Here is an 87887-nt window from a genome sequence, read left to right on the forward strand (position 1 = left end):
ACAAATACCCCCCGCGGCCGTTGGCCACCATCCACGGGCTCGACTCCCGATCAGCCGAGACTACGACCACTGGCTACCGCACACCACGCCGTAAGCAGAGTCCGGCTGCCGACCCGGCCCGCCGGTACCCGGTAACGCCGGTGGGGTCCAACCCGCCGCAGGACCACTGGGTCCTCGACCAGATGCGGTCACTCGACCCAGGGAACGGGAACCCGCGCCCGAGACCCGCCGATGTGATGGTTCTCGACGCACCCGGTGGCGGCTATGCGGACTTCGCGTGGATGCCGGACAGCGGCAGCGTCTGCGTGGCGTCGATCTATCCCACCGCGAAGGACCCTGCGCCCAGCTCGACGGTCATGTGCACCGCGGTACCGGCGATGGCGCGCGGCGGCGGGCAGAACATGTTCGGTCCCAGGAACGTCGGCGGCGACGACCAGCGCGGGCTGGACTGGTTCGCGATCGTAGCCGGCTCGAACGGGCCCCTCACCCTGAAGGACGGCATCCCAGGGCATCTGGGGCCGCTGCACCAGCGGACCGCCAAGGCCGCGAACGGCGTCGTGTACACCATCGCCGAGTACTACTTCGGCGGCGGCCCCGTCTTCCCCGGGCCAGTGGTCGGCTTCAGCGAACCGCAGCTCTGCACAGCGTCCGGCTCCCTGTGCAGGAACGCCTTGGGAACCTACACCTACCCCGGCCCCTGATGGCCTCCTGGCCACCCGGGCGCGGAAACCCAGCTCGCGCTGCCACCCTCGACGGCGGCGGGTCTCCGATCCGTCTCCGCGGACTCGGTTCACTGCAAGGTGGCCGACCTGGATGAACGGATCGAGGCGGAGACCCCCGATGGCAGTACCTACAGGCGGTTGAGACCCGCGAAGAACTTCGTCGCGTATTCGTCGCAAGCACCCGGCGGCATCCGGAGACAGTCGGATATAGTCGTGGTCATGCCAAAGAGATGAGACGTCGACCGCGTCCCCGCCGAAACCCCGCCTACCGGTGCTGACCTGCGAAAATGCCGCACCGCCAGGCGGGGTAGAGGCATGCGCTAAAGGTGCCCCCAGCAGGACTCGAACCTGCGGCCAAGTGCTTAGAAGGCACCTGCTCTATCCGCTGAGCTATGGGGGCGGGACAGGGTGCCTGGTCGTGCCGGGACTGCTCCTGTCGAGGGACAGGATAAGCGCGGCAGGGCCCTGTACCGGGTGCGCCGATGGAGGTGGTGTAGGCCGAATCCCCCGGAGGAGCGGTCTGATAATCGCAGGTAGGGTCCGTGGGCGCAGCGGTGCGGCCGCCTGGAAGGCGGGCTGTTGTTCACTCGTTACGGCGCTGCTGCCTCAGCCGTTATGGATTCGGCCGTGCGGTGTGCCCGCGGGAGTGCCAGCTTGCGGATCCCCGGCCGCATCGCGCTGGCCGGGTAACCCCTCGGCGGGGAACTACACCCGATCGGGTGGCGGAGTTGTCCACAGGGCCGGGTTTGTCCACAGGTGGCCGTTCAGCGCCTCGGAGTGCCGTCGTCCTCGTGCAGGCTCGTGCCAGACACCAGTAGCGCTCGGCCCGGGCACGGGCGGGAACGGGGACGGCGAGATGAACGGCACGATGGTGACCCTGGTTGGTCATGTGGTCTCCGAGGTGAAGTACGCAACGACGGTGGGCGGTGTGCCCGTGGCCAGCTTCCGGCTGGCGGCGACTGACCGGCGGTTCGACCGGCAGCGGCAGATCTGGGTGGACGGTGACACCAGCTTCTTCACCGTGTGGTCCTGGCGCTGGCTGGCCGAGAACGTGCTGAGCTCGGTCGGTCGCGGTGATCCGCTGCTGGTGACCGGCCGGATGCGGGTGCGGGAGTGGGACAACGGCGAGGGACGGGCCGTCGGCGTGGCGGCGGAGATCGAGGCCACGGCGATCGGGCACGATCTCTCCCGAGGCACCTCGGCCTTCCGCCGCGCGGTGCGGGGGCGCCCGGAGCTCGTGGCCAGGGCCGTGCCCCGTTCCGTCGGCAACCAGGGCGCCGACAACCAGGCCGGCGGCACCGCGCTCATGGTCACCGCGAAAGCGGAGACACAGGTGGAGATGCCGACCCAGGCAGCAGCTCCGGGGTCCTCACCTGCATCTGTCCGAGCTGTCGACGCCGGCGAACCTGTGGTGCCCGTGCTGGCCGGGGCTCCGGCCGGGCGTCGCGGAGACGGAGGCACGGGCGCAGGCGAGAACGGGGGCGCCGACAGCGGCGCCGTCGCCGCGCCGACCGCGGAGCGGGTGCGGTGAGGCGCGGCTCCGCCGCCCACGCCTCAACGGCGTACGGGACTGCACGCGCGGTGCGGCACAATGGAAGGCTGTAACCACACCCATCGACGCCGGACGGTTCACCTTGGCTGAGTACATCTACACCATGCGCAAGACCCGGAAGGCTCACGGCGACAAGGTCATCCTTGACGACGTGACGCTGAGCTTCCTGCCGGGGGCGAAGATCGGCGTCGTGGGCCCCAACGGCGCGGGCAAGTCCACCGTGCTGAAGATCATGGCCGGTCTGGAGCAGCCCTCCAACGGCGAGGCCTTCCTCTCTCCCGGTTACAGCGTCGGCATGCTCCTGCAGGAGCCGCCGCTGGACGAGAGCAAGACCGTCCTGGAGAACGTCGAGGACGGCGTCAAGGAGATCAAGGCCAAGCTCAACCGCTTCAACGAGATCGCCGAGCTGATGGCGACCGACTATTCGGACGCGCTCCTCGACGAGATGGGCAAGCTCCAGGACGAGCTCGACCACGCCAACGCCTGGGACCTCGACGCCCAGCTCGAGCAGGCCATGGACGCCCTCGGCTGCCCTCCCGGCGACTGGCAGGTCACCACCCTCTCCGGCGGTGAGAAGCGCCGCGTCGCCCTGTGCAAGCTGCTGCTCGAAGCCCCCGACCTGCTGCTGCTCGACGAGCCCACCAACCACCTGGACGCCGAGTCGGTCCAGTGGCTGGAGCAGCACCTGGCCAAGTACGCCGGCACCGTCGTCGCCGTCACCCACGACCGGTACTTCCTGGACAACGTCGCGCAGTGGATCCTGGAGCTGGACCGCGGTCGGGCCCTTGCCTACGAGGGCAACTACTCCACCTACCTGGAGAGCAAGGCGACCCGGCTCAAGGTCGAGGGCCAGAAGGACGCGAAGCGCGCCAAGCGCCTCAAGGAGGAGCTGGAGTGGGTCCGCTCCAACGCCAAGGGCCGTCAGGTCAAGTCCAAGGCCCGTCTCGCCCGCTACGAGGAGATGGCGGCTGAGGCCGACAAGATGCGGAAGCTGGACTTCGAGGAGATCCAGATCCCGCCGGGCCCGCGTCTCGGCAACATCGTGGTCGAGGTGGACAAGCTCTCCAAGTCCTTCGGTGACAAGGTCCTGATCGAGGACCTGAGTTTCACCCTCCCCCGCAACGGCATCGTCGGCATCATCGGCCCCAACGGCGCCGGAAAGACCACGCTGTTCAAGATGCTGCTGGGCATGGAGCAGCCCGACTCCGGCAAGGTACGGATCGGTGACACCGTCAAGGTGTCGTACGTCGACCAGAGCCGCGCCAACATCGACCCCAAGAAGACGCTGTGGGCCGTCGTCTCCGACGAGCTGGACTACATCAACGTCGGCCAGGTCGAGATGCCGTCGCGGGCCTACGTCTCGGCCTTCGGTTTCAAGGGCCCGGACCAGCAGAAGCCCGCGGGCATCCTCTCCGGTGGCGAGCGCAACCGCCTCAACCTGGCGCTCACCCTCAAGGAGGGCGGCAACCTGCTGCTCCTCGACGAGCCCACCAACGACCTGGACGTCGAGACCCTCGGCTCGCTGGAGAACGCGCTGCTGGAGTTCCCCGGCTGCGCTGTGGTCATCTCCCACGACCGGTGGTTCCTGGACCGCGTCGCCACGCACATCCTCGCCTACGAGGGCGACTCCAAGTGGTACTGGTTCGAGGGCAACTTCGAGTCCTACGAGGCGAACAAGATCGAGCGCCTCGGGGCCGACGCGGCCCGTCCGCACCGCGCCACCTACAAGAAGCTCACCCGCGGCTGAGCTGAGCCGCCTCCGCTCAGCGCTTATGCGCGGATGACCCGCGCGACACCTGCCCGCAACACCGCCGGGGCAGGCTTGCCACGACGACGTGGGCGAGCCCGCCCCGGTAACCGGCCCAACGGAGATCCCCGTGCCTCGCCACATATACGCCTGCCCGCTGCGCTGGTCCGACATGGACGCGTTCGGACACGTCAACAACGTGGTCTTTCTGCGCTACCTGGAGGAGGCACGGATCGACTTCACCTTCACCAACGCGGGCGAGGTCGGCGAGAAGGCGTTCTCCGAGGGTTCCGTCGTGGCCCGGCACGAGATCGACTACCTCCGGCCGCTGGTCTACCGACCGGAGCCGATCACCATCGAGACCTGGCTGACCCGCCTCGGCAACGCCTCCTTCACCGTGGCGTACGAGATCAAGGACACGGACACGGTCTACGTCCGGGCCTCCACGATCGTGGTCCCCTACGACCTGGCGGCAGCCCGCCCGCGCCGGCTGACCGTCGGCGAGCGCACCTTCCTCGCCGACTACCTGGAAACGGCAGCGGTAGCCGCGTGACCGCCGCGACCGCCCTGCACCTCGCCGACACCCGGGACGCGGCGGGGCTGGGCACCTTCCTCACCCGGCTGCTCCGCTACGACAAGGCCGCAGCGGTCCGGTTGCGCACGGCGGACGAGGCGCTGGCGGTATTCGCGCGGCTGCCTCTCGGGGAGAGCGGACCGCTGGTCATCCGGACCGCGCTGCTGGCCCGGACCGAACCCCCGCCCGAACCGCTGGACCGCACCGTCTCGGCGGGTCAACTGCTGGACGCGATCGAACCTGAGGACGCCGGCGCGGAGCTGCGGCTTCCGCCGCCGATCACCGGGCCGGCCTGGGCCGGCCTGCTCCCGCCGCGCACGTCCTGGGAACACGTCGCCGACCTGCCCACCGGACCGCTCAGCGCAGCCGTGCAGGCAGCCGTCACCGAGTTCCGACGCGAGAGCGAGGACCCCGACGCCCTGGCCGAGGCCATCTGGTCCCGGCAGGTCCACCCGAGCGGGCTCACCCTGCGCGCACTCCACGCCGCCCATCTGGTCGGCCTGCTGCAACAGGCCGACACCGTGGCCCTGCACCGCCACCCGGCCTGGCTGCGGCTGACCGCCCCGCGCGGCTACGTGATCATCCGCAGAGCGCCCGCCATCGGCGCTGGTCTCGGCCTGACCCCCACGCGCTGAGGCGGCCGCCGGTGTTGTCGCTTGACCCTCAACCTGGTCGAGGCTCCAGAGTCCAGGGCGTGGAGAGCGAGATGCACAGCATCGGTGAGATGGCCCGAGACAGCGGACTGACAGTCAGCGCCCTGCGGTTCTACGACGGCGCCGGGGTCCTCGTCCCGGTGTGGGTCGATCCGACCAGCGGCTACCGCTGGTACAGCCAGGAGCAGCGCGGGGAAGCCCGACTGCTGTCCCTTCTGCGCCGGGTCGGTATGCCGCTGGCGGACATCCGGCTCGTGCTCGCCGGCTGGTCCAGTGACGACACCACCCTGGTGCGGAAGCTGCTGGACGCCCATCTGCTGCGTCTCGAGAACGGCCTGGACAACGCACGCCGCGAACTCTCCACGGTCCGAGAACTGCTCGCGCTGAGGGAGAACCCCATGAACGACACCCGACCGACCGCGCTGCGCCTGTCCCTGGCAGCATCCGAACTGGCCGCCGCGCTGGATGCCGTCCGCTTCGCGGTCAGCTCCGATCCCGAGCTGCCCATGCTGGCCGGAGTGCTCTTCGACATCGACGCTGAGGAGGCCGCGGGGAACGCGCTACGACTGGTCGCGACCGACCGCTACCGCCTCGCCGTGTCCCGGGCGACGGTCCGCCCGGGCGGCAGTCTCGTGTCGAAGCGGGTCATCGTGCCGACCGCCCTGGCGGACGCGATGCGCGCACCGCTCAACGGCGACGGCACCAGTGGCGACGGCACCAGTGGCAATGGCACCACTATCGGCGATCATCCGGTGACGCTGACCGTGGACTCTGACCGGATCACCCTGGAGGTCGACGGCAGCCAGGCCGCCGGGGCCTACCTGGTCCACGACTTCCCCGACTACCGCCGACTCACCCGCCTGCCCGCAGGCCGCCGCTTCCCCGTGGACGTCGCCGCGCTCAGCAAGGAGCTGCGCCGGCGGGACAGCGAGAGCGCTGACGTCTCCGTCCTGGTCGTCACGCCGGACGGTGCCCTCGCCGTCGCCTCTCGGGACGGTGAGCACGACCGTACGGACCACGTCGGGGTGAACCGGGAGTTCCTGCTCGACGCGCTGTCCGCCGCAGCCCGGGACCGACTGGTCCTGGAACTGGGTAGCCCGATCGCCCCCCTGGCCGTCCGCCTTCCCGATCGTGAGGACACCTTCTCGCTGCTGATGCCGGTGCGCCTCGACCACTAGAGCCTTTCCGACCCTCGCGAAAACCCTTCGCGAGCGCCCCGACCGTCCGGCGAGAATCGGCGGCATGGTTGATTTCGCGGACGTGGACAGGCGCGGCTATCCGATGGTGGACGTCGCCACCGGCTATGGCCAGTGGGTGGACACCTACGAGGAGACTGTCGAGGACATCATGGACCTCGCTCTGCTCGACGACCTGACCGTGCCGTCCTGGCACACCGTCAACCGCGCCGCCGACCTCGGCTGCGGGACCGGCCGCACCGGGGTCTGGCTCCGCCGGAACGGCGTCCCGGCGATCGACGGCGTCGACCTCACCCCGGAGATGCTCGCCGTCGCCCGCGCCAAGGGCGTCCACGACCGCCTGGTCACGGCGGACGTCCGGGACACCGGGCTGCCGACGGGCGGATACGACCTGGTGATCTCCTCGTTGGTGGACGAGCACCTGCCCGACCTCGGACCCCTCTACGCGGAGGCCCGGCGACTGGCCGCACCGGGCGGGCTCTACGTCCAGGTGTCGTTCCACCCGCAGTTCATCCTCGCCACAGGGATGCCGACGCACTTCACCACCGCGGACGGGGACCATGTCGCCATCAGCACCCATGTGCACCTGCTCAGCGAGAACATCACCTCCGGCCTGCAGGCGGGGTGGGAACTCGTCGAGATGCGCGAGGGCGTCGTGGACGACCACTGGGTCGCGGTGAAGCCCGGTTGGGAGAAGCATCGCAACATCCCGGTGTCGGCGGCCTTCGTATGGCGACGCGGACGGTGACAGCTGGCTGATGGTGACAGCTGGCCAATGGTGACAGCGACAGTGACAGCTGCCCGACGGTGACAGCAGGTCGCCTGACCGCGCGTCAGTGAATCTCACGGTGCGGGCTGGGCCGGGTGGCCGAGCAGCGCGACAGCGTCGTCGAGGGATACCGGCTGGAAGAACTGCGCGTCGACGTCCTCGACGGCGGCGATCGCACGCGCGGCCATGACCGCACCGGGCCGCGGTGACGCGCAGTCGCTTGGCGCGGGTGTCGCTCGGATCGACCTCGCGTTCGCCCCCGCTGGCAGAGCGGCACCATCCGACGCCGACACCGCGTTCGCACCGAGCGGTGTCGGCGCCCGGTGATACGTTCCGCAGCACGGGCACGGCACGGGCACTTGCACGGCCGGAGAGCCGAACGAACGGACAGGAGCGCAGGTGGCGGCGCGGATCGCGGTGGCGGCGGACCAGGACGGCCTTGGCGGGCGGCTGCAGCCGCTGGCCGAGGACGGCACGCCGCTGGGCGAGCCCGTGGGGGTCCGCGACCTCGCGGCGGCGCTGGCCGAACGCGAGGCGGCCGAGGCCCCCCGCTGGGTCTGGGCCGCGACGGACGAGGTGTATCCGAGGCTGCTCCCGGCGCTCCCCGACGGCCGCCTCGCCCGCTGCCACGACGTCAAACTGGTCGAGCCACTGCTGCTCGGTCAGGAGGACCGCTACGGCCAGCCGCGTTCGCTCGGCGCCGCCTGGGCCCGGCTGAACGATCTGCCGGTCCCGGCCGACCTGCCGGAGGGCCACGCCGCGGCGGACAGCGACCAGGACACCCTGTTCGCCCCCGACCGCAGCCGGCTGCCACCCGGCACCGACCCCCTCCGCGCGCTGGTCGCCGTGCACGCCGAACAGCAGCGCCGGATCGCCGCGACCGCCGAGCCGGCGAGAACCAGGCTGCTGTGCGCGGCGGAGTCCGCGGGCGGCCTGGTGGCCGCGGAGATGGCGTACGACGGCCTGCCGTGGAGCGCCGAGGTCCACGACACCCTGCTGACCGACCTGCTCGGCCCGCGACCGCGCGGCGGCGCCCAGCCCCCGAAGCTGGCCGCACTCGCCGTCGATCTGCAGCAGGCCCTCGGCGGAAAGTCGCTCAACCCGGACTCCCCCGGGCAGGTACTGCGCGCCTTCGCCGAACAGGGCGTCAGCCTGACCTCGACCCGCAACTGGCTGCTGCGCGAGGTCGACCACCCGGCCGCGCCGCTGCTGCTGCGGTACAAGGAGCTGTCGCGGATCCACGCGGCACACGGCTGGGCCTGGCGCGAGGCCTGGGCCCGCGACGGACGCTTCCGTCCGGAGTACGTGGTCGGCGGGGTGGTCTCGGGACGCTGGGCGAGCCGGGGCGGCGGAGCACTGCAGATCCCGCGCATCCTGCGGGCCGCGGTGGTCGCCGACCCGGGTTGGCGGCTGGTGGTCGCGGACGCGGGCCAGTTGGAACCGCGGGTGCTCGCGGCGATGTCCGGCGACCCCGGCATGATCCGCGCGGGCGCGAAGGGCGACCTGTACGCGGGCCTGGCAGCCGATGCCTTCGGCGGCGACCGGGCCCGCGCCAAACTCGGCCTGCTGGGCGCGATGTACGGGCAGACCAGCGGCGAGACCGGGCAGCTGGTGGCGGTGCTCCGGCGGCGGTTCCCGCAGGCGATGGGCCTGGTGGAGGCGGCGGCCAGGACCGGAGAGGCGGGCGGCGTGGTGCGCTCGCAACTGGGGCGGGTCTGCCCACCGCCGTCCGCGCGCTGGCTGGACCTCACCGAGGGAGCCGCAGGCGTGTCCGACGAGTACGGCACCGACGACAGCGCTGGTCGGGACACCCGCTCGCGTGGCCGCTTCACCCGCAACTTCGTGATCCAGGCAAGCGCCGCCGACTGGGCGCTGGCCCTGATCGCCGGCCTGCGGCGGCGGCTCGCGGTGCTCCCGGTGGCGGTTCCCGGCGACCGGCCCCGCCTGGTCTTCTTCCAGCACGATGAGGTGATCGTGCACACCCCGGCACAGCTCGCCGACGCCGTACGGGAGGCCGTCGCCGATGCCGGGGACGAGGCCCGGCGACTGGTCTTCGGCGACACGCCCGTGCACTTCCCGCTGGACACCCACGTCGCGACCAGCTACCTCGAGGCCAAGGGCGGCGCCGACGACCTCGATCCCGACGACGAGGACGGCACCGACGACTGACCGGTGCGGTCGGCGGGATACTGCCAGGTGTGATCACCACCGAACGTCTGCTGCTCAGTCCGGTCGACCCTGGGGCCGCGTGGGAGCTCGCGTACGGACAGGGCGGCGGGTGGTTGTGGCTCGGGGGAGGGCCGGGGGACGGCACGCGCGGGCTGGCCGGGATCGTCGCCCGGGCGGCCGAGGTCGGCTGGCACCGGCCGCCGTGGGGGCTGTACGTCCTGGTCCGCCGCGCTGACGCCGTCGCCGTCGGCAGCACCGGCTTCCATGGGCCGCCGGGCGGCGACGGCAGCGTCGAGATCGGCTACGACCTGGTTCCGGACGCCCGTGGCCTCGGCTTCGCCACGGAGGCGGTCCGCGCGCTGGTGGGATACGCGTTCACCCACCCCGCCGTCCGCACGGTCCGGGCGGTGACCGCTCAGGACAACTCCCCGTCCCAGCGCGTGCTGATCCGGAGCGGCTTCACCCGTTCCGGCCTCGACAGCGAGGACGTCGACGGCCTAGTCCGATATCGAGTCGACAGATATCGAGTCGACAGGTGAGGGGGCGGCTTGCGTAGGCTGGGCAGTGCAATGGGTACCCCGCAGAGCTCAGCCGCCGTCGACTCCTCCGCAGTCGCCCCCTTCTCCCCCCGTCCGTCGGAGACCTCGGACGCCACCGAGACCCCTGCCGCACCGGCATCCAACGGTGCCGCGCCCGCGCGCCGCCCGCGCGGTGGGCGCTCGCGCGGCGGCGGACGCCGGAGCGAGGGTACGCGCGCGCCCGCAGGCACCGCGGGTAGGCCCAACGGTGGCCCGGCAAGCGGCTCTGAAGCTGGTTCCGCAACTGGTCCCGCTGACGGCCCCGCTGGTCGTCCCGGCGGTGCCCTCGGCGATCTCGTCGCCAGGCTGCCCGCGCTCTCCCTCCGCGACGAGGAACGTCTGGGCCGCCGCCTGGAGGGTCTGCGCAAGTTCCGCGAACCCGAGAAGCGCGAGCGCGCCCAGGCCGCCGTCGCCGCCGAGATCGACGCCGCCGAGCTGCGCCTCGCCGACCGCCGAGCGTCGATCCCGACCCCCACCTACCCGGAGTCGCTCCCGGTCAGCGCCCGCCGCGAGGACATCCTGGAAGCGATCCGCGAGAACCAGGTCGTGATCATCGCCGGTGAGACCGGCTCCGGCAAGACGACCCAGATCCCCAAGATCTGCCTGGAACTCGGCCGCGGCGTACGCGGCCTGATCGGCCACACCCAGCCCCGCCGGATCGCCGCCCGCACCGTCGCCGAGCGCGTCGCGGAGGAACTGCAGACCGAACTCGGCTCGACCGTGGGCTGGAAGGTCCGCTTCACCGACCAGGTCGGCCCGGACACCGCCGTCAAGGTGATGACCGACGGCATCCTGCTCGCCGAGATCCAGAACGACCGGCTGCTGCGCCAGTACGACACGCTGATCATCGACGAGGCCCACGAGCGCAGCCTGAACATCGACTTCATCCTCGGCTACCTCAAGCAACTCCTCCCCAAGCGCCCTGACCTCAAGCTCGTCATCACCTCCGCGACCATCGACCCGGAGCGCTTCGCCGAGCACTTCGCCGACCCCGGCACCGGCGCGGCCGCCCCGATCATCGAGGTCTCCGGACGCACCTTCCCGGTCGAGGTCCGCTACCGCCCGATCATCGAGGAGGGCGACGAGGACGGCGAGGACGGCGGCGCGGACGGCATCGACCGCGACCGCGACCAGGTCCAGGCCATCTGCGACGCCGTGGACGAGCTCAGCCGCGAGGGCCAGGGCGACATCCTGGTCTTCCTCTCCGGCGAGCGCGAGATCCGCGACACGGCGGACGCCCTCGACAAGCTGAACCTCAGGTTCACCGAGGTGATCCCGCTCTACGCCCGGCTCTCCTCCGCCGAGCAGCACCGCGTTTTCCAGTCCCACAGCGGCCGCCGCATCGTCCTGGCCACCAACGTCGCCGAGACCTCGCTCACCGTTCCCGGCATCCGCTACGTCATCGACCCCGGCACGGCCAGGATCTCCCGCTACAGCCACCGCACCAAGGTGCAGCGGCTGCCCATCGAGGCGGTCTCGCAGGCCAGCGCCAACCAGCGCAAGGGTCGCTGCGGCCGCACCTCCGACGGCATCTGCATCCGGCTGTACTCGGAGGAGGACTTCGTCTGCCGCCCCGAGTTCACCGACCCGGAGATCCTGCGCACCAACCTGGCCTCGGTCATTCTGCAGATGACCGCCGCCGGGCTGGGCGACATCGCCGCCTTCCCCTTCCTGGAGCCGCCGGACCGCCGCAACGTCAAGGACGGCGTCGACCTGCTCCAGGAGCTCGGCGCGCTGGACACCGGCACCAAGCAGAACCGCCTCACCCCGCTCGGCCGCAAGCTCTCCGCGCTGCCCGTCGACCCCCGCCTGGCCCGCATGGTCCTGGAGGCCGAACGCCACGGCGTGGTCCGCGAGGTGATGGTCATCACCGCCGCGCTGTCCATCCAGGACCCGCGCGAGCGCCCGGTCGAGAAGCGCGCCCACGCCGACCAGTTGCACGCCCGGTTCACCGATCCGACCTCGGATTTCCTGACCTACCTCAACCTCTGGCGCTATCTGAAGGACCGGCAGAAGGAGCTCTCCTCCAGCCAGTTCCGCCGGATGTGCAAGTCGGAGTTCCTCAACTACCTGCGGATACGCGAGTGGCAGGACATCGACGCGCAGCTGCGCCAGGTCGCCAAGTCCCTCGACATCGCCGTCGGCCACCCCGCCGACGAGGTCGACGGCGACGCGGTGCACCGCTCGCTCCTGGCCGGACTGCTCTCCCACATCGGCCTCAAGGACGCCGAGAAGCAGGAGTACTTCGGCGCCCGAAGCGCCAAGTTCGCGATCTTCCCCGGTTCCGCCCTCTTCAGGAAGACTCCCCGCTGGGTCATCGCGGCCGAGCTGGTCGAGACCTCCCGACTGTGGGCCCGCATCGCCGCCAAGGTCGAGCCCGAGTGGATCGAGGAACAGGCCCAGCACCTGCTCAAACGCAGCTACAGCGAGCCGCACTGGGAGAAGGACCGCGGCCAGGTCGTCGCCTTCGAGCGGGTGACCCTGTACGGCGTCACGCTCGTCGCCCAGCGCAAGGTCGGCTACGGCTCGATCGACCCGGAGCTGTCCCGCGAGCTGTTCATCCGGCGCGCCCTGGTCGAAGGCGAGTGGCGGACCCACCACCGCTTCTTCCATGACAACCGCAAGCTCCTGGACGAGGTCGAGGAGCTGGAGAACCGGGCCCGCCGCCGCGACATCCTGGTTGACGAGGAGACCCTGTTCGACTTCTACGACCAGCGGATCGCCTCCGACGTGGTCTCCGGCGCACACTTCGACAGCTGGTGGAAGAAGACCCACCGCACCCGCCCGGACCTGCTCACCTTCACCCCCGAGCTGCTGGTCAACGACAACGCAGCCAACGTCACCGAACGCGACTACCCCTCCGTGTGGCACCAGGGCGACCTGGCGCTCCCGCTCACCTACCAGTTCGAGCCCGGCGCGGAGGCGGACGGCGTGACCGTCCACATCCCGCTCACCCTGCTCAACCAGGTGCGGCCGACCGGCTTCGACTGGCAGATCCCGGGCCTGCGCGAGGACCTGGTCACCGCGCTGATCCGCTCGCTGCCCAAGGCACTGCGCCGCAACTTCGTCCCGGCCCCCGACTTCGCCAAGCGGCTGATGCACGGTCTGGGCGACCGCGACCCGGCGACCGCGTCGACCGAGGACAAGCCGCTGGTCGAACTGCTCGAATGGCAGCTGCACCACCTGCGCGGCATCCCCGTGCCGAGGGACAGCTGGAACTACGACGCCGTGCCCGACCACCTCCGGATCACCTTCCGGGTCGTGGACGAGAAGAACCGGAAGCTCGGCGAGTCGAAGGACCTGGAGGGCCTCAAGCTCGACCTGAAGGCCCGCACCCAGGCCGCCATCGCCGAAGCGGCGGGCGGACTGGAGAAGCGCGGCCTCACCGACTGGACGATCGGCGAACTCCCGCACGCCTTCGCGCAGAAGCGCGGATCGCAGACCGTCAAGGGCTACCCCGCCCTGGTCGACGACGGCGACTCCGTCTCCGTCCGCCTCCTGGACACGCCCCGCGCCCAGCAGCGCGCGATGCTCGCCGGCACCAGGCGCCTGCTGCTCCTGGGCGTCAGCTCACCCGTCAACTCGATCCAGTCCCGCCTCGGCAACGGTGCCAAACTGGCTCTCGCCGCCAGCCCGCACGGCAGCACCGAGGCGCTCTTCGCCGACTGCCTCGCGGCCGCCGCCGACAAGCTGATCGCCGACGCGGGCGGGCCGGCCTGGGACGAGGAGTCCTACACCCGCCTCCGCGATACCGTCCGCGCCGACCTCTACGACGTCACCGCCGACACCGTCGTGAAGACCGCGAACGTCCTCGCCGTGAACCACCGGATCGTCGAGCGGCTCAAGACCATCGGCAACAGCCTGGCCATGCTCACCGGCATCACGGACATCCGCGCCCAGCTCGCCGAACTGATCCACCCGGGCTTCGTGAGCGACACCACCCACCGCCGCCTGCCGGACCTGCTCCGCTACCTCAAAGCGATCGAACGCCGACTGGTCAAGCTCCCCGAGGACCCGAACCGCGACCGCGACCGTACCGTCGCGATCATCCGCATGCAGGACGCGTACGCGGACCTGCTCGCCGCCCTTCCCCCCGAGCGCAGGGACGAGGAGGGCACGGTGCAGATCCGCTGGATGATCGAGGAGCTCCGGGTGAGCCTGTGGGCCCAGCCGCTCGGCACGCCCTACCCGGTGTCCGAGCAGCGCATCCTGCGGGCGATCGAGTCGCTCGGCGGCTAGCGCTGCTCCAGCACCGGCCGCAGTCGCGTCAGCAGTTCGTGCAGCACGACGCGCTCGTCCGGGCTGAGCAGGTCCAGCGCCTCGTGTGTCGTCTGCATGTCGTCGCGCACGGCGCTGATCGCAGCCCGGCCGGTCTCCGTGGCGACGACGGTCTTGATCCGCCGGTCGGTCGCGCTGACCTCGCGCCGCACCAGCCCGCGCAGCTCCAGCCGGTCCACCAGACCGGTCACGTTGGAGGCGTCGCACACCAGCTGCTCCGCGAGCCCGCGCATCGGCAACGGCTTGCGCACCAGCACCGCGAGCGCCTTCGCCTGGACGGACGTCAGACCGTGACGCGCGGCGACAGCGGCGAAGTCCTGGTAGTAGGCAGCCCCGATCGCCGCGAACTCCTCGATCAGGTGTGCCTTCGTCGGAACGGTCGCAGTGGTGGTGGGCGGGGTGGGACTACTCATGGCCGCAATGATACCCAGAGAACTTGACTACATCAACTATTCATGGTGGCAGCCATTCCGCCCGCCCTGTCCCCCACCCTGACCGGGGTCCCGCCCAGGGCGCATACTCTCCTCTGCACCATCGCCCGAGGGGGAGCCGGATGAGTAACACCTGGAGCGTGCTCGCGGCCGGATGCGAGCGCCGCTGGCGCCGCTACCGCTGGTGGCTGCTGCAGGTCCTGGTCGGCGTCCCCGGCGTCGTGCTCCTCGCGCACCGCACCGGGACACCCGACAGCGGCCCGCTGTCCAAGCTGTGGCACGACTCCAGCGGCGTCTTCTTCGTCCTCGCCGCCACGCTGCGGGTGTGGCGGGCCCCCGAGGAGGGCCTGCCCGACCCGCTGCGCATCCGCGAGCTGCACCGCAAGGTCTTCCTGCGGGCCGGCACCGTGTTGCTGCTCGGCGCGACACTGGGGCTCGTCGCCGACCGCTACTTCACCTGGCAGCGGCACGACCCCACCGCCCGCACCGCCTCCCTCTGCGCCGTGCTCCTGCTGTTCGCCTCGCCGGTGCCGCCCCTGCTCGACCCGCTCGTCTGGCGGCTCTGGCCCGAGCCGCTCCGCCGGAGCGTCCGGGTAGCCCGCGCCGCCGAGGAGACGGGCAAGGCGTTCCCGTTCGCGAATCCGCTCAGTTTCGACCCCGACCGGGGCGCCTTCGGGCGACCGAAGCCGGTCTATGAGCACCCCGGCGGCAAACCCTCGCGCACAGCCTGCTCGACCCGTGCCAAGAACCGTCGCAAGCCCGGACGCTCCACTCTCCACTGGGACGGCCGCCGACTGGCCGTCAGCGACCCGAAGGGGCACACCAGCACGATCCCGATCGCGGGCCGCCCCGCGCCGAGCGGCCCCAGCGACCCGCGCCTGAGACCCGCCGCCGAACTGGTCTGGCTCAGCCATGGCTCCCGCCCCTACCAGAGCAGGGGCGCCACGCTGCTGCTGCTCGACGCGGACGGCTACCGCTTCCTCGCCCTCACCGGCATGACCTTCAGCGCCAATGCCGCGGCCCAGGTCGCCCGAGCGGCCGGCCTCGCCTTCGCCAGCTACGACCTCGGCTACGCCAACGAGACCTACTCCGCCCTTCTCAACCGCCTGTTCCCACGCCGCGGGCGCGTCGTCACGCTCAACTCCTGACCACGCTCGGCCCCGCACCCGTGTCGGCTTGACTTCGAGCGCACTCCAACCGGCAGGGTAGGGAGGGAACCCGCAGCCACACGAGGAGAGCAGCGACGATGCGTACCACCACACTCGGCAGCAGTGGCCCGCAGGTCGGGGCGGTAGGACTCGGCTGCATGGGCATGACCCATGCCTACGACCCGGCCGGCCGCGACGACGACACCTCTGTTGCCGTCATCCGGCAGGCGGTCGACCTCGGGGTCACCCTCATCGACACCGCCGACGTCTACGGCCCGTTCACCAACGAGGAGTTGGTGGGTCGGGCGCTCGCGGGCGGGCTGCGCGAGCAGGTCGTGCTGGCGACCAAGGTCGGGCTGACGTACGACGGCGGCAATCTTGCCCAGGGCGGGCAGCTGGTGCGCAACGGCCGCCCGGAGTACGTGCGGCAGGCCATCGACGCCAGCCTGCGCCGCCTCGGGACGGACCACGTCGACCTGTACCAGCTGCACCGGATCGACCCCGAGGTCCCGGTCGAGGAGACCTGGGGTGCCCTCGCCGAGGCGGTGACCGCCGGGAAGGCCCGCCGGATCGGTCTGTCGGAGGTGTCCGTGGACGAGATCCGCCGCGCCCAGTCGGTGCACCCGGTGGCGTCGGTCCAGTCGGAGCTCTCCCTGTGGACCCGCGACCCGCTGACGGAGGTGCTGCCGTACTGCGAGAGCGAGGGCATCGCCTTCCTCCCGTTCTCCCCGCTGGGGCGCGGCTTCCTCACCGGGAGCATCGCCTCCACGGACGACCTCCCGGCGGACGACTGGCGTCGTACGCTCCCCCGCTTCCAGGCCGAGGCACTCGCCGCCAACCAGGCGCTGGTGGACGCGGTGCGCGCGATCGCGGAGCGGCACGGGGCGACGCCGGCCCAGGTCGCACTGGCCTGGGTGCTGGCGCAGGGCCGGTACGTCGTGCCGATCCCCGGCACCAAGACGCCGAAGTACCTCGCCGACAACGCGGGTGCGGCTGGTCTGACGCTGACGGCGGAGGATCTGGCCCGGCTCGACGCACTTCCCGCGCCCACCGGGGAGCGCTACTGACGGGAGGTCATAAGCCGTCCTCGCCCGCTGGAACCCGACTGGGCCGTGCCGCGTCACAACAGCACAGGACTACAGCAGTCAGGTTGACCAGGGGGTGGCCTCGATGACGCAGGACGTATGGCTGGTCGATGGGGCGTCGGACGCGTCCGCGCCGCCGATGGACGGCAGGCCGGGCCGGCGGCGGATCACGGTCGTCGTCGTGCTCGCGTCGCTGCTGGCGCTGGCCGGGCTGGCCGTCGGCGCGGTGCTGTTCCTCGCTCCGAGTGCCTCCGCTGTCGGCGGCTGCGGCGGCGGGTGACCTGACCGGCGGTCAGCCGCTGCGCCCCAGCAGGTACGGCAGCCGTCGGCCGAGGAACCGGCGCGGGAAGTCCTCCCGCAGCCGCCACAGCCCGGCGTCGACCACGAAGTGCGACATCACCACGCCCAGGTACGCGCCGTACACCGCGCGGGCGGGGGCGGCGCCGGTGTGCAGGTGCGAGGCGAGGTTGAGGGCGAGCCCCAGGATCAGGCCGATGTTCACCAGCACCGCCAGCGAGATCAGCCGGCCCTGGCGCCGCCCGAACCGCGGCGACTCGCCGCCGCCCGCGACCAGACCGACGATGAGCAGGTACTGGTACCCGTGGGCGGCGGTCAGCCCGGCGACAGCCGCGTACGGCGAGTCGAACAGGAACACCGGCAGGAAGAACGCCAGCGAGGTGAGATAGACCCCGGCCACCGCGGCCGGCCGGGAAGTGCGCGGGCGGCGCAGCAGTTGGACCGCTCCGTACCCGGCGGCCAGCGCGTACGCCGCGGCTGCGAGCGGAAAGAGCGGCGCGAGCCGTGGCGCGCCGGTGAGTTGCAGCAGCGCGGGGTGGCTGAGCAGCCCGGCCGTCCCGGCGAGGCCGGTGGCGGTGATGGCGAGGCGCTCTCCCGGGCGCAGCGGACCGCAGCGGTACGCGGCGGAGGCGAGCGCCGCCAGGCCCAGGTTCTGCTTCTGGAAGTGGAAGAACTGCCAGGCGAAGAAGGCCAGCAGGAGCAGCGCGAAGGGCCGTACCGGGACCAGCGCTCCGAGCAGGGCCATCCCCGCGATCAGCGCGAGCGGTGCCAGCAGGTACCGGCCGGGGTTCTCGCGCAGATGCCCTCGCACCTCGGGCACGGTGTAGAACCAGGCGGTCGTGGCGACGTGCACGGACGAGCCGAGGAACAGCAGGCCGCCGAGCGCCGGCCCGGGTGCGGTGCTGCCGGGGGGCGGCGCCAGGAGCACGGCGCCGACCAGCGAGCCGAGGGTGAGCAGGAGCGTGCCGACCAGCCAGGCGCCGCGCAGCGCGGCCCCGCGGGACGGGCTCGACGGTATCGGTACGGCTGCTGACATCGCGCCAGCATAGGCGCTGGCCCGATCAGGGATCCGCCGCCGCCCGAAGGTAGGCAACCAGTAAGAGCAGGCGGCCTTCCCGGTGCGTTCATCTTTCTTATCCCTTCAGTACATTCTCAGCGACTACTCATGACGCGAGCACCCCACCATGCCTGCACCATGAGTTACCTGGAGAGCCCCGTGACCCGACGTTCCCTCCGACTGGCCGCCATCCTCGGCACCACCGGACTTCTCGGCGGGGCGATCCTCGCCCAGGCCAGTGCGGCACCTGTCGCCGCGCAGCACACCGGCGCCGCCGCGAAGCACGTCCTGCTGATCTCCGTCGACGGCCTGCACCAGTCCGACCTGAACTGGTACGTCGCCAAGAACCCGCAGTCGGCGCTCGCGCGACTGGTGCACGGCGGTGTCGAGTACACCAACGCCAAGACCACCACCCCCTCGGACAGCTTCCCCGGCATGGTCGCCCAGGCGACCGGCGGCGGCCCCGGCACCACCGGCATCTACTACGACGACACCTACAACGCGGCGCTGCTCCCGGCGGGCACCACCAACTGCAAGGGCGTCAAGCCCGGCGTGGAGGTGGACCTCACGGAGGACCTGGACCTCAACAAGCTGTCCATCGACGCGGGCCAGGGCCTGAAGAACCTGCCGGGCAGCATCCTCTCGATGACCGGAAACCCGACGAAGCTGCTGGACCCGACGAAGCTCCCGGTGGACCCGAAGACCTGCAAGCCGGTGTACCCGTACTCCTACCTGCAGGTGAACACCATCTTCGAGGTGGCCCGCCAGGCGGGGCTGCGCACAGCCTGGTCGGACAAGCATGCGGCCTACGACATCCTGAGCGGCCCGTCAGGGACCGGCGTCCAGGACCTGTTCGCCCCGGAGATCAACTCCAACGCCCTGGGTTACCCGGCCGGCAACGACTGGACCACCGACAACAAGGCGACCGAGCAGTACGACAACTACAAGGTCCAGGCCGTCCTCAACGAGATCGACGGCTACGACCACAGCCGCGCCCAGAAGGTCGGCACCCCCGCGATCTTCGGCCTGAACTTCCAGTCGGTGTCCACCGCGGAGAAGCTCCCCACCTCCGAGGGCCTGGCCGGCGGCTACTCCGCCAAGAACGTGCCCGGACCGCTGCTGCAGAAGAACCTCGACTTCGTGAACGCGGAGATCGGCGCGCTGACGGCGGAGATCCGCAAGCAGCACATCGAGGGCAGCACCACGGTGATCCTCTCCGCCAAGCACGGCCAGTCGCCGACCGACCCGGCCGCGCTCAGCCGGATCGACGACGGCCCGCTGCTCGACGGCCTGAACGCGGCCTGGAAGAAGCTGCACCCGGCGGCCCCGGCCCTGGTCGCCCACGCCGTGGACGACGACGGCATGCTGCTCTGGCTGAATGACCGCTCCAAGGCCGCCACCGAGTTCGCCAAGAGCTACCTGCTCGCCCAGAGCGGCACCGGCACCGACATCAACGCCAAGCCCAAGGCGTTCACCCACGGCGGCCTCTCCAAGGTCTACGCGGGCGAGGCTGCCGCCGACTACTTCGGCGTCAAGCCGGGCGACGCCCGCGTGCCGGACCTCTTCGGCATCGCCCAGTACGGCGTCGTCTACACCGGCGGCACCAAGAAGATCGCCGAGCACGGTGGCGCGCACGCCGACGACCTGAACGTGCCGCTGGTCGTCTCCGGCGCGGGCACGCCCGGCCAGGTGCGGGACGGCGTCACGGTGCACACCACGCAGATCGCCCCCACCATCCTGGCGCTGCTCGGCCTGAACCCGAACAAGCTCCAGGCCGTGCGCGAGGAGGGCACCCAGGTCCTGCCGGTCCGCTGACCCGCAGCCGCGGCCGCCTTCCCAGCGAAGCCGACCGCTGACCCCGCCTCAGTCGAGCGCGGAGCTGTCCTCCGACGGCTCCGCGTTCGACCCGCTCTCGGTGTCGCGGGCGAGCAACAGCAGTGCGGCGTCGTCGCGCAGCGCGCCGCCCGCGTGCCGCAGCAGATCCGCGTAGACCCGGGCGACGGCCGCGTCCAGGTCCGTGCCGCTGCCCGCCACCAGCGCGGGAGCCCGCGCCACCAGCGGGTAGAACACGTCCTGCCCCTGGTAGCGGGCCTCGACCACCCCGTCCGTGCACAGCACCAGCACGTCGCCGTGCCCGAACGGCACGGACCAGCCGGTCGGCGCTCCGTCCGCCAGATGGGCGAGCCCGAGCGGCACCCACGGGTCCGGCGGCTCCAGGAGTTCCGCCGAGCCGTCCGGAGAGATCCGGAGCGGCGGAACATGGCCGCAGTGCAGCAGTTCGACGGCGTCGGGCTCCCGGAACCCGACCAGCAGTGCGGTGGTGAACTCCCCGGAGGGGACGTGCCGCGCCACACTCGCCTCCAACCTGCGAGCCACCCCGACGAGGTCGCTCTCGTCGTAGGCGGCCTCGCGGAACGCGCCGAGCACCACGGCAGCGGTGTGGACGGCGTCCAGGCCCTTGCCGCGCACGTCGCCGATGATCGCGCGTACCCCGAACGGGGTGTCCAGCACGCCGTAGAGGTCGCCGCCGATCTTGGCGGAGTCGGCGGCGGACAGATAGCGGGCGGCCAGCCTGATGTCGCCGACCAGCGGCCCCGGCGGGCGAAGCAGCGCCAGCTGGGCGGCCTCGGCCACGGTGCTGACCGCCACCAGGTGGCGGGTCCGGACGATCCGCAGATGGGCGATCACCACGCTGGCTGCGGAGAGCGCGACATAGGCGATCAAGGTGCCGTAGTAGAGCCGGATGTCGTCCGGCTTGTTGAGGCCGTCATAGCGGCTGAGCCCGATCAGCAGCGCCATGCCGAGGCCGCTCACCGCGAGCAGTTCCAGCGGGTAGAGCGTGAGCGCCGCCAGCGGCGGGACCACGGACATCAGCGACGCCAGGTAGGTGTCGACTCCGGAGAAAACGTCGGCGAGGCAGACGAAGACCATCGCGCCGAGCGACGGCAGCAGCCGCATCCACAGCCGGGCCTGGAGCAGGGCCGCCTCGTTGAACCGGGTCGGCGACGTGGACGCGGCGTGGTGGTCCGCCTGGTCGTCCTGCCGCAACCTCACAGCAGCGAATCTATACGAAAGCCCCTTACCAACACATCTTTCGCCGCATTGCCACGCATCCCCTCTCATCTCCTGAGCACCAGCCGCCACAGCGGTCCCGGTGCTGTATTCCCGCCCCTCGCGTGGCCCTTGTCACGACCGTCAAGGGCTACCTACGGTGGCGTAGGTCACTTCACCGGGTGAAGTATTTTGGCCATGGTTGCGCAGACAGAGACTCACGACCTCGCGTCATACGTCGCCCTCGGGGACAGCTTCACCGAGGGCCTCAACGATCCCGATCCGCACGGCGGCTTCACCGGCTGGGCCGACCGCCTGGCCCGGCTGCTGGCCGAAGGCCGGCCACGGACGGACGGCGGGCCCTACGACTTCCGCTACGCCAACCTCGCCGTGCGCGGCCGACTGCTGGAGCAGATCGTCGCCGACCAGGTGCCCGAGGTCCGCCGGATGGAGCCGGACCTGGTCAGCTTCACCGCAGGCGGGAACGACATCCTCCGCCCCGGCAGCGACCCGGACGAGGTGGCCGAGCGTTTCGAGGCGGCGGTCGTGCAACTACGGGAGACGGCAGGGACCATCCTCATCTGCACCGGCTTCGACACCCGCGACACCCCCGTCCTCAAGCACCTGCGCGGCAAGATCGCCACCTACAACGCCCATCTGCGCGCCATCGCTGACCGCAACGACCTCGCGGTCGCCGACATCTGGGCGCTGCGCGCCATGCGCGACCGTCGGGCCTGGAGCGAGGACCGGCTGCACCTCTCCCCCGAGGGGCACCAGCGCGTCGCGCTGCTCGCCGGTCGCGCCCTGGGCCTCAGCACCGACAACCCGGACGCCCCGTGGCCGACCACGCCCGCGCACACCGCCGCCGAGCTGCGCCGGGAGAACCTGCACTGGGCCCGCGAGCACCTGCTGCCCTGGGTCGGCCGCCGCCTACGTGGCGAGTCCTCCGGCGACCTGGTCGAGGCGAAGCGCCCCGACCTGCTGCCGCTGTAGCCGTGGCACGGCATGGCTGGGCGTCCTCCGCTGGCTACTCTCAGTACCGTCGGGGTCGAATTCCCTCCGAAGGGGAATTCGACCCGCCTGCGCGAAATACCCCCTAGGGGTATGGTGTTGCAGGAGCCAGAGCCCAACGAACCGACCGTCCTGGAGGAAGTAATGTCCACCGCCGTCTTCACCGTCTCGGGCATGAGCTGCGGCCACTGCGAGAAGTCGATCAGCGAGGAGATCAGCTCCCTGCCCGGGGTCACCGAGGTCAGCGCGGACGCCAAGGCGGGCACCGTGACCGTCGCCTCCGAGCAGCCCCTCGAGGACGAGGCGGTACGGGCCGCCGTGGACGAGGCCGGCTACCAGCTGGTCGGCCGGGCCTAGGAGGGTGCTGAAGATCTAGGCCGGGCACGGGCCCAGGCCCGGCGCCCTGCGGACGGCCGGCGTTCCCGGGTCCGCAGGACGCACGCATCAGAGGAGAGGCACGCACCATGAGCACCGTCGTCCCCGGCACGGACCTGCCCGGCTCGACCCGCCCCACTCGCTCCGCCGCCGACCCGCGCGCCGGCGTGGAGCTGGTGATCGGCGGCATGACCTGCGCGTCCTGTGCCGCACGCGTCGAGAAGAAGCTCAACCGCATGGACGGGGTCGAAGCGACGGTCAACTACGCGACGGAGAAGGCGAGCGTCAGCTACGCCCCCGAAGTGAGCGTGGAGGACCTCATCGCCACCATCGAGAAGACCGGCTACAGCGCGCAAGTGCCGCGACCGGAGCCCGAGGCGGTCAGCGGGGAGTCCGCAGGGCCGGAGTCGTCAGGAGCGCAGTCGGCAGGAGCGCAGTCCGCTGACGAGGAGTCGGCCGCCCTGCGCCGACGGCTGCTGCTCACCGTCGCGCTCGGGCTCCCCGTGGTCCTGATGGCCATGGTCCCCGCGTTCCAGTTCCGCAACTGGCAGTGGCTCTCCTTCGCCCTGACCGGCCCCGTCGTCGCCTACGGCGGCCTGCCGTTCCACCGGGCCGCCTGGACCAACCTCCGCCACGGCGCGGCCACCATGGACACCCTGGTCTCCCTCGGCACCCTGGCCGCCTTCGGCTGGTCGACCTGGGCCCTTTTCCTCGGCACCGCCGGAATGCCGGGCATGACCCACGCCTTCAGCTTCGCTCTCTCCTCGACCGACGCCTCCTCCGCGCTCTACCTGGAGACCGCCGCCGGAGTCACCGCCTTCATCCTGCTCGGCCGCTACCTGGAGGCCCGCGCCAAGCGCCGTGCCGGCGCCGCCCTGCACGCGCTGCTCTCGCTCGGCGCCAAGGACGCCACGGTCCTGCGGGACGGACGCGAGATACGCGTGCCCGTCTCCGCGCTGGCTGTCGGCGACCTGTTCGTGGTGCGTCCGGGCGAGAAGATCGCCACTGACGGAGTGGTCGTCGAGGGCAGCTCCGCCGTGGACACCTCCCTGCTGACCGGCGAGTCGGTGCCCACCGAGGTCTCCCCCGGCGACGCCGTCACCGGCGCGACCGTCAACTCCGGTGGCCGGCTGGCCGTCCGCGCCACCCTCGTCGGCGCGGACACCCAGCTCGCACGGATGGCCCGGCTGGTGGAGGACGCGCAGAACGGCAAGGCCGCCGCGCAGCGCCTGGCCGACCGAATCTCCGCCGTGTTCGTCCCGGTGGTGCTCGTCCTCGCCGTCGCCACGCTGGTCAGCTGGCTGCTCGTCAGCGGCAGCGCCACCGAGGCGTTCACCGCCGCAGTGGCCGTCCTGATCATCGCCTGCCCGTGCGCTCTGGGCCTGGCCACACCCACCGCGCTGATGGTGGGCACCGGGCGCGGCGCGCAGCTCGGCATCCTGATCAAGGGCCCCGAGGTGCTGGAGTCCACCCGCGCCGTCGACACCGTCGTGCTGGACAAGACCGGCACGGTGACGACAGGTCAGATGGCGCTGCTGTCCGTCCACACCGTCGAGGGCGTCTCCGAGACGGAGGTGCTGCGGCTGGCCGGTTCCCTGGAGCACGCGTCCGAGCACCCGATCGCCCGGGCCGTGGCGCAGGCCGCCGCCGAACGGACCGGGGCGCTGCCGCCGGTGGCCGACTTCCGGAACGTGCCGGGACTCGGCGTCCGGGGAGTCGTCGAGGGCCATGCCGTCGTCGCAGGGCGCGAGCAGTTCCTCGCCGACCTGGCGCAGCAACTGCCCGAGCCACTGCTTGTCGCCAGGGACCAGGCCGAGCAGGCCGGGTACACCGCCGTCGCGGTGGGCTGGGACGGCGCCGCGAAGGCGGTGCTGGTGGTCGCCGACGCGGTCCGGCCCACCAGCGCCGAAGCGGTCCGCCGCCTGCGCGCCCTGGGGCTGACGCCCGTTCTGCTCACCGGCGACAACCGGGCGGTGGCGGCGAGCGTCGCCCGCCAGGTCGGCATCGACCCCGAGCGGGTCGTCGCCGAGGTCCTGCCTGAGGACAAGGCCGCCGTGGTCCGGGCGCTGCAGGCGGAGGGCCGTACGGTCGCCATGGTCGGCGACGGGGTCAACGACGCCGCCGCGCTGGCCCAGGCCGACCTGGGTCTGGCCATGGGCACGGGAACCGACGCGGCGATCGAGGCGGCCGATCTCACCCTGGTGCGGGGTGACCTGCGCGCGGCCGCGGACGCCATCCGGCTGTCCCGGCGGACCCTGGCCACCATCAAGGGCAACCTGCTCTGGGCCTTCGGCTACAACGTGGCGGCGCTGCCGCTGGCGGCGTTCGGACTGCTCAACCCGATGATCGCCGGAGCGGCCATGGCCTTCTCCTCGGTGTTCGTGGTGAGCAACAGCCTTCGGCTGCGGCGGTTCCGCGCGCTGACGGACTGAGCTGCTCGCCAAAACGGCACCGACCGGCGCCAATCGGTGCCAAACGGCGTCAATTCGGCTGGTCGGAGTGGTCACGACACCGCTACGCAACGACATGAGAGCGGAGTCACAGGGGACGGGCGTAACTTCCGGCCCCCTGTTGTGTGTTACAACACGTGAGCCGGGGGCGAAACTACGCCTTCCGAGCCTCGACCGGGGTTCCGGCGGACCCCGGAGTCGGCCACCGTCGCTGGGCGGCCGACAGCGCACGGCGCGGAGCCGGGGGTGGGTTGAGCGGCCTCCCCCTGAGGACCGCGCCGTGCGCACCGAGGACCCCTGTCTACCGGGAGCCTCGGTGCGGCCCAACTGTCCAGGTGTGCGCCGGAGTCAGCGCTCCTCGAGCGGGACGTAGTCCCGGATCTCGATGCCGGTGTAGATCTGTCGCGGACGGCCGATCTTGTTGTTCGGGTCCGTGATCATCTCCTGCCAGTGGGCGATCCAGCCCGGCAGCCGGCCCAGGGCGAACAGCACGGTGAACATGCTGGTCGGGAAGCCCATGGCGCGGTAGATCAGGCCGGTGTAGAAGTCCACGTTGGGGTAGAGCTTGCGCGAGATGAAGTAGTCGTCGGTGAGCGCGTGCTCCTCCAGCTTCAGTGCGATGTCCAGGAGTTCGTCGGCCTTGCCCAGCTGCGAGAGGACGTCGTGGGCGGCGCTCTTGATGATCTGGGCGCGCGGGTCGAAGCTCTTGTAGACGCGGTGCCCGAAGCCCATGAGCTTCACGCCGTCCTCGCGGTTCTTCACCTTGCGGATGAAGGCGTCGACGTCGCCGCCGTCGTTCTTGATTTTCGTCAGCATCTCCAGCACGGCCTGGTTGGCGCCGCCGTGCAGCGGGCCCCAGAGGGCGTTGATGCCGGCCGAGATGCTGGCGAACAGGTTGGCCTGCGAGGAACCGACCAGACGCACCGTGGAGGTGGAGCAGTTCTGCTCGTGGTCCGCGTGCAGGATCAGCAGCTTCTCCAGCGCGCTGACGACGACCGGGTTGAGCTCGTAGTCCTCGGCGGGCACCGCGAAGGTCATCCGCAGGAAGTTCTCGACGTACCCGAGGTCGTTGCGCGGGTAGACGAACGGGTGGCCCTGCGACTTCTTGAACGCGTAGGCCGCGATCGTCGGGAGCTTGGCCAGCAGGCGCACCGCGGAGAGGTTGCGCTGCTCGGAGTCGAACGGGTTGTGGCTGTCCTGGTAGAACGTGGACAGCGCGCTGACCACGGAGGACAGCATCGCCATGGGGTGGGCGTCGCGGGGGAAGCCCTGGTAGAACCGCTTGAGGTCCTCGTGCAGCAGCGTGTGCTGGGAGATCTCGTGCTGGAAGCCGGCCAGCTGGTTCGCGTTGGGAAGCTCGCTGTTGATCAGCAGGTAGGCGGTCTCGAGGAAGCTGCCGCGCTCGGCCAACTGCTCGATCGGGTATCCGCGGTAGCGCAGGATGCCCTTGTCGCCGTCGATGTAGGTGATCGCTGACTTGCAGGCCGCGGTGTTGCCGAAGCCGTTGTCCAGCGTGGTCAGGCCGGTCTGGCTGAGCAGCTTCGAGATGTCGAAGCCTGCGTTGCCGACGGTGGCGTTCACCACCGGGTACTCGTACTCGTCGCCGTGGTAACTGAGTACTACAGAGTTGTCGCTCACGTCTTCCCTCACCAGCGAAATGAACCTCTTCAAGGGGTGCCCTGACTCCTTACCACTGTCCCCCATTTGTCGTACATGGGTGCAGCCGGGGTGGCCCAAAAGAGATTGAGAAGAGTTGACACCGCCAAAGAACCGGCCTCGCTGCCTTCACTTCTCGACAGCGCGGTCAGCCTCCTCTCAGCCTATGGTCAAGCGCCGTGTGCCTGCGACCTGCGGAAACGGAACGCACTGCCTGGGCCAGGGCTCGGCGGGACCCCACCAGCACCACCAGCTTCTTCGCTCGGGTCACCGCGGTGTAGAGCAGGTTCCGCTGGAGCATCATCCAGGCGCTGGTGGTGACGGGGATCACCACGCAGGGGTACTCGCTGCCCTGCGAGCGGTGGATCGTCACCGCGTAGGCATGCGCGAGCTCGTCCAGCTCGTCGAAGTCGTAGGGCACCTCCTCGTCCTCGTCGGTGAGCACGGTGAGGCGCTGCTCCTCCAGGTTGATCGAGGTCACTACTCCGACCGTGCCGTTGAAGACGCCATTGGCGCCCTTGTCGTAGTTGTTCCGGATCTGGGTGACCTTGTCGCCGACCCGGAAGGTACGGCCGCCGAAGCGGCGCTCGGGCAGATCGGGGCGGGCCGGGGTGACGGCGGCCTGGAGCAGGGCGTTGAGGTTGCCCGCGCCCGCCGGCCCGCGGTGCATCGGGGCGAGGACCTGCACGTCGCGGCGCGGATTGAGGCCGAACCTGGCCGGGATGCGCCGGGCGACGACGTCCACGGTGAGCCCGGCCGCCAGCTCTGCGTCCTCCTCGGGGAAGAGGAAGAAGTCGGCCAGGCCCTCGGTGATCGGGGGGACGCCCTCGTTGATCCGGTGGGCGTTGGTGACCACGCCGGACTGCTGCGCCTGGCGGAAGATCCGGGTGAGCCGGACGGCGGGCACCGGGCTGCCGGGGGCGAGCAGGTCCCGCAGCACCTCGCCGGCGCCGACCGAGGGCAGCTGGTCCACGTCGCCCACCAGCAGCAGGTGCGCGCCCGGCGCGACGGCCTTGACCAGCTTGTTGGCCAGCAGCAGGTCCAGCATGGAGGCCTCGTCCACCACGACCAGGTCGGCGTCCAGCGGCCGGTCCCGGTCGTAGGCGGCGTCGCCGCCGGGCTTCAGCTCCAGCAGGCGGTGCACGGTGGACGCCTCACAGCCGGTCAGCTCGGCGAGGCGCTTGGCGGCCCGTCCGGTCGGGGCGGCGAGGACGATCTTCGCCTTGCGGGCCCGGGCCAGGGTGACGATGGAGCGGACGGTGAAGGACTTGCCGCAGCCGGGGCCGCCGGTGAGCACCGCGACACGTTCGGTCAGCGCCAGCTTGACCGACTGCTCCTGCTCGGGGGCGAGCTCCGCCCCGGTCTGACCCTTCAGCCAGGTGAGAGCCCTGTCCCAGTCGACCGTGGCGAAGGCGGAGAGCCGGTCCTCCGGCCCCTTGAGCAGGCGCAGCAGCTGGTTGGCGAGGGAGATCTCAGCGCGGTGGAAGGGGACCAGGTAGACCGCGGCGACGCGCTCGCCGGTGGTGGTGTCACTGGCGGTGCTGTGCTCTGCGGGGAGCTCTTCGCGGACCACGCCCTCCTCGGTGACCAGCTCGGCCAGGCACTCGATGACCAGGCCGATCTCGACGGCGAGGAGCTTGACCGCGTCCGAGATGAGCTGTTCCTCGGGGAGGAAGCAGTGGCCCTGGTCGGCGCTCTGGGAGAGGGCGTACTGGAGCCCGGCCTTGACCCGCTGCGGGCTGTCGTGCGGGATGCCGACCGCCTGGGCAATGCGGTCGGCGGTGAGGAAGCCGATGCCCCACACGTCGGCGGCGAGCCGGTAGGGCTCGTTCTTCACGACGGAGATGGAGCCGTCGCCGTAGTTCTTGTAGATCCGCACGGCGAGGGAGGTGGAGACGCCGACACTCTGCAGGAAGATCATGACCTCCTTGATCGCCTTCTGCTCCTCCCAGGCGGCAGCGATCAGCTTGGTGCGCTTGGGGCCCAGCTTGTGGACCTCGATCAGCCGCTCCGGCTGCTGCTCGATCACCTCGAGCGTCTCGGTGCCGAAGTGGTCGACGATGCGCTCGGCAAGGCGCGGGCCGATGCCCTTGATCAGTCCGGACCCGAGGTAGCGGCGGATGCCCTGGACCGTGGCGGGCAGGACGGTGGTGTAGTTCTCGACGGTGAACTGCTTGCCGTACTGCGGGTGGTTGCCCCAACGGCCGTGCAGCCGCAGGCTCTCGCCGGGCTGGGCGCCGAGCAGCGCGCCGACGACGGTCAGCAGGTCGTTCGAGCCGCGGCCGGTGTCGACCCGCGCGACGGTGTAGCCGGTCTCCTCGTTGGCATAGGTGATCCGCTCCAGTACCCCCTCGACGACCGCGAGTTGGATCTGCGGGGCCTGCCCGGGCGCCTGCTGGGACACGCGCTGCGGCCCTGCTGCCATGCCCGCACCCCCTTCCGCGGCTTGTCGTGTGCTCGAACCGTACCGCCGAGGTCCGACAGGCGCGGAAGGCCGCCTGTTGCGACGATCGAATGGTTATCGAACATGATCGAAAACGACCGAAATAATTTCTTTGCGCTTCTCCGGTCCGCAGGCCCTGGAATTGTCAGTGGCGAGCGCAAGACTGTGAACCGCACCTGAAGGACGGCCCGGTCCGCCCGGCCCGGGTCCGCGCACACCCACCGCACTCACTCCACAGGAGCACACCATGCTCAGCACCTCGTTCGTCCCGGGCTCCCCGACCTGGATCGACATCGCCATCCCGGAGACCGCCGCGACCAGCGCGTTCTACGGCGAGCTGTTCGGCTGGGAGTCCGTCTCGGCCGGGCCCGACGCGGGCGGCTACGGCTTCTTCAACCTCCAGGGCGACATGGCCGGCGGCTTCGGGCCGCAGATGGAGGAGGGGGCGTCCTCCGCCTGGATGGTGTACTTCGGCACGACCGACGCCGACGCCACCACCAAGTCCGCCGAGCAGGCCGGCGGCACCGTCCGCTCCGCCGTGTTCGACGTCATGACCTCGGGCCGGATGGCCCAGCTCACGGACCCGACCGGCGGGGAGTTCGCGCTCTGGCAGCCCATCGAGCACACCGGCCTGAAGGCCGTGAACGTCCCCGGGAGCCTCGCCTGGGTCGAGCTCCACACCGGCGACGTAGCCGCCGCCCGTGCGTTCTACACCTCGATCCTCGGCTGGACCGCCACCGACCAGGACATGGGCGAGTTCACCTACACGGTCCTCTCCACCGGCGGCGAGGAGGACTCGTTCGGCGGTCTGATGCCGGCCATGGACGGCGAGCCCCCGCACTGGCAGCCGTACTTCGAGGTCGCCGACTGCGACGCCACCGTGGCCAAGCTCCTGCGGCTCGGCGGCAAGGTCACCCACCCCGCGCAGAGCGCACCCGGCATCGGCCGGATGGCAGCGGCCACCGACCCGAACGGCGCGCCGTTCTCGGTGATCACCAGCGAGGTCCCCAGTTGAGCCGGAGCCACTGAGCCGGAGCCACCGGCCCGGATCGGGAAGAAGCCCGGGTGGGGCGCTGTTGTGGGTTGTCAGCCAAACGTAGAGCCAGACCCACAGCGCCCCACCACGGAGGTAGTGCCCGATGAGCCTGTACGACATCCCGCTGCGCACCCTGTCCGACGAGCCGACGTCCCTGGGCGCCTACAAGGGCAAGGCCGTGCTGCTGGTGAACGTCGCCTCCAAGTGCGGTCTCACTCCCCAGTACGCGGGCCTGGAGCGGCTTCAGCAGCAGTACGCCCAGCGCGGGTTCACCGTGCTCGGCGTGCCCAGCAACCAGTTCGGCGGACAGGAGCCGGGCAGCGCCGAGGAGATCGAGACCTTCTGCTCGACCACCTACGGCGTCTCCTTCCCGCTGCTGGAGAAGCTCGACGTGAACGGCGAGGCGCGGCACCCGCTCTATGCGGAGCTGACCCAGGTTGCTGACGCCGCCGGCGAGGCCGGTGACATCCAGTGGAACTTCGAGAAGTTCCTGCTCTCGCCGCAGGGTGAGGTCGTCGGCCGCTTCCGTCCGCGCACCGAGCCCGAGGCCGACGAGGTCGTCGCGGCGATCGAGGCGCAGCTTCCGGCCTGACCCGCATTCCCGCCCGACAGGTCGTTCCGGGCGCGCCGTAGGGTGGCGATCATGACGGATCACACCTTCCGGCGGGCCACGGTCGATGACCTTCCCGCGATCGTCGCGATGCTCGCCGAGGACTCGCTCGGCGCGGGGCGGGAGACCCCCGACGACCTGACGCCGTATCTCGCCGCCTTCGAACGCGTCGCCGCCGACCCCAACCAGCACCTGATCGTCGCCGATCGGGACGGCACGGCAGTCGGCACGCTCCAGCTCACGTTGATTCCCGGCCTCTCGAGGACGGGCGCGACCCGCACCCTGATCGAGGCGGTGCGGGTCAGCTCCGCGGAGCGCGGTAACGGGCTCGGCACCCTGCTGATCGAGCGCGCGATCGAGGAGTCACGCCGTCTGGGGGCGGATCTGGTCCAGCTCACCTCGGACGCGAGCCGGGTGGACGCCCACCGCTTCTACGAGCGGCTCGGCTTCACCGGGTCGCACGTGGGGTTCAAGCTCAACCTGCGCTAGCAGCCTCCTCGGCGTCGTTGCGCTGGACGGTACCGGGGCTGCCGTTGTCGCGGTGCCACTCGGCGACGAGTTCGTCCTTGGCGCCGAAGCGCACCAGGTGGCGGCCGACGACGTCCTCCAGCCGGTCGAGGTCGTCGGCCTCGCCCTCGACGGCGAGCAGGAGCAGGCCGGGCTCGGCGTTGACGGTCGCCGTGCCCGCCGAGAAGGTCAGGCTGGCCTGCCCGGTCTGCTCGTCCCAGCTGCCCTCGACCTTGCGGCCGAGGTGCGCGGCGAGTTGCTTGGCGTAGCGGTGCGGGCGGTCGGTGATGACGCGGGCTTCGGACCGGGGCATGGGTCTCCTCCAGGGACGGCGGGAGTCAGCTGAGGCAGACTCGATGCTGACTTAGACCGACCGGCAAATGGAGGGCGGCGTCGCGGGCAAGGGGGCACCTCCCGCCCGAAGGGTGGGGGAGGCTCTCGCCCAGACGGCTTCTCCTCAGTCGCCAGGGCTCCGCCATGGCTCCTTCGTCGGCACCGCCTGGACTCGGCCCTCGACCCGCTCCTTATCCCACCCTCCATTTGCCGGTCGGTCTTAGGCAAGCCTAACGGAAAATATGAGTCTGGCTCCTTATTTTTCACGGCCGTGTCACTGCCGGAGCGCTCGCGACCGATAACCTGGCCGTCCACCGCCGTACGCAGGAGACTCCCGTGACAGCCCCGAACCCGGCCCCCGTCCCTGCCGAGGTCGAGCTTGCCGATGCCGTCCTGCGCGTGGCGAAGCGCATCCGCAGGGGCACCTTCACCCGGCTGTCCCCGTTCGGCATCACCCCTTCTCAGGGGCGCGCACTGGAGGTGCTCGCGCGGGGTTCGCACCATGGCGGGCGCATGATCCGGCTGAACCAGCTGGCCGAACGGCTGCACATCGCCCCTCGTTCGGTGACGACCGTGGTGGACGCGCTGGAGGCGGCCGGGTTGGTTGCCCGGGTCCAGGACCCGGAGGATCGCCGGGCCATTCTGCTGCGGCTGACCGAAGCGGGCGAGCGGATGGTCGCCCAGATCGGCCGAGTCCGTCAGGAGGTCGCCGAGGAGTACTTCGGGCCGGTCAGCCCCGGGGACCGGGCGGCGCTGCTGCGACTGCTCCGGTCGACGGACGAGGCATTCGAGCGGGCTCATCCCTATCCGCATCACCATGGCGGCGACGCCCGGGCGTGACCGAGGCGAGGCCGATGCCGGCCACCACCAGCACTGCGGCGCCGCCGGCCATCGGCGTCACCGGTTCGCCGAGCAGCAGCCAGGCCGCGGACATCCCGAACAGTGGCACCAGCAGGGAGAACGGTGCGACGACCGAGGCGTCGTGATGCCGCATCAGATATCCCCAGGCGCCGAAGCCGAACAGGGTCGCGCCCCAGGCCACGTAGAGCAGCGCGCCGATCCCGGCCGGGCTCAGTGACCGCAGCGCGGCCAGGTCCGCCCGGCTCCCCTCGAACACCAGCGAGAGCAGCAGCAGCGGGACCGGCGGGACGGCGCTGACCCACACCATCCAGCGGAACACGTCCGGCGGGGCGGCCCTACGGGTGAGCACATTGGACAGGCCCCAGGCGACGGCGGCCGCGACGACCAGTGCGAACGCCCCCAGCGGCCCGCTGCCGCCCTGGTCGACCGCCGCCAGCACAATGCCGACCGCACCGATCCCGAGTCCCAGCAGCCGCCGTCGACCCGGCCTCTCGCCGAGCAGCAGGGCGGCGAAGACCGCCGTGAACACCGCCTGGCTCTGCAGCACCAGCGAGCTCAGCCCGGCCGGCATCCCGGCGTGCATGCCGATGAAGAGCAACCCGAACTTCACCACGCCCAACACCACTCCAACTGCGACCACCCACTTCCATGCGACGCGCGGCGGTCCGACGAAGAAGATCGCCGGGACCGCCGCCACGGCGAACCGCAGAGCGGAGAACAGCAGCGGCGGGAAGTGGGCCAGCCCGACGTCGATGACGACGAAATTGACTCCCCAGACGGCGGCGACGGCCACGGCCAGGGCGAGATGACGAGGCGGCAGTCCAGCGGGTGTCCTCGGGAGGGTCTTGGGCATGCAGCGAGCATGGCGCGCGGTAATACTTCAGTACCAGCAAATAGTTCTTCATCATTCTCTTTAGTGATACTGAATTATCTGACCAGGGAAGCCGTCACCCGCCTGCCCCGATCGGTGGCAATACTGTCCAACCTCGCGAAAAATCCGGTCATATGACGCATCGTTCCCTTCTGCTCGTCGTCCTCCTCAGCACCTGGACAGCACTCACCACCCTCTTCACCCCGACCACCTCCGCGCACGCCGCCCGGCCCGCCTCCACCGCGTTCGGCGGCGTCGCCCGTGTCGGCGCGCTCTTCTCGTCATCCGGTGGCAGGCTCACCCACCACTTCTGCAGCGCCGCGGTGATCGACAGCCCCGGCCGCGACCTGGTGGTGACCGCCGCGCACTGCGCGGTCAGCCCGGGCCGGGGCCGGGCCAGGAGAGGCCTGGTCTTCGTCCCCGGCTACCACGACGGCGTCCGCCCCTACGGCGAGTGGGCGGTGAGCCGGGTGACCACCGACGTCCGATGGTCCGCCGAGGGCGATCCGGACTACGACGTCGCGTTCCTGACGACGGTTCCGATCGGCGGCGGCAGCCGGCGGGTGCAGGACGCGGTGGGCTCCGAGGCCATCGGCTTCAACCGGGCGCGCGGTGCCCGCGCCGTCGGCGTCGGCTATCCGAGCAGCAGCGAGCGCCCCGTCCACTGCCGCAGCACCCTGCGCCGCTACGGCGCCTCACAGCTGGAGTTCGACTGCCCCGGGATGCCGGGCGGCACCAGCGGCGGCCCCCTGCTCACCGGGACCGGCGCGACCGGCTCGGGGCGCGGCACCGTCGTCGGTACGATCGGCGGCTACCAGGCCGGAGGCGATACCGACGACATCTCGTACTCCGCCTACTTCGGCTCCCGTATCGCGGCGGTCTACCGAACCGCCGTGCTCCAGGGGTGAGGCAGGCCGGTGACGAAGCCATAGCATCGCCGCATGATGGATCTCGGGCGCCTGCGGGCGCTGCACGCGGTAGCGGTGCACGGTTCCGTGGGCGGAGCCGCCGCCGCGCTCGGCTACACGCCCTCCGCCATCTCCCAGCAGATCACCAAGCTGGAGCGGGAGACCCGGACCGCCCTGCTGGAGAAGCGCGGCCGGGGCATCGTGCTCACCGACGCCGCGCAGGACCTCGCCGCGACGGCGCAGCGGGTGCTGGCGCTGGTGGAACAGGCGGAGGTCTCCCTGGAGGAGCGCCGGGGCCAGGTCTCCGGACGCCTGTTCCTCGCCGCCTTCGCGACCGCCGCGCGCGGACTGCTTCCCGGCGTGCTGGCTGACCTCTCCCACCGGCATCCGGACCTGGAGCTGCGGCTGCTGGAGAGTGACCCCTACCTCATGGCCGACCTGGTCGCGCGGGGCGAGGTCGACCTCGCGGTGGTGCAGGACTGGCCGAACACCCCGCTGGCCGTTCCCGAGGGCGTCGCCAGGCTCTCTCTCGGCGAGGACCCCGTGGACGTCCTGCTGCCCGCCGACGACCCGCTCGCCGCGCTGCCCGAGCTGTCGGTACGGGACCTCGTCGGGCAGCGCTGGGTCAGCGTGCCGCCGGGGAACATCTGCCACGACTGGCTGGTCCGGACCATGCGCGAGGCCGGGGAGGAGCCGGACATCCGCTATCAGGTCGCCGAGTTCGAGACCCAGATCGCGCTGATCGCGGCCGGTCTCGGCGCGGGCCTGATCCCCCGCCTGGGGCGGGGCGCACTGCCGCCGGGCGTGGTGGCACGGCCGGTACGGCCGGAGCCGACGCGGCGGGTGTTCGCCCTCTGGCGGCAGCACGCGTCACGTCGCCCCGCCATCGAGGCGACACTCGCCGCGCTCCGACGCCACTGGCCGCAGCGCGAGGCCGCGCCGGAGCCGCTGGACCCTCTGGAGCAGCCGGAGTCGTAGGGCGCGGGCTGAGCCGTCAGCTGGCGAGGCCGATGACGAGCCACATGAAGGCCGTCCCGGCGATGGTGCACAGCAGGGTGGAGCGGGAGGGATGCGGGCTGTGCGCCTCGGGGAGGATGTCCGAGGTCGCCAGGTACATCAGAAAGCCCGAGAAGAAGCCCAGGTAGAGCCCGACGGCATGCTCGGGGATGGTGAACAGCAGGGTGATGCCCGCGCCCACGACCGGGGCGACCGCGTCGCAGGCGAGCAGGGTGAGTGCACGGCGGCGGTCGCTCCCGTAGAGCCGGGTGATCGTGTAGGTGTTGAAGCCGTCGGCGAAGTCGTGGGCGATGACGGCGATGGCCACCACCGTCCCGAAGCTGCCGCCGACCTGGAAGGCCGCGCCGATGGCGAAGCCGTCCATCACGCTGTGCAGGCAGAGCGCAGAGGCGGCGGCGAGGCCGAGCCGCTCGCTGCGGCCGTGCGCATGGCCGTGCTGGTGTCCGTGCTGGTGCTCCGCGTACTCGGACTCGTGGGCCCGGTGGATCGCCACCGAACGCTCCACGACGTGCAGCACCAGGAAGCCGAGGACGAACATCAGCAGTCCCTGCGCGACGCCGAACAGCTTGCCGGGCGCGGCGTTCAGGGCCTCGGGCAGCAGGTCGAAGCCGACGACACCGAGCATCAGGCCTGCGGCGAGACCCAGCACCAGGTGCCGCTTGTCGCCGACCCTCCCGGCAACCAGCCCGCCGACCAGAGTCATCAGGAAGGCTCCTGCGGCCACCAGCACCGGCATTCCCGCACGCTCACTCTCGTTGTGTCCCGCTGCGCGCGTCCGGTCGGCCCCGTGCGTCACGCCAAGCACACGGTAATGATAATTCTTATCGTTAACGGGCTCCGCGGGCGGGGTGCGAGTCCCCACCCGCGCTCTCTCCGCAGCCGTGCGCGACCCCGTGCCTCCACGCGCCCCGAGTTCCCCCGGACGGGTCAGCGCTGAGGCCCTTACTCCTGTCTATGGCGCTGCGTACTCTGGCGGGGAGCATCAGCCGCAGCGGGGACGGGGGCGGTGATCATGCCGGGGCGGCGGTTCGCAGTGCGCGGGGAGCGGAGGCGCGAAAGTCGGCCGCATGGAGCTCGGCCCGCCATGCCCGCGCTCGCGCCGCGTCGGCGCCCCGTTGTCGCGCCAGTCCTGTCGCTCTCGGTGGCCCTGCTGCTCGCAGCAGCCGGCTGCGCCCTGAACAGGGTCGGCGGAGCAGGGGCGACGCCCACGTCACCACGGGTCAGCTTTCTGCCGGGCCGAAGTGCCGCGCTGACGGCACCCGGGGCAAGCCCGTCCGCCGGGCCGACCTCCGGCAGCCGGGGCACGGCCGGGCGCACCCCCGGAACCTCCCCGTCCACGCCCACCCGCCGCAGCCCGCTCCGGCACGCCACCCCGCCCGAAACGACGGCCGGCACGTCCACCTTCTTCCCGGTCGGCGCCTGCGCGGGCCACCGGCCAGGCACCGCTGACGGCGTCTACCAGCAGGTCCCCTGCACCGATTCCGGCGCCCTGGCCATCGTGGTCAAGCGCATGGCAGTGGGGGCGAGCGCCGTGTCCTGCCCCTCCGGCACCGACTTCGTCCTCGACCTCAGCACCGTTCACAAGACCAGCGGCAGCGCGCATCAGGACCGGCGGCCTGCGGGGATCGCCTGCCTGCGGAACCTCCGCCCACCCCATCCCGGTGACCCCGGCGGCGGTGGGGGGATCGACATCGTCGTCGGCGACTGCATGTACGGCTCGGGCAGCGGCGTGGTGCAGGAAACCGCGTGCGACGGCAGTGGCGCCCACCCCCCGGTCTACCTGATCGTGGCGCTGGTGGCGCGAGACCGCGACTGCCCGCCCGGCACAGCGGTGTTCATCACCGTCCACAACCCGGGCTTCCCGGTTCAGATCGCCTGCGCACTCGCCCTGCGCCACAACTGAGCGTGCGTCGGTCCGCCGCCGGGCGCACCGGTCGTCACCTGCTCGCCACTTCCGCGTACGCCGCCGAGAGCTCCGGCGACCCCTCGGCCGCCCAGCCGTGTCCCACCGCCACCACGTCGACCTCGCGGCCGCTCGCGAGCACGACCATCGGGCGCCCGTCCGCCAGCAGCTCCCAGTTCGCGCCCTCGACCCCGCGCACGATCACCGTGCCGAGGTAGAGCCCGGCATCGTTGCCCAGCCACTCCGAGGTGTCCGGGTCGACACGCCACTCGGGAAGGAGCTGGTCGAGTGCGCCGAGCGAGGCCGCCGAGTCGTCGAGCTGCAACCCGGCGGCGAGCGCGTGCTCCCGCAGCAGCCCGCACTCCGAGAGCATCTCGCCGAGGCTGCCTGGCACATCCGTCCCGGCGTCGTAGAGAACCCTGGCGGCGGCGTCACGCCGAGGACGCCACCGGTCGAGGAATGCGAAGCCCATGTCCCCAGAGTGACAGCATGCACTCGCCCCGGCACCGCATGCGCATGCGCAACGCGCAACTCTTTACGACAGCGAGAGCGATATCGACTACGACTACGACATCGACCGCGCGGGCCTCAACCGCCCAGCTCGGCACCGAGGTGGGCCCGGACCAGGGCGCGGAGCTCGCCGCCGTCGATCAGCCGCACTTCGGGGCGGGAGGCGGCGGCGAGCACGGCGTCGACGTCGAAGCTGCCGGTGGTGGCCCAGATGGCGCCCGTCGCCTGTTCCTCCACGACGACCTCGGCGACGTCGCGCACCGCGTCCGCCCGCAACACGGAGGGGCGCCGGGCGACGCAGACCACGTGCCGGGTGGCGGCGAACTCCCTTCCGTCGCCCTGCGCGAGGACCAGCAGCCCGTCCCGGCCACGCAGCCGCGGCTCCCAGTCCTCCATCCCCATCTGCTCGAACAGCTCGGCGATCATCGCCGCGAACTCGCCGGGTGACAGCTCCTCAGGAGCGGGCGGCCCGGAGCGACCGATCGCGAAGGCCGTCACCGGTGCGGGGCCGAACGGGTCCTGGGTCAGCACGCAGGGCAGCGCACGCAGGCGTTCCAGTGCCTCGCCGTTGCCGCTCGGAAGCAGCGAGCTGGCGAACAGGTCCGCCCGCCGGGCGTCCACACTGACCAGGCAGGACTCCCCCGCCTCCGCGGTGACCGCGCGTCCGTTGAGGACGATCCCGTCCAGCCGCGACTCGGTGTCCGCAGCGAGCAGCGCGTCCAGGGCCCGCAGCGCGAGTCGAGCCACCAGCTGCAGGTAGCGGGCCCGGCACTCACGCTCCGGCCGGGGCACGGCTTCGACGCCCCCGTCCACGGACACCCGGAACTCCAGCGCCGGCGGCACCACCGACGGCCCCGGCAGCACCAGGTCGACCACGGCCGTCCGGGTCAGCGCGCGATAGGAGACGCGCGCCGGGACCTCGAGCCCCGGCAGCCTGCCGGCGGCGGCGAGAGCGCGTTCCAGAACGGACTCGACGGCGGCGGGACGGCCTTCCTCGTAGGCCTTGCGGTAGCCCTCGAGCCGCTCGTTGTACTCCCGGACGCTGCGGGCGCGTTGCTGTTCCTCGCGCTCGTGGGCGAGGCGCGCCTGCTCGGCCTGCGCACGCAGTTCCTTCTCCTGGTCCCGGTACTCGCGCAGAGCGCGCTGGTGCCGGAGCCGGGCGGCGGCGAGGTTCTGCTGGTAGGGCCCGCTGAGCAGGGGGCTTCCCGGGGTCTCACCGGGCACCGGTCCCGGGTCGGGCGCGTAGTCCACCCAGCGCGGCGGTTCGACGACGGCGTCGCCGGGCAGCGGGCGCGGCTCATAGCTGCGGCGCAGTGCGTCGAAGTCCACGGCAGGCGACGGCTCGGCAGCGAGGGCCAGCAACTCCTCCAGCCGCTGCTCGGCGTCCTCCGCGACCTCGGTGTACTGCTGCGCCAGGTATGCCCTCCCTCCCCCAAACTCCGTCCGGGGGGACCCCCTGCCCGCCACCACCCCTGCTAGAGGCCCTTCAGGCCACACCCCTTGTTCGCCGCCCGGCCTCGACCGCGATCCTTCGCGGTCCGCGTCCCAGCTGCCTGTCACCATCGCCGCTCCCCCGTGCCCCTGTCCCCGCGAGGTAGCAAGCATCTCATCAGCCAGGCCGTCACTCCGGTCCAACAGCTGATCGAGGCGCGTGAGCGGCCCGTCCTCGTCCTCGTCCATGCACCCGTCTCCCCTCACCCCCTCGTCCTTCCCCGCGCGCCTCCAATGGTGCCGGAACCACGTTGCCGCGGGGAGTCGACGGGCCGTCAACCGGGAGGCGGATGCCAGGTCGGGGACCGCCCGGCGAATGGTCGGTGAACAGTGGTCCAGTCTTCTCCCGCAGGGGGCGTGCGAGCGTCAGGATCGCGCCGAACCGTGCGTACACCTCGCGCACTCCCCCACCGGAGGGACCTCCATGTCTCGTCGTCGAATCGCGACGGCATCGGCCATCGGCGTTGTCGCACTCGCCTCGATAGCCGCCACCACCTCCACGGCGCTCGGCGCCACTGCCTCCCAGCCCGACTGGCACCACGGCGGCGGCCACGGCCGGGGAACGCTCAGCTACTCGGTCGGCACCCCCGTGGTCGACAAGGTGAAGGGCGGCCCCTGGACGCTCGCGCAGGGCGACCTCACCCTGGGTTCCTCCTACAGCAGCAGCCTCCCGGTGTTCTCCGGCGGCGGCACCGGCACCATCACCCTCGGCGGGGTGACCTACCCCAATCTGGCCGTGGACCCGGCCGGCAGCGGCGCCTACCCGGCGGCCAGCGGTGTCACCGGCTCGCCCGGCCCGCTGACCGGCTACTGCTCCAGCGGCGGCGCCACCCCGGAGACCGGGACCGTCGTCCGGCAGCCCAAGGGCACCACGCTGCCCATGCAGCCCTACTACTTCCCCTATGTCACCAGCACGGACGGCGGCGAGACGCTCAACGGCTTCTTCGACTACCGGCCGAAGGACGGGGACGAGGCGGTCGTCGCCGCCACCTCCACCGACCACGGCAAGACCTGGAAGTTCGCGGGCCAGGCGCTGGAGCAGAACGCGGGCCTGTGCCCCAACGGCAATACCAACGACGACGGCCAAGGCCACGCGTTCGTGCTGAACGTCCCCGGCTACGGCGGCAGCGGCCAGGCCGGCAGCGGGCACCGGGCGCAGCTTCTCTACACCTTGAGCCGTCCCACCGGCGACCACCTGGGCGTCGATCTGATCGTGCACCGGCTCGCCCCCGAGAACGGCAACCCGCTGGCCGGTCTGCCGGCCGCGGAGCCGGTCGGCCAAGGCGGCAGCACCGCGGCCACCGCCCCGGTCAGCGTCCCGGCGGGCCCCGGCGGCGACGGGGTGACCATCACCGTGGGCTCGACGGCCAGCTTCGAGCAGCCGGGCCACTTCTCGGTCGACGGCCACGTCGTGGACTGCAACGACAACAACGCCACGGCGACGGCCTTCACCGGCTGCACCACCCGTGACGCGGGCGGCGTCGGCATCGCGGCGGGCGACGCGGTCAAGGCCGACTCCGTCATTCCGGCGACGGCCTCGCAGACCTCGGGTCTGATCGCTCCCGACGGCATCATCAGCACCCTGCCGCACTACGCGGGCGCCCCGCACGGCAGCGTCGCGGTGCTCTATACCGAGAAGATCCTCAACTACTTCACCCCCACCACGACCACGGCGGCGGTCACCCTGCCCGCCGCGACCGTCCCGGTGGCCGACACCTCGGCGTTCAAGCCGCTGAACGGCTCGCTGACGGTCAGTCTGGGCACGGCGGCCGGGATCGTCCAGGTCAGCTGCACCGGCACGGACGCCACCGACCTGACCGGCTGCACCGGCGGCACCGGTGCCGTGGCCAAGGGCAGCAGCGTCGGCGCCCCCGGCGCGGCGGTCGCACCGTACGCGCAGCTGGCGCAGATCGGTGAGGGCAAGAACAAGCCCAAGTCGCTCTTCGGCAACAACGAGGACTACTCGGTGGTCCGCGCCGCGTACACCTACGACGGACTGCACTTCACCGACCTCGGCCAGGTCTCCGGCCTGAACGATCCCGCGTCCAACAGCAACTCGGTGCTGCGCTGGGTCGGCTCGCGCGGCACGGTGATCACCAACCCGGACGGCAGCTACGGCCTGTTCCTCTCCGGCGCGTACGCCTCGGACGGCGACAGCGACGCGTTCAACCAGATCTTCTACTCCTCCTCCAGGGACGGGAAGAACTGGAGTGCCCCGCAGAAGCTGCTCGGCACCGACTACAGCTTCTCCGCGCTGGCGCAGCAGTCGGCGAAGGGCGGCCCGTTGGGCATCAGCGCCTACTACTCGGGCCGGGTCTACGACCCGACCGTGGTCCAGAACGAGAACGGCACTCTGACCATGCTCTTCGCGGGCTACTCGACCCCGAAGCCGCTGCCGGCCACCGGATCGACCGTCGGCACCGACCCGGCGGCGCAGTACACGGTGCCGGCCGCCCAGCCCGCCGAGTACCGCACCATCCTGAGCGTGACCCTGCGCCCGCAGTGGAACCGTTGATCTGATCGGCCCTCAGGGGGCGGTCCGGACCCGGTCCGGACCGCCCCGCTGCTTCAACCCTCGCTGGAGCCCTCGCCTCCGTCTGAGCCCTCGCTGTAGACGGAGATCATCACCTTCAGCGGAACCCCGTCCGGGGTGTCCGGACCCTCCAGGAACTCGGAGATCAACGCGGCGAGGCGCCCGCGGAACTCGACGGCCCGGTCGGGCGGCAGCCGCACGTCGCCGAGCATGATCAGCGGTCTTCGATAGGCCTGCGCCGGTTCCGGTCGGGCGGTGACATCGACCCGCCCGCTGCCGACGGCGGATCTGAGCCGCCGGACGTGGCTGTCGATCGCCGCGCCGAACGCAGGCCAGCTGTCGCCCGCGGAGACGTCGCGGTGCAGGAAGTCGCGGCTGAACTCCAAGCCGGTCTGCGCGGCCATGTAGCGCTGCTCGACGATGCCGGAGACCAGCCGGGTCTCGGCGACCCGGATCAGCCCGCGTTCCTCCAACTGCTTGAGGTGCCGGTACAGCTTGGTCTGCGGCTCGCCCAGCTCGGTGGCGAGCTCTTTCGCTGTCCAGGCCCGGAAGCCCTGGTCGGTGCCGTCCATCATGACCCGCAGCATGGTGACCCGAAGGGGGTCGGCCAGTGCCTTGAGGGTGTCGATGTCATCGACCACGCGTACGCCGGGACGGCGGGCCTCGGTTGCTGTCTGCGGATCGTTCATGTGTCCATCTTGCCAGGGGCTCACGTCTGCGTCATCATTCACGAGTCAGTGAATGCTTCGCTTCCAGTGAACATTCGCATCCAGGGGAGGCTGATCATGAGCACGACGACCACACCAATCGAGCCGCGCACCACCGGCCCGGTGCCGCTGCGCCGCAACTGGCGCTTCCAGGCCCTGTGGGCCGGCTCGACCGCAGCGCTCACCGGTGTCTACGCCACCGACGTCGCCTACCCCCTGGTCATCCTCGCCCTGACCGGTTCCGCAGCCCTGGCCGGGCTGTTCGGCTTCGTCCAGGCGGCAGCGACCGTGCTCTGCGGTCTGCCCGCAGGCCAGCTCGTGGACCGGTACGACCGCCGCCGGGTGCTGATCGCGGCCGAGGGCGTCCGTGTGGTCACCACCGGTGGCGTCGCCGTCGCCTTCGCCCTGCACCAGCTGTCGCTCGTGCAGTTGCTCGTCGCGGCCGCCCTGGTCGGCGGCGCCCAACCCTTCGTCGGGGCGGCCCGGATGCTGACCGTGCGGAGCGTGGTCGCACCGGAGCAGCTCACCGCCGCGCTCACCCAGGACGAGGTGCGCGGCAGCATCGCCGAACTCGCCGGACCGCCGCTCGGCGGCGTGCTCTACGGCCTCAGCCGGATGCTGCCCTTCGCGCTGAGCACGGTCGGCTTCGCGATGTCGCTGGTGTCCGCTCTGATCGTGCGCCCGGAGCGGGCACCGAGCGCCCCCCGTCCAGGCGCCGGCGCCCAGAACGCCGGCATCTTCGCCGGGATCAAGGAGCTCTGGGCCAACCGGACCCTGCGCGCCGCCCTGGTCCTGGTCGTCTTCCTCAACGCCGCAGGAGCCCCGCTCAGCCTGGCCGCCGTCTACCTGCTGCACCAGCAGTCGGCGCCGTCCTGGTCCATCGGCCTCGCCCTGACCGGCTCCGCTCTCGGCGGGCTGGCCGGCGCCGGACTGGTCAAGCCGCTGCACCAGCGGTTCCGCCCGGGCGCACTGCTGCTCGGCATCGTCTGCTCCGAGGTGCCGTTGGTACTGGGCCTCGGACTGGTCTCCGGCCCCTGGCTGGTGGCGGCCCTGCTCTTCGGCACCATGGTGGGCATCCCGACGCTCAGCATCCTGCTGGATGTTCTGATCTTCCGTCAGGTGCCGGACGCGGTGCGTGGCCGCGCCATAACCTCCGCGATGACCATCATCGGGGTGGGGATCCCCCTCGGCACCGGCTCGCTCGGCCTGCTGCTCCAGTACCTCGGCGGAACCGGCGCCCTGCTGGTGCTCGGCAGCCTGCTCGCCTGCGGCGCAGCCTGGGCCGCGACCCAGCCCGGTCTCCGGTCGGCCGACTGGCCGACCGATCCGGCCGAGTAGGCGGCAGTCCACGGAGCAGGCGATCGCCACCCCGGCGGCCGCCCGCTACGGCCGCCGGCTACCGCACCGCTGCGGGCTGCTCCTCGCCGGCGAAGGCGCGCCACAGACGGGCGTACGCACCGTCCGCGACGAGCAGGTCGGCGTGGGTTCCGTCCTCGACGATCCGGCCGTGGTCCAGCACGATGATCCGGTCGGCGCGCGCGGCCGTGGTCAGCCGGTGCGCGATCACGATCGTCGTGCGGCGGCCACCGTCGCGCTGGGAGAGGCGGTCGGCCGCCCGGTTCACGGCCGCCTCGGTGGCCAGGTCCAGCGCTGCGGTCGCCTCGTCCAGCAGCAGGATGTCCGGGTCGACCAGCTCCGCCCTGGCCAGGGCGATCAACTGGCGCTGCCCGGCGGACAGGTTGCGGCCGCGCTCGCTCACCCGGTGCAGGTAGCCGCCGGTGAGGCCGGCGATCATCTGGTGTGCGCCGACCGACCGCGCCGCGGCCTCGACCTCGGCGTCGCTCGCCTCGGGGCGACCGTAGGCGATGGCGTCGCGGACGGTTCCGGCGAAAAGGTACGCCTCCTGCGGAACCACACCGAGGCGGTGCCGGTAGCCGGTCAGGTCGAAGTCGCGCAGGTCGATCCCGTCCACCCGCACCGCGCCACCGGTGACGTCGTAGAACCGCGCCAGCAGCTTGACGAGAGTGGACTTGCCCGCGCCGGTCTCACCGACCAGGGCAACAGTCTGGCCGGCGGGAATGCGCAGGTTCACATTGTGGATGACCTCGGACTTGCGGGCCTTGTCGATGCCGCCCTCCGCAGCGTCGGCGCTCCCGTCGGCGCCCGTCGAGTACGCGAAGTGAACGTCGTCGAAGTGGACGTCCCCGCGCAGTCGCCCGACCGGCCTCGGGTCGGCCGCCTGCGGGGTCGAGGTGGGCGTGCGGAGCAGTTCCCTGATCCGGCTGAGACCGACCGCCGCCTGCTGGTAGCCGTCGAAGACCTGCGAGAGCTGCTGGACCGGCGAGAAGAACAGGTCGATGTAGAGGAGGTAGGCGACGAGCGCGCCGGTGGTGAGCGTGCCCGCGCTCACCCGGTGTGCACCGGCGATCAGCACCAGCGCGGCGGCGACGCTGGACAGGAACTGGACGAAGGGGAAGTAGACCGCGATGTAGAGCTGTGCGCGGGTGCGGGTCCGGCGGTAGTCGTCGCTGCGCTCGGCGAACCGGGTGCGGTTGCGGTCCTCGCGCAGGAACGCCTGGACGATGCGCATTCCGGCGACGTTCTCCTGCAGGTCGGCGTTGACCGTGCTGACCTTCTCGCGGGCGAGTCGGTAGCTGGCGGAGGACATCTTCCGGAACACCAGGGTGGCGACGACCAGCACCGGGAGGACCGCGAACACGTAGAGGGCCAGCTGGGTGTCGAGGACCAGCAGCACCACGAAGATGCCGAAGAAGGTCAGCAGGCTGACCACCGCGGTGACCACGCCGGTCTGCAGGAAGGAGCTGAGCGCGTCGACGTCGGTGGTCATCCGGGTCATGATCCGGCCGCCGAGTTCACGCTCGTAGTAGTCGAGGCCGAGCCGCTGGAGATGGGCGAAGATCCGGATCCGCAGCGAGTACAGGACGCGCTCGCCGGTGCGTCCGCTGACCTGCATCTCGGCGGCCTGGACGACCCAGTCGAGCAGGACGATGGCGAGGGCGACCAGCGCGGCCGCGGCAACGGCCCCGGAGGCGGCCCTGGTGACGCCGCTGTCGATTCCGTGCCGGATCAGGATCGGCAGGGCGAGAGAGGCGAGCGCGTCCAGAGTGACCAGCAGCAGCGCCAGCGTCAGCGGCCTGCGGAAGGGAGCGAGCATCCGCCGGAGGCTGAAGTCCGGGTCGGGGCGGCGAACCTCGGTGAGGTTGATGTCCGGGGTGCCGTCGGCGGGCGGAAGCGCGGCGACCTTGGCGAGGAGGTCCGGGGTGGCCGGCATTCCGCCCAGGGTGGCGTGCATGTTCCCGCCGTGCCCGCTCGCCGCTTCGGCCTTGCCGCCGGTGCGGAGCAGGGCGTCGACGTCGGGCTCCGGAAATCTCTCGCGGTCCCAGAGCTCGGAGGTGACGGAGCCGGCCGCGTGAACGGCCTGCCCGTTGTGACCCCGGTGGCCGTTCTGGCCGACGGTGTCGCCGTCCGCCGCGACCTCGGCCAGCAGGCTCGCGACGGGGTCGGCCGTGCGGACGTCCCCGGCCAGCGCGTCCGGGTCGGTCAGCAGCGAGCGGTAGAGCGGACAGCGGGCGTCCAGTTCCTCATGGGTTCCGACGTCCACCAGGCGGCCGTGATCGAGCACGGCGATCCGGTCGGCGAGCTGCAGGGTGGAGCGCCGATGGGCGATCAGCAGGGTCGTCCTGCCCAGCATCACCGCGCCCAGTGCCTCGTGGATCTCCGCCTCGACCTGCGCGTCGACGGCGGAGGTGGCGTCGTCGAGGAGCAGGATGCGCGGGTTGGAGAGGATGGCACGGGCGAGGGCGACGCGCTGCCGCTGCCCGCCGGAGAGAGTGAGGCCCTGCTCGCCGACCACGGTGTCGTAGCCGTCGGGCAGTTCCCGGATGAAGCCGTCGGCCTGGGCGGCGCGGGCGGCCGCCTCGACCTCCGCCCGGCTCGCGTCCGGTCGGCCGTAGGCGATGTTGGTGTGCACCGACTCGGAGAACAGGAAGCTGTCCTCGGGGACGATGCCGATCGCGGAACGCAGCGAACGCAGCGTCAGGTCGCGCACATCGTGGCCGTGGATCCGGACGCTGCCCGCGGTGGCGTCGTAGAAGCGCGGGACGAGCATCCCGACCGTGGACTTGCCGGAGCCCGACGCCCCGACCAGTGCCACGGTCTCGCCCGGTTCGAGCGCCAGGGTGAGGTTCTGGACCACCGGCTCGGCGGTCCCGCCGTAGGTGAAGTCGACGTTCTCGAAGGCCAGCGCGGGGACTCCGTCGTGCTGCTCGGCCTCGGCGGGGTCGAGCTCGGTCGCGCCCGGCTTCTCGGTGACCACCGGGCGCTCGTCGATCAGCTGGAACACCCGCTCCACGCTGGCGCGGGCCTGCTGGCCGACGGTCAGCAGCATGGTCAGCATCCGGACCGGCCCGGTCATCTGCGCCACATAGGTGGAGAAGGCGACGAAGGTGCCGAGGGTGACCTCTCCGCGCACGGCGAGCCAGCCGCCGAGGGCGAGGACCGCCACCTGCCCGAGCGAGGGGATGGCCTGCATCGCCGGGCTGTAGCGGGCACTGAGTTTGATGCTGCGCAGCCGCATCGCGAAGAGCCTGCGGCTGGCGCGTTCCAGGCGGCCGAGCTCCTGCTCCTCCTGGCCGAATCCCTTGACCACCCTTACGCCGGAGACCGCGCCGTCGACGGCCCCGGCGACGGCCCCCGCCTCCTGTTGGGCGGTCCACGTCGCGGGGAACAGCTTCTTCCGGCTGAGCTGGGCGAACCACCACAGCGCCGGGGCCATCGCGATGGCGATCAGGGTGAGCAGTGGCGACAGGAACAGCATCACCACGATCGACAGCAGGAACAGCAGGACGTTGCCGGTCATCATCGGCAGCATCGACAGCAGGCCCTGGATCATCTGCAGGTCGGAGGTGGCGCGGCCGACGACCTGACCGGTGTCCAGGCTGTCCTGCCGGGTGCCGTCCAGCCGGGAGAGCGAGTCGAAGAGGTCCCGGCGCAGGTCGTGCTGGACGTCCAGGGCGAGCCGGCCGCCCCAGTACCGGCGGACCAGGGTCAGTGCGAAGACCACCACTGCGGCGCCGACGAGGGTGATGGCCCAGGGCGTCAGCGGCTTGCTGTGGGTGGTGATCACGTCGTCGATGATCAGACGGGGGATCAGTGGGACCAGGGCGCTGACCCCCATGCCGAGCAGCGAGGCCCCGAAGGACAGCAGTACGTTGCGCCGGTAGCGCCAGCAATAGGAACTGATGCGCCGCAGCCAGCCGCGTTGCGACGGGGAGGCGGGGGATTTTTGAGCCTGGAACATATTTAGCGATGCTAACTGTCTCGAAGGTGGATCGTCCACTGAATTTACAGCCGTGGCTACCAGCCGGCCGAGCCGTAGACCCGCTCAACGGACAGCCGGACGACCAGACGGCGGTCGGCGACCATCGCGGCGCGGTACTCGTCCCAGTTCGGGTGCTCGCCGGCGATCAGGCGGTACACCTCGACCAGCTCGTCCACCGTCGCGTCGTGCGGGTCCGCGGACACCGGGGTCAACTCCGCGGTCCCTTCCGCGACGGCATAGGTGCGCTGGTCCGGGCTGGTCACGTAGAAGCTGGCGCGGGGATCGCGGCGCAGGTTGGCCACCTTGGCCCGGTCAGCGGTGGTCGAGATCCGCAGCAGGCGGGCGCCGGGGTCATAGATATGGCTGACGTTGGAAAGCTGGGGGCGGCCGTCGCGCTTGAGCGCCACCAGAGCGCCTCCGTGCGCCTGCTCGATCAACTGCTCAAGGCTCTTCTCCGACATGATGCCGACCTCCCGCTCGGATGCTGCTCCGACTGCTGCCTGCCGCACAGACGCTGCGCGCTGCCGTGTGCCCGCACCGCGCCTCAGCCTGTGACAGCGTCCAGGGTCCCCCGTTCTCTTCCCCGCCGCACCGGGCAGCGGACTCACCCCTGGTCACCATTGGTCGTAGGACCGGAGGCGGAGCACCCCGCCGCAGAGGCCGCCCGCACCACGGCTCAAGCTGGCGCCGGCGCGGCTGCGGCGGCCGGGGCGGCGGCCGCCTCGATCGCCCCGAGCGCGATGCGGTGCAGCAGGTCCGCCATCGCGCCGCGGTCCCGGGCCCCCTGCCCGGCGGCGCTGTGGGGCGTGGAGTTGAGCAGGCCGAAAACCGCGTGGACGGTCGGACGGGCCTCCTCGCCGAGACCGGGGAAGGTGTCGCGGGCGACGCCGACCCACAGCTCGACGTACTGGCGCTGCAGGCTCCGGACCCGGTGCCGCTCCGCGTCGGGGAGGTGCAGCAGCTCGCGGTCGTGCAGGGTGATCAATGCGCTCTCGTCCAGCGCGAAGTCGATGTGGCCCTGCAGCAGCGAGTCCAGTGCGGTGCGCGCGTCGGGGGCCTCCTCGACCCGGCGAAGCCCCTCGTCGAGGAGGCGTTCGCTGATGCCGACCAGGAGGTCGGCGAGCATGGCGTCCTTGCCGGCGAAGTGCCGGTAGAGGCCCGGACCGGAGATGCCCACGGCCCTGCCGATCTCGTCCACGCCCACCCCGAGGAAGCCACGCGCGGCGAACAGTCGCGCGGCCTCACGCCGGATCTGCTGACGGCGGGGGTTCTCGACGGGACTGGGCGGTGTCGGCATCCCACCATCGTAGACAGCGGGGTTATCCGTCGTTAACCTGGCGGGAGAAGTTAACGTTCATTAACTTACGCTGGGGAGCAAAGGAGCTCGTGGCCATGACGCTCGCGTCCGCGCCAGCACCCGTCCTGGACACCGGAGTGGATCCGGGGTCCGAGACCTACCGTGCCAACGCCGCAGCCCAGCAGAGCCTCGCCGAGGAGCTCCGGGCCCGGGTCGCGGCCGCGGCCCGGGGCGGCGGGGAACGGGCCCGCGAACGGCACACCGCGCGCGGCAAACTGCTGCCGCGCGACCGGGTCGACACCCTGCTCGACCCCGGATCGCCGTTCCTCGAACTCTCCCCGCTCGCCGCCCACGGCCTGTACGGCGGGGACGCCCCCGCAGCCGGGCTGATCACCGGGGTCGGCCGGGTCGCCGGACGCGAGGTCGTCGTGGTCGCCAACGACGCCACCGTCAAGGGCGGCACCTACTACCCGATGACGGTCAAGAAGCACCTGCGGGCCCAGGAGATCGCCCAGGAGAACCGCCTCCCCTGCCTGTACCTGGTGGACTCGGGCGGGGCCTTCCTGCCGATGCAGGACGAGGTCTTCCCCGACCGGGACCACTTCGGGCGGATCTTCTACAACCAGGCACGGCTGTCCGCCGCGGGAATCCCCCAGCTGGCCGCCGTCCTCGGCTCCTGCACAGCGGGCGGCGCCTACGTCCCGGCGATGAGCGACCAGGCCGTGATCGTCCGCAACCAGGGCACGATCTTCCTCGGCGGCCCGCCGCTGGTGAAGGCCGCCACCGGCGAGGTCGTCACCGCCGAGGAGCTCGGCGGTGGCGAACTCCACTCCCGCACCTCGGGCGTGACGGACCAGCTCGCCGAGAACGACGCCCATGCGCTGGCGATGCTGCGCACCGCCGTGGCTGGGCTCGGCCCCCGGGCGCCGCGCCCGTGGCCGGTGCGCCCGGTCGAGCCGCCCGCCGTCGACCCCGCCACCCTCTACGGCGCCGTCCCGGTGGACCCGCGCACCCCCTACGACGTGCGGGAGGTGATCGCCCGCCTGGTCGACGGCAGCCGCTTCGCCGAGTTCAAGCCCGAGTACGGCCCGACCCTGGTCACCGGCTTCGCCCAGCTGCACGGCCACCCGGTCGGCGTCGTCGCCAACAACGGCATCCTCTTCGCCGAGTCGGCGATGAAGGGCGCGCACTTCATCGAACTGTGCGACCAGCGCGGCATCCCGCTGGTGTTCCTGCAGAACATCTCCGGCTTCATGGTCGGACGGCAGTACGAAGCCGGTGGAATCGCCAAGCACGGCGCGAAGATGGTCACCGCCGTGGCCGGCACCCGCGTGCCCAAACTGACGGTGGTGGTCGGCGGCTCCTACGGCGCGGGCAACTACTCCATGTGCGGGCGGGCTTACTCCCCCCGCTTCCTGTGGATGTGGCCGGGCGCCAAGATCTCGGTGATGGGCGGCGAGCAGGCCGCCTCGGTCCTCGCCACGGTCCGCCGTGACCAGCACGAACTGCGCGGCGAGGACTGGCCCGCAGAGGCGGAGGAGGAGTTCCGCCGCCCCGTGCGCGAGCAGTACGAGCGCCAGGGCAACGCCTACTACGCCACTGCCCGTCTGTGGGACGACGGAGTCATCGACCCGCTGGACACCCGCACCGTGCTGGGCCTGGCGCTGAGCGCCTGTGCCAACGCGCCCCTTCCCGAGCCGCGCCCCTTCGGCGTGTTCCGCATGTGACGGAGGATCACCCCATGTTCGACAGCGTGCTGGTCGCCAACCGCGGCGAGATCGCGGTTCGCGTCATCCGTACCCTGCGGCGTCTCGGAGTGCGATCCGTCGCCGTGCACAGCGGCGCGGACTCGGACGCGCCGCCCGTCCGGGCCGCCGACACCGCCGTACTGCTCGGCCCGCCCGACGGATCGTCAGCAGCCGACAGTTACCTGCACATCGAGCGCATCATCGCCGCGGCGCACCGGACCGGCGCCCAGGCCGTGCACCCCGGATACGGCTTCCTCGCCGAGAACGCCGCGTTCTCCCGGGCCTGCGGCGACGCAGGGCTGGTCTTCATCGGTCCCACTCCCGCCAGCATCGAGCTGATGGGCGACAAGATCCACGCCAAGGCCGCCGTACACGCTGCCGGGGTGCCGGTGGTCCCCGGCAGCGAGGGCGACTCGCTCACCGACGCGCAACTCCTCGCCGCCGCCCGCGCCATCGGGCTGCCGGTTCTGCTCAAGCCCTCCGCCGGTGGCGGTGGCAAGGGGATGCGGCTGGTCCGGGACGCCGACCGGCTGCCCGAGGAGATCGCCGCCGCCCGCCGTGAGGCCCGAGCCTCCTTCGGCGACGACACGCTCCTGGTGGAACGCTGGATCGACCGCCCACGCCATATCGAGATCCAACTCCTCGCCGACACCCTGGGGAACGTGGTCCACCTCGGCGAGCGGGAGTGCAGCCTGCAGCGCCGCCACCAGAAGCTGATCGAGGAGGCGCCGTCGGTCCTGCTCACCCCGGACATCCGCGCCGCCATGGGCGCCGCCGCCGTACGAGCGGCCCGAGCCTGCGACTACGCGGGCGCCGGAACGGTCGAGTTCATCGTCCCCGGCGACGATCCCTCCTCCTACTTCTTCATGGAGATGAACACCAGGCTCCAGGTGGAGCACCCCGTCACCGAGCTCGCCGTCACCGCCGACGGCGCCCACCTCGACCTGGTGGAGCAGCAGCTCCTGGTCGCCGCGGGCGAGCCGCTGGCCTTCACCCAGGACTCCATCGCCTTCCAGGGGCACGCCGTCGAGGCCCGGATCTGCGCCGAGGACCCCGCCCGCGGCTTTCTTCCCACCGGTGGCCGGGTGCTGCTGCTCCAGGAACCCCAGGGCGAGGGCATCCGGGTCGACTCCGGCCTCGCCCCCGGCCTCGTCGTCAGCAGCAGCTACGACCCCATGCTGTCCAAAATCATCGCCTACGGACCCGACCGCCCGACGGCCCTGCGGAGGCTGCGCGCCGCCCTCGCCGAGACCCGGATCGTCGGAGTCACCACCAATGCCGGCTACCTGCGCCGGCTCCTCGCGCATCCCGATGTGATCGCGGGCCGCCTCGACACCGGCCTGGTCGAGCGCCACCCCGAACTGACCGTAGCCGGGACCACTGACAATCCCTCCGACGGGCCGCCCGTCCCGGTCGAGGACGAGGCGCTCATCGCCGCCGCACTGGCCCGGCAGCTGGCCCTCACCCCGGCGGCGGCAGAAGGCGGCTGGACCGACCCCTTCTCGCTTCCCTCCGCCTGGCGCGTCGGCGGGGAACCGGCCTGGACCCTGCACCAGCTGCGCCTGCCGGGCGGCGAACCGGTCGAGGTGAGGGTCCGTCCGGTGTCGACCCGGACCGTACTCGACGGCACCGGCAGAGCCGGTGAGTTCGAGGTCCGCCTCCGCGAGAACCCGGGAGTCGCAGTCCGGCTGGTCCCGGAACGGGACCGGCTGCTGCTCACCCTCGGCGGCACGACCCGCAGCTTCACCCACGCCACGGACAGCAGCGGCGGTACCGCCCCCGACCAGGCCGTCCACTGGCTCGCCCGGGACGGCGACAGCTGGGCCGTGCACCCGTACGACCCCGTCGAGCAGCTCAGCCACGGCATCGCCGGCGGCGGAGCGGCTGCCCTGAACGCACCCATGCCGGGCACCGTCACGGTCGTCAAGGTGACCGTGGGCGAGAAGGTGGCCAAGGGGCAGCCGCTGCTGATCCTCGAGGCGATGAAGATGGAACACGTGATCACCGCCCCCTACGAGGGCACGGTCGACCAGCTCCGGGTGACGGCCGGCGGAACGGTCGCCATGGATGAACTGCTCGCCGTCATCACTCCGAGCGAGGAGACTCCCTGATGCCAGCACCGGAACCGACCGCCGCAGCGTCGTCGTCGTCGAGCAGGGCGACCGTGAGCGAGTCGGCCGTCACCGAGCCATCCGTGACCGAGCCGACAGTCACCGAGCCGACCGTGACCGAGCTGGGTCTGCCCGACCGGGTCCCGCTCGCCGGACTGCCCGCCGCCGTCCGCATCCACGAGGTCGGCCCCCGCGACGGCCTGCAGAACGAGCAGAGCTCCCTCCCCGTCGCCGTGAAGGCCGAGTTCATCACCCGGCTGGCGGCCGCCGGTCTGCGGACGATCGAGGCGACCAGTTTCGTCCATCCCAAGTGGGTACCCCAACTCGCCGACGCGGAGCAGCTGTTCCCGCTGGTGGCGGCTCTTCCCGAGCGCCACCCCGGCCTCCGGCTGCCGGTGCTGGTGCCCAACGAGCGCGGTCTGGAACGCGCGCTCGCCCACCATGTCGGCGACATCGCCGTCTTCGCCAGCGCTACCGAGAGCTTCGCCCAGCGGAACCTGAACCGCAGCGTGGCCGAGTCCCTGGAGATGTTCGCGCCGGTGGTCCGCCGGGCGACGGCCGAGGGGATCCCGGTCCGGGGCTATCTCTCGATGTGCTTCGGCGACCCCTGGGAGGGGCCGGTCGCGCCGGCCCGGGTGGCAGAGGTCGGACGGCGACTGCTGGACCTGGGCTGCGCAGAACTGAGCCTGGGCGACACGATCGGGACCGGCACTCCGGGCCAGGTCGTCGCGCTGCTGGCCGAGTTCGCCGCCCAGGGCGTCGGCCCCGAGCGCCTGGCCGTGCACTTCCACGACACCTACGGCCAAGCCCTGGCGAACACGCTGGCGGCGCTGCAGTGCGGCGTCACCGTGGTCGACGCCTCGGCCGGCGGGCTGGGCGGCTGCCCGTACGCCAAGAGCGCCACCGGCAACCTCGCCACCGAGGACCTGGTCTGGATGCTGCACGGCCTGGGCATCGAGACCGGCGTCGACCTCAACGCCCTCGCGGCGACCAGCGTCTGGGTAGCCGAGCAGCTGGGGCGTCCCAGTCCGTCCCGGGCCGTCCGCGCGCTCGCATCCTGAACCTCACGTCCCCCCGCGCCTACCCGGCGAGCACCCCTCCCCACCCTCAGGAGATTCCCATGCTCGACCATCGTCTCGACCCAGAGCACGAGGAACTGCGGCGCACGGTCGCCGAGTTCGCCCATGACGTCGTCGCACCCAAGATCGGCGACTACTACGAGCAGAACGAGTTCCCTTACGAGATCGTCCGCGAGATGGCCCGGATGGGCCTGTTCGGGCTGCCCTTCCCCGAGGAGTACGGGGGGATGGGCGGCGACTACCTGGCGCTGTGCCTGGTCCTGGAGGAGCTCGCCCGGGTCGACTCCTCGGTCGCGATCACCCTGGAGGCCGCCGTCTCGCTCGGCGCCATGCCGATCTTCCGCTACGGGACCGAGGAGCAGAAGCGCACCTGGCTGCCCCGGCTGTGCTCCGGCGAGATGCTCGGCGCCTTCGGCCTGACCGAGCCGGAGGGCGGTTCCGACGCCGGAGCGACCAGGACCACCGCCCGCTACGACGCGGACACCGACGAATGGGTCATCAACGGTTCGAAGTGCTTCATCACCAACGCCGGCACCGACATCACCGGCCTGGTCACCGTCGCCGCGCTCACTCAATCGGGCGAAGTCAGCGGGGAGAGCTCGCCACAGCGGGCGATCTCGACCATCATCGTGCCAACCGGGACCCCCGGGTTCACGGCATCGAAGAAGTACTCAAAGGTCGGCTGGAACGCCTCGGACACCCGGGAGCTGTCCTTCGCCGACTGCCGCGTCCCGGCCGCCAACCTCCTCGGCGAGGCAGGCCGTGGCTACGCCCAGTTCCTGCGGATTCTCGACGAAGGCCGCATCGCGATCGCTGCCCTGGCCACCGGCCTGGCCCAGGGCTGCGTCGACGAGTCGCTGAGCTACGCCGCGCAGCGGCGTGCCTTCGGCAGACCCATCGGGGCGAACCAGGCCATCCAGTTCAAGATCGCAGACATGGAGATGCGTGCCCACACGTCCCGGTTGGCGTGGCACCACGCGGCCTCCCGGCTGCTCTCCGGCGAGCGCTTCAAGAAGGAGGCCGCTATCGCCAAGCTCTACTCGTCCGAGGCTGCGGTGACCAATGCCCGCGAGGCGACCCAGATCCACGGCGGCTACGGCTTCATGAACGAGTACCCGGTCGCCCGCTTCTGGCGCGACAGCAAGATCCTGGAGATCGGCGAGGGGACCTCGGAGGTCCAGCGCATGCTGATCGCCCGCGAGTTGGGCATGAGCGACAACTGACCCCGGCCGGCCTCCCGGCGCAGCCGGGACGGCACGGCGCGTGATAGTCAGGGGATGACGACGACCGGCCGGTTGGCCCTGCGTGCCAGCCGGCCGGCGACAGACCCGAAGAGGCGACCGAGGAAGCCGTGCGTGCCGCCCACCACGATGGCGTCGGCCGCGTACTCCCTGGCGACCTCCTCCAACTCGTGGCAGATGTCCCCGCCGCGTTCCACCAGCACCCAGGGCACATCGCCCAGGAAGTCCGAGCAAGCCAGCTCGAGGCCGAGAACCTCGGTGCGGTGGTCCGGCACGTCCACGAAGACGGGGGGCTCGCAGCCGGCCCACACCGTGGCCGGAAGACGGTTGGCGACATGCACGATCACCAGGCCGACCCGGGAACGCCGGGCCATACCGACGGCGTAGGCCAGCGCACGCTCGCTGGAGACCGAGCCGTCGAATCCGACGACGACACCGTGGAGGAACGCCGGGTCGCAGGGACGAAGAGCCTGCGACTGCAGTTCAAAACGTGGCATGGATGAAGAGGATCCCGTCGGGGACGCGGAAGCGGACTTGGGGTGGGGCTTCGACGGCTTCGCTGACTTCGACTTCGGCTTGGGCAGCCGGGCCTGCTGCTGCGGCTGTTCCATGGGGCGCGCCGCGGGATTGCCTTCGCTGGGCTCATGAAGCTCGTGACCGGCCATGACTATGGTCGTTTCGGCGAGGTGGGATACGGAATGACGTACATGGTCACGACCCGGGGTTGTGGAACCAGGGACACCAACACTGTGCACCGATCCAGGACGAAGTGGGCCGAGTGGTGGCTTGCGTGACCTCTTCCCTTCAGGGTACGGCGACAATCTGTCCCCGCCCAGACACAGAGCGATTGGATCGCTCGGTTACCGCGAACGGCGGACGCGTACGCCGGGGCGTTCACGCCGCCGCAGCGCTCCGCGCGACGATGCCGCGCGCCCTGGGCGTGCATGGAGCATGCCTGAGGAGTCGCGCTAGTGCAACGGTGTCCACGCCAAGAGATGGCGGCAGCGCGTCGCAGTGTTGCCGACTGCCTACCGGACGGTTGCAGAGCCGTCCGTTCTCCGGCCGGCAGCCGCTTTTCGGCCAGAGGCAGCGGTATGCCTCGTGCATATGCCAGAGGGCTGAAACGATGCCGCGCATGCCGCCGCTGATGCTTTTCGATCTCGACAACACCCTGGTCAACCGGAATCAGGCGTTCCAGGGGTGGGCCCTACGCTTCCTGACGGACCGGTCCCTGCCCCCCGCCGACCTCCCCTGGCTCACCACCCTGGACTGCGGTGGCTACCTCGACCGGCAGACCCTGCTCCGGGCCGCGATCGACCGATACGGGCTGTTCGAACGCTTGGAAGCGCTGCTGGAGGAGTACCGGGACACCGTCACCGCCCTGATCCACTGTCCTCCCGCTCATCTGGAGGCGCTGCGCGACGCCCGGGCCGCGGGCTGGATCCTGGGCATCGTCTCCAACGGCGCGACCGAACACCAACAGGCGAAGATCGAACGCACGGGGCTGGCCGCGCTGGTGGACGGCTGGGTGATCTCCGAGGAGGCGAACTGCGCGAAACCGGATCCCCGGATCTTCCAGCTGGCCGCCGAGCGCTGCGGGATCGCCACCGGCACGAGCTGGATCGACACCGCCTGGATGGTCGGCGACCACGCGCCCGCGGACATCGCCGGGGCCACGGTCGTCGGGATGCGCAGCGCCTGGCTCGACCACGGGCGCGCCTGGCCCGAAATCGACTACGCCCCCACGCTGATCGCCGGGGCGCTTCCCGAGGCCGTGGCCGCCATCCTGGCGGCGCCCCGGACCGCCGAGGGCTACGCCTCCGCGGACAGCGTCGTGATCGGATGAACGGCGGTCGGATGAACGGCGGTCGGGGGTTCGGCGAGCAGCCGGTCAGTGACCAGCCGATCGGTGACCGGACGTGCCGCCGGGGGGCTCATCGCCGGACAGCGCCACCAGGTGGCCAGCCCCTGCTCGACGAAGCCCAGCTTCCGGTACAGCGGCTCGCCCAGCAGTGTGGCGGTGAGCGTCGCCGGACGCTCCGGATGCGCTCGGAGCACCCGCTCCAGCAGTGCCCTGGCGACCCCCTGCGAGCGGTGCTCGGGCAGCACGGCGACCCAGTACAGGCCGACCGACATACCGTCGTCCCAGGAGAGGCAGGCACCGGCCGTCACGCCCTGACGCCGCGCCAGCCAGCTGCGACGCCCGCGCAGCGCGCCCCAGGCGGACGGGAACATCTCCCCGCGCCGCCAGGGCAGCCGGGCAGGGACCGGGAAGCCCTCCACCACCGCCCGCTCCACCTCGGCGAGTTCGCCCTCCCGGACCGCCTCCAGCAGCTCCAGGCCCGGGGCCTCCCGACGGGTGCGGGCCGGATCGAGCGGCCCGGCCTCGCGCACCATCACCGCCTGCGGCATGGCCGCCTCGCAGCCGTGTCCGGCCAGGTCCAGCACGCGGTACGGGTCCTCAAGGCAGAGCTGCCTGGTCTCCCAGCCACGGAACAGCTCCAGGAGCTCGCCGGTGAGCGCCTCAGCGTCCACCGGCCGCCTGGTGATCACCACGCGGTGGCTGTCGGCGGCGTCGCGATCGCAGCGAACCGCCGTGTAGCCGGGCCCCGTTCGCGTCTCCCAGCCTTCGACGCCGGCCATTCCCAGCCAGTGCGCCGCGGCGTTGTCGTTGGCCAGTTCGAGGCGACTGCGGGGCTCCATCCGTCGAGCCTATCCGGCGTCAGCCCGGCACTGCTCGGCGGCCGTCCAGCATCCGCACGGCCACATCAGCCCCTCCGCCCGCCGTTGCGACCGCATCTGCGCGCCCCATACGCGCCCCCCGCACCTCCTTGTACCCTCCCGCGCTCCCGATGGCTGCTTTTCGGTCAACTTCTGGACACCTCAGCGACTTTGGACGTAACCGCAGCCCAGAGACGCCCATTGAGCAGCGGAATCTCCGGGACCGATCGGACGGCCGTGCGACAACTGGCCAGCGCCTGACACGCCCCCTTCCCCGGCGGCCCAACGGATGCAACCCTCGGTGATCGAATGCTTCACGCCAAATTGCCTTATCGACATAGCGTCGGATGGTGAACTTGTCGCACCAGCAACGCCGGACCCAGTAGATTCGATCTTGACGAGTGCGGGGGCCTCGAAGTGAAGCACAGGACCGGACAACCATGACGCCGCTGGCGCGGACCGTGCGGTCGGCAAGCCCGGAGGTCGACCGGGCGCCCCGATCGGAGCGGGCCACGTCTGCGGCACACACGACCGAGGGGGGCCGGAGCGCCTTGAGCAGGGTCAGCAGGAACGCCGCAACAACGGACGGCGCGGTGCCCGGTGCCGGAGCGGGCGAGGTACTCGCCACTCCTGCCGCAGCCCGCAAGCTCTCCGGGCGCCGCCGTCCCGAGATCGTCGCTGTCCTGCTCTTCAGCGGCGCGCCGATCTTCGAAAGCTCCATCCCGCTCTCCGTCTTCGGCGTGGACCGGCAGGACGCCGGGGTCCCCCGCTACCGGCTGCTGGTGTGCGCGGGCGAGGAAGGACCGCTGGCCACCACCGGCGGCCTGACCATGACCGCCCCGCACGGCCTGGAGGCGCTGGCCAGGGCCGGCACGGTCGTCGTACCGGCCTGGCGCTCCGCCGCCCAGCTCCCACCGCCCGAGGCGCTGGCCGCCCTGCGCAAGGCCCACCAGGAGGGAGCGCGGATCATCGGTCTGTGCACCGGGGCCTTCGTCCTGGCCGCGGCGGGCCTGCTCGACGGCCGACCGGCGACCACCCACTGGATGTACGCGCCCACCCTGGCCAAGCGCTATCCGCAGGTCCAGGTCGACCCGAGGGAGCTGTTCATCGACGACGGCGATGTTCTCACCAGCGCGGGAACCGCCGCCGGGATCGACCTCTGCCTGCACGTGGTGCGGACCGACCACGGGTCCGAGGCCGCGGCGGCGCTGGCCCGGCGGCTGGTCGTCCCTGCCCGCCGCTCCGGCGGGCAGGCCCAGTACATCGACAGGTCTTTACCCGAGGAGATCGGGAACGACCCCCTCGCCGAGGTCGTGACCTGGGCGCTGGACAACCTCTCCAAGCAGTTCGACGTGGAGGCGCTCGCCGCCCGCGCGTACATGAGCCGGCGCACCTTCGACCGACGGTTCCGTTCGCTCACCGGCAGCGCCCCGCTGCAGTGGCTGATCTCCCAGCGCGTGCTGCAGGCGCAGCGGCTGCTGGAGACCACCGAGGCGTCGGTGGACGAGGTGGCGCGGCGCTGCGGATTCCGCTCGCCGGTCGCCCTGCGCGGCCACTTCCGCCGCCAGTTGGGCGTGTCCCCGGCCGTGTACCGGACCACCTTCCGGTCCCGCCGGAGCCAGCCGCCCGGCCCCGGCGGCCTGACGGTGCCACCGGGGCTGCCCGGTCCTGCCGGGCCCTCGACGGTTCCCGGGGACGACAGCTATGGCCTGCTCCCCTCCGGCCTGCCGGTCCCGGCGATCCCGGCGCAGCCGGACGGCAACGAGGCCACGTCGGATCCGGTTCGCCTCCCCCGCCCGAACACCCGCGGCAGGCACGGCGGCCGACCGGACTCCGCGGACCACGCGGCGACGGAGGACGGCCGAGCGGAGGCAGGCACCCGCAGGCGTCGGGAGACCGGGGCCCACGACCAGCGCGGCGGCACCGCGCCTTCCGGCCCGCCGGGTCCACTGCCGGTACGCGGGCACCCGGACACGGCCTGGGCGGCCGTGCAGCGCCGCGTGCCGGAGTAGCCGTCCGGGACCGGGAGCCCGCCTTCGGGGCGGGACCCGGCCCCGATCGGGGCAGCGGGGGGAGATCGACGGGTCGCGCCAGGTTTGTTTTGGGCGCAATCCGACAGATGATCGACCCTGCGGGACCAGCCGGTCCTGGCACAGGCGCACAGGCGCACATCCACCCAGGACGGTGAAGCACGTGAACGATCGCATGGTCTGGATCGACTGCGAGATGACAGGCCTCAGCCTCGAGACGGACGCGCTGGTCGAGGTCGCCGCCCTGGTCACCGACTCCGAACTCAACATCCTCGGCGAGGGCGTGGACATCGTGGTGCGTCCCCCCGACGAGGCGGTCGAGACGATGCCGGACATCGTCCGGGCCATGCACACCGCCTCCGGACTGCTGGAGGAGCTGGAGCACGGGGTCACCCTCACCGAGGCCGAGGCCCAGGTCCTGGCGTACGTTCGGACGCACGTCCCGGAGGCGGGCAAGGCTCCGCTGTGCGGAAACTCGGTGGCGACGGACCGCGGCTTCCTGGCGCGGGACATGCCGGCCCTGGAGACCCACCTGCACTACCGGATCGTGGACGTCTCCTCGATCAAGGAGCTGGCCCGCCGCTGGTACCCGCGCGCCTACTACAACAGCCCCAAGAAGCAGGGGAACCACCGGGCCCTGGCCGACATCCGGGAGAGCATCGCGGAGTTGAGGTTCTACCGCGAGGCCGTGTTCGTCCCCCAGCCGGGACCGGACACCGACACCTCCCGCGCGATCGCCGCTCGGCATCAGCTGCCCCCGTCCTGACCTGCCTCGACGCGTCCGGGAGGAGCGTCCGCCGGAACCGGAAACCCGGTCGTGAGCACCCGTCCGGATCCTGTAGAGTTACCTCCGTCAGCGCGACAGCGCGAGACAGATGGTGGGTGTAGCTCAGCTGGCAGAGCACCGGGTTGTGATCCCGGGTGTCGCGGGTTCAAGTCCCGTCACTCACCCCATCTGAGTAGGGCCCGACCTCGAAAGAGGTCGGGCCCTACTGCGTTGCGCTCAACTCCCCGCCGACCGGGCGGGGTTCACCGGGTGGTCAGCCTTCCTCCACCCGCTTGGCACTCTCGATCTGCAGTTCGGTCAGATCCGGCTCGGGGATCTCCGGCAGCGGCGGCACCACGTCCAGCTTCGCCGCCTCGGACTTCGACTCCACCTCGGCCACGGCTGCGGCTGCCGCCGCGGCGGCAGCCGCCACGGAGACCAGCGGCGGCGACTTGGATCCCTCGGGGGTCGCGCCGTCGAGGAAGCGCAGCAGCTCCACCGGGAACGGCAGCACCAGGGTGGAGTTCTTCTCCGCGGCGACCTCGACCACGGTCTGCAGCAGGCGCAGCTGCAGGGCGGCGGGCGTACTGCTCATGATCGCTGCAGCGTCGGAGAGCTTGCGGGACGCCTGGAACTCACCGTCGGCGGTGATGATCCGCGCGCGCCGCTCGCGCTCCGCCTCCGCCTGCCGGGACATGGAGCGCTTCATCGACTCGGGCAGCGCCACGTCCTTGATCTCAACCCGGTCGATGTGGATGCCCCAGCCGATGGCCGGGCTGTCGATCATCAACTCAAGACCCTGGTTGAGCGGCTCGCGATTGGTGAGCAGCTCGTCCAGCTCGCTCTTGCCGATGATCGACCGGAGCGAGGTCTGCGCGACCTGCGACATCGCGAAGGTGTAGTTCTGCACGTTCACCGAAGCCAGCACCGGGTCCTCGACCCGGAAGTAGACCACCGCGTCGACCCGCACGGTGACGTTGTCGCGGGTGATGCCCTCCTGCGCGGGAACGGGCATGGTGATGATCTGGACGTTCACCTTGCGCAGCCGGTCGGCGACGGGAATGAGGAGCGTCAGCCCGGGCTGTCGGATCGCCTTGTGCACCTTCCCGAAGCGGAACACGACACCGCGTTCAAACTGCTGCACCACGCGGACCCCGGTGGCCAGCCAGAGCGCACCCGCTCCCAGCACACCCAGCAACACGTCCACGACAAGCATCGCCATCACCCCACGTCAGGGAAGCAGTCGCCAAGAGCGACCAACTCCACGCTACTCGGTGACCGCCCCAGCCGGAACAGCCGTGCGGATCGGTACGGGACCGTATCGGTACGGGACCGTACGGCACCGCATCTCTTCTCACCGGCTATTACGCGCGCGGGGGCCGATCAGGCCGAGTCCCTGAGAACCAGTTCCGTGGTGAGGATGACCTGGCGGTGGGTGCGGCTCGGGGCGGCGATCTCCTCCAGCAGCAGGCGCGCCATGGCGCGGCCCATCTCCTCGCTGGGCTGGCGCACGGTCGTCATCGGCGGGTCGGTGTGCCGGGCCACCGGCGAGTCGTCGAAGCCGACCACCGCGACCTCGTCCGGGATCCGCCTCCCGGCCTGGCGCAGCACCCGCATGGCTCCGGCCGCCATCAGGTCGGAAGCGGCGAACACCGCGTCCAGGTCGGGCTGTGCCAGGAGCAGCTGCCGCATCACCCGGGCGCCCGCCTCCTCACTGAAGTCGCCGTTGCCGACCAACTCCTCGACGAACGGCAGCCCGGCCTCCTCCAGCGCCCGGCGGTAGCCGTCGAGACGGCTCCGGGCGCCCTCCATGTCCAGCGGTCCGGTGATGGTGGCGATACGGGTCCGTCCCTGGCGGGCCAGATGCCGCACGGCGGCCCAGGCCCCGCCCAGGTTGTCGGGGTTGACGTAGCTGAGCGGCTCCAGCTCGGAGCGGCGGCCGCCGAGGACAGCCGGCAGTCCGATCCGTTCGAGCAGGTCCACGATCGGGTCCTCGGAGTGCACCGAGACCATCAGCACGCCGTCCACCCGGTGGCCGCTGAGATAGGTGGCGAGGCGTTCGCGCTCCTGCGCGGTGCGAACCAGGATCAGCAGCAACTGCATGTCCGTGTCCGAGAGTTCACTGGCGACACCGCGGATGATCTCGGCGAAGAAGGGCTCGGAGGCGAGCCGGGTCTCGGTCTCCGGGATGACCAGCGCGACCGCGTCGGTCCGGCTGGTGACCAGGGTGCGCGCGGCACGGTTGGGGACGTAGCCGAGCTCGGCGATGGCGCGTTCGACCACGGCGCGGGCCTGGTCGCTGACCCCGGGCGCACCGTTGACCACCCGGGAGACGGTGCCGCGACCGACGCCCGCGAGCTGCGCCACGGCCTCCAGGGTGGGCCGGTCCTGGCCCCGACGCGTCTGCTTGTCGCCGACCTGACTCATGATCCGCCCACCTTCCTCTACTTCCGCGAGGCACCTTAGTCGCGAGGCACCCTAGTGGGGATTCCTGTGGTCGCGCGCCTCCCGAACTGCTGAGACACGACAGGCAGTGGGAGCGCTCCCACTGTAGGGCAGCTCGTCCGCGATCACCAGTGCCGCCCCTGTCGCGCCGCCCGCCGGTGGCGTCCGGCCGACTCCTTGACACGCCGGACGCCAGGCACGACCATGTCGTCAGAGCAATGGGAGCGCTCCCAGGATGTTGCACCACCCTGGCGGCTCATCCGTGCATGAACTCGACCCCCACACGCCCGGCCCAGATGTCCGGTCCAGCACCGAACGCGGTCGCCCGGCGTCCTCGCCCAGGCGGCAGCGGACGGCCGGACGGCTTTGCCGCCCGCCTCCCGGAGGCGCATCATGGGCCCAGTCCCCAGCATGCGCAGCCGCCCACTTCCGCGAACCGCACCTAGTCTTGGGAGCGCTCCCGTATGACCGCAGTCCACCCACTCGCCGCAGTCGAACCCCTCGCGGGGCCGAGTCGCGCCGACGACGGGCTACTCCACTTCCCGACCGGATTCCTGTGGGGCGCCGCCACCGCCGCCTACCAGATCGAGGGAGCGGCGGCCGAGGGCGGCCGGACCCCGTCCATCTGGGACACCTACAGCCACACCCCTGGGCGGGTCCGCAACGGCGACACCGGAGACACCGCCGCCGACCACTACCACCGCTACCGCGACGACGTCGCCCTGATGGCGCAGCTCGAGCTCAAGGCATACCGCTTCTCCGTCTCCTGGTCACGGGTGCAGCCGACCGGACGGGGACCCGCCGTCGAACGCGGCCTGGACTTCTACCGCAGGCTGGCGGACGAGCTGCTCGAGGCCGGGATCACCCCCGTCGCCACGCTCTACCACTGGGACCTGCCGCAGGAGTTGGAGGACGCGGGCGGCTGGCCGGTGCGCGACACCGCCGAACGCTTCGGCGAGTACGCGGCGCTGATGGGCGAGGCGCTGGGCGACCGCGTCCGGTACTGGACCACCCTCAACGAGCCCTGGTGCTCCGCCTTTCTGGGTTACGGGTCGGGCGTGCACGCCCCTGGCCGCACCGATCCCGCCGACGCGCTGCGCGCCGCGCACCACCTCAACCTCGGGCACGGGCGCGCAGTCGCCGCACTGCGCTCCGTCCTGCCGACGGCCGGCGCCCACGGCGCCGGCCAGGGTCCCGGCCCGCAGCTCTCGGTCACGCTGAACCTGCACGAGGTCCGCTCGCTCAGCCAGAACCCGGCCGATCTGGACGCGGCCCGGCGGATCGACGCGGTCGGCAACCGGGTCTTCACCGGACCGATCCTCGACGGGGAGTACCCGCAGGACCTGCGCGCCGACACCGCGCACCTCGTCGACTGGGACGACCTCGTCCGGCACGGCGACCTCGCCGCGATATCCGCGCCGATCGACCTGCTTGGCATCAACTACTACACGCCCACGCTGGTGTCGGCCTGGTCCGGACCCCCGGCGGCCGAGCACTCGCGCAGCGACGGCCACGGAAGCAGTGACCACTCCCCCTGGCCGGGCTCGGAGAACGTGGTCTTCCACCTCCCGCCGGGCGAGCGCACCGCCATGAACTGGAGCATCGACCCGTCCGGCCTGTACGACCTGCTCACCCGGATCGCCCGCGAGCACCCCCGGATGCCGCTGATCGTCACCGAGAACGGTGCGGCCTTCGACGACTACGTCAGCCCCGAGGGCGAGGTGCGCGACCCGGAACGGATCGCCTATGTGCACGCGCATCTGGCGGCGATCCACGCCGCACTGGCGGACGGGGTCGACGTGCGCGGCTACTTCCTGTGGTCGCTGATGGACAACTTCGAGTGGGCGTACGGATACGGCAAGCGCTTCGGCGCCGTGTACGTCGACTACTCGACTCAGCGCCGTATCCCCAAATCCAGTGCCCACTGGTACGCGGAGACGATCCGGCGCGGGGCGATCTCCCGGCCGACGCCCTGACCCGGCCGGGTAGCGGGCGGCACCGCCGAGGGTCGGTGCCGCCCGCGAGGGCATGTCCAGCTCCGGTCGCCGGGTTTCGTGTGTTCCCCGGGCGGCGGGTGTCGTAACGGCAGGCGCGGACGGTCGTTGCTTCTGACGAGCGCGTCGGCAGCGACGCGCGTCCTGGACGCACCTGCATGTCCTGCATGCCGTGCGTGCCCTGCAGCTCGACGGAGTTCACCGCCATGCCCCTCTCCCCCGGGTCACGACTGCGTCTGTGGCGCTCCGGCGTTCTGGCGCCCCTGCTGGTCGTCTGCTGGACCGCGCCGCAGGTCGCTCCCGCCTGGGCGGCGCACGGGCCGACCGCCCGGCCCGCGGCCCAGGAGGCGCCGGCGCACGGTCATTCCGCGCGCGGCGGCGCCGGTGACGGCCTGGCCGGGCTGGTACCCATCGCTATAGGCCTGCTGCTCACCGGCGTCGCCGTCTACAAGCACCGCGGCCTGCCCGGCGGGCACTGACGGCGGCCCCCGGCCAGCGCCTCGCCCCCGGACTCCCAGCGGACTCCCTGGAGACTCGCAGGCACGGCTTGAGACGTCTCCAGTAAGCGCTTCCAGATGCGCCGCCGAGGCGCCGAACCGGGCCGTCCGGCACCCGTGCCGACGTCTCCGAACCAGACAGCCCCGGTGTGGTCGGAGGTCGAGCGCGATTCACAAGCCGAAGGGAAGCAGTGGGACCGCGACAGCGCTGCGGCATCCTGAACTCAGCCTCACTGCCAGTGAGAACACGGAATTCGCGGCAGTGCGGCCACCGGTCCAGCGTCGGCTTGACATGCCCCTTCCGTTCATCTCCTGAACACAGATCACCCCTTTCGGGCGCATCCTCCGAAGAAAAGTCACATCACCGTAACGGCGACGACATCCACTCTTGCGGGCTGGACACCTCGGCCCTACCTTCATCCCAGAACGTCTCCAGTAAGCGCTTACGGCACCTCGCCCCCTCCTCCACCGCCGCGGCACCCACCCGGCTCCCCGAACCCACGAGGACCTCCCGATGGACGCACGAGCCACCTCCGGCGCGACGCCGACGATCTACGATGTCGCCCGCCGTGCCGGTGTCTCCATCGCGTCCGTCTCCCGCGTCCTCAACGGAAGGGACAACCCGCGCCCCGCCACCCGGGACCGGGTCCTCAAGGCGATCAGCGAGTTGGGTTTTGTCCCGGACGGCGCCGCACGAGCCCTCAGCAGTCGACTCAAGCAGGTCGTGGGCGTGGTCTTCCGCCGCGTCTACGGCACCGACGACGGCGGCATGTTCGAGGACGAGTCCGAGAGCCTGCTCTTCGGAGACCAGATCAACCGAGGCATCGAGATCGTGGCGCAGCGTCGTGGCTACGACCTTCTCGTCAGCTCGGTCAACATCGACGAACACACCCTGCCCAACCGGATCATGACCATCGCCGGAAAGTGCGACGGCCTGATCCTGCACGACCAGGTGCTCTCCCCCGCCGGGATCGCCAGCATCGCCCGCACCGTGCCCGTGGTCACGCTGGCGGGCGCGGAGGGCGGGCCGGTCGCCAACGTACGCGGCGACAGCGCGACCAGCATGCGGGAGATGGCCCGCCACCTGGTCCAGGACCACGGCTACCGACGGCTGGCCTACATCGCCGGCCACGCGGACAGCCCGGACAACATCGTCCGCGGCCGCTCTTTCACCGCCGAGGTCCAGGCGTTGGGCGGCGAGTGCCTCACCGGCCCCGCCTGGCAGGGCGACTACTCGGCCGGAAGCGGCGTGCAGATCGTCCGAGGCCTGATCGCCCTGGGCGCGACCCTTCCCCGCGCCATCGCCTGCGCCAACGACCAGACCGCACTGGGCGTCATCTACGCCCTTGCCGAACACGGGCTCGACGTCCCCGGCGACGTCGCCGTCACCGGCTTCGACGACCTGCCGTTCGCCCGGCACCTCCGACCCCAGCTGACCACCGTGCGCCAGCCCATCCAGGAGATCGGCGCCAAAGCCTTCGAGGTCCTCCACAGCATGATCACCGCCGACGCGCCAGTATCTGACGCACCATCAAGCTCCGCCGAGGGCGGCAGCACCCGCCGGGACTGGTCGACTCCCCAGGACTTCGTCCTGCCGACCCGGCTGATCCGCCGCGAGAGCTGCGGCTGCCCGCCCGACTCCCGTCCGCCCGTGTGGCGCCAGATCTCCTGAGAGGAGCCGACGTTGACCACCATCCTGCGCCGCCTCGGCTTCTACGCGCTGGCCGCGTTCGCCGCCGTCACGCTGAACTTCTTCCTCCCCCGGATGCTGCCCGGGGACGCCCTGCAGGCCGTCCTCTCGAACATCAGGACGTCCAACATCACCAAGGAGCAACTCGCGGCTCTCTCCGCGCAGTACGGGCTCAACAGCAAGCAGGGCCTGGTTTCGCAGTACCTCACCTACCTGGGCCACCTGCTGCAGGGCAACCTGGGCACGTCGACCTCCAAGTCGGTGTCGGTGACCTCGGTGCTCGGCAACGACCTGCCCTGGACGATCGGGCTGATCGGCTCCGCCACCATCGTCGCCTTCCTGCTCGGGACGCTGCTCGGGATCATCGTGGGCTGGCGGCGCAGCGGCGTCCTGGACGCGCTGCTCCCCGTCGCCACCTTCTTCCAGTCGATCCCGTACTTCATCCTGGCGTTCCTGCTGCTGCTCACCGCCGGCTTCTACTGGAAGCTGTTCCCCTTCGCCGGCGGCTACGAGACCGGCCGCAACTCCTCTCTGGTCGAGGGCTGGAACGGCCCGTTCGTCACCAGCGTGGTGGAGCACGGCACGCTGCCCGCCGCGACGGTCGCACTGGCGTCCATCGCCGGGTGGATCATCGGGATGCGCAACATGATGATCACCACCATGGACGAGGACTACGTCCTGGTCGCGGCCGCCAAGGGCCTGCCGCAGTGGAAGGTCATCGCGGTCGCCGCCCGCAACGCGATCCTGCCGAGCATCTCCAACTTCGCGCTGTCGATCAGCCTGGTGGTGACCGGCTCCATCGTCACCGAGATCGTCTTCTCCTATCCGGGCGTCGGCTACGAGATCTACAACGCCGTCCTCAACACGGACTACCCGATGATGCAGGGCATCCTGCTGGTCGTCACCTTCACGGTGCTCGGCGCGAACCTCCTGGCGGACATCGCCTACGTGATCCTCGACCCGCGTGCCCGCAGGGAGGCCTGACCGATGGCTGCAACCCCGACCACCGCGCAGGCTCCCGCTCCCCGGGCGCGCCGCGGATCCCGAATACCCCGCTCCCCCAAGGTGATCGTCGGCGCTTCGATCCTGGTCGTCTTCGCCCTGGTCGCGATCTTCGGTCCGATGCTCGCCCCGCATGCCGCCGACTGGCAGGCGTCCACCTCCAGCAGCACCCCGCAGCCTCCCTCCGGGACATTCCTGCTGGGCACCGACCAGCAGCAGCACGACGTGTTCTCGCAGGTCCTCGCCGGAGGCCGGGACACCCTGCTGATCGCCTTCTTCGCCGGAGCCGTCGCCACCTTCCTGTCCGTGCTGGTCGGCGTGACCGCCGGCTACGTCGGCGGCTGGGTCGACGAGGCGCTGTCGATCCTGGCCAACATCTTCCTGGCACTGCCCGGTCTGCTGATCCTCATGGTCGCGATGCGGCCGCTGCCGGTGAAGGACACCAACAACCCGCTGATCATCGGCACGGTGATCGCGCTGACCGCCTGGGCCTGGGGGGCGAGGGTGCTGCGCGCGCAGACCCTGGCGCTGCGCAACCAGGACTACGTCGAGTCGGCGCGGGTCATCGGCGAGCGCAAGCCGCGGATCATCGTCTTCGAGATCCTGCCGAACCTGCTGCCCATCCTCGCCTCCTCCTTCATCTTCACGGTGATCTACGGCATCGGCGCCTATGTGTCGCTGTCCTGGCTGGGCGTCATCAACCCCGCCTCGGCGACCTGGGGCACCATGCTGAACAGCGCCCAGTCGTCCAGCGCGATGATCGCCGGCTACTGGTGGTGGTACGCGCCGCCGGCGCTGTGCGTCGCGCTGGTCGGGATCGCGCTGGCGCTTCTGAACTTCGGTATCGACGAGATCATCAACCCCCGGCTGCGGTCGGCCCGGACCAACCGCAAGGGCGTCAGCTACACCCTGGGCCTGACCCCGGTGCTGCGCACGGCGAAGGCCGTCGCACCGGTCATGCCGGTCGCGGCCGTCGCCGCCGTCGCAGCCGGCCCGTCGGACGAGCCCACTCCCGTCGCCACCACCGTCCCCGCCGTCGCGGAAGGAAAGTCCTCGTGAACGCGTCCACCGCCACGGCCGATCCCGTCCTGGAGGTCCGCGACCTGTGCGTCGACTACGGCGTCGGGCCGACCGCCGTCCGCGCCGTCACCGATGCCACGCTCACCCTGCACCGGGGCGAGGTGCTGGGTCTGGCCGGCGAGAGCGGCTCGGGCAAGTCCACGCTGGCCTACGCGCTGACCCGGCTGCTGCGGGCGCCCGGCGTGATCAGCGGCGGGGATGTCCTGTTCCACAACCGGCCGCAGGGCTCGTCGGCCGACCGTACCGAGACGGTGGACCTGCTGGCCGCGGACATCGCCGAACTCCGGCAGATCCGCTGGTCGCAGCTGGCCGTGGTGTTCCAGAGCGCGATGCACGCGCTCAACCCGGTGGCCCGGATCGACGCCCAGCTCACCGACGTGCTCAAGGCGCACCGCAAGGAGATGGACGCTGCCGCCCGCCGCGAGCGCGCGGTCGAGCTGCTCCGCATGGTCGGGATCAGCGCGGACCGGTTGCGCAGTTACCCGCACGAGCTGTCCGGCGGCATGCGGCAGCGCGTCATGATCGCCATGGCCCTGGCGCTGGAGCCGCAGGTCGTGATCATGGACGAGCCGACGACGGCCCTGGACGTGGTGACCCAGCGGGAGATCCTGGAGGAGCTGATGCAGCTCCGCGAACGCCTCGGCTTCGCCATCATCTTCATCACCCACGACCTGTCGCTGCTGATCGAACTCGCCGACTCGATCGCGATCATGTACGCGGGGCGCATCGTCGAACGCGCCGGAGCGAACGAGCTGTTCCACGCCCCCCGCCACCCCTACAGCCTGGGCCTGCTGAACTCCTTTCCCGCACTGCACGGCGAAAGGGTCCGGATGGAGGGCATCCCGGGATCGCCCCCCTCGCTCACCGCACTCCCGGGCGGCTGCTCCTTCCACCCCCGCTGCCCCTACGCCATGGACCGGTGCCGCACCGAGACCCCGGTGCTGGCCGCACCGTCCGGTGAGGCGGCCGGCGCCGCGGCACTCGCCGGCGACCGGAGCTCCGAGCCACGCGTCGCCGCCTGCTGGCTGCAGGACGGCGCCCAGCCGCCGCCCGTGCCGCTGGCACTCCACTCCACCGTCGGCGCCGGCAGCGCCGCCGCCAGCGACGCCGACGCTGCCGGCGCCGATGGCGACGCCACCGCCGAGACCCACGGGAGCGACCTGTGACGCCCATCCTCGACGCCCCCCGCCCCAGCGGCGAGGACACCGTCGTCCACGGCCCGAAGCGCCCCGGCGTCCCCGCCCTGGAGGCCCGCCACCTCACCAAGCACTTCCCCGTCCACCAGCTCCGGCCCTCCCGGGTGAAGCAGGTCGTGCACGCCGTCGAGGACGTCTCGCTGGCGCTGCCGGAGGCCACGGTCACCGCCGTCGTCGGCGAGAGCGGCTCCGGCAAGTCCACACTGGCCCGGCTGCTGACCCAGCTGATCACCCCCACCTCGGGTGAACTCCTGCTGGACGGCCTGCCGGTGGGCACCGGCAGCAAAGCCCGCCGCGAGTACACCCGGCTGGTCCACCTCGTCCTGCAGGACCCCTTCTCCTCGCTCAACGCCGTGCACAGCGTGCGCTACCACCTGGAGCGGCCGCTGAAACTGCACGGCCACGCGGGCAACCGGGACGAGCTCGACGGCAAGGTCAGGCAACTGCTGGAGCGGGTCGCGCTCAGCCCCGCGGACCGATTCATCGACAAGTTCCCGCACGAGCTGTCCGGCGGGCAGCGCCAGCGCGTCGCCATCGCCCGCGGTCTCGCCGTGGAACCCCGTGTGCTGCTCGCCGACGAACCCGTCTCCATGCTCGACGTGTCCATCCGTCTCGGCGTCCTCAACCTGCTGGACGAGCTACGTGAGCGCGAACGGCTGGCCATCCTCTACGTCACCCACGACATCGCGTCCGCCCGCTACCTCGCCGACACTGCCGTGGTGATGTACGCGGGGCAGGTCGTCGAGTCGGGCCCGGCCACCCAGATCACCGACTCGCCCGCGCACCCGTACACCCAGCTGCTGCTCAGCGCGGCGCCCGACCCGGCCCGGGCCGAGCCGCCGGTACTGCGCGGCCGGGGCTCCCCACCGAGCCTGGTGAACCCGCCGAGCGGCTGCCGCTTCCACCCGCGCTGCCCGTTCGCGATGGCCGTCTGCAAGGAGTCGGCTCCGCCGGCCCTGCCGGTGGCCGACGAACAGGTCGCCGCCTGCTGGCTGCACACGACGGAACGTACGGCCGCGCAGTCGAAGCCGCTGGCCACCGCGGCGGCTGACGCGATCGGCACCGGCTCGTAGAACCGCGCAGCCCACACCCCGCACCAGTCAGTACTCAACGAGGAGTCAGACATGGGAGACCCCGCCAGACCCTGCCGGCGCCGGGGCCCGCCTTCGGCCCCGGCGCCGTCGGGCCCGGCCCAGGACGAGGTGCAACTCGTCCAGGGCCACCGTCCGCACCGCGTCACAGGTAACCGCAGCAGTCGCAGATCTCACCCGGAACCACCCAGTCAAGATCCATCACGCCATGACAAAAGACGCCATGGTCGCTCACCACTGGCCGATACCGAGTCGGCCGGACACAAGGAGCGTACGCAATGAGTCGCAACACCACCATCAAGGGCATCGCCCTGGTGGCCGTAGTCGGCCTGGGCCTCACGGCCTGCACCAGCTCCGGCTCGAAGCCCACCACCGGGGGCAGCACCTCCGCGGCTGCCAACGCCAAGACACTGGTCGTGGAGGACAAGCCGGTCCCCTCCTTCACCGAGGACTTCAACCCGCTGGACGGCAACGCCTTCGGCGCCAACGAGAACGCCAACTCGCTCGTCTACGAGCCGCTGTTCATGTTCAACAGCCTGAAGTCCGACCAGGCGCCGATCCCGTGGCTGGGCAAGGGCTACACCTGGTCCAACGGCAACAAGACGCTGACCATGCAGTTGCAGCCCGGAGTCAAGTGGAGCGACGGGCAGGCGTTCAGCTCCGCCGACGTGGCTTTCACCTTCGACCTGCTGCAGAAGAACCCGGCCGCGAACACCAACGGCGTCCCGGCGACGACCAGCGTCACGACACCTGACGACAACACCATCGTGATGAACTTCGCCACCCCGCAGGCAGCGAACTTCGTCGCCATCGGCAACCAGATGATCCTGCCGAAGCACCTGTGGTCCTCGATCAGCAGCCCGGCCACGGCCGTGATCGCCGCCAAGGACGCGATCGGCACCGGGCCGTACGTGGTGGACAAGTTCAGCTCGCAGAACGTCACCTTCAAGGTGAACCCGAGCTACTGGGGCGGGGCGCCCAAGGTCAAGGAGATCTCTTTCCCCGCCTACGCGACCAACGACGCCGCGACCCTCGCACTGTCCTCCGGGCAGATCGACCTCACCGGCAACGACATCAACAACGTCCAGACGACCTTCGTCGCCAAGGACCCGGCCCACAACCACCTGTTCCAGAGCGCCGCGCCGTACTTCCCCGCAGGAAACACGGTGTCGCTGCTGCTCAACAACAAGAGCACCACCGCCCCGGCGCTGGCCGACGTCGCGGTTCGCAAGGCGATCAGCGCCGCGCTGGACCGGCAGTCGATGGCCACCCAGTGCGAGACCAACTACGAGCTCCCCGCCTCCTCCTCGGGCGGGTTGACGCTGCCGATCGACCAGGGGTCGCTCTCCTCCGCGCAGACCAACGACCTCAAGCCGGGCACGGACGCGGGCACCGTCACCTCGCTGCTCACCGCAGCCGGCTGGAGCAAGTCCGGCGGCAAGTGGACCAAGGGCGGCCAGACCATCAAGTTCACGATCATCGATCCCAACTCGTTCAGCGACTACTGGTGCGACGCCCAGGCCATGGTCAAGGAGCTGAACGCGCAGGGCTTCGACGTGAGCGCGAACGGCGCCTTCGACTACAACAGCTGGAACACCGCCATCACCAGCGGCAAGTTCGACGCGGCCCTGCACTGGGGCCAGGGCGTGACCGCGTTCCAGCGACTGCAGTTCATCCTGGACCCGAGCACCACGGCGGCCGTCGGCCAGACGGCGGCCGGTGACTTCGACCGCTACACCAGCCAGCAGGCGAAGGACGCCGTCGCCGCCTACCAGAACGCGGCCGGCCCGAGCGACCAGACCGCGGCCCTGAACACGCTCCAGAAGGTGTTCTCCGACGACGTGCCGGCGGTGCCGGTGCTGTACGGCGCCTCCTGGTACGAGTACAGCTCGGCGAACTTCACCGGCTGGCCCACCTCGGACAACCCGTACATCAACCCCTCGCCGAACAGCCAGGCGTACGAGTACCTGATCCTGCACCTGACCCCCGCGTCCTGAGGGTCGGCAGCACGATCAGTGGTTGAAGGCCTCCGGCGGCGGCACGGGTGAGGGGACCGCGCTGCCGTCCGGGACCGGCACGGCCCCCGCCTGGAAGTCCACCAGGCGGGGGCCGTGCTCGATCCGTCCCGGGAACGGGTCGGTGGCGATACGGCGCGTCAGTTCCTCGACAGGAAGCGGCTGCTGGGCCGCGATCAGCACCAGATTCCCGAAGCGGCGACCCCGCAGCACCGTCGGGTCCGCGATCAGCGCCACCTCGGCGAAGACCGAGCGCAGCGTCGCCACCTGGGCGCGGGCGAAGGCCAGCTTGCCGCCGTCGGTGACGTTGACGGCGTAGCGACCGTCCGGGCGCAGGGCGCGCACAGCCAGCCGTGCGAACTCCACCGAGGCACAGTGCGCCGGGATGCGCGCACCGCTGTAGATGTCGGCGACGACCAGGTCGGCCTGGGCTTCGGGACTGCGGGCGAGGATCTCCCGGGCGTCGCCACCCCGTACCCGGAGCTGCCAGGTGCGGTCCAGAGGGAGCGCGCGGCGGACGAGTTCGGTGAGCGCGGTGTCGATCTCCGCGACCTGCTGACGCGAGCGGGGACGGGTCGAGGCGATGTAGCGGGCGAGGGTCAGCGCGCCGCCGCCCAGGTGCAGAGCGCTGACGGGTTGGCGCGGAGCCGCGGCGAGGTCGGCGAGGTGGCCGAAGCGGCGCTGGTACTCGAACGACAGACGGGTGGGGTCGTCCAGGTCGACATGTGACTGCGGCGTGCCGTCGATCAGCAGCGTCCAGGCACGAGGGCGATCCCGGTCAGGAACGATCTCGGCGAGCCCGGAGGCGACCTGTTCGCTGATCGTCTGCTGGAGCCTCGGCTGGGTGCTGCTGCTGTTCTGCTGCTTGCGGGCCACCTCCTGATTATGCGGGTGACCTGATTCTGCGGGTGACCTGACTGGGCCGGTGCATGGACCGGAACCGCTGGTCAGGCTCCGTCGGAGCCGCTGGCGGCGAGGGTGCGCGCGGCCTCGCCGAGGGCGGCCCGCAGCAGGGCCGGGTCGGTGAGCGCGCGCTCCGGCGAGGGCGGGAGCAGCCAGTGCCGGTCGTCCTCCGGCGGTGTCTGCGTACAGGAGCCGCCGGGCAGGTGCCAGGCGTCGGCAGCGCCGACGGGGATGAGAAAGGAGAGGGTGGAGTCGGCGTCCTCGTGCAGGACCGGGCCGCAGGCGCCGCGTAGGCGCAGGATGTCGACGGTCTCCAGACCCTGCCGTTCGGGCACCTTCACCAGGTCGCAGAACGGGCTGTCGCTGTCGTGCGTGGCCCCGCTGAGCATGGACGCCTCCTTGATGACCGCTGATGACCGCTCGCCGTTGAGTGGTGTGGCGGAATCTGCCATGCACAACGCACGAGTGGGCCGGGGGCCACGGCTGTTACGCCTGCCAAGGCATGGCATTTCATGGCAGAACCTTGTCTTCATGTCCGCTTTGCCTGGAAATCATGGGAAACCCTGCGTGTTCGAGTCGTTGCAGAGGGTACTGTCGTGCTCTCCGCCGCTCACAGAGGCGGATGGGACAGCTCGTTTCAAGGGGGTTCCCCATGACCAGTACCCTCGATCGCTCCCAGAATCCGGTGATGCGCGAGCTCCGCGGGGACCAGTCCCCCGGTGAGTTCGCCGCCGCCGTACGCCGTGCCGCCCGCGAGATCGGCGAACACGTCTCGTGCGACGCACGCTACGTGGGCCGGATCGAGTCGGGGGAGATCAGATGCCCCAACTACGCCTATGAACGGGTCTTCCGACACATGTTCCCCGGTTCCTCCCTGGAGGAGCTCGGCTTCACCTCGCGCCAGCAGGTCCGGCGCAGGGGCAGCCCGTCGGACGCCACGTCCTGGAACCACGAGGAGAACGACGACGTGCATCGACGCACGTTCCTGTCCGGCGGCCCCGCCGCCGTGGCCACCGTGCTCGGCCTGGACCGGGCCGCCCCGCCGGGCAGCGCGCCGCTCACCACGGTGTCGCTCGGCACCAGGGTCGGCGTCGCCGACGCCCGCCGGGTCGAGGAGGCCGTCCGCGAGATCCGGCTGCTGGACGACGTCCACGGCGGCGACTCGCTGTTCGACCGCGCCGGGCGCGTGCTGCGCACCGCATACCAGCTGCTCAACTGCGGCTCCTACGGCCGCGGGGTCGAGCAACGGCTCCAGTCCGCGGCCGGTGAACTGGCCATCTCGGTCGGCTGGCTGGCCCATGACTCGGGTCGCCTCTCCGACGCACGATCCTTCTACGCCGAGGCCCTTGCCACCGCCCGGATGGCCAACGACCCGGCGCTGGAGGCGCACTCCTTTTGCAACAGCGCCTTCCTCGCCCGCGACGCCGGTCGTCCTCGCGAGGCCGTCCGAGCGGCTCAGGCCGCGCATCAGGTCGCTCTGGGCCTGGGGTCGGAGCGACTGCGGTCACTCCTGGCGATGCGCGAGGCCGGCGGCTGGGCCCAGCTCCAGGACCGCGACGCCTGCCGGCGATCGATCACGCTGGCGCAGCGTCTGTACGCGGCGGGGCCTACCGAGGCCGACCCCGAGTGGATGTCCTTCTACGGCGAGGCCGAGTTGGCGGGGCTGGAGGCGCAGTGCTGGTCGGCGCTCGGCGAGTGGGACCGGGCGGCGGCGTGCGCCCGTACCGCGATAGAGCTGCAGCAGCCCCACTTCGTCCGCAACCTGGCGCTCTACACCGCTGAGTTGGCGCACGATCAGCTCGGCCGGGGCGAACTGGCGGCGGCCGCGGACAGCGGCTGCCAGGCCGTGGCGCTGCTCGCCGAGGTGCGGTCGACCCGCATCAGGGACATGGTCGCGGACACTGTCGTGCGGCTGCGCCCGCACCGGTCGGTGCCCGAGGTAGCGGCGCTCGTGAACCGCTACGACGCGGCGCTGGCCGGCTGAACCGGCGGGCTGGGCAGGAGGGCTGAGCAGGAGGGCTGGGCAGGCGAGCTGAGCAGGCCGCCCGTGAAGGCGAGTCGGGCTTCTAGCCGAGGTGCGAACCGTCGTTCCACAGGTCGACTGCTCGGGCTCCGTACTCCCAGGTGAGGATCGACAGCGTCGCCGGGCCCAACGTCAGGCGCTGTCCATAGCCGGGCGGGAGGCCGAGCCAGCGGGCGGTGAGGATGCGCAGGAAGTGGCCGTGGGCGAAGACCACCACGTCGTTGTCGGCGCAGTGCATCGTCGTCGTGTCGGGGGCGGGCAGTCCGCCGTGCTCCGCCGTCCAGGCGATGAACGCGTCGGCTCGGGCGGCGACCTGGTCCAGGGTCTCCCCTCCGGGGACACCGTCGCGCCAGATCAGCCACCCTGGGTGGTCGCTCGCCCGGATCGCCGGACCGGTCCGCCCCTCGTACTGCCCGTAGTCCCATTCGAGCAGGTCAGGACTGTCGACGGCGCGGTCTCCGAAGCCTGCGAGTTCGCAGGTCTCGCGAGCGCGGAGCAGGGGGCTGGTGCGGATCTCGGCGGCGGCGAGGCCGCCCCAGGGTTCGCGCTTGAGCCGGTCGCCGAGACGGCGTGCCATCTCGCGTCCCTCCTCGGTGAGCGGGATGTCGGTCCGGCCGGTGTGCCGCCCGCCGGCGGACCACTCGGTCTCGCCGTGCCGGACCAGCAGGATGCGCGAGGGCACGGATGTCTCCATTCATGGGTGGGGCTGCGGTACACCTCCATGATCCCTGATTCGGCTAGTGCTCCACTGTCGCGGCGAGGCCGCGCACGCCGCAGAGGATCAGGTCGAGTCCGAATGCGTCCCTGCGTCGCGCCGTCGTCGCGCGTCGCGCTGAGCTCAGGGGCGAGGTCGGTGAGGGTGGGGTGCAGGCGCCGGCGGACTCCTGGCGACCGAGTCCCGATTCCCGCAGCAGGACCGCGAGGCGCCGCCTGCCCCTGCTCCGCAGGGCGCACCCGCCCAGGCACCCACGCTGACGCGTCGGCCCCGATTGTCGGTGCCGGATGCAAGACTGATCCGCACCATGAACGACATCACGTCCCGGCACTCCCCGTTGGAGCCTCTGCCGCCGCTCACCCCGCTGGAGCGCAGGCTCGCCGGGCTGCGCGGCGACGCGCCGCAGCGCAGTCTGGACGCCCGCGCGCTGGCCGCGCTCGCGGCGAACCCCGGCTGCGGCCGCCGTGCGGTGCTGGACGCCGCCGGGGTGGACAAGGCCGCACTGGCGACCCGTCTCGGGCATCCCGCTCCCTTCGGCCAGTCGCCGTTCGCCATCAGCCGCGGTCTCAGCTTCGAACGCCGGGTCAAGGCCGACGGCTGCGCGGAGCTGCTGGAGCTGCTGCGACGGCACCTCCGCCTGCCCGCCCCCTTCGGCCTACCCGATGACGACTCCCCCGTCGAGATCGCCGAGCTCGTCACGGACCCCGGGCTTCCGGCGAGCCGCGTCGCCAGCACCCGTGAGGCGCTGGCGCGGGCCGCCGCCCGCCCCGGCGTGTGGACCCTCCTCGACCACCCCCTGCTGCGCCTGCAGGTGGCCGGTTCGGCGGCGCATCTGGAGCCGGACCTCATCGTGGTCCGTCCCGACGGTCGCTGGACGGTCGTGGAGATCAAGTCCTTCCCGATCCTGGACGGCGGCGCGGACCCGGCCAAGGTCGGCGCGGCCGCACGCCAGGCCGCCGTGTACGTGCTGGCGCTGCGCGAGACCGCGGCGGAACTCGCAGGGGTGAGGCCCGAGGACCGTGCCCGCAGTCCCTACCAGGACCCGGAGGGCCTCGCGGGCGCTCCCGACACCACCGCGCTGCTGGTCTGCCCCAAGGACTTCTCCAACCGCGCCACCGCCGCCCCCGTCGACGTCCGCAAGGCGATGGCCGTCACCCGCCGCCAGCTCGACCGGCTCACCCGGGTCGAGCGGCTGCTCGACGTTCTCCCGCCCGGCGCGGCCTTCGACGCGACTCGGACGGACGAGGAACTGACCGCTGCGGTCGGCGCGATGACCGCGGCCTACTCGCCGGACTGCCTCGCCAGCTGCGAGCTCAGCTTCCACTGCCGTGACGAGGCCCGCTGCGCCGGCTCCGTGGAGACGCTGGGACGCGGGGTGCGAGGCGAGCTCGGCAGCCTCGGCACGGTCGAGCAGGCGCTGGACGCCGCCACCGGTGCTCACGGCCACACCGCTGGCGACGACGGCGACGCCGAGTCCGCCGCCCGGCTCGCACACGCCGCCGCGCTCCGCGCCGAAGCGCTCGCCGCCGTCCCGGCAGCCGCCGCCCCGGCAGCCCCGGTGGGGGAGGGTGCGTGAGTCTGCTGACCACCCTCGCCCGGCTGGAGGCTGTCCGCAGCGGCCACGCCGAACCCCTGGCCACGGTGCGGCATCGGCATCTCACCGAGCGGCCGATGGTGCTGGTCCCGCTCGCCGCAGCAGGCGAAGCCGGTGCACCGTTGGCCCTGCTGCTGGGCCGCGACCGTGAACACCCGACCCTGCTGACGGTTCCTCAACCACTGGACCGGGACCGGCGCTTCGCCTTCCTCGCGGATCTCGCCGCCGAGCTGCTCCCCTATCTGGAGGGCTTCGGCGAGCACGTCGACCTGATCTCCAGGGAGGCCAGGGATCCGGACACCGGCGAGAAGACCGAGGTGGTGCGCGAGCTCTGCGCCGACGCACCGCAGCTCATCGTGCCCAGCCTCGGCGGAGTCGAGTTCCTGGGGCTGCTGGGCCGCTCCACCCGCTTCCGTCGCACCACGGAGGATCCGGACCCGGGCCCCTATCCGGCCCCGGCCCGCGTGCCGCTGCTCGGCCGCTGGCTCACACATCTGCGGGAACGCGCACAGGTCCCCGGCTCCTCGCTGCTGCTGGCGATGACGAACCTGCTCGGACGGCACTGGGCCACCGGCCAGAGCGCCCTGGAGGACCAGCATCTGGGCGCGGCGCTCGGCTGGATCGCCCCACCACCCGGTCTCAGCGGCGCGGAAGCCGCCCTCCACGCGGAGACCGCGCGCGACGGCGGCCAACTGCTCTGCCCGCCGGCAGGTCCGGCCACCGACCCGCGTTTCGACAGCGGGCTGCTCGCCCCGGCGATCACCCGCTACGACGCCGCCCGCCAACTGGGCGGGGCAGGCGCGACGGCAACGGCGAAGGCCCGGGAGCAGGACATCGACGACCTGCTGGCGAGCATCCTGCTCCCCACCTGGGAGCGGATGTGGCAGGGCCTCGACCTGCTCCGCGCCCTGCCACCGGCAGCACATCTCCCGGAGCGGTGGGAGGGTGACCGCTGGTCCTACACCTCCCACCGTGACCGTGTCGCCGCCGGGGAGCCGCCCCAGCCGGTCCGCGACGACGCGGTGACCGCCGCCCGCAAGCTCGCCCAGCGCGAGCGGGAGCAGACCAGGCTGGACATCCAGGAGGCGCTGGACGATCCGCTCGCCATGGCCGAGCACCGCCTCGCCGGGGAGGCACTGGCCGGCGTCGTCGTCGACGTCGAACCCGCCTACGACACCTCCGGCCGCAGCCCCAAGCCCCGGCCGCTGGTCACGATCCGCACCGACGACCGTCCGCACGCGGGCTTCGCGGATTCGCAGTCCGGACGGGAGCTGCACCGCGCGGGCGGCCCGACCGCGCAGAAGGCGGAAATGGTGGCGGCCGACGCCGCCGAGGGCACGGTCACCGTCCGCCTGGTGAGCGGGATGGGCCGGAAGAAGGAACCCGAGCCGGGTAGCGTCCCCGAGCCCGGCGACCAGATCTGCTTCACCCTGTTCGAGTTGACGGCACGTCAGTCCGCGCCGCTGCCCGAGCCCGAGGACACTCCGTGGACCCACGGCGGCCCGCCGCAGCGGGTCGAACCTACCGTCGCGTCCGGCTCCGGCTTCGGTACCGGCCCCGGCGAAGAAGGGGCCTAGCCCGTGACCCCCCTGTCACCCGCACCCGCCGCGCCCGGCGGTCCCGCTGCCGAGGCCGAGCAGGCGGTCGCTGCGATCCTGGAGGCGACCCTGCACGGTGCCGAGCGCGGCACCGTCGTCGACTCCCCGCCAGGAGCGGGGAAGTCCACACTGGTCGTACGGGCCGCAACGAAACTGGTCGGCGCAGGCGAGCGGCTGATGATCGTCGCGCAGACCAACAGCCAGGTGGACGACCTGGTGGACCGCCTCGCGACCGCGGATCCCGCGCTGACCGTCGGTCGGCTGCACGGCGCCGACGCGGCCCCCGCCCCGGAAGCCCTGCGCCACCCGGCGGTCACCGCCTCCACCAAGGTCGCCGACCTGCTCGACTGCTCCGTGGTGGTGTCCACCGCCGCCAAGTGGCAGTGGGTCAAGGACGTCGATCCGTGGCGGCACGCGATCGTCGACGAGGCGTACCAGATGCGTTCCGACGCCCTGCTCGCTGTGGCCCGATTGTTCGAGCGCGCCCTGTTCGTCGGCGACCCCGGTCAGCTGGACCCGTTCTCGATCGTCGGCACGGACCAGTGGGCGCGTCTGAGCTACGACCCGTCCAGCAGCGCGGTGGTGACGCTCCTCGCCCACAACCCGCGGATCGTGCCGCACCGGCTTCCGGTGTCCTGGCGGCTCCCGGCCTCCGCCGCGCCGCTGATCTCGGCTGCGTTCTACCCGTATGCGCCGTTCCGCTCGGGGACCGGCCCCGGCGACCGTCTGCTGACCCTTGCCGCCGGGGACAGTTCACCGACCGACCGTGTGATCGACATCGCCGCCGAGTCGGGCTGGGGACTGCTGGAACTGCCGGCCCGGCACACCGTGCGCACCGACCCGGAGGCGGTGCGGGCGCTCGCTCTGATCGTCCAGCGGCTACTGGACCGGCGCGGCACCAGCGTGTCCGAGCGCGGCAGCACCCCGCTCACCGCCGACCGGATCGCCGTGGGGACCGCCCACCGCGACCAGGCCGCCGCCGTCCGTACGGCGCTCGCCGCGCTGGGCGTTCCCACCAGCGGTGCGGGTGGCGTGACCGTGGACACAGCAAACCGGCTGCAGGGCCGCGAGTACGATGTCACCGTCGTGCTGCATCCGCTGTCGGGGCGGCCCGACGCGACCGCCTTCCATCTGGAGACCGGCCGGTTGTGCGTGCTGGCGTCCCGCCATCGGCACGCCTGCATCGTCGTCGCCAGGGCGGGCATTGCCGAACTGCTGGACGAGCACCCGTCGACGGAGCCGGTTCAGCTCGGCGTCACGGTGAAGTTCCCCGACGGCTGGACCGCCAACCACGCGGTGCTGGAGCACCTGAGCGAGCACCGTGTAGGTGCCTGAACAGGCATGGTAGGTGGCACTGTTCCCTCTGTGGCCGACTGCCCCGACAATGGAACGCGGCCCGCAGACTCACCCGTTCCCACAACCACAGCGAACGACCACAACGGAACGACCGCACGGAGGTGCCCATGTCCGACTCCCCCGCCGACCGCTCGCCGCAGCGGAGGCTGAGACCCGTTCCGCTGCGCTTCGAGCCCGGCCTGGCGGAGCCGGAAGAGGAGCACTTCTTTGACCTGGAGTCGATCGAGGACCCGCGCGAGCTGCTCAACCGTTCGACCGAGCTGGCGCTGGCCTTCCGGGCCGCGACCGAGCGGGCGATCGAGTTCCAGGCGCTGGCCGCGGCGCAGCTCGCCGACACCCGCCGCTTCGACAGCCTGAGCTTCGAGGAGATCGCCGCCCGCGCGGACTGGACTCCGGACTACGCCGCCAAGATGGTCGAGCACGGGCGGGGGCTCCAGCGGCAGCGCCGCCACACCTGAGCCGCGCCCGGGCTCAACTGCTCCAGGGCGGGCCGACTGGCATATGCCGGAGAGGATACGCCGTACCCGCTCGACCTGTCCGGCGTTCCCGACTTCCCGTCCCCGTCACGACGGCGCCCCGGTAGCTGTAGGGGTGTGGACATGTGGACGCACCAGTCGATCGAGTATGTCACCGTTGCCGGGGAGGCCTGGCTGGCCTCGGCGAGCGAGTATCCGCGCAGCATGCGCGCGCTGTGGGAGTCCCAGCCCTGGGCGCCCACCGTGCTGCCCTGCGGGCGCACGTTCGACGTCGTGAACCTGGCCGGAGTGTTTGGCCGACGGGTTCTCGACGAACTGTGGGAGTCCGGCCCCGGCTGTGGCCCGGTCGCCACCCACCGCGGCCGGGTCCTGGTCTTCACCCAGGTCGGTACGGCCCAGCGGCTGCGCACACTGCTGGTGTGGGAGGAGTGGGCTCGCGGCGTGCCGCCCGTGCTGTGCCACGGCGCGGGGGACGCGATCACCGTGCCTCCGGTCCAGCGGATGATCGACGCGCCCGAAGGCCCCAACCGCTGGATCGTCGCGCCGGACACCCGCGAACCCTGGCTCCCCGGCGCCTCCGTACTGCTGTGGGCCTGCGTCCGCGCCGCCCGCGCGAGCGCCCACGCCGCAGACACCGACCGCCCCGACGGGCACGCTGCGCGCACCGCCGCCGCACCGCCACCCGCTCCCGCACCCGCCCGCACCAGCACGCCGCTCACCTCCCACCCGCTCCATCTCGTCAACGCCCGGAGCCCCGAACCCGAGCGCCAGCCACAGCACAGCACCGCCGGAAACGATTTTTGCTCCCCTCCGCCAAGCTGCTAAAGTCAACGACGTCAGCAGGCGCCGCTAGCTCAGTTGGTTAGAGCAGCTGACTCTTAATCAGCGGGTCCGGGGTTCGAGTCCCTGGCGGCGCACAGACAGAAGGCAGTTTGACCAGGGCTTTCTCGCTTCGGCGAGGGGGCCCTGGTTGCTTTTTCAGCCGCTGGTGGGAGCCAGGTGGGAGCGCCGGTACAAACCCGGTACATGCGAAATCAGCTGGTCGGCTGTTTGCCCCGAGAAGAGCCTGACGATGGGAGCGGGCGGGCCCCGCTCGCGGCGGCGAGCAGGACCCGCGGATGGTCACGGTCGTGTAGGGGTCAGGCCATGACCGCGCTTCCTTCGTCGGGTTCGTCGTCCTGTCCCTCCCCTTGTACAACCTCCCTCGGCGTTTTCGACGATGTCGGAGATGGCTTCGGGGGCCGCCGGCTTCAGCTTGTCGACGGCGCTGGTGTAGGTGTCGAGGGTGATCGCGGACGATGAGTGTCCGAGGAGGTCCTGGACGACCTTGTGGTTCACCTCGGCGGCGAGGGCCTAGGTGGCGGCACCGTGCCTCAGGTCGGCGCATGCCGGTGGGGGCGATGAGTCGGAACATGGCGTGCAGGAGAGCGCGGAGCGAAGGGTGGCGCGGATGCTGTGTTGGGAGGAGGAGCCGACGGTGCGCCGGTGCGCCGGCAGGGCGGCGAGTTGGAGCCGCAGCCCTCGGGCGAGTTCGCGGTAGCGGTGCGCGAGGCGATGCCGAGATGCAGGGCGAGGTACTTGCGGAGGCGTTGGCGTGGATGTGCGTCTCTTACGCCTGCGGGCTCGCGGCTGCCCTGCACGGCGAAGCGCGATCTACGCCGTGAGCAAATGGGAGCCCGGTCGGTCACATGCCGAACTTGGCGCCGTCCAGGATCTCGCTCGACGATGGTGGGGTAAGCGTCACCGGCTTGTTGTAATCAGAGAGGTTCACCCTACTGGGATTAGCTCCGCCGCTGGTTACCCTCAGGATCTCCGGAGTGGCGCTGTCGGAGACCGTCACTATAGAAGTCGACGCGTCGTCCATCGCCAGCGCCTTCTGTCCGTTGACGGTGACGGCGATGCCCTTGGTCAGCCCGGACACATCCCCCACCGCCTTGACCAGGCTCTTGTTCACGTCGCATAGATCGGCAAGCGAAGCCATCCTGCTGTTCGTCGTCGTGGTCTCCAAGTACTTGCCGGTGAGCGCCCCGAGGGTGGCAGGGTCGCTCCCGCCCGCCGCTTTCCAGAAAGCAGCATCTGGCTTCAACCAGAACTTGGTGCCGATGACCACGATCTGGAATGAACCGGCGCTTCCCTTGGAGATCTTTCCCGTACAGCCCCGGCCAGAGGCGAGCGACAGGTCCCAGGAGACTGATGCGCCGGAGTCCATGCCGCTGCCGATCATGCGGACGGACGAGGCCGCTTTGAGATCAGCAATAGCCCTCGTCCCTATCTCGGCACCGCTGAGCCCCTCCAGCGTCCCAGCCGCCGACGAGGGCGCATTCGCTGCTCCTGATGCGGCACCCGAGGCGACCCGCCCCGCCGTCGCGCCGGTGCTCCTGCTCGCGCAGGCAGTGGCACCAACCGCGAGCGCAGCACCGAGAATCGCAACCGCAGTTTTCTGACCCTTGTTCATGAAGCGTTTCCCACCCTGGTTTCCAATCGATTGCGCCACAACTGCCCACGCACGCATGGGCGCGGCACTGCCGCCACCGCGCCCCGTCACGTGCGGCGGGCACGCACCCATGCCGCCTCGAACTCTGCGGCGGTGATGGTCTCCGCGTGGAACTCCTCCTGGGAGTTGATCTCCCCCAAATCCGGGAACGGGACCTCGCCCAGGCCGATCGTGTCCGTGTCCCGGCTGGCATCGGCCCAGTCGAGCCGTCCATCCCGGTAGACCTCGACCTTGCGGACCTCGTAGCGGTCATCGCCGAGTTCGCTGAAGACCTCCACCGGCTCCTCCGCGAACTCGTGCTCCCAGCGCACCTTCACGTACGACGTCATCAGTTCTGCCCCCAGCTCACGATGCGGTTGCTCACGTCGAGGGGACCCGAGTTGGGAACCACGAACACATTCGCCCGTCCCTCGATCACTTCCAGGCCGGTCACGTCGATCTCCAGGTAGTGGCTGAACCGGGCGCCCAAGAAGCCCATCCTCACGAAACGATACGCGAGCTGCCCATTACGCAAGGTTCCCGGCGCGATGTCCGACAAGTACTGTCCGTCACCATATCTGGCATCATTCGGGTTCACGCTCTTCAACGAGGGACGCAACTCGCCGCTATCGCGGATGCCCTGCTGCCCCGCCTCGTTCGTGTAGTGGTACAGAGTCCGAGGCGCCGCTCCCGACTCCGGCTGAACAGCTGCGCTCGTATCATCGACATACGACTTTTTGTCAGCTGCGCCCTGACCTTCAACCGACCCCTTGGCGGGGGCACCCGTCTTCGTTGCTGGGGTTCCCGTGTGCGGGTCTGTTGGATGGCTGGCGGCCCACTGCTTGGCCATGGCGGCGGCGTTTTCATCGGCGACCGCCTGTTGGTTGGCAAGGGACTTCGCGGCTGCTGCAGCCTCTGCTTTTGCCGCTGCGCGGTTGAGTTGATTTGCTTCTCGTGTGGCGGTCGCGGCTGCGTTCTCCTGCTGGTTGGCTGGGTGATCCCCAACTTTGCTGCCGTCGGACAGTGTGGCGTTCTCGTTAACCAATCCACCGTCCGGCGCGACAATGGTTTCTCCTCCCCCGTCAAGTGGGCAGGGGACGAGGCCGCACATTGCTGCTGCCCCACCGGCGAGGGTTGCCTCCTCGCACGCAGGTGCTGCGGGCCCCGTGTCCAAGCAGGCGCCGATCGCTGTAATTGTCGCAAGTCCGATGAATACGGCGCCGGCGTAGTTTCCTACCGTCTCAATTGTGCTCGAACCTGAGTTCGTAGTGCCCGAGGTATTTCCGTTAGAGGTGTTCGTGGGGGCGGGAGTGGGGGTTGGGGTCGGTGGGTTGCAGTCGGTGCCGGCGTAGTCACAGTTTCCGTGGGAGCCGGCGGGGTCCAGCCCGTTGGGGTCGCTGCCTGAGGCCGGGTTGTCTGCGGCGTAGGTGTAGCCGCCCATTTGGTTGGGGTCGCCGGCTTGGAAGAGGGGGTCGGGGGTGAGGAATCGGCCTTGGGTGGGGTCGTAGTTGCGTGCGCCGAGGAGGTTGAGGCCGGTGGTGGCGTCGGTGGGCTGGCCGAGGAAGCCGTGGTTTTCGCTCTTGTCGCCCCAGGTGGTGGGGGCGGTGCCGCGGGGGTTGCCGTAGGGGTCGTAGTAGCGGCGGGTGACGGCGTCGGTGGCGGCGTTGATCAGTGTCGTGGCGGTGCCCTGGGTGTTGCTGACCTGGTAGTTGAGGGTGCCGGACTGGTCGCGGGTGATGGTGGTGCCGTCGGGGCCCGGGTAGTTGCGCAGGGCGTTGACGGCGGTGTTCCCGCCGCTGGTGTATTGGGTGATCTGTTCGGCGCCACCGAACAGATACAGGATTTTGGTGCCGGGTCCGGTCTGTTCCAGGAGGCTTCCGCTGGCGTCGTAGAGGTAGCTGGTGTTGCCCTTGCCGGTGGTGGTGACGCTTTGGGTGCGGCCTTCGGGGTCGTAGGTCAGGGTCTGGCTGGCACCGGCAAGGGTGGCGTTGCCGGTGGCGGTTCGGGCGGTGGTGTTGCCGGCGTTGGTTGTGCTGTTGGGTTCGGTGTAGCCGGGGGTGAGGGTGCCGGTGCCGGTGGTGGGGTTGCTGGTGGTGGTGGGGCCGGCTTGGTTGGGCTGGTTGGCGGTGGTGGTGGCGTCGGTGCCGTTGTAGGTGGTGCTCTGGGTGGTGTTGTTGAGGGCGTTTCCGCTGGTGTTGTGGTTGACCATGCCGGTGCGGTCGCCCAGCAGGTCGTAGGTGTAGCTCTGCCAGTACGCGGCCGGGCCGCCCACCGTGGTGGTGGTGATGGGTGCGGTGGCGGTGGTCTGCGGGGTGGCGGTGTTGCAGCTGCCGACGTTGCCCACGGTGGTGCTGGTGGGGTTGGTGATTCCCGCGGTGTCGGACCATGCCTGGGTCAGGCGTTGGAAGCTGTCGTAGCTGAAGCACTGGGTGTCGTGGACGGTTGCGCCGTTCTGTGCGTCGTCGACGGCGGTGAGTGCACCGGCCTGGTTGTAGCGGTAGTTGACCGTGTCGGTGACGCTGTTGGGATTCTGCAGGCTGGCGGTGGTGGTGTCCAGGCGCCCGGTGGTGTCGTCGTAGGCGGCGGTGGTGGTCAGTTCCTCGCCGGTCTTGCCGTAGTAGGCCCCGACGGTGCGGCCGAACGCGTCGTGGACGACGGTGTCGAGGTAGCCGGCGCCGGTGGAGGAGCCGAATCCGTGGAGACCGCCCTGCAGGTTGTAGGAGTAGCCGACGCTTTCGGAGGGCAGTCCGGCGTCGGCGTTGTACTGGGTGTAGGCCAGCAGGCGGGTCTGTCTTTTTCTTTGTGTATGGCTGGTGCGGTGGTTGCTGTCGTGCTGTTTGGTGGCTCTTACTGCTGGGTGACGCGATCGCCGTAGA

The 87887-nt window shown here is 71.0% G+C and carries 71 protein-coding genes and 3 tRNA genes; 49 read left to right on the top strand and 25 right to left on the bottom strand.

The window, feature by feature from the left end; translation table 11 throughout:
• The coding region (locus tag ABIA33_RS33180) for a hypothetical protein (protein ID WP_370086930.1) at positions 1-701 on the top strand (701 nt) is incomplete at its 5' end.
• A gap of 348 nt (positions 702-1049) precedes the next feature.
• Here ABIA33_RS33180 and ABIA33_RS33185 read toward each other — a convergent pair.
• Positions 1050-1122 (bottom strand) — tRNA-Arg (locus tag ABIA33_RS33185).
• Between the two features lie 456 nt (positions 1123-1578).
• Here ABIA33_RS33185 and ABIA33_RS33190 point away from each other — a divergent pair.
• The 9 genes from ABIA33_RS33190 (at position 1579) to hrpA (ending at position 14199) form a co-directional block, all read left to right on the top strand.
• Positions 1579-2253 carry a single-stranded DNA-binding protein gene (locus ABIA33_RS33190; protein WP_370086932.1) on the top strand — a complete coding sequence of 225 codons (675 nt, stop codon included), beginning with the start codon at positions 1579-1581 and terminating at the stop codon, positions 2251-2253.
• A gap of 103 nt (positions 2254-2356) precedes the next feature.
• On the top strand, positions 2357-4021 hold the full coding sequence (gene ettA / locus ABIA33_RS33195) for an energy-dependent translational throttle protein EttA (RefSeq protein WP_370086934.1): 1665 nt from the start codon (positions 2357-2359) through the stop codon (positions 4019-4021).
• A gap of 130 nt (positions 4022-4151) precedes the next feature.
• On the top strand, positions 4152-4574 hold the full coding sequence (locus ABIA33_RS33200; RefSeq protein WP_370086936.1) for an acyl-CoA thioesterase: 423 nt from the start codon (positions 4152-4154) through the stop codon (positions 4572-4574).
• Positions 4571-5230, top strand: a complete 660-nt coding sequence (locus ABIA33_RS33205) for a hypothetical protein (RefSeq protein ID WP_370086938.1) — start codon at positions 4571-4573, stop codon at positions 5228-5230. The genes ABIA33_RS33200 and ABIA33_RS33205 overlap by 4 nt, the downstream gene beginning before the upstream one ends.
• 71 nt (positions 5231-5301) lie before the next feature.
• The gene (locus tag ABIA33_RS33210) at positions 5302-6426 is read left to right on the top strand and encodes a MerR family transcriptional regulator (protein ID WP_370086940.1); all 1125 of its coding nucleotides are present in this window, start codon (positions 5302-5304) and stop codon (positions 6424-6426) included.
• 64 nt (positions 6427-6490) lie between these two features.
• Positions 6491-7192 (top strand): class I SAM-dependent methyltransferase, encoded by a 702-nt coding sequence (locus ABIA33_RS33215; RefSeq protein WP_370086942.1) that lies wholly within the window; start codon positions 6491-6493, stop codon positions 7190-7192.
• A 420-nt stretch (positions 7193-7612) separates the two neighbouring features.
• Positions 7613-9382, top strand: coding sequence for a bifunctional 3'-5' exonuclease/DNA polymerase (locus tag ABIA33_RS33220; protein ID WP_370086944.1), 1770 nt, complete (start codon positions 7613-7615; stop codon positions 9380-9382).
• 29 nt (positions 9383-9411) lie between these two features.
• On the top strand, positions 9412-9921 hold the full coding sequence (locus tag ABIA33_RS33225) for a GNAT family N-acetyltransferase (RefSeq protein WP_370086946.1): 510 nt from the start codon (positions 9412-9414) through the stop codon (positions 9919-9921).
• Positions 9922-9951: 30 nt separating this feature from the next.
• Positions 9952-14199 (top strand): ATP-dependent RNA helicase HrpA, encoded by a 4248-nt coding sequence (hrpA, locus tag ABIA33_RS33230; protein WP_370086948.1) that lies wholly within the window; start codon positions 9952-9954, stop codon positions 14197-14199.
• Here hrpA and ABIA33_RS33235 read toward each other — a convergent pair.
• Positions 14196-14651, bottom strand: coding sequence for a MarR family winged helix-turn-helix transcriptional regulator (locus ABIA33_RS33235; protein ID WP_370086950.1), 456 nt, complete (start codon positions 14649-14651; stop codon positions 14196-14198). The genes hrpA and ABIA33_RS33235 overlap by 4 nt on opposite strands.
• Positions 14652-14791: 140 nt before the next feature.
• Here ABIA33_RS33235 and ABIA33_RS33240 point away from each other — a divergent pair, with 140 nt between their 5' ends.
• From ABIA33_RS33240 to ABIA33_RS33250, 3 genes are all read left to right on the top strand, one after another.
• Positions 14792-15817 (top strand): hypothetical protein, encoded by a 1026-nt coding sequence (locus ABIA33_RS33240; protein ID WP_370086952.1) that lies wholly within the window; start codon positions 14792-14794, stop codon positions 15815-15817.
• Positions 15818-15915: 98 nt separating this feature from the next.
• Positions 15916-16884, top strand: coding sequence for an aldo/keto reductase (locus ABIA33_RS33245; protein WP_370086954.1), 969 nt, complete (start codon positions 15916-15918; stop codon positions 16882-16884).
• 103 nt (positions 16885-16987) lie between these two features.
• Positions 16988-17182: a hypothetical protein gene (locus tag ABIA33_RS33250; RefSeq protein WP_370086957.1), complete on the top strand. Its 195-nt coding sequence runs from the start codon at positions 16988-16990 to the stop codon at positions 17180-17182.
• 12 nt (positions 17183-17194) lie between these two features.
• Here ABIA33_RS33250 and ABIA33_RS33255 read toward each other — a convergent pair whose 3' ends face one another.
• Entirely contained in the window at positions 17195-18235 is a 1041-nt protein-coding gene (locus tag ABIA33_RS33255; RefSeq protein WP_370086959.1) for a hypothetical protein, read from the bottom strand.
• A 180-nt stretch (positions 18236-18415) separates the two neighbouring features.
• On the opposite strand from ABIA33_RS33255, the gene ABIA33_RS33260 reads away from it, so the two are divergent.
• Positions 18416-20071: an alkaline phosphatase family protein gene (locus tag ABIA33_RS33260; RefSeq protein WP_370086962.1), complete on the top strand. Its 1656-nt coding sequence runs from the start codon at positions 18416-18418 to the stop codon at positions 20069-20071.
• 48 nt (positions 20072-20119) lie between these two features.
• Here the strand turns inward: ABIA33_RS33260 and ABIA33_RS33265 are convergent, their stop codons facing one another.
• Positions 20120-21310, bottom strand: coding sequence for a PP2C family protein-serine/threonine phosphatase (locus ABIA33_RS33265; RefSeq protein WP_370086964.1), 1191 nt, complete (start codon positions 21308-21310; stop codon positions 20120-20122).
• A 195-nt stretch (positions 21311-21505) separates the two neighbouring features.
• On the opposite strand from ABIA33_RS33265, the gene ABIA33_RS33270 reads away from it, so the two are divergent.
• From ABIA33_RS33270 to ABIA33_RS33280, 3 genes are all read left to right on the top strand, one after another.
• A complete protein-coding gene (locus ABIA33_RS33270) occupies positions 21506-22300 on the top strand; it encodes an SGNH/GDSL hydrolase family protein (protein WP_370086966.1) in 795 nt (264 codons plus the stop codon).
• A gap of 111 nt (positions 22301-22411) precedes the next feature.
• Positions 22412-22675 carry a heavy-metal-associated domain-containing protein gene (locus tag ABIA33_RS33275; protein WP_370086968.1) on the top strand — a complete coding sequence of 88 codons (264 nt, stop codon included), beginning with the start codon at positions 22412-22414 and terminating at the stop codon, positions 22673-22675.
• 107 nt (positions 22676-22782) lie between these two features.
• A complete protein-coding gene (locus ABIA33_RS33280; RefSeq protein WP_370086970.1) occupies positions 22783-25125 on the top strand; it encodes a heavy metal translocating P-type ATPase in 2343 nt (780 codons plus the stop codon).
• Between the two features lie 366 nt (positions 25126-25491).
• On the opposite strand, the gene ABIA33_RS33285 is transcribed toward ABIA33_RS33280, so the two are convergent.
• Together ABIA33_RS33285 and ABIA33_RS33290 are read right to left on the bottom strand one after the other, a co-directional pair.
• Entirely contained in the window at positions 25492-26781 is a 1290-nt protein-coding gene (locus tag ABIA33_RS33285) for a citrate synthase (RefSeq protein ID WP_370086972.1), read from the bottom strand.
• A 166-nt stretch (positions 26782-26947) separates the two neighbouring features.
• Positions 26948-29224: an ATP-dependent RecD-like DNA helicase gene (locus ABIA33_RS33290; RefSeq protein WP_370086975.1), complete on the bottom strand. Its 2277-nt coding sequence runs from the start codon at positions 29222-29224 to the stop codon at positions 26948-26950.
• Between the two features lie 265 nt (positions 29225-29489).
• Here ABIA33_RS33290 and ABIA33_RS33295 point away from each other — a divergent pair, with 265 nt between their 5' ends.
• From ABIA33_RS33295 to ABIA33_RS33305, 3 genes are all read left to right on the top strand, one after another.
• Positions 29490-30257, top strand: a complete 768-nt coding sequence (locus tag ABIA33_RS33295) for a VOC family protein (protein ID WP_370086977.1) — start codon at positions 29490-29492, stop codon at positions 30255-30257.
• 124 nt (positions 30258-30381) lie between these two features.
• Positions 30382-30870: a glutathione peroxidase gene (locus ABIA33_RS33300; protein WP_370086979.1), complete on the top strand. Its 489-nt coding sequence runs from the start codon at positions 30382-30384 to the stop codon at positions 30868-30870.
• A gap of 51 nt (positions 30871-30921) precedes the next feature.
• The gene (locus tag ABIA33_RS33305) at positions 30922-31377 is read left to right on the top strand and encodes an N-acetyltransferase family protein (protein WP_370086981.1); all 456 of its coding nucleotides are present in this window, start codon (positions 30922-30924) and stop codon (positions 31375-31377) included.
• Here the strand turns inward: ABIA33_RS33305 and ABIA33_RS33310 are convergent.
• Complete coding sequence (locus ABIA33_RS33310) at positions 31364-31708, bottom strand: DUF2218 domain-containing protein (protein WP_370086983.1); 345 nt, start codon at positions 31706-31708, stop codon at positions 31364-31366. The genes ABIA33_RS33305 and ABIA33_RS33310 overlap by 14 nt on opposite strands.
• 356 nt (positions 31709-32064) lie before the next feature.
• Between ABIA33_RS33310 and ABIA33_RS33315 the strand changes: the two genes are divergently transcribed.
• Positions 32065-32568, top strand: coding sequence for a MarR family winged helix-turn-helix transcriptional regulator (locus ABIA33_RS33315; protein WP_370086985.1), 504 nt, complete (start codon positions 32065-32067; stop codon positions 32566-32568).
• Here ABIA33_RS33315 and ABIA33_RS33320 read toward each other — a convergent pair.
• Positions 32459-33409 carry an EamA family transporter gene (locus tag ABIA33_RS33320; RefSeq protein ID WP_370087069.1) on the bottom strand — a complete coding sequence of 317 codons (951 nt, stop codon included), beginning with the start codon at positions 33407-33409 and terminating at the stop codon, positions 32459-32461. The genes ABIA33_RS33315 and ABIA33_RS33320 overlap by 110 nt on opposite strands.
• 185 nt (positions 33410-33594) lie before the next feature.
• On the opposite strand from ABIA33_RS33320, the gene ABIA33_RS33325 reads away from it, so the two are divergent.
• A complete protein-coding gene (locus ABIA33_RS33325; RefSeq protein WP_370086988.1) occupies positions 33595-34368 on the top strand; it encodes a serine protease in 774 nt (257 codons plus the stop codon).
• Between the two features lie 33 nt (positions 34369-34401).
• On the top strand, positions 34402-35346 hold the full coding sequence (locus ABIA33_RS33330) for a LysR substrate-binding domain-containing protein (RefSeq protein WP_370086990.1): 945 nt from the start codon (positions 34402-34404) through the stop codon (positions 35344-35346).
• A 16-nt stretch (positions 35347-35362) separates the two neighbouring features.
• Here the strand turns inward: ABIA33_RS33330 and ABIA33_RS33335 are convergent, their stop codons facing one another.
• The gene (locus ABIA33_RS33335) at positions 35363-36121 is read right to left on the bottom strand and encodes a ZIP family metal transporter (RefSeq protein ID WP_370086992.1); all 759 of its coding nucleotides are present in this window, start codon (positions 36119-36121) and stop codon (positions 35363-35365) included.
• Positions 36122-36469: 348 nt separating this feature from the next.
• Here ABIA33_RS33335 and ABIA33_RS33340 point away from each other — a divergent pair, with 348 nt between their 5' ends.
• Positions 36470-37288 carry a hypothetical protein gene (locus tag ABIA33_RS33340; protein ID WP_370086994.1) on the top strand — a complete coding sequence of 273 codons (819 nt, stop codon included), beginning with the start codon at positions 36470-36472 and terminating at the stop codon, positions 37286-37288.
• A 34-nt stretch (positions 37289-37322) separates the two neighbouring features.
• Here the strand turns inward: ABIA33_RS33340 and ABIA33_RS33345 are convergent, their stop codons facing one another.
• The gene (locus ABIA33_RS33345; RefSeq protein WP_370086996.1) at positions 37323-37760 is read right to left on the bottom strand and encodes a DUF6278 family protein; all 438 of its coding nucleotides are present in this window, start codon (positions 37758-37760) and stop codon (positions 37323-37325) included.
• Between the two features lie 116 nt (positions 37761-37876).
• Positions 37877-39265, bottom strand: a complete 1389-nt coding sequence (locus ABIA33_RS33350; RefSeq protein WP_370086998.1) for a restriction endonuclease — start codon at positions 39263-39265, stop codon at positions 37877-37879.
• Positions 39266-39713: 448 nt separating this feature from the next.
• On the opposite strand from ABIA33_RS33350, the gene ABIA33_RS33355 reads away from it, so the two are divergent.
• Complete coding sequence (locus ABIA33_RS33355) at positions 39714-41804, top strand: hypothetical protein (protein WP_370087000.1); 2091 nt, start codon at positions 39714-39716, stop codon at positions 41802-41804.
• A gap of 53 nt (positions 41805-41857) precedes the next feature.
• Here ABIA33_RS33355 and ABIA33_RS33360 read toward each other — a convergent pair whose 3' ends face one another.
• Entirely contained in the window at positions 41858-42511 is a 654-nt protein-coding gene (locus ABIA33_RS33360) for a helix-turn-helix domain-containing protein (protein WP_370087002.1), read from the bottom strand.
• Between the two features lie 96 nt (positions 42512-42607).
• On the opposite strand from ABIA33_RS33360, the gene ABIA33_RS33365 reads away from it, so the two are divergent.
• Positions 42608-43867, top strand: a complete 1260-nt coding sequence (locus ABIA33_RS33365) for an MFS transporter (RefSeq protein ID WP_370087004.1) — start codon at positions 42608-42610, stop codon at positions 43865-43867.
• Positions 43868-43925: 58 nt separating this feature from the next.
• Here the strand turns inward: ABIA33_RS33365 and ABIA33_RS33370 are convergent, their stop codons facing one another.
• The 3 genes from ABIA33_RS33370 to ABIA33_RS33380 form a co-directional block, all read right to left on the bottom strand.
• Positions 43926-47849 (bottom strand): ABC transporter ATP-binding protein, encoded by a 3924-nt coding sequence (locus ABIA33_RS33370; protein ID WP_370087006.1) that lies wholly within the window; start codon positions 47847-47849, stop codon positions 43926-43928.
• 56 nt (positions 47850-47905) lie between these two features.
• Complete coding sequence (locus tag ABIA33_RS33375) at positions 47906-48331, bottom strand: PPOX class F420-dependent oxidoreductase (protein WP_370087008.1); 426 nt, start codon at positions 48329-48331, stop codon at positions 47906-47908.
• Between the two features lie 215 nt (positions 48332-48546).
• Positions 48547-49167, bottom strand: a complete 621-nt coding sequence (locus ABIA33_RS33380) for a TetR/AcrR family transcriptional regulator (protein WP_370087010.1) — start codon at positions 49165-49167, stop codon at positions 48547-48549.
• A gap of 95 nt (positions 49168-49262) precedes the next feature.
• Here ABIA33_RS33380 and ABIA33_RS33385 point away from each other — a divergent pair, with 95 nt between their 5' ends.
• Genes ABIA33_RS33385 through ABIA33_RS33400 form a run of 4 tightly spaced genes read left to right on the top strand, consistent with a single transcriptional unit; the run spans position 49263 to position 55328 of the window.
• Positions 49263-50894, top strand: coding sequence for a carboxyl transferase domain-containing protein (locus tag ABIA33_RS33385; RefSeq protein ID WP_370087012.1), 1632 nt, complete (start codon positions 49263-49265; stop codon positions 50892-50894).
• Positions 50895-50908: 14 nt separating this feature from the next.
• Entirely contained in the window at positions 50909-53026 is a 2118-nt protein-coding gene (locus ABIA33_RS33390; RefSeq protein WP_370087014.1) for a biotin carboxylase N-terminal domain-containing protein, read from the top strand.
• The gene (locus ABIA33_RS33395) at positions 53026-54087 is read left to right on the top strand and encodes a hydroxymethylglutaryl-CoA lyase (RefSeq protein WP_370087016.1); all 1062 of its coding nucleotides are present in this window, start codon (positions 53026-53028) and stop codon (positions 54085-54087) included. The genes ABIA33_RS33390 and ABIA33_RS33395 overlap by 1 nt, the downstream gene beginning before the upstream one ends.
• 59 nt (positions 54088-54146) lie before the next feature.
• Positions 54147-55328, top strand: a complete 1182-nt coding sequence (locus ABIA33_RS33400; RefSeq protein ID WP_370087018.1) for an acyl-CoA dehydrogenase family protein — start codon at positions 54147-54149, stop codon at positions 55326-55328.
• A gap of 47 nt (positions 55329-55375) precedes the next feature.
• On the opposite strand, the gene ABIA33_RS33405 is transcribed toward ABIA33_RS33400, so the two are convergent.
• Positions 55376-55843, bottom strand: coding sequence for a universal stress protein (locus ABIA33_RS33405; RefSeq protein WP_370087020.1), 468 nt, complete (start codon positions 55841-55843; stop codon positions 55376-55378).
• A 638-nt stretch (positions 55844-56481) separates the two neighbouring features.
• Here ABIA33_RS33405 and ABIA33_RS33410 point away from each other — a divergent pair.
• A complete protein-coding gene (locus ABIA33_RS33410; protein ID WP_370087022.1) occupies positions 56482-57192 on the top strand; it encodes an HAD family hydrolase in 711 nt (236 codons plus the stop codon).
• On the opposite strand, the gene ABIA33_RS33415 is transcribed toward ABIA33_RS33410, so the two are convergent.
• Positions 57159-58049, bottom strand: a complete 891-nt coding sequence (locus tag ABIA33_RS33415; protein WP_370087024.1) for a GNAT family N-acetyltransferase — start codon at positions 58047-58049, stop codon at positions 57159-57161. The genes ABIA33_RS33410 and ABIA33_RS33415 overlap by 34 nt on opposite strands.
• A gap of 611 nt (positions 58050-58660) precedes the next feature.
• Between ABIA33_RS33415 and ABIA33_RS33420 the strand changes: the two genes are divergently transcribed.
• The 3 genes from ABIA33_RS33420 (at position 58661) to ABIA33_RS33430 (ending at position 61051) form a co-directional block, all read left to right on the top strand.
• Positions 58661-60079, top strand: a complete 1419-nt coding sequence (locus ABIA33_RS33420; RefSeq protein WP_370087071.1) for a helix-turn-helix domain-containing protein — start codon at positions 58661-58663, stop codon at positions 60077-60079.
• Between the two features lie 181 nt (positions 60080-60260).
• Positions 60261-60863 carry an oligoribonuclease gene (gene orn / locus ABIA33_RS33425; RefSeq protein ID WP_370087026.1) on the top strand — a complete coding sequence of 201 codons (603 nt, stop codon included), beginning with the start codon at positions 60261-60263 and terminating at the stop codon, positions 60861-60863.
• Between the two features lie 112 nt (positions 60864-60975).
• Positions 60976-61051, top strand: a tRNA-His gene (locus ABIA33_RS33430).
• 86 nt (positions 61052-61137) lie between these two features.
• On the opposite strand, the gene ABIA33_RS33435 is transcribed toward ABIA33_RS33430, so the two are convergent.
• Positions 61138-62079 (bottom strand): slipin family protein, encoded by a 942-nt coding sequence (locus ABIA33_RS33435; protein WP_370087073.1) that lies wholly within the window; start codon positions 62077-62079, stop codon positions 61138-61140.
• 167 nt (positions 62080-62246) lie between these two features.
• Positions 62247-63290, bottom strand: a complete 1044-nt coding sequence (locus tag ABIA33_RS33440; RefSeq protein ID WP_370087028.1) for a LacI family DNA-binding transcriptional regulator — start codon at positions 63288-63290, stop codon at positions 62247-62249.
• Positions 63291-63772: 482 nt separating this feature from the next.
• Here ABIA33_RS33440 and ABIA33_RS33445 point away from each other — a divergent pair, with 482 nt between their 5' ends.
• From ABIA33_RS33445 to ABIA33_RS33480, 8 genes are all read left to right on the top strand, one after another.
• Positions 63773-65284, top strand: a complete 1512-nt coding sequence (locus ABIA33_RS33445; protein ID WP_370087031.1) for a GH1 family beta-glucosidase — start codon at positions 63773-63775, stop codon at positions 65282-65284.
• A gap of 224 nt (positions 65285-65508) precedes the next feature.
• On the top strand, positions 65509-65781 hold the full coding sequence (locus ABIA33_RS33450; RefSeq protein ID WP_370087033.1) for a hypothetical protein: 273 nt from the start codon (positions 65509-65511) through the stop codon (positions 65779-65781).
• A gap of 532 nt (positions 65782-66313) precedes the next feature.
• On the top strand, positions 66314-67471 hold the full coding sequence (locus ABIA33_RS33455; RefSeq protein ID WP_370087035.1) for a LacI family DNA-binding transcriptional regulator: 1158 nt from the start codon (positions 66314-66316) through the stop codon (positions 67469-67471).
• 12 nt (positions 67472-67483) lie between these two features.
• Positions 67484-68473 carry an ABC transporter permease gene (locus tag ABIA33_RS33460; protein ID WP_370087038.1) on the top strand — a complete coding sequence of 330 codons (990 nt, stop codon included), beginning with the start codon at positions 67484-67486 and terminating at the stop codon, positions 68471-68473.
• Between the two features lie 3 nt (positions 68474-68476).
• Entirely contained in the window at positions 68477-69550 is a 1074-nt protein-coding gene (locus ABIA33_RS33465; RefSeq protein ID WP_370087040.1) for an ABC transporter permease, read from the top strand.
• The gene (locus ABIA33_RS33470; protein ID WP_370087042.1) at positions 69547-70737 is read left to right on the top strand and encodes an ABC transporter ATP-binding protein; all 1191 of its coding nucleotides are present in this window, start codon (positions 69547-69549) and stop codon (positions 70735-70737) included. The genes ABIA33_RS33465 and ABIA33_RS33470 overlap by 4 nt, the downstream gene beginning before the upstream one ends.
• Positions 70738-70814: 77 nt before the next feature.
• The gene (locus ABIA33_RS33475) at positions 70815-71840 is read left to right on the top strand and encodes an ABC transporter ATP-binding protein (RefSeq protein ID WP_370087075.1); all 1026 of its coding nucleotides are present in this window, start codon (positions 70815-70817) and stop codon (positions 71838-71840) included.
• A 296-nt stretch (positions 71841-72136) separates the two neighbouring features.
• A complete protein-coding gene (locus ABIA33_RS33480; protein WP_370087044.1) occupies positions 72137-73855 on the top strand; it encodes an ABC transporter substrate-binding protein in 1719 nt (572 codons plus the stop codon).
• Between the two features lie 15 nt (positions 73856-73870).
• On the opposite strand, the gene ABIA33_RS33485 is transcribed toward ABIA33_RS33480, so the two are convergent.
• Together ABIA33_RS33485 and ABIA33_RS33490 are read right to left on the bottom strand one after the other, a co-directional pair.
• Positions 73871-74749 (bottom strand): spermidine synthase, encoded by an 879-nt coding sequence (locus ABIA33_RS33485; RefSeq protein WP_370087046.1) that lies wholly within the window; start codon positions 74747-74749, stop codon positions 73871-73873.
• A gap of 71 nt (positions 74750-74820) precedes the next feature.
• A complete protein-coding gene (locus tag ABIA33_RS33490; RefSeq protein WP_370087048.1) occupies positions 74821-75228 on the bottom strand; it encodes a hypothetical protein in 408 nt (135 codons plus the stop codon).
• Between the two features lie 200 nt (positions 75229-75428).
• Between ABIA33_RS33490 and ABIA33_RS33495 the strand changes: the two genes are divergently transcribed.
• On the top strand, positions 75429-76760 hold the full coding sequence (locus ABIA33_RS33495; protein WP_370087050.1) for a tetratricopeptide repeat protein: 1332 nt from the start codon (positions 75429-75431) through the stop codon (positions 76758-76760).
• Between the two features lie 82 nt (positions 76761-76842).
• Here ABIA33_RS33495 and ABIA33_RS33500 read toward each other — a convergent pair whose 3' ends face one another.
• Positions 76843-77481 (bottom strand): histidine phosphatase family protein, encoded by a 639-nt coding sequence (locus ABIA33_RS33500; RefSeq protein ID WP_370087052.1) that lies wholly within the window; start codon positions 77479-77481, stop codon positions 76843-76845.
• Between the two features lie 340 nt (positions 77482-77821).
• Here ABIA33_RS33500 and ABIA33_RS33505 point away from each other — a divergent pair, with 340 nt between their 5' ends.
• From ABIA33_RS33505 to ABIA33_RS33530, 6 genes are all read left to right on the top strand, one after another.
• Positions 77822-79090, top strand: coding sequence for a hypothetical protein (locus ABIA33_RS33505; RefSeq protein WP_370087054.1), 1269 nt, complete (start codon positions 77822-77824; stop codon positions 79088-79090).
• A complete protein-coding gene (locus ABIA33_RS33510) occupies positions 79087-80685 on the top strand; it encodes a hypothetical protein (protein ID WP_370087056.1) in 1599 nt (532 codons plus the stop codon). Before ABIA33_RS33505 ends, ABIA33_RS33510 begins: the two co-directional genes overlap by 4 nt.
• Positions 80686-80688: 3 nt before the next feature.
• Positions 80689-82041 (top strand): AAA family ATPase, encoded by a 1353-nt coding sequence (locus tag ABIA33_RS33515; protein WP_370087058.1) that lies wholly within the window; start codon positions 80689-80691, stop codon positions 82039-82041.
• 128 nt (positions 82042-82169) lie between these two features.
• Positions 82170-82520, top strand: coding sequence for a hypothetical protein (locus ABIA33_RS33520; protein WP_370087060.1), 351 nt, complete (start codon positions 82170-82172; stop codon positions 82518-82520).
• A gap of 141 nt (positions 82521-82661) precedes the next feature.
• Positions 82662-83363 carry a bifunctional DNA primase/polymerase gene (locus ABIA33_RS33525; protein WP_370087063.1) on the top strand — a complete coding sequence of 234 codons (702 nt, stop codon included), beginning with the start codon at positions 82662-82664 and terminating at the stop codon, positions 83361-83363.
• A gap of 18 nt (positions 83364-83381) precedes the next feature.
• Positions 83382-83455 (top strand) — tRNA-Lys (locus ABIA33_RS33530).
• A gap of 767 nt (positions 83456-84222) precedes the next feature.
• Here ABIA33_RS33530 and ABIA33_RS33535 read toward each other — a convergent pair.
• From ABIA33_RS33535 to ABIA33_RS33545, 3 genes are all read right to left on the bottom strand, one after another.
• The gene (locus ABIA33_RS33535) at positions 84223-84993 is read right to left on the bottom strand and encodes a hypothetical protein (protein WP_370087065.1); all 771 of its coding nucleotides are present in this window, start codon (positions 84991-84993) and stop codon (positions 84223-84225) included.
• An 86-nt stretch (positions 84994-85079) separates the two neighbouring features.
• On the bottom strand, positions 85080-85361 hold the full coding sequence (locus tag ABIA33_RS33540) for a hypothetical protein (protein WP_370087066.1): 282 nt from the start codon (positions 85359-85361) through the stop codon (positions 85080-85082).
• Positions 85361-87887, bottom strand: a 2527-nt coding sequence (locus ABIA33_RS33545; RefSeq protein WP_370087067.1) for an HYD1 signature containing ADP-ribosyltransferase family protein, incomplete at its 5' end; no start/stop codon positions are given. The genes ABIA33_RS33545 and ABIA33_RS33540, both read right to left, overlap by 1 nt.

The organism is Streptacidiphilus sp. MAP12-16 (assembly GCF_041262165.1).
Taxonomy (GTDB): Bacteria; Actinomycetota; Actinomycetes; order Streptomycetales; family Streptomycetaceae; genus Streptacidiphilus.

What these genes read in the sequence shown, in the direction of transcription:
- ABIA33_RS33190 (WP_370086932.1), top strand. Translation starts at nt 1,579, where the DNA reads ATGAACGGCACGATGGTGACCCTGGTTGGTCATGTGGTCTCCGAGGTG.
- ABIA33_RS33210 (WP_370086940.1), top strand. Translation starts at nt 5,302, where the DNA reads ATGCACAGCATCGGTGAGATGGCCCGAGACAGCGGACTGACAGTCAGC.
- ABIA33_RS33215 (WP_370086942.1), top strand. Translation starts at nt 6,491, where the DNA reads ATGGTTGATTTCGCGGACGTGGACAGGCGCGGCTATCCGATGGTGGAC.
- hrpA (WP_370086948.1), top strand. Translation starts at nt 9,952, where the DNA reads ATGGGTACCCCGCAGAGCTCAGCCGCCGTCGACTCCTCCGCAGTCGCC.
- ABIA33_RS33235 (WP_370086950.1), bottom strand. Translation starts at nt 14,651, where the DNA reads ATGAGTAGTCCCACCCCGCCCACCACCACTGCGACCGTTCCGACGAAG.
- ABIA33_RS33240 (WP_370086952.1), top strand. Translation starts at nt 14,792, where the DNA reads ATGAGTAACACCTGGAGCGTGCTCGCGGCCGGATGCGAGCGCCGCTGG.
- ABIA33_RS33245 (WP_370086954.1), top strand. Translation starts at nt 15,916, where the DNA reads ATGCGTACCACCACACTCGGCAGCAGTGGCCCGCAGGTCGGGGCGGTA.
- ABIA33_RS33250 (WP_370086957.1), top strand. Translation starts at nt 16,988, where the DNA reads ATGACGCAGGACGTATGGCTGGTCGATGGGGCGTCGGACGCGTCCGCG.
- ABIA33_RS33255 (WP_370086959.1), bottom strand. Translation starts at nt 18,235, where the DNA reads ATGTCAGCAGCCGTACCGATACCGTCGAGCCCGTCCCGCGGGGCCGCG.
- ABIA33_RS33270 (WP_370086966.1), top strand. Translation starts at nt 21,506, where the DNA reads ATGGTTGCGCAGACAGAGACTCACGACCTCGCGTCATACGTCGCCCTC.
- ABIA33_RS33275 (WP_370086968.1), top strand. Translation starts at nt 22,412, where the DNA reads ATGGTGTTGCAGGAGCCAGAGCCCAACGAACCGACCGTCCTGGAGGAA.
- ABIA33_RS33280 (WP_370086970.1), top strand. Translation starts at nt 22,783, where the DNA reads ATGAGCACCGTCGTCCCCGGCACGGACCTGCCCGGCTCGACCCGCCCC.
- ABIA33_RS33290 (WP_370086975.1), bottom strand. Translation starts at nt 29,224, where the DNA reads ATGGCAGCAGGGCCGCAGCGCGTGTCCCAGCAGGCGCCCGGGCAGGCC.
- ABIA33_RS33295 (WP_370086977.1), top strand. Translation starts at nt 29,490, where the DNA reads ATGCTCAGCACCTCGTTCGTCCCGGGCTCCCCGACCTGGATCGACATC.
- ABIA33_RS33300 (WP_370086979.1), top strand. Translation starts at nt 30,382, where the DNA reads ATGAGCCTGTACGACATCCCGCTGCGCACCCTGTCCGACGAGCCGACG.
- ABIA33_RS33305 (WP_370086981.1), top strand. Translation starts at nt 30,922, where the DNA reads ATGACGGATCACACCTTCCGGCGGGCCACGGTCGATGACCTTCCCGCG.
- ABIA33_RS33310 (WP_370086983.1), bottom strand. Translation starts at nt 31,708, where the DNA reads ATGCCCCGGTCCGAAGCCCGCGTCATCACCGACCGCCCGCACCGCTAC.
- ABIA33_RS33325 (WP_370086988.1), top strand. Translation starts at nt 33,595, where the DNA reads ATGACGCATCGTTCCCTTCTGCTCGTCGTCCTCCTCAGCACCTGGACA.
- ABIA33_RS33330 (WP_370086990.1), top strand. Translation starts at nt 34,402, where the DNA reads ATGATGGATCTCGGGCGCCTGCGGGCGCTGCACGCGGTAGCGGTGCAC.
- ABIA33_RS33335 (WP_370086992.1), bottom strand. Translation starts at nt 36,121, where the DNA reads ATGCCGGTGCTGGTGGCCGCAGGAGCCTTCCTGATGACTCTGGTCGGC.
- ABIA33_RS33340 (WP_370086994.1), top strand. Translation starts at nt 36,470, where the DNA reads ATGCCCGCGCTCGCGCCGCGTCGGCGCCCCGTTGTCGCGCCAGTCCTG.
- ABIA33_RS33345 (WP_370086996.1), bottom strand. Translation starts at nt 37,760, where the DNA reads ATGGGCTTCGCATTCCTCGACCGGTGGCGTCCTCGGCGTGACGCCGCC.
- ABIA33_RS33355 (WP_370087000.1), top strand. Translation starts at nt 39,714, where the DNA reads ATGTCTCGTCGTCGAATCGCGACGGCATCGGCCATCGGCGTTGTCGCA.
- ABIA33_RS33360 (WP_370087002.1), bottom strand. Translation starts at nt 42,511, where the DNA reads ATGAACGATCCGCAGACAGCAACCGAGGCCCGCCGTCCCGGCGTACGC.
- ABIA33_RS33365 (WP_370087004.1), top strand. Translation starts at nt 42,608, where the DNA reads ATGAGCACGACGACCACACCAATCGAGCCGCGCACCACCGGCCCGGTG.
- ABIA33_RS33370 (WP_370087006.1), bottom strand. Translation starts at nt 47,849, where the DNA reads ATGTTCCAGGCTCAAAAATCCCCCGCCTCCCCGTCGCAACGCGGCTGG.
- ABIA33_RS33375 (WP_370087008.1), bottom strand. Translation starts at nt 48,331, where the DNA reads ATGTCGGAGAAGAGCCTTGAGCAGTTGATCGAGCAGGCGCACGGAGGC.
- ABIA33_RS33380 (WP_370087010.1), bottom strand. Translation starts at nt 49,167, where the DNA reads ATGCCGACACCGCCCAGTCCCGTCGAGAACCCCCGCCGTCAGCAGATC.
- ABIA33_RS33385 (WP_370087012.1), top strand. Translation starts at nt 49,263, where the DNA reads ATGACGCTCGCGTCCGCGCCAGCACCCGTCCTGGACACCGGAGTGGAT.
- ABIA33_RS33390 (WP_370087014.1), top strand. Translation starts at nt 50,909, where the DNA reads ATGTTCGACAGCGTGCTGGTCGCCAACCGCGGCGAGATCGCGGTTCGC.
- ABIA33_RS33395 (WP_370087016.1), top strand. Translation starts at nt 53,026, where the DNA reads ATGCCAGCACCGGAACCGACCGCCGCAGCGTCGTCGTCGTCGAGCAGG.
- ABIA33_RS33400 (WP_370087018.1), top strand. Translation starts at nt 54,147, where the DNA reads ATGCTCGACCATCGTCTCGACCCAGAGCACGAGGAACTGCGGCGCACG.
- ABIA33_RS33405 (WP_370087020.1), bottom strand. Translation starts at nt 55,843, where the DNA reads ATGCCACGTTTTGAACTGCAGTCGCAGGCTCTTCGTCCCTGCGACCCG.
- ABIA33_RS33410 (WP_370087022.1), top strand. Translation starts at nt 56,482, where the DNA reads ATGCCGCCGCTGATGCTTTTCGATCTCGACAACACCCTGGTCAACCGG.
- ABIA33_RS33415 (WP_370087024.1), bottom strand. Translation starts at nt 58,049, where the DNA reads ATGGAGCCCCGCAGTCGCCTCGAACTGGCCAACGACAACGCCGCGGCG.
- ABIA33_RS33435 (WP_370087073.1), bottom strand. Translation starts at nt 62,079, where the DNA reads ATGCTTGTCGTGGACGTGTTGCTGGGTGTGCTGGGAGCGGGTGCGCTC.
- ABIA33_RS33440 (WP_370087028.1), bottom strand. Translation starts at nt 63,290, where the DNA reads ATGAGTCAGGTCGGCGACAAGCAGACGCGTCGGGGCCAGGACCGGCCC.
- ABIA33_RS33445 (WP_370087031.1), top strand. Translation starts at nt 63,773, where the DNA reads ATGACCGCAGTCCACCCACTCGCCGCAGTCGAACCCCTCGCGGGGCCG.
- ABIA33_RS33450 (WP_370087033.1), top strand. Translation starts at nt 65,509, where the DNA reads ATGCCCCTCTCCCCCGGGTCACGACTGCGTCTGTGGCGCTCCGGCGTT.
- ABIA33_RS33455 (WP_370087035.1), top strand. Translation starts at nt 66,314, where the DNA reads ATGGACGCACGAGCCACCTCCGGCGCGACGCCGACGATCTACGATGTC.
- ABIA33_RS33465 (WP_370087040.1), top strand. Translation starts at nt 68,477, where the DNA reads ATGGCTGCAACCCCGACCACCGCGCAGGCTCCCGCTCCCCGGGCGCGC.
- ABIA33_RS33480 (WP_370087044.1), top strand. Translation starts at nt 72,137, where the DNA reads ATGAGTCGCAACACCACCATCAAGGGCATCGCCCTGGTGGCCGTAGTC.
- ABIA33_RS33490 (WP_370087048.1), bottom strand. Translation starts at nt 75,228, where the DNA reads ATGGCAGATTCCGCCACACCACTCAACGGCGAGCGGTCATCAGCGGTC.
- ABIA33_RS33495 (WP_370087050.1), top strand. Translation starts at nt 75,429, where the DNA reads ATGACCAGTACCCTCGATCGCTCCCAGAATCCGGTGATGCGCGAGCTC.
- ABIA33_RS33505 (WP_370087054.1), top strand. Translation starts at nt 77,822, where the DNA reads ATGAACGACATCACGTCCCGGCACTCCCCGTTGGAGCCTCTGCCGCCG.
- ABIA33_RS33520 (WP_370087060.1), top strand. Translation starts at nt 82,170, where the DNA reads ATGTCCGACTCCCCCGCCGACCGCTCGCCGCAGCGGAGGCTGAGACCC.
- ABIA33_RS33525 (WP_370087063.1), top strand. Translation starts at nt 82,662, where the DNA reads ATGTGGACGCACCAGTCGATCGAGTATGTCACCGTTGCCGGGGAGGCC.
- ABIA33_RS33535 (WP_370087065.1), bottom strand. Translation starts at nt 84,993, where the DNA reads ATGAACAAGGGTCAGAAAACTGCGGTTGCGATTCTCGGTGCTGCGCTC.
- ABIA33_RS33540 (WP_370087066.1), bottom strand. Translation starts at nt 85,361, where the DNA reads ATGACGTCGTACGTGAAGGTGCGCTGGGAGCACGAGTTCGCGGAGGAG.